We start from the raw sequence: 115,343 nt of genomic DNA on the forward strand, positions 1-115,343 counted from the left end.
GGGTTATCGAGCAAGTATTTAACCATTTCAGGAATCCGGGTTTTATTCAACGTCCGTTGAGCTCTCAACTCGGGAGGCACATCATCTTCGTTGTAGCTGAAAATTTTAGGGATGATCCTGAGAGGGCATGTGGCGATGTAAAATGGACGACCAGCTTGAATACCTCTGACAGCAGGAAACGAGTAGCAATAGCCCGAGTCTTGATTTTGCATAGTTAGCTCTAATGGTTATGTCATTACTGATGACATAAAATATAGACGGTATGTCATTTTTTGACAAACTAATCTTGTTTTTTGTTATGAAATGATTTTTCAGATGCGAAATCTTACATGGGTATGTCAAAAACGAGTCGGACATTCTACAGATATAAACGGTAGATTTCTATGGCACGATTGGCTTTTCTACTGGTTTTAAATGGTAGGCATTGAGCGTATTGTAAACCCTTTGATTTCCTTATTATATTTCCCAAGCAAGATCTCAAACTCAGGACGAATCATTTGAGTTTCCTTAGTTGGTTCAAACTCCATCAATGCCGCTAATCGCTTATCAAAACGGAGTTGCTTGCCGTAGTTTTCGTGCTCTTTTGGCATGTAAAGGTGTTTGTTGAGTAGGGGCGGCCTGCGATTCTCGTTCATGTAATCAAAGAAGTCGATGTCCTGCTCAGCCATTTTTATTTTGATGCGTTCGACTAAGAAAGGGACTGATTTTTCGTAGTCATCGTACGCTGTTAAAGTGAGTTTGCCTGACGTGATATGGATTTTGATAAGGTCTATCTCTTCATCCAGTTCACCATACATTTGCAAGCCGGCCCCAACATATACTCGCAGTAGTAATGGCAAGTCATCGATAAAGTCTCTATGCAAAATCAGTGAATGTCCTTCATTAAGCAGACTGGCAGGTAACATTTGATGAGCCTTTTCACATTGCGTCTTGAGCAAGTCTGTATCGGCTATCGCAAACAACAGCTCTGCTGCCAGGTTTAGAGTGGTTTTGTAATCATCAAAAAGAGCTTTAATGTCACGTTTAAGCGATTCTGCCTGTTGAGTGTAAGGCTTTCTTTTTTCAAATAGCCCCATAGCAAAGTAAAGTAACAGGTCTTCTTTACGGCTCTTTTGTGCATGTTCAAACTCTTTGGTATCAAACATATCTCGCAGTAATCCAAACGCTTTTTTGTGTGAACCTATGAGCTCCTTGATTTTGTCTGAACGCTCAAATTCATCATTCGCAGGAATACGCCCCAACTCCAGGCAGGTATTCCAAAATTCATTAAATAAGTCCGGATGTTGAGTGATAAGGAGTTTAGCTTTGTCGCTTGCCTCTGCAGGTGCCGGAGACGTCAGTTGTTGCCAATTATAGTGCCGTTTATACTTACGCTGTAGGTAGTGCTGTTCTTCGATTTTATCTTTGAAAATGTAGAAAATTCCGGGAGCTACAGTAATTACATCTTCTTGTAAGCTTCGGCCGATATACGCCTTGATTTCAGCTTGCGCGTAGTATTTCTGGAAGGTATTGCGACTGGTGATTACTCCATCTTTGTATGGCTTGAATTGAGCTATGTAGTGTTCACTTGCGAGCATAACGGAGACAACGAGAAACTTATCCGTTAACTCCCACGCATCTAGCAAGACAGCAAGCCTTTCATCTTGATCTTCAATAACGTTGAGTACGAATCCTAAGTTAACAATGTCTGAGTTTATCTTATCATTATCGGGCTTAAAGTTGGGATCCCAACCAAGAGCATCTAATCCGTGAGCTTCGAGCTCTCTTAAATCATCTCCTCGTCCGCATCCATAATCGAAAATGGAGTGAGAACCTTCAAGATAACCATGTTTTACTAATGTTTTCATTGGTGTAGAAAGCTCGTGTCTGACTAAAGCTGTTCTATGCCTATCAATTCCAGGTACCGCAATCTGAGTCTTCGAAGAGGTACGAAACAAACGTCCTTCAACGAGTTGATATCCGTGCTGCGCAATGATGTTTTCCCAGGAACGTTTAAACCCAATCAAACGACTTTTCTCGTAAAGACCTGCATTTTCACCTTCTTGCGTGATAGTGGCGAAGTACTCGTAATAGTCACTATCGGGTAAGATCATGGTTTCTTTTCGATGCAATATCGGCGGATTATCTGAGCCTTGATAGCTTGTAATCTTATGGCTTAACTTGGAGAGGTTAACGTTTACGCTTTGATTCAAAGCAGGGTAAGAATCTGAGTAAAAATCAGGATAATGCAGCAAGGACAAACGAAACTCCTTTTTAAACAGTTTCACCAGATTCCAGCTATCATCGTTCAAGCTTACTGCTTTTGCGACTGCAGGAACAAACTGAGCCAGCCTATTGGGTAAGGTAACAAGTGCATCTTTATGAATATAGACTGCCTCAGGCAGTTGTTTCCCTATCCCTATCTGCGCGACAAGCTCAGCAAACTGTTTTTCGTTCATTCTCGGTCCCTTGTAATACCTTTTTTTAACCCGTTGAATTAATTATCTATGTAACCCTAACTTCGTCCTAAAAGCAGGTAGTGTCGATTAAGCTGCTCTGCTGCTTTTGGGACGAGGATTATCTTTTTTCGAGCCAGAATGCGCGTAACTACAAGCTTACTAGCGTACCAAACAAGAGAACCGTTCAGATGTGCACTTGTGACTATATTTAATAGACCAGTGTTCTCAAGGCAGTTCAAGTTTGGAGTGTATATGCTGTTCTATCTTTCCGTCGTTTCTATTTTCGCTCTAGGATATTTAGCGCAAACTACTGGTCTGTGCATGGTTAGAGGAGTGAAGCAGGCAATTCTGGGTCAGCCGAATTTTTTAATCGCGATACTCTTTAGTGGCTCACTTACTTGGATTGCAATAGAGCTAAGCGGAGACACTTTGGCAGATGGGCGTTTAGAGGCGTACTGGCCAAGTATCTATTCCTTTATAGGCGGAGTGCTTTTTGGTGTTGGAGCGTCTTTGAATGGCGGTTGTGGAGTATCAACGGTTAGCCGTTTTGCCAGAGGAGATCTTGTGATGAGTTCTACTATTTTAGGCTGGCTAGTCGGCTGGATAATATTTTTACCACTGTTATCGTTTCTCTGAGGCTAGAAGTGAAATGATATTGCTTGATGGTCGTCAGCACTTGTTGCTTATTCCTCTCACGCTGGTTCTTGGAATCGCTATATACCGAATGCAGAACGATAATAAAAAGCTTTGGTTATCTATGCTCGGCATTGGTCTGATGGCGGGGATTGTGTTTGTCACCGAGCCGCATTGGACACCTAGTAGTCTACTAAAATCAATTAGTGTATCTATATGGCTTAATGATGAATCATCTTGGCCTGAGCTACCACGATTCTATCTCATCGCAGCACTTTTAGCTGGAATGATTTCAGCCTCTGTGGTTGGCAAAACCTTTGATTTGAGAGGATTTCGATTCTCTGGTCTGGTGAGACATTCCTGCGCAGGTATCTTAATGGGATGCGGAGCCGTTATAGCAAATGGTGGTAACGATACACAGCTACTGGTTGCGATGCCGGCTTTATCCCTAGCAGGGTACACAGCCGTGTTCAGCATTATTTTGGGTATCTATATCGGGTTAAAGATCTCAAAATCTACAGGCTAAAATATGAATAAGAATACCAGCAAAGTGAAATTATGGCGAAGTCTACGAAACTAATTTTATCTGAAATTTATTTAGCCTATTTACAGGTGATAGATTTATTTTAGTTAATTAATTATATTTCACTTTATTTAATAGTTATATCTTTAAATAAGAATATAATTAGTCCAACTTTAATATTTATATTAAATCATGAATTACCCATGCAAACTTAAGTGTTATTCACTGTGAACCTTTACAGCTAAACCTTCGTATCCAATATGCAGAGCAGTTTCACAACAATGCAGATTAACACTATGACTTTATTGAATAATATTCTGTAAGTGTGATTTTCTGGTCCTGAAATAGCCAGAAAGTGCTGTGTTGCTTTGTTAAATTTGTTACTAATTTTGGAAAATCCTAAGGTCTTGAATTAGGGTTTAAGGGTTATAACTCGAATAATACAGGGGTTGGTAATGTTTGGATTGGATGCATTTGAACTTGCCAGAATACAGTTTGCGTTTACCGTTTCCTTTCATATTATTTTTCCTGCACTGACCATAGGTGTCGCCAGTTACCTTGCGGTGTTGGAGGGCTTGTGGCTGAAAACTAACGATAAAACCTATCTGTCGCTTTATCATTTCTGGTCGAAGATTTTTGCGGTTAACTTCGGTATGGGTGTGGTTTCCGGCTTGGTGATGGCCTACCAGTTCGGGACCAACTGGAGCGGGTTCTCTGAATTCGCTGGTAGTGTTACCGGGCCTTTGCTGACCTATGAGGTGCTGACGGCTTTCTTCCTCGAAGCGGGTTTCCTCGGGGTAATGCTGTTTGGCTGGAATCGGGTCGGGAGAGGGCTGCACTTCTTTGCGACCTGTATGGTGGCGCTGGGGACACTGATGTCTACCTTCTGGATCTTGTCATCGAACAGCTGGATGCACACGCCGCAGGGCTTTAGCATTCAGGATGGGGTGGTGATCCCGGAAAGCTGGATGGAAATCGTCTTTAACCCTTCTTTCCCGTATCGACTGTTCCATATGACGATTGCGGCCTTCCTGTCCAGTGCCTTGTTTGTCGGCGCTTCTGCGGCCTGGCACCTGCTGAAAGGTAATGATAGCCCCGCGATCAAAAAGATGTTTTCAATGTCGCTTTGGATGGCGCTGATTGTTGCCCCAATCCAGGCTGTGGTGGGTGATGCGCATGGCCTGAATACGCTTGAGCATCAGCCGGCTAAAATCGCGGCGATAGAAGGGCATTGGGAGAAACGAGCCCGGTGAGGCCACTCCTCTGATTTTGTTTGGCATTCCGGATATGGAAGAGGAGCGCACCAAGTATGCAGTTGAGATCCCGTATCTCGGTAGCTTAATTCTCACCCACAGCCTGGATAAACAAATCCCGGCGCTGAAAAGCTTCCCTAAAGAGGATCGGCCAAATGCCACCATTATCTTCTGGTCGTTCAGAATTATGGTTGCGCTGGGCTTACTGATGATTGTACTTGGTGTGCTTGGCTTGTGGCTGAGAAAGAAAGGCAATCTCTATCAATGCCGGCCGTTTCTCAAGTTTGCGCTTTACATGGGGCCATCCGGACTGATTGCGATTCTGGCCGGCTGGTTTACCACTGAAATCGGTCGTCAGCCCTGGGTGGTGTACGGTCTGCAACGTACTCGTGATGCGGTCTCGCTGCATTCTGATTTACACATGTCCTTCACCTTGCTGGCCTTTGTTGTGGTGTATACCTCTGTGTTTGGTGTCGGGTACGTCTATCTGATGAAACTGATTAAAATCGGGCCGGATGAAGGTGATGTTCATCATGACGAGCCGGATATCTCACACACGCCCGCGCGGCCGTTGTCGGCGGTTCGTGACAGAATTGATGGTCCGGAAGGAGGGAAATAACATGGGTATTGATCTCTCGATTATCTGGTTTGTGATTATTGTTTTCTCGACCCTGATGTACATTCTGATGGATGGTTTTGACCTGGGGATAGGCATTCTGTTCCCGTTCAATAAAGACGAAACGCATCGTGATGTCATGGTGAACACGGTCGCGCCGGTGTGGGATGGGAACGAAACCTGGCTGGTGCTTGGCGGCGCGGCTTTGTACGGCGCATTCCCGCTTGCTTATGCGGTGATAGCTGATGCGCTGGCCATTCCTCTGACCATCATGTTGATTGGCCTTATCTTCCGCGGGGTGGCATTTGAATTCCGCTTCAAGGCTATTCCTGAGCACCGCGCTTTTTGGGATAAAGCGTTTATCGGCGGGTCGATTGTTGCGACGTTCAGCCAGGGCGTCGTGCTAGGGACCATCATCAACGGGTTGGAAGTGACCGGGCGAACGTACAGCGGCCCGTCGCTGATCTGGCTGGCGCCATTTCCGCTCTTTTGTGGCTTTGGGCTATTGGTTGCTTACGCGTTGCTGGGCTGTACCTGGCTGATCCTGAAAAGTGAAGGCGACCTGCACAAACGCATGTCTGAACTGGCGGTTCCGTTGACCTACGTGATGCTTGCCGCGATTGTTATCGTCAGTATCTGGACTCCTTTGATGCACAGTGACATCGCCGCGCGCTGGTTTACCTGGCCCCAGATTATGTGGTTTGCGCCGGTTCCTATATTGGTCGTACTCTGCTCGTGGTGGCTGATCCGCTCGGTTTACAACCATGCTCATTATCTGCCGTTCATGCTGACCCTGATGCTGATGTTCCTCGGTTTTACCGGGCTTGGCATTAGCCTGTGGCCGAATATTATTCCGCCGGCAATCAGTATCTGGCAGGCAGCATCACCACCGCAAAGTCAGGGCTTTATGCTGGTGGGGGGATTGCTGATCATTCCGGTCATTCTGGTTTACACCTCGTGGAGCTATTACGTGTTCCGCGGCAAAGTGAAACCAGGCGAAAATTATCATTAACGCGCCGGAGGTGACACGATGAACACGACTGACAAAACACCGGGTCCATGGTGGAAAAAAATCATGTGGCTGGTGGTTATCTGGAGTGGCAGTGTGGCGGCCTTGTTTGTGGTGTCTCTGCTGCTGAAAGGCTTTATGAATGCTGCAGGGTTGCATACTTAAGTAGAGGGTAAGCTACTCATTTTATAATAATCTCAGTCAAGTGAATGTAACCCCGGCTTTGTGGCCGGGGTTTGTTTTCTGATTACCTGGGGGAACAGGTCAAATCACCGAATCCAGCCAGACCAGGATCATGTCGGCGTAGAGGGCGATCAGTCCGGCTACCAGCCCGATGGCACTGATCAACAGGATCATTTTTCACCTCCCTGATGCTGGCGATGCCAGTGCACCACGTAGATCAGTGAGGCCGTTACTCCCGCAAGCAGCAGGGTAGGAATCCACAGCCATGCGCTGCCGTCCCGCGCCAGTAATTCATAAAGCATTAAGGCGACAAACAGGCCAGCTAAAAACAGTGGTGTATACCCCTCGTCCTTAACTCTGTACATAAGTGCTCCTCAAGTTCGCATTGCTGCTGATTATTGTTTTATGCCAGCAAAGGTTTTCCGGTTTGGGTCTTTTGGCCGTACCGGTATTTGAACTATTAATGAGTATAGATAGGACTGGCTTTTATTACAGTTTGTAAACAACAATAACAGTAGGGGAATTGGCAGGGGATAAAATGGGTAACAGCGGGTGGTCAATTCCCGCTGTTATACCCTTCCTACTTGAAGCTGCAGCGGTGTTGGCTGCATTCGTTCACCCCAATCACATAGTGTCTCTATGCTCATGGGGATTCACTCATTTGCCGCCTACCTGCAACTCCAAGTTGTTTGGGTATATTAACGAAGTAAAGCTATTGCCTGTTTAAAGCAATTGCCGGTTTAAAAATGATTATCTGCGTAAAGGCGCTGTGAATCATTGCTTATGATGTTTCATCAGCCAACGATAGACGTCACTGTTACCGTAGGCCGTGACCCAAGATGCGGCGTGGCCGCCGTCTTCGATTTCGGTATAGCGAATGGTTGAAGTGGAGCCTCCGGAGCGAATGACAGCATCGACCATCTGCCTGGAATAATCGACATTAGTGACTTCGTCAGCACTGCCATGGAAAACCCAGGTCGGAATTTGATTGATGGTTTTGGCCTGTTTCGGATCGGCACTGCCGGCAATAGGCAGTGCGGCAGCGAACAGCTCAGGGCGTTGCATCATCGCATTCCATACTCCCTGACCACCTCTTGATAATCCGGTGATGTAGACGCGCGCCGGATCGATATCGGGATTTTCAACCAGGAGACTATCCACCAAATGGAGCAGAGCCGTCATGGATTCGGTCGATGGTGTTTTCTTATAGTTGTAGGGCTCTAACGTGGTGCTTGCCCAGCGCATTGGCCCCGGAGTTTGTGGTGCGAGCACGTAAGAGGGTTGAATGGCTTGATTTTCCGCACTGGCGAAATATTGCGGGCCCCAGTTGGTGCCCTGATACATCTGCGCCTGGTTATCAGTCCCGGCTTCACCACTGCCGTGCAGATGAATGATCAGCGGCAGCTGGCCATGTTGCTGCGGAGTATAGAGCTGGTAAGGCAGGGTAAACTGGCCATCATCGTAATGCTCTGCCTGCCAGGCGGCAAAAGCCGGAGCTGAGCAGAGCGCGGTAATAGCAACGGACAGAAACGGTTTTAACATTCAGACCTCGATAGATTTGTATTTATAATGTAACCGGTATCATAACAGGCAGAACAGTCCGCTGCGTATGATGACTTTCACAAATCCGGCTGATGTCTGCGGTGAATATTTTAACCCGCTTCCAGGCTTATCAAGAGTTGTTCTTCGGGCGATGGATTCGCTCACATAGCTGGCAGTGCAGAATTATCAGTACAGTCAATATTATTGCTTAAGATATAGTTGCCTAAAAAATAGTTGCTTAAGCAAATTGTTTTGGTTATGATTTCTACCGAATCGCAGTTACATTTCATTACAAGCTTCAGGATAAATTCAACATGCCAGATAAAGCGTTGCTTCTATGCGACCTGACCAACAGTCTTCAGCCTGTAAAAAGAGCCTGGCAGCGAGCGGTTTCTGAAGTGATTGCTGAGTATGATATTTCGATGTCTCTGGCGATGTTAATGGTGCTGGTGTACCGACATCCGAAGGGGATTAACCAGAAGTTGCTGGCCGAGGAGTTGGGGATCAACCCGGGTGCACTGGTGCGTTTGCTGGATCAGGCTGCAGAAGAGCAGTGGCTGGAGCGATGCGAAGTTGCCGGTGACCGCCGGGTAAAAACGCTGCATGTGTTACCCCGGGGTACGGAATTGGCACAAAAGCTGGTTAAAGTCGCGGATGAGTTGCGTCAGGAACTGATGGCAGATGTTTCTGCTGAAGACATTGAATGCGCAACCCGGGTGTTAAGACAGTTTGAAACCCGCGCGACGGAATATGTACAGCAATGTAAATGCGATAAATGAGAGTGAAACCGAATAGTCAGTCGTGGCGTTGAGCGGCGGCTGTGGATAATGTGCTTAAGCGCTTGTCCGCCCATTTTTTCCTTTCTCGTCAACAAAGTTGGGGAGTCTTCTCCCATATTAATATTAATCCACTGCAAACCTATTAATATACGAGTTGTTCCGTATATACGGAAACGTGTCATCTCGGGGTAGTTAAGTCCTATACCTCGGAGATGACTTTTTTTTGCCTGAAGAAAACCTGTTGCTTCATGTCCGATTTATTGACGGGCCATTTCCTGTGCGGAAATGGCCCGTCGTGTTTTAGAACGCTCTAGCTGTGTTTTAAAACGATCTAAAGGTTAAGCGGGTTAGGAATCGGTTGGCCGATATCCGGCAGAGGTCGTTCATTGCTGTCGCCATAACCAATACGGAAACGCACCCGGTTGATACAGATTTTATCGATTGTCGGCGATAACAGGTCGAACTGAGCGTAACGTTCGGCTAAATCCGGATGTTGTTGCTGATAGTCGGTCAGTGTCTGACGCAGCAGTTGGTAAAATTCCTGTTCAGTGACGCCAAGGCTAATCAGATGCGGTGAGATAAAGCGTAGCACGGTAACAAAATGTCCGGTCAGCAGGTCATGCACCAGGTATTTGGGCGGCAAGCGGGTCAGCGTATTACGAATATCGGCGTTAAGAGTGTCCAGTTCGGGATAGGCCTGATCGACCAGGCGCAGGTCACCGTGAAAGTCCTTGATAATGCAACCGGCCGGCTGATTGTCTTCCAGGATCAGGGTAATATTCTGACCATGAGCCACCAGCGCAACGCCGTATTTACACATCAGATGGTAGAGCGGTACAACCACATGGTTGAACAGCTTCGCCAGCCAGGCTTTGGCGCTGAGTTGTGAAGCGTCGATGAGTTCACCGATCAGCGGCGTAGCGTTTTGATCGGTTTGCATTAACGCTGCCATCGTCATCGGGCGCTGACTGGCGCCAACCACGGCTTCGGCACGCTCACGCCAGATGCAGCCTAGCATTTCATCATAGCGATACGGGCCTTGTTTGATCTGCGCTTGAAACGGATGAGCGCAGTAGAAGCCGGCCACTTCCTGCTGCACTTTCAAGCCGTGCTGAGCGAGGATAGGATCGCTGGCGGCGGTTTTGGCCAGCCAGGCAGAAAGCTCAGGCCCCTGAACGATAAACTTGCCCGGAATACCGCGGTAGCTTGAGGTATTGAGAATACTCAGCGCGGTTTTAGCGTCGTACCGGACCGCTGTATCTTCTGCACTCAGGGTACGAATCGACTGTTGTGCCAGCCAGTCCGGGCCATGCTTGCCCAAATCAATCAGATCCCCATCCGCAAACAGGCCGGCGTATTGTCCGGTCAGAAAACGTTGGTATTGCCACGGATGAACCGCAATCAGCCAGAAATCATTCGCTTGCTTGCCAAGTGAGTGCTGTAACGCGCTCAGAGTATCCGCTTCCAGCACATTTTCCAGCAACTGCTGATAATCCAGCCCGGCCGCAATTCCGGACTGACACATGGATTTTCTCACCGCAAGCCAGCGCAGTTTGAATGCCGCTCCGGATTCGGGGGCGTATCGCTGCAGATCGTCGGCTCCCCAGCCCAGACGACCTTTGTTGGCAATCGCTTTCGGATGGGAATCGATATAACGCTGGCGCAGCGTTTCGGGCATCTGTGCCATGTCACTCGCGGTCACGTGCTGCAACTGAGCTAAGCGCTGCATATCGCTGTACAGGGTTTGCTGCACTTCTTCTAACAAATTGGCCAGATTGATATCGTTTATCTCCAGATCGGCCTGAACATCGAGCAGCAGCTGAGCGGCAAGTGGCTGGCTGAGGTCCGAGCAATGCAGCGAAGCCTCATCAATATTCAGCATGCCCCATACGGTGACATCAGCATTAAAGCGCCATTCGCGATTGGCCGTTGCCAGTATCCAGCCGGTGCCTGCAGCGACAGGATTCAGCCGCTCCTCATAGTGCAGCTCGGTGATGATTTTAGCGCAGAGATGCTGGTTGGCTGAGATCCAGTATTGCTTATTCATTAGGGTCAAGTCCGTGTTGTTGGTGGATTGAATCATTCTTATATTCAGCGAATTGCAACGTGGCACTGTATGCTGTCGCTACAAATCTGCTGACATATCTTTACGTTATTATTGACATATCTTTACATATCAGGCAATCATAATAGTAATTATTATCATTTAGATTTGAATAAACACTCCATGATGCCTGTTTTGTCGCTGGTTTTGATATCGCTTGGTATCAACCAAACTGTACTCCTGTCTGCAATACCCACCTTGGTTGAGTGGGTTGGACAGAGTGATTCTGCTGCTTCGGTCGGTCTGCTGGTGGCCATGGTCAATATGAATCTGGTCAGCTACTGGCTGGGCGCCGGTTGGTGGGGTGGGGTTGCCTCAAAACTGGGATTTGGCCGCGCCATTCGACTCGCAGCATGCGGATACATCATTGCGAAACCTGAGTTTTATCTGCCTGTTACTGCTTGCGCCGGGCAATGTCTGGCTGCTGGGTTTGTCCCGCTTTGCTATTGGTGGCTTCAGCAGCGCGTTTTTGCCACTCAGCCAGGCGCAGCTGGCCGCCCGGGGTAAGGCGACTCCGGGAGCGCTGTCCGCGTTAAGCGGAGGGTTGACGATTGGTCGGCTGGCTGGTCCAGCACTGGTCCTGCTGCCGGTGTCGATCCCGGTGATCTTACTGGTCCCGATTGCGCTGGTGGTGCCGGTACTTGTTCTGGCTTTGCCTGATAAAGGCCAAGTGATGGCGAGTAAAACCGTTGCAGCTAATCCCTTGGCAACTAATACCTTTGAAACCAAGGCTGCAGAAACCAAGGTTCAGGAAATAGGGAGCTTGGCACAAAGCAATTACTCACGTGTGGTGTACAGCGCCGCACTGCTGACGACCGGATTTGTCGCGGTGTTCCAGCTCTATGTGTTGCAGTTTCTCACCGCACACGGTTACGAAGGCGAAGAAGGTTCTAAAGTTTACGCGTTGATGATGCTGGCAACCAGTGTACTGCTGGTGGTCTATCAGCTGCGCGTGATCCCGAAAATAAGTCGCAGTTACTCCTCTGCATTGTTGCCCGTTTTACTCATCTCTCTCGTCATCGGCTGGATAGTATTGGTGACCGGCGGTGTGAACTGGTGGGGCTTATTTTTCGCAGTGGTGGGATTGTTATTAGCCATCGCTGGTCTGCCTGCCTGGTATACCAGCCGTTTGTTGGAAAGGGAATCTGACCCTGCCCGGCAGGCCAAAAGCAGTGGCTATCTGACGCGCTCACACACAACAGGACACATGGTCGGAACCGGTTTGGCTTCGCTGTTTTTGCATCAGCAATGGAGCTTATCCCTGCTTATATCTGCCCTGGTCCTGTTATTGCTCTTCACCGTGCTAAAACTCAGGAAAAACACTGAGTCCGGCACTTGTTCCTTTATGCAATCTAATTAGAAGAATGGATATCTAACATTATGAAAAATTCCACTCGATGTGTGGCGAAGTTGAGCCCGATCGCTTTGATGATTTTTGCCAGCGTCAGCCAGGCAGCATCACCGGATACTATCGTCGTCACCGGCAGCCGTTCGGAAACAGCCATCTCAGATGTGGCTTCAACGATGTGGGTCGTTGATCAGGAAAAACTTGAGCGTACTCTTAATGCAGGAGCCGACCTGAAAAATGCGTTGGGTGAGCTGATCCCTGGATTTGATTTCGGTAGTAACGCGCGTACCAACTATTCGCAAAACCTGCGTGGCCGTTCGGCTCTGGTGATGATTGACGGTGTGTCTCTTAACTCAACTCGTAACATCAGCCGCCAGCTTGACAGTATCGACCCGTTCAACATTGCCCGGGTTGAGGTACTGTCAGGTGCGACGTCTATCTACGGCGCAGGTGCGGCCGGCGGTATCATCAATATCATCACCAAAAAAGCCACCGGAAACGAACTGACCGTTGAAACCAAAGTGGGTGGCCAGACCGGCTTTAACGACAGCAATGACCTCAATAAAAATGTTGCGGTGGCGCTGTCCGGCGGTACCGATACCTTACGTGGTCGTGCCTCTGTAGCGTATTCGAAAAACGGCGGGGCTTACGATTCTCACGGCGAAATGATTCGCCCGGATATTACTCAGACAGACCTGCAGTTTAACGAAACTATTGATGTGATGGGGAATGTCGAATTTACCCCGGATGAGCACCAGAAGCTTTCGGTAACGGCGCAGTACTACAACAGTGAGCAGGACTCGGACTACGCGACTTATCTGGGCGCCAATCTGGCCGGTATTACCGATTCATCTGTGCTCGAAACCCGTAAAGGTTTACAACTCGACAAGCAGCCAAATACTGAACGTGTCATGCTGAATGCCCAATACAGTCACGATGATGTGCTGGGCCAGCAACTTTTGGCACAGGCGTATTATCGTACTGAATCGCTGCGTTACTTCCCGTACCCTTCGACCGGACGGATTGGCGGAGTGACGATTCCTCTGTACGGCGCATCGGAGCAGAAATCGACTGTTTATGGCCTGAACCTGGCGTTAATCAAGCGCTGGGAACAAGTTAAACTGACTTACGGTATGGATGCCTCACGCGATTCATTTGAAGCGGATCAGACCATTTTTGATGCGAGCCAGGCTCTGGCCTCCGGCGGATTGGTGTTTGATCCGGTCGATACGGTTTCACGTTATCCGGATATCGACAGTAACTATTATGCGCTGTTCTCTCAGGTTGACTGGGAAGTGATGCCGGACTGGTCGGTCAGCGGTGGTTTCCGTTATGCCATTATGGAACATGAGATCAGTGACCATGTCGGTGTTGAAGCCCAATACGCATACGATGCAGGCTTACTGCCAAACCAGCCGGAAGCAATTACTGGTGGTGATATTGATTACGATGAATGGTTGTTCAATTTAGGTTCGGTTTATCACCTTACTGACAATATGCAGGTATGGGGCAACTTCTCCCAGGGCTTTGATGTGCCGGATCCGGCTCGCTTCTTTGGTCAGGGTACGTACCAGTTAGACGGCTCTCTGTCCGGTTCAACTTCGGTCGACAACGCAAGTTTGCAGGGCGTGAAAACCAACTCTTACGAACTCGGCTGGCGTATGTCGCAAGGCGCGTGGGATGTTCAGGTTGCCGGTTACCTGTCACTGTCCGATAAGACCGTTTCTTATGACCGCACCACCTTTGCTGTCGGCGTTGAAGATGACGACAAGCGTATCTACGGTATCGAAGGTCAGACTGTTTACCAGATCAACGATGATTTCTACACCGGTGTTCAGGCGCATTACGTGAAAAGTGAAACCAAGGTCGACGGCAGTTGGGAGAAGCTGGAAGCTGCTTCGGCCAGCCCAAGCTCAGGCAGTGCCTGGTTTGGTTTTGATAACTACCAGTACGGTGCTGAACTGCGCGTCAACAGCTTCATCAGCTACGAAGATGAAGATGGTGAAAAACTGGAGAGTTTCACCCTGGCGAAACCTGAGCGCTTACTACGCACTGCCGGTAGGCCGTCTCAACGTTGGTATCCAGAACCTGTTTGACCGTGATTACGAAACCATCTGGAGCCAACGTGCACAGATGCTGTACGGCGCAAGCTCATCACCGGAGATCTACTCCCACAACGGTTTGGGCCGGACTCTGGCGGTCAGCTACAGCGCGACCTTCTAAGGTGCTCAGCGTGAAGGGGTTAACGTTGACCAAGGCTCAGGAGTTGTTGGTATGACGACTTAACCGCTCGCGCTGACTTCAATGGCGGAACCGGCCCGACCCGGTCGGTTCCCTCATGGGCTTATCTGCCCGGCTTTCAACTTTTTCTCTGTTTACTTCCCTGTGCGGCTGTCAGTAACGACCAGCTTTGACTTCGTGCATCCGTAATCTGGGTCGGTGGGCAACCGACAGAGACTTTTACATTTTTCAGGGCACACATTATTACAGGCCAGGCCTTAACTAACCTCACAAACGATGAAGGATTACTTTATGACTCATGCTTTGACCATGCAGCACTTTTTAAACAGCTTTTTGCTCGAAACCGGAGCGGCGCGAGTAGAAGAGCAGGTGGTTCGGTTACCTCTGAATGCGGGGCGTGAACTGGTGATCCCCCTGGCTTATGTATCGGCGGCGGGCCGGCACCGTTATCGTGGCGAGCTGCTGTTATCGACACCGCAAGGCCAGCAGCCAGTTGATTTTGACAGCGCTATGGCTGAGATTGTCGAGCATTATTTTGATTCGGTTGCAGCGAGCGATAAGGCTAAGTTTGTCCAGCGTGTACTGGACTCGGATAGTTATGTCCGGCGCGCGGATGCCGCGCTACACGCTCGTCCGGCTGCGCAGGGATTTATTGATTCAGAACAGAGTCTGAGCGGTGGTCACAGCATGCACCCGGCACCAAAATGTAATGAGCCGCTCAGCGAGCAGGAACAAGAGGCGTATCTGCCGGAATTTGGCGCTCAGTTTGCGATTGAATGGTTCGCGGTTAAGCGTTCTTGCCTGGTGGGTGAGTATGTGGGTGGTGATATGGCTCAGGCGCTGATGGCGCTGTTTGAACAGCAGACCGGTCAGAGTATGGCGGCGTTGCCCGGCGCTGAGTGGCTGCCGCTGCCGCTGCATCCGTTGCAGGCCAGAGAATGGCGCCGAACCCGCGGAGAATATCACCTTGCCGCCGATGCGGTGCAGGATCTGCAGCTGAGCAGCGGCGGCTGGACCGCGACGTCATCTTCGCGCGCCATTTACCATCCGCACTGCCCGTGGATGCTCAAAGTCTCGTTACCGGTGCGCCTCACTAACTCACTGCGTTTGATGACTGAGCCGGAAGCACGCCGCGGCACTCAGTTCAGCAAACTGATGGCAACCCCAGCGGGTGAAGAGCTGCAGCAGCGCTTTGCCCATGCCTGTTTTATCCAGGAGCCGATGTGGTGTTCGGTACAGGATGAAGACGGCCAGACCCTGGATTTACCCCTGGTCAGCTTCCGTCATAACCCGTTTTATGCCGCGCAGGATGAGCAAGCGCCGCTTAATGGTGAGCGCTTTTACATGCTGGCCAGCCTCAATCAGGATGCCGGCGATGGCCGGGACAACCATATCACCGGCTGGATTAAAGCCTATGCTGCGCAACACGGTTACACCAATGAGCTGGCCGCTCGTCACTGGATGAGCGCGTTTATGCAGCGCGTGATGGCGCCGCTGTGTGTGGCGCGCAGCGATTACGGCATTGTGATGCTGGCCCATCAGCAAAATCTGCTGCTGGAAATAGAGCAGGGCATGCCGGTCGGTGTGGCGGTGCGTGACTGTCAGGGATTTGGCCTGACCACACTGGCCAAAGAGCGTTTCGCCGAAGTGCTTGATAACGAAGCGCCGCAGTATTTCATGGAGTGGGATGAACTTAATCCTTATCACGCTTATTACGTCATCGGTAATACCCTGCTCAATACCATCGCATCCATTGCGGTGTCCGGCATCATCAGTGAAGCCGATTTGTGGCAACTGTGCCGTCTGGAACTGGATGCACTGGCCAAACAGCATCCGAAAGATAACTCTTTCTACCAGTACGTGCTGCAGTCGCCAACCCTGCGCTGGAAACGTAACTTCTTTTGTTTCCTGTCGGCGCATAACGAAGCGACGCTGAAAGACCCTTCGATCATCTACTGTGACATTGCCAACCCGCTGCAATGGCCTGCCGGCGAACATAGTGTCACTAAAGTGCACAAACCGCTGCCGGGCGGGCGCCGTATTACTATTGCTGAAAATGCTATTGCTGACAATGCTATTGCTGAAAAACAGCATGCCGACGCTGCGGCGCAGTTTGAACTGCTGGAGCATGGCCGCAGTGTGGCGGCGTTCTCGCTGCGTCCCTGTGATGATGACGTCACTGAACTGCACAGCGAAAGTATCGATGTCAGTGATGCCATGCTGTGGTGGAGCGCGATTGAGCATGCCTTTTACAGCGCTCGTTTGGAGCAGATTCGTATTCCCGGCTGGCCGCAGGGCAGCAAACTGCTGAGTAAAGCTGAGTTTCTCGAGCACTCGCCGTTATGGCTGCATGCCGCGCAGGATACCTGCGCTGTCACTATGACCACGGCGGTAAATGGTTCGCGTCATCCGCTGCGTCCGCTGCATCCGACCGGCGTTGTGTTCCAGCGTTATTTCTATCACCTCAAACGTACGCTCACTTTCCGTGTGATTGAGATTGAGCGCGATCTGCCAACCTTCCATCGCTGGCACAATCATCCGGTGGTGGCCCAGATGTGGGAGCTGGAGGGCAGCCTGGATGAACATCGCCAGTATCTCAATAAGCAAAAACAAGATGACCATATTTACGGCTTAATCGCGGAATTTGACGGTGTCTCCTTTGGTTATCTTGAAGTTTACTGGGCTGCGGAAGACCGCATCGGGCCGCATTACCAATATGGCTTGTTTGATAAAGGTGTCCACATGCTGGTGGGCAACTTTGCCTATCGTGGCGGCACTTACTTTGATACCTGGGCGAAATCGATAGTCCATTACTGTTTCCAGCAAGAACCGCGTACTGAATCTGTGGTCGGAGAACCCCGAGCCGATAACCAGCGCGTGCTGAAACTGAATGCCCGGGTGGGTATGCAGGTTCAGTTTGAATTTGATTTTCCACACAAACGTTCTGCTTTGATCCAATGCGGTCGAGAACGCTTTTTCCAGCAATTCGCTTTTTAAGGAGCTCATCATGCAAGGCACACACACAAGGAAAGGTCACGATACTCAACCCCAGTCTGCACATATCTATGATGTGATCGGCGTTGGCCTGGGGCCGTTCAATCTCAGTATTGCGGCACTGGCGGCGGAGAAAGAGTCATTGTCGACGCTGTTTCCTCGATAAAAAAGCGCATTTTGCCTGGCATCCGGGGCTGCTGCTGAATGATGCCAAGATGCAGACGTCATTCCTTAAGGACCTGGTTTCGGCGGTGGATCCGACCAGTCGTTACAGTTTTCTCAACTACCTGGTCACTAACCGTAAGTTCTATCCGTTTATGGCCTCCGGCCAGACAACCATCAGCCGTCTTGAGTTTTCGGACTATCTTGGCTGGGTGGTCAGTCAGCTGCCGAACGTTGCCTTTAATCAGGAGGTGACGGCAATTGAACAGACCGATGGCGTGTTCAAAGTGTCGGTTGGAGAGCAGGACTACCTGACCCGCCACTTGGTGATGGGCACCGGCCTGACGCCGAGTATGCCGGAATGTGTGACTCCGTTTGTCGGTAAGCACTGTTTCCACGCCAGCGAACTGGCTCTGCGCGATCCGCAGCTGACCGATAAACGGGTGGCGATTATCGGTGGCGGTCAGACCGGTGCGGATGTGTTCCAGCATGCGTTTGACGGTGAATTCGGCCACGCGCGCGAGCTGAACTGGATCTCGCGCCGCGCCAATATTGAAGTGCTGGATGAAGCCTGTTTTACCGACCAGTATTTCATGCCGGACTACGTCAATGACTTCTATCAGCTCGATCAGGCCACTAAACAGCGCGAGGTGGCACGTCAGAAGCTGACCAGTGACGGTATCACCAGCGACTGTCTGCAAGGTATTTACCAGCGTCTGTATCATGATAAGTATGTATTGCGTAAACCCACCTGGTGGAATATCTGTCCGAACCAGTCTCTGGTCGCGATGCGTCAGGATGAAGACGGTTACCACATCACGCTGGCCCACGGCCTGACCGGGGAAACTCGTGAGATCAGCGCCGATGTGGTGATCATGTGTACCGGCTTTAAGCGCATCGTGCCGCACTGCCTGCGCGATCTGCAGGATCAAATATCCTGGGATGAACATGGCCGTCCAATCTTGTCGGCGGATTTCTGTGTCGACTGGCAGGGCGCTCCGCACAACCGGATTTATATGGTCAATGCCGGGATTGCCTCGCATGGTATAGCCGAGCCGCAGCTGAGCCTGGCTTGCTGGCGCGCGGCACGTATCCTTAACCATGTCGCCGGTTACACCGTGTATGATCCGGTTGAGCACCGTAATATGCTCGACTGGGGCATGGCGGCGCAGACGAGTCAAGAGCGCGTCAGCAGCCGTTTGATATCCTGACCGACCCGCGGTTTGTCTGGAATGTTGCGCTTATAAAGCGAGCTTAGAGAAAGAGATGAAAGCCTGACTCCGGTATTGCCGGGCTCAGGCTTTATTTTTGTGCGAGGTTTTTAGCACGAGACCCGTTTTTTCAGGTAACGAAATGCTTTCTGGAAACGAATCTTATGTCGGTGCATTTAATTCAGCGGTCAAACGGGTCAACTCGTCCAGACTGGCGCGACTGCAATGAGTCAGATTCCGGTTGCGCTGAGATGTTAACGCCTGTTCGGATCCCTGCCTGGCTAAATCTTCCAGTTCACGTAGCTGGCGCGCTAACTGACTGGCGCCGAGAGACTCTGCATCACCGGCCAGACGGTGAGCCTGTTCTGCGACATCATAGTGATCGCCGCGTTGCATGGCTTGTTCAATCCGGGGCAGGATCTTGTCACAGCTGCGTTGCAGTGTGTGAATAAGGTTGGTTACCCGGGCGGAGCCCAGAATCGCGCTGTGCGACTGAAAAACCGCCGGGTCAATCAGTTCTGAGGCGGTGTCAGGCTGTTGCGTATCTGGCAGGATCTCGGCTTGCGCGATCACCTGATTCATCACTTTATATAAGCGCTCGATTTTTAGCGGTTTCGGCTCAATGGCAATCATGCCGGCGGCGTGATATTCACCAATTAATCCGGGCTGGATATTGGCCGTCAGGGCAATGATCGGTGTATAGCGGTTAAGCCCCTGTTCGCTGGTGATGCGGCGCGCGACCTCTAATCCGCTGATGTCGGGTAGATGAACATCAAGCAGAATGACATCAAATTTGTGGTGCGTGACGGCCGCCAGGGCCTGATGGCCGTTTTGCGCCAGTTCGACCTGATGACCGTCCTGACCGAGCAGCGCCATGGTCACCTCCTGATTCACTGGCGTATCTTCCACTAACAGAATGTGCAGTGCTGGTAGTGTTGCAGCACTGCTGCGTTGAAGTAACACCGAGCCGAGTGAGGGTTCAGGCATTGTTGATTGTTCAGGCACTGTGCTGAGCGGCAGTTCAAACCAGAACGTGCTGCCCTGACCAGGCTGACTGGTAACCCCAATGCTTCCGCTGAGACTGTGCACCAGTTTTTCCGTGATCGCGAGGCCGAGGCCGGTGCCTCCGAAGCGGCGGGTGATACTGTCATCGGCCTGACTGAAACGTTCAAAAATGCGCTGTTGATCGCCGTCAGCAATGCCGATCCCGCTGTCGCTGACGGTAAATCGTACCCACTGCCGGCCTGGTTTTGTTGTGGTTTGGCTCAGGGTGATGTGCACAAAACCTTGTTGGGTAAACTTGATGGCATTGGAGATCATATTGGCCAGGATCTGGCGCAATGCACCCGGCGCGCTCTGGCAAATGTCTGTTACTGCCGGATCAATTCCGAACTGTAAATCGAGGCCTTTTTCCAGCGCTCCGGCGGAAAACAGATGACAGCTGGTTCTGACCAGTTCATGCAGAGAAAACAGCTGATGCTCGGGGACATAAGCCCCTTCTTCCAGGCGGGCATAATCCAGCAGGCCATTGAGGATTTCCAGCAGCGCGTCACCGGACTGATAAATAGTATTCAGACGCTCTTGTTGTTCCGCCGAAAGTTCAGTGCGGCCCAGTAGCTGTACCATACCCAGAATGCCATTGAGCGGGGTACGGATCTCATGACTCATGGTCGCGAGAAACTTGGTTTTCGCCTGGCTGGCGGCCTCTGCGTTCTCTTTCGCTTCCAGCAGGTTCTGGGTGCGGCGTTCGACCAGTTCCTGTAACTGATCGCGACTGTATCTGAGCTCCTGCTGCTCCGATTCGCGCCGCTCAATATCGCGTAAAATGGCCAGCCGCATTTCGTTTATTGCTTCGACCACCTGATCCAGCTCATTGCTCTTGAGCTGGCTGGGTCGTTTTTGCAGTGTGAGCGGTTGCCGGAGGTGGCTGGTGCTGATCTGACGGGTGAACTGGGCCATACGCTCCAGGTGACGGGTAATATTAAAGTGTACAATGCCAAACAGCACCACGCTGGTGGCGAGGATCATCAGTGCCTGAACCAGAAAGCTCCACAATGCGGATTCCAGCAGGCGCGCATGTACCGCAGCGACGTCATGATAGACGGTTAGTGTACCTAACTGACGCGGCTCGCGCTGCAAGGTGTGATAGACAATGGCGAACTGATTAGAGGCAGGGGCCTGCGCCGGCAGTTCGCCGAAACGAATTACCTCAGGCCAGTCGGCGCTGCTCAGGGTTACGGCCTGGATATCAGGAAAGTTCATGATGCCCTGCAGTTGCAGGCTGACCTGCTCTTTATCCAGATTCCATAAACTTTTGGCAATCCCGTCCAGTTGGGATGAGGCGATTAAATCAAGCCGGGTCTGCAGGCTGTTTTGCTCGCGGCGGTATTCCGACCAGACTTGCAGCGCTGTCGTAAGCACAATCAGCACCAGGCCGCACAGCAGAAAACGTTTCAGTACCTGATAAACCAGAGGGTGCTCAATATGGTAACCGCGTGCTTTACCAAACCAGGAGACAGAACGATCAGTCATGCTGACCTCCGTGCCTGGCCGATGTGCGGTATTGTTCGGCGTATTGTGCCATCAATTCACCAATATCAGTCTGGCGGGTTATCTGTTGCAGGGCCTGATCCAGTTCAGCCAGATGAGCTGAGAGCGGTGATTTTTTGGCAATCGCGATGTACCAGTAATCCGTGGTCAGCGGACGCTCCAGCGGGACAATGATGTCCTGATAACCGAGGCGCTCGTTTTGCAGCTGGCCGCCGTAGCGCCCAAGTGGCATCATATCAATCCTTCCGCGCAGCAGTTTAGCGAAGTTCTGCTCGCCACTGGACACATAGTCGACCTGCATATGGCGTGCTATCCAGCTGTCCATTTCATCCCCGTAGGAGTCACCTAAAATGACGCCTAAGGTTTTTCCTTTCAGGTCGTCCAGTTGGTTAAATTGCTGCGGATGCCGGCGATTGTAAAACAGCACAATCGGCTCTTTGACTATGGGGGTAGAAAGATAGTTATTGTAGTTCTGCCGCCCGGCGACTTTGTACATCGCGGTGGCGATATCGACATGCCCCAGTTCCATCTCCTTTAAACAGCGCTGCCAGTTAAAGTCCTGTTCAAATGAGAGAGTGAGATTAAAGCGCTGAAATAACTGTTGCAGCAGGTACGCACCAACGCCTTTGACCTGATGATTGTCGACCCAGGAAATCGGCGGATAGATAGGCAGCCCGCACGCTCTGTAAGTGCGGTTGTGATCAAAATCGTCTGCCTGCGCGACGGGTATCAGCAGCAGGCAAACCAAAGTCAGTAAGGTTTTCATACCGACTGGGTTATTCGGGTGAGTAGAGGTAACCGACACCGTGCACGGTAATCAGCCATTTCGGGCTGTAACTGTCATCCTGCAGTTTACGGCGAATACGGCCAATCAGGACGTCAATGGTACGATCGGTGGCGTTCCAGGAGCGATTCCTCAATCTGTCCATCAGTTCATCCCGGGACAGGGAGCGGCCCGGGTTAGTGACCAGCGCATTAAGCAACTGAAATTCCGCTTCGGTCAGCTGCACCGGTTCATCGCTGTCCGCTTTTTTCAGCCAGCGGCGATGAATGTCCATTTTCCAAGGCCCGATGTCGATAAAGCCTTCGGGCTCTTTTTCCGTACTGCGTTCCAGTGTTTTGAGCTTTCTGACCCGGCGAATCAGGTTTTTGGACCGCGCCAGGATCTCGCGCGGATTGAAAGGTTTGGTGACGTATTCATCAGCACCGCATTCCAGGCCAATTATCCGGTCAATCTGATCCTGGCGGCCAGTGACCAGAATAATGCCAATCTCTGATGCACTGCGTAATTCGCGCGTCAGGGTCAGGCCATCTTTGCCGGGCAGGCGAATGTCGAGCAGCACCATATCGATGTAATGGATCGCCAGTAACTCTTCGCCCTGTTCGGCAGTTTCTGCTGAGTGGACAATAAAGCCTTCTTCCTCAAAATAGCTGACCAGAGTTTCTCTGGTGACATCGGAATCGTCGATCACCAGTATCTGAGCTTGTGCGTTTACCACGGGGGTCATAATCAGAATCCTTTCTACTACGGTAAGTGCCGTTTACTGCAAGTGCTGTTTACTGTGCGTGCTGTTCACTGCAAATGTGCAAGTGCCGTTTCCCTTGACACCAACTGTAAATATTAATTCGCTTGATAAGCAAGTGTGAAGCAAGCCAGAGATGAAGCAGTCTACATTTTAATCCCGCCTGTTTACATACTTTCACAACCTGTTGGCTTAGTTTTACTTGTTATTACTTATGGTTGATAACCATCAACCACTATTTAAACTTCGCCATGGTGGATTGCATGGTAGTGAATGCTTTGAAACGAATTTTCTACAAAAGTGCAACATCTGCACCGGATTAGTGCTGTTGGCTGAAAGGTGACAGTGGCGCGAATGACAAGCCCAGTATTCGCGCGCTACAGAGCCGGACTCGTAGGCTAATTCGCTTGCATGAATGTTGTGCTACAGCTTAATAATGCTTGTTAATCAAGTGTTACTGTTTGGCGTTTTACACTAATTTATTTCCTGTTATTAGTTCTTTAGTTTGGTTTTATGGTGGTTCTTTGGATTTACAACTTAATTACAAGCTGTTACGCGCTGTTTGAGACTTGTTGTCAGGATAGGGTTACAACTTAACTTACCAAGCCGGACAACAAGCGCGTGCAGACTGCTGATGCGTTTAACACATACAGATTGAGCTTTAATCTTTGTGCTTCCGGTGAACTGGCATCTGAACCATTTTCTGCTCTGCGCAAGGAGGCACTATGTCTAAAGAGCAAATAACCAGGTCTAAAGAGCAAACAACCGGGTCTGAACAGAAAACAGCTGTGTCTAAACAGCAACAATCTTATCAAGAGCAAATTGAACGTCCTGGACTGTTGTTAGCGATTTTACCGATCGCTATCACGATAGGCTTGCTCGGTATCCAACTGTTTTATTTTGGTGACTTCACGCCACACACCCCGTTAGCTATCGGGATTGTGTTTGCCTGTGTGATTGCCTGGTTCCGCGGCTATCGCTGGAATCATATGGAGCAGGGCTTGTTCCACGTCATTAAAGTCGCCACGTCGGCAATCGTGATTATGTTGATCATCGGTATGATCATCGGTATCTGGATCGCCAGTGGTACGGTACCTATGATGATCTATTACGGTTTTCAGGTCCTGACTCCACAAACCTTCCTCGCGGCGGCAATGATCTTGTGTGCGGTAATTTCTGTGTCATTGGGTACATCCTGGACCACTACTGCAACGGTTGGCCTGGCGCTGATGGGCGTTGGCGAAGGGTTTGGTATTCCGATGTACTGGACTGCCGGTGCTGTGGTTTCCGGCGCCTTCTTTGGCGATAAAATGTCGCCGCTGTCTGACACCACCAACCTGGCTCCGGCTGTAACGGGTACCAACCTCTTTGCTCACATTCGTAATATGCTGCCAACCACTTTCCCGGCGATGTGTATTGCGCTGGTGGTTTATCTGTTTGTTGGTTTCAATATTATCGACGCGCAGCAAGTCGACATTGCCAAAATCGATGCCCTGAGTACCGCACTGAGTAATCATTTTGAATTCAACTGGTTGGTGCTGACACCAGCAGTGGTTGTGTTTGGCCTGGCATTGATGAAGATGCCTGCGATTCCGAGCCTGATGGCAAGTGTGTTGTTCAGTATGCTGATTGCGGTTGTGGTACAGGGCGTTTCTGTACATGATGCGCTCACTTACCTGCAAAGCGGCTTCAGTGTTGATTCCGGTAATGCCACTGCGGATGCACTGCTGAACCGTGGCGGTATTCAGTCAATGTCCTGGATTCTGACCCTGGTGCTGATTGCGCTGGCGCTGGGTGGCGTGCTTGAGCAAACCCGCTGTCTGGAAACGATTGTCCTGTCGATTATGAGCCGCGTACGTACCATCTTTGGCTTGCAACTGGCATCAACCATGACCGCGGCCGGTACTAACCTGGTCGCAGGTGACCCGTACCTGTCGATTGCACTGCCGGGACGTATGTTCAGCCAGGCTTACCGTGGCATGGGTTACTCAACCTTGTGTTTGTCCCGTTCAGTGGAAGAGGGCGGAACCCTGATTTCTCCGCTCATTCCGTGGAACGCAGGTGGTGCTTTTGTTATTCATGCGCTGGGGCTGGGCATCGCTGCCGGTCACACCGAAAACCTGCTTTACATCGTCTGTGCCGTGGCATGTTGGGCTTCGCCGTTACTGGGTATCATTTATGCGGCGTTTGGCAAATTCTGTCCGAAAGCGACCGCAGAAGAGAAACGTCAGTGGGCTGAACAGGGTGAGTTGATCCTTGAGCCGATTAATGAAGAGCGCCCGCTTGGCAAACCGGCGGTGCAATACTGATTCTCAACCTTTCTAACCAGCTAAGCCGCTGCACTCGCAGCGGCTTTTTTGTCGGTATGACTTGGTGCGCTGTATTCTCTGACTGCACTTCTGCACTTCTGTATTTGTCCGGCTTTTGTCTGCACTTGCAATTTGCACGGTTTCGGCAGCTCTTCCCTGATACGCCTGGCCTAATATCTTGCTTGCTGAATTCGTTGGGCTGTTCTTATAAAGCGCTGCATTTTTTACTGATGGTGCTTGTGATGCCTGGTATTTTGCTTCGCGCTTTGCTCATACAGCAGAGCCCGATGTTTTTCCCGGACCTGAAAGAGAATAAAGTGTGAAAGAAAGCAAACGTTGCAAAAAACCAAGGTTGCCAGAAAGCAAAGGTTGCAGAAAACCAAGGCTTACAGAAAACAAAGGCTTACAGAAAACAAAGGCTGACAGAGAAGAAACGCTAACTGCCATGCTGACAGACAGTTGCGGCGAAACATCATATATCAGAAGTTGGAATCGCTACGGCATAACTTACGCTGCAGCTTTAGGGAAGGCAGAGAGCTTGCCTGACAGTGAAGCCATCCCACAAGCTGGGCTGGCAGGTATTGGTTACCTGACCGATGATATTAGTTAACTGGCCGATATTGATTAACTGACAGGCATAAAAAAGCCGCAGAACAGGTCTGCGGCTTTTCATGACTTAACTTCCGAGAAGAGGTTGGGTCATATTATTTAGAGATGAACTCACCGTGCGGGTCGATAACGAATTTCTTCGCTGCGCCGCCGTCGAAGTCTGCATAGCCTTGTGGTGCCTGATCCAGAGAGATCATCTGCACGTTTACTGCATCTGCAATCTTAACTTTATCAAACAGGATAGATTGCATCAGACCACGGTGGTACTTCATGGTCGGACACTGACCAGTGTGGAATGAGTGAGACTTAGCCCAGCCCAGACCAAAGCGCATGCTAAGTGCACCTTCGCGTGCTGCTTCATCTTTAGCACCCGGGTCGTCAGTCACGTACAGACCAGGGATACCGATAGAGCCACCTGCGCGGGTGATCTGCATTGCAGAGTTCAGTACTGTCGCTGGCGCTTCTTCTTTGTGGCCACAGCCACAGCCGTGCGCTTCAAAGCCTACACAGTCAACGAAACAGTCAACTTCACGTTCGTTCAGAATTGCTTCCAGTTTGTCTTCCATGCTGCCTTCTTCACGAAGGTCGATGGTTTCACAACCGAAGCTGCGTGCCTGAGCCAGACGATCTTCAATCATGTCGCCGACGATAACACACGCTGCACCCAGCAGTTGAGCGGATACGGCCGCTGCCAGACCTACCGGGCCTGCACCAGCGATGTAAACGGTTGAACCCGGGCCGACACCTGCGGTTACACAACCGTGGAAACCGGTTGGGAAGATGTCAGACAGCAGAGTCAGATCCTGAATTTTTTCACGTGCCTGATCCGGATCTGGGAATTTCAGCAGGTTGAAGTCTGCGTATGGAACCATGACGTATTCAGCCTGGCCACCAACCCAGCCACCCATGTCAACGTAGCCGTAAGCTGCGCCAGGACGAGCAGGGTTTACATTCAGACAGATACCGGTCAAACCAGTTTTACAGTTGCGGCAACGGCCACAGGCGATGTTAAACGGTACCGATACGATATCGCCCACATCCACGAATTCTACGTCACGACCTTTTTCCAGGATGATACCTGTGATTTCGTGACCCAGTACCAGACCTTCTTCAGCAGTCGTACGGCCACGCACCATGTGCTGGTCACTACCACAGATGTTGGTGGTCAGAACTTTAAGGATAACACCGTGCTCGCACTTGCGGTTTCCAAGTGCCAGTTCAGGATAAGGGATAGATTCTACAGCAACTTTTCCTGGGCCTTTGTAGACAACACCACGGTTGGATTTTTCGTAGGACATAGGGTCTCCTTGTTGAGGCTTTTTATAGTTGTAGCGTTCCTTGACCAGACAAATTCAATTTTGTCTGGATAACGTCGCGATGGGCGGGGCGGTCAAGGTCGTCATTCGGACGAGAATGTGACGGACAGTGACTGCCCCATAAAGCGGCGTTATTCGAGCGACTACAAACTTTGTTTGGTTTATCTGCTTGCTTTGCATAGCGGAAAATAGCCCTCAAGCGCTGCACCCATATGTCGCAATGCGCCGCGAAATGGTGCATTTACGACGCCTAGGGCCGATAAAAGAAGATGCTGAGAGTGCGCTCACAGAGGTGTGAAAAAGTTGAGTGATTTAGTCGGAAAAAGAAAAAACAGGCACGTAAATTGGCTGAGAGGCAATGATGTGAGACTTTTGTCAATTTAATGGTGGTTATTTTGGAATTAATGTTGTGTTTTTACCGTATGAAGCGTGTAATCTGGATATACATAACAATGCGTAATCCTAATAGCCACAAGGGGTGTAAGCGCTTTCACTCAGGTCTATTCGAAGAGTAGTACGACAACGTCATGAAATTTTTTGAAATTGAACAGCTGATAGCCAGCCTGAAAAATGAGCCGCGGGTGATTGTCCAGGCCCACGATTTTCCCGACCACGATGCGTTGTCATCGGCATTTGCGATGGCTTATTTGCTGCGCAAACAGGGACTGAATCCATTCATTACCTACAATGGTTTTATTGACCGCATCTCACTGCGCAATCTGATTCATTGGCTCAATATACCGATTGTTCAGCCGCATCAGCTGGCTTTGACTCCAAACGATAAAATCATAGTGGTGGACGGTTGCATTGGTGAAAAAAATGTCACCGATTTTCCCGGTCTGGAAGTCGGCGTGATTGATCACCATCAGGTCAACGCGCCAGATTTTGTCTGGTTTGCTGACATCCGCCCGGATTATGGTTCTACTGCCACGATTATGGTCGAATACTTCAATCAGTTTGGGCTCGATATTCCGGCCAAGATTGCTACAGCGCTGCTGGTTGGACTGACCTTTGATACGGCCAATTTTACCCGCGCGGTCGGCGCGGCCGATATTAATGCTTTATTGCAGCTGCAGGCGAAAGCGGACATGGCGATGGTCAATCGCATCTGTCGTAATCAGATTGAGTTTCATGAGTTAAAACTGTTTGATACCTTGCTGGCGAATATGAAACGCGAAAAAAACTGCGCATTTGCGGCGCTGCCTGAAGGCTGCAGCAAAAATATGCTCGGTGTGCTGGGGGATTTCCTGCTCGGCGTGGATGAAATCGATATGGTGGTACTGAGCGCACGCAGTAAAGAAAAGACGTTTTTGTCACTGCGTTCTGAGTGTAAGCACAATAACGTCGCCCAGATTGTGCGCCGGGCACTGAATGATACCGGAATCGGTTTCGGTGGCGGCCATGCTCACATGGCGGGCGGTATTATTAATCATATGTACCAGCTGGCGGATGAATTTGAGTACGTTTACGACCTGATAAAGCCTCAGTTACAACTCAAACAGGCCTGACAAATGAGAAGAGGGAGCTCAAAGGCTCCCTCTGTTATATCCGATTTCCAATCAAAGCGACGGGCCGGACTTCTGTTCTGGCGGTTCAAATCAGGGTCATCAGCGGATCGCCACTGCTGACTCTGGTCGAGCTGGTGACAATCACATCCAAATAATCATCGCTGTTGGTAATCACTATCGGTGTGGTGGTGTCATATCCGAGGGTGGTCAGCACTTGCAGGTCAAACTGTATCAGTAGTTGTCCCTGGACGACCTCCTGGCCTGCCTCAACCAGCAATTCAAATCCCTTGCCTTTGAGTTTGACCGTATCGATGCCGATGTGAATCAGCATTTCCACGCCGTCTTCACTTTGCAGCCCGATCGAGTGATGGGTTTTGAATACCGAAGCGACTTTACCATTAAACGGCGCTCGCAGTTCTCCGCTCTCCGGGATGATGGCGACGCCTTGCCCGATAATTTCACTGGCGAAGGTAGGGTCACCAACCATAGATAAAGCGACTACCTGACCGGAAATCGGACTGCTGATTTGCGCAAAGGAGCGGCTTTTAGCTCGTTTCTGCCGGTAAGTTATACCTATCAGCTTTGTCGGACGCTTTTGTTCCCGCAGACGCCATTGTTTCCGATGGTACAGTAGTTCCTGCAGACGCCATTCTTTCCGCAGACACACTGGTTTTTTCAGACACCATTCTTTCCGCAGACACACTGGTTTTTTCAGACACCATTCTTTTCGTAGATAGCATAGCTTTTCCGCTTGCCTGGCTGTCTGGGGTAAAAAAGTAGGTGAGAGTGATCGCCAGCAGTAAAGTAAGCAGGGTGCCTAAAATTGTGGCATACACCGAGTTGTCCACGCCCGTTGGCGGAATAATCTGCAGAATAGAAAACAGGCCCGGCATCGCCAGCGAATAGGCTTTGGCGTAAAAGAAGGCTGCGATACCTGAGCCGACTGCAGCAGATAAGCAGCCAAAAATAAACGGCCATCGTCTGGGCAGAGTAATGCAATATATCGCGGGTTCTGTGACGCCAAACATCGCTGTGACCGCCGCACTACCAGCGTAAGCAACACTTTGTTGCTTGCGGTATTTCAATACAATTCCCAGACAAGCACCGACCTGGCCAAACACAGCGGGAAGCAATAGTGGTGGGATAACATCAAAACCATTCACCGCGATGTTGCTCATCACTATAGGAGCCAGGCTCCAGTGGATGCCAAACACCACCAAGACTTGCCATATCGCTCCGATGATCATACCGGCAATGACCGGACTGGCGTGATACAAGAAGAACACGACAGTAGAGATCGCTTGGGCGATAGTAGTACTGAGCGGCCCGATGACCAGAAAGGTTAACGGAATGGTGATCATCAGGCACAGAAATGGTGCCAGCCACTTATAAAGATATTCGGGTAGTGACTTAGGGATACGTCGCTCCAGCCAGACATTAAACCAAGTGGCGAATAAAACGGGAATCACCGAGTTTGAATAGTTAATAAACTGGAGGGGCAGGCCGAGAAAATCGGCTTGCTGGGGCGTCACTGCGGCCGCTTGTTGTGAAAAAAGCGCATCGACATGACTGGTAATCTCAGGGTGTACCAGGGCTCCGGCGATAGTGATCCCAAACAGTGGATTGGAGCCAAAATGTTTTGAAGCCGTATAACCGAGTAATACCGGCAGAAAGAAAAACACCGTATCGGCGGCAGAATAGAGGATACGGTAAGTGCCGGTATCGATACCCAACCATCCCATACTGACACACAAAATTATGGTGCTTTTTAAAATGCCGGCTGCACTCAAAAACCAGAGAATAGGATTGAAAATGCTAGTAATGGTGTTGATTAGAGTGCTAACGTGCCCTGGAAAGTTGTGGTTTTCCGTAGTACCTATCAATGGTGTTACGGACTGATAGAGTTTCTCAACCTGGGTTCCGATGACGATCTGAAACAGACCTCCGGACAGCATCACAGAGATCACTTCCGGCAGCTGTTGAATCTCTTTCACTGCGTCTACGGGGATCTGTTTGAGCTGGAAGCGTAGACGGGTAGTGCAATGGGTCACCCGTACTACATTTGACGGGCCGCCGAGTTTGGTGATGATCTGCCGGGCCAGGCGGTCATGATAGTCACTGGATATTTGCATAGCGTCGATCAGTTGGCTGGTGCAGCGCGACGCACACGTTCAACATGAATGGTCAGAAACATCATCTCTTCTGAGGTCATGGCATGTTTGAACTGTTTATCGACATAACGGCTGATTTTTTCCACACAAGCGAACGCCGCAGGGTACTTGCCGCGCACTGACTGAAACAGTGAATCGTCGTCATCCGAAATGGTGGTCTGATGAATCAGGCGGTGTACGAAGAATTTAAGATGCGTAACTAAACGACGAAATTCATCGCTGTCTTCATTCAAATCCAGACCGAGGTTGTACTTAATCATATGCACGATATCACGAATCAGATTGGTGACATTGATGGTGTTGTTCATATCTTCGTTAAGCTGTGCATTGACCAGATGCAGAGCGATAAAGCCGGCTTCATCCTCGGCAAAACTGACCCCGGATGCGGCTTTGAGCAATTGCAGAGCCTGACAGCCAATTTTAAATTCCACCGGATAAAGCTGTTTAATTTCCCACAACATACCATTTTTGACGATTTGACCGGTGCGTAACCGTTCAATGGCAAAATGGATGTGATCGGCCAGTGAAATATGAATACTCGGGTGTAACTCCGCGCTTAATGTACTCTGGGCTAACTCGACGATTTGTTCGGTTGCGGCCAATAGCTCGAGCGGGATTTCTTCTAACAATTCCCGATAGCGATTATCGATAGCATCGTCGTCACTCTTGGCCAGAGTGAACACCTTTTCTATCTTGTCGGCGGCAATTTCCATACCGGGTTTCATTTGAAATCCGATACCGCGTCCCATCACCACCACTTCTCGTTCATTGACATCGGTAGAGATAAGAACGTTATTATTTAATACTTTTGATACACGCATAATTTTTTAGAGTAATAGGCAGTTTGGTGCATAAAAAAACCTAAGCTGGTCAGATAGGGTGATCTGTCCTGAGCTTAGGTTTTGCCTGCTGATTGCAGTAACAATCCTGTAATTTGCGCACAGTGTATAATCTTCATCGCACCCTCTCAAATTGATGACCGCGAATGTGTGAATGGATACACACTATTGCTCAAACAGTCCGAAATGCGGACTGTTTTCTTTGGCTTATAATAATCGGAACAAACCAAAATAGGTATAAATGCTTGTTTGGAACCGGTTACAAATGTGATTTGAGTCGCTGTTTGGGCGATATTTAATGATATGAAGCCGATCTGAATCACATTTGGCATTTGACTGCGTTGACCGGAAAATCGGCTGGATTTATCGTTCACGCCATCGAAGCAGGCAAGTGTCGATTGAGATACCTTGTTACTGCAGACGGATTATTGTGACAGACTGTTGTAATAGACAGGCTGTTGTTACAGAAAACGGATTGTTATCGCGAAAGCGAGCAAAACCTGACTTAACTTACCCAAAGCTTATTTGCCGGGAAGTGGTCAGGTTTTTTTATAGATAAAACTCAGGTTAGTTTTCGTTATTTTTCGGGATTGTTACCACTTACAGGGCAAAACCCGGGGATACCCAACTGCAATGCATGTGGGATCCTCGGGTTTTTTTATGCCTGAAATTCAGTCGGTTACCCGCTTATTAAATAGGGCATTGTTATGGCATATGAACAACTTGCGACCGATATTATCAAGACAGTCGGCGGCGCTGGTAACGTGGCTAGCGTAGTGCATTGTGCTACACGGTTACGTTTTAAACTCAACGACAACGCGCAAGCGGACAAGGAGCAAACCAAAGCTCTGGATGGGGTGATTGCCGCAGTGGAAAGTGGCGGTCAGTATCAGGTAGTGGTCGGTAACCACGTCAATCAGGTGTTCAAAGCGATCCAGGCAGTGATGGGCGGAACCGCTGTGATTGACACTGAACAGAAAAGCGAGAAGAAACAGAAAGAGGGTCTGCTGAGTACCTTTATCGACCTGATTTCCGGCATTTTCACTCCGCTGCTCGGCATAATGGCAGCCTCCGGTATTCTTAAAGGTGGTCTGGCACTGGCGATTGCCGCGGGCTGGACCACGACTGACAGTGGTATTTATCAGCTGCTGTTTGCCGGCAGTGACGCTCTGTTCTTCTTCTTCCCGCTTGCGCTTGGGTACACAGCCGGTGCCAAGTTCGGCGGCAGCCCGTTTGTGACCATGGCGATTGGTGGCGCGCTGGTGCACCCGACAATGATCGCGGCATTTAACGCCTCTCAGGCACCGGGCTACGAAGCGCTGACCTTCTTTGGCATGCCGATTACCTTTATGAACTATGCCTCTTCGGTGATGCCAATTATCTTTGCCGCCTGGGTCTGTTGCAAATTGGAGCCAGTGTTTAACAAGGTACTGCCTGGCGCGATTCGGAACTTTTTCACACCGCTGCTGTGCATCATGATCACTGTGCCACTGACCTTCCTGGTGATTGGTCCTGCCGCAACTTACCTCAGCCAGTTTCCTGGCCCACGGTTATGAGCTGATCTATGCCGTAAGCCCTGTGGTTGCTGGCCTGATCATGGGAGCTGGTTGGCAAGTCTTCGTTATCTTCGGCCTGCACTGGGGTTTTGTACCGATTCTGCTTAACAACTTGGCGGTAATGGGTTCAGACAGCATGCTGCCACTGCTGGTACCGGCGGCACTTGGCCAGGTCGGTGCGGCGTTTGGTGTCTTCCTGATGACCAAAGATGTGAAACTGAAAGCGATTGCGGGTTCTGCAACGACTGCTGGTTTGTTTGGTATTACTGAGCCTGCTATCTACGGCGTCAATCTGCCGAAGAAGCGGCCTTTTATTATCGGCTGTATTTCCGGCGCAGTAGGTGCCGCAATCATCGGTTACTTCGGTGTGCGTGTCTATTCATTTGCTTTTCCAAGCGTGCTGATTTTCCCGCAAGTTATTCCACCGGCAGGTGTTGATGCGACGCTGTGGATTACCGTGTTTGCTTCCATCTTTTCTATTGTTCTTGCCACCGTACTGACCGTTCTGTTTGGTCAGGTAAATGGTGCCAAGAAAGCATCCCAAGATGAGTTAAGCCCGGTCAAAGCGCATTAACAGCCACAGCCAAATTTATTGTAAGGAGAGATAGTGATGAGTTTTAGTTTTCCAGAGTCATTTTTGTGGGGCGGCGCGACCGCTGCAAACCAGATTGAAGGTTCACACACCACCGACGGTAAAGGTTTGTCGACTTCTGATGTGCAGCCATTTGGTGCGATGGGCGAGCTGGTTTATCGCGAAGAGGGTGACTTCAACGTTAAAGATGTCGCGATCGATTTCTACAACCGCTATGCCGAAGACATCGCTCTGTTTGCTGAAATGGGCTTTACCTGCCTGCGTGTTTCGATTGCCTGGAGCCGTATCTTCCCGAATGGTAATGATGCAGAGCCGAACGAAGCAGGTCTGGCATATTACGACCGCGTATTTGATGAAATGGCCAAACACAACATCACGCCTATGGTGACCATTTCTCACTACGAAATGCCGCTTAACCTGGCAGATAAATACCAGGGATGGGCCAGCCGTGAGGTGATTGGCTTCTTTGAAACTTACGCCAAAGTGCTGTTCAACCGTTACAAAGACAAAGTCAAACTGTGGCTGACGTTTAACGAAATCAATGTGACCTTGCATGAACCGTTCACCGGCTCTGGTCTGCCGCGTGATTGTAGTGAGCAAACCCGCTTCCAGGCGATTCACCACCAATTGGTCGGCAGTGCCAAAGCGGTCAAAGCGTGTCACGACATTATTCCGGATGCCAAGATCGGCAACATGATCCTGGGTGCGATGCAATACCCGCTGACCTGTAAACCAGAAGATGTGATGCAGACCCTGACCCAAAACCGTGAATGGCTGATGTTTGGTGACATTCAGGCGCGTGGTTACTACCCGGGTTACATGACGCGTAAATTTAAAGAGATGGGTGTTGAGCTCAACATCACCGAAGATGATCTTGAATCACTGCAAGAAACCATCGATTTCATCTCATTCAGTTACTACATGACTGGCTGCGCCAGTGCCGATCCGGCGGAAATTGAAAAAGCGAGCGGCAACATGCTGAGCATGATTGCTAACCCATACCTGGAAGCATCTGAATGGGGCTGGCAAATCGATCCGGTTGGTCTGCGCTACCTGCTGAACTTCCTACACGATCGTTACCAACTTCCGCTGTTTATCGTTGAAAACGGCCTTGGTGCCAAGGATCAGTTGGATGAAAACGGTGAAATCGTGGATGACTACCGTATTCAGTACCTCAATGATCACCTGTTCCAGGTTGGCGAAGCGATTCAGGACGGTGTCGATGTGATGGGTTACACCTCATGGGGACCAATCGATCTGGTCAGCGCATCAACCGCACAGATGTCTAAACGCTACGGCTTTATTTATGTCGATCGTGATGACCAGGGTAACGGCACGCTGGAGCGTAAACGCAAGAAGAGTTTCCACTGGTACAAGTCAGTGATTGCTTCACGCGGCGAATCTCTGCAAGGCCCAAAACAATAACAAAACCGGGTTAATCCCTCGAGCTCGCCGGAAAGCTCCTGACTCTGGTGAGCTCCCCCCTACATTGATACTTAGGACTTAGCATGAACAGTAAACACACACATACCAATAAAAGCAAAACCTGGAAACAGAAGCTGACACCAGTATGCCTGGCTCTGATGAGTTGCGGCTACGTTTCTTCCGGCTTCGCGGCAGACGCCGTTCAGAGTCAAATCGATGCACTGCAGGCACAAATTGCGGCTGCGCAACAAACGTTGCTGCAACTTCAGGCATCACAGCCGGGAGCTGCTGAGCAATCGTCTGGTGAACAATCATCTGGTGAACAAGCTCAGGCTGTGGCTTCTGCATCAACAACCAATACACCGGCCGTGGAATCAGACTCTTCTCTACCCACTTTCACTGACCAGGTGCCTGTGAACAGCGGTTTTAATTTCAACGGCTACTTCCGTGCCGGATGGTATACCGCCGAGCAGGGTGCGCCGCAAGAATACGCGGTTGGATCTCTGGGTCGCTTTGGTAATGAGATGACAGGTTGGTATGACCTGACTTTCAAACAGCGTGTTTACGAGCAACAAGGCAAAAAAGTCGAGGCGGTGATTACGCTTGATGGTAATACCGGCCTTAATAAAGGCTTTGAAATGGAAGGTCAGGATGACAACTATTTCCACTTCCTTGATCTTTACATCCGTACTAAAGGTTTCATCCCTGCGCTACCTGAATCAGAGCTGTGGGTAGGTCGCCATGCGATCACCGGTTTCTGAAATCCAGATGCTGGACTGGAAGAGCTCACGCACTAGCTCAGGTGCCGGTATCGGTCTGGAAAAGATTGCTATGCCGGAAGGTTATCTCAACGTGGTTCTGATGCGTGAAGACTTTAACTACCTGGATAGCAGTGGTCAGGACAACGACCTGGAAATCAACAGTAACGTACTGGATGTTCGTTACAACGGCTATCAACTGAGTGATACGCTGCAACTTGGCCTGGCAGCGAAATACCAGATGGCGAACCTGGGTTCGAGTGCCAAAGAAGCAGAAAGTTCAGCTGACTATTCGGATGTGAAAGATGCCCTGAGCTTTGCGACTGTGCTGAATCAGAAGCTGGATAATAATGGTTTCAACGAGTACACCCTGCAGTACACCACTAACTCGATTGCCAGCAGTTTTGCTTCCACCAGTGGTGCCAACCCGGATTTCTCGACCGGTCTGAACAACTATCAAGGACAACATACCGATGGTTATGCGGTACGTTTTGTTTCCCAGGGTGAAAAATACCTGTTCGATAACAATGTGATTGTTGCTCATGCGTTTGTAGCCTCACATGGTGAAGATATTTACAACTACGATTTGGCGACAGCGCACACTGATTTCGACAGCGTACGTGCAGTCGTAAGACCTGGCTACATCTGGGACCAGTTTAACCAAACCGGCGTCGAACTGGGTTACTTTAACCAGACCAACCGTGTTGATGGTGAAAGCTTTGATGAAAGCGGCTACAAGCTGACGGCGTACCATACCTTTAAGGTAGCGACCAGCATGCTGGGTTCACGTCCGGAAATCCGTTTCTACACCACTTATCTGAAAGCTTTGGATAACGAAATCACCAACTTCTCGTTTGACGGCCAGAAAGATGATCAGCTGAGCTTTGGTGTACAGGCTGAAATCTGGTGGTTCTGATGGCAAAGATTTTAGGTAATATTAAAATGTTTATGAATCAACGGCTCATGCTACTGTGGTTTCTGAGTATGTTCTCAATGAATGTTTTTGCTGATGGATTAGAGTTTTCTGTACCGTCAAAAAAACAAGTGCGAATATTAATTAGTGCGGACGCAAAAAATGAAGCGGATGACGATTTTGCTATAGTGCATGCATTATTGACTCCCAGTTTTGAGGTGAAAGCACTTATTGGTTCTCAGTATTCACGTACTGCTCCTCTAATGAAGCGAGATGCTACTAATACCGCAACGGAGAGCGTAGAGGAAATTCAACGTGTGCTGAAGTACATGAGAAAAGATATTCCAGTTTATACCGGTTCTCAGAGCTCTCTCCAAGCGGATAATGGACGAAGTGAGAGTGCTGCAGCTCAAGCTATTATTGATGAGGCCCATAAACAGAGTGATCTACCACTATATATTTTGGTTATGGGACCAATGACAGATGTTGCTTTGGCATATGAGATGGATCCAAGTATTGCCGATAAATTTACAGTTATTTGGATAGGTGGAATGCCTTATCCGCAAGGTGGATGGGAATATAATTTGTTCAATGACCCTAAAGCAGCACAGGTTATTTTCGATTCACCTATTGCTCTGTGGCAAATTCCACACAACGTATATATGACTATGCGTGTATCTATGGCAGAACTTCAGTTTAAAGTTAAAACAAAAGGTGATATCGGTAAATATCTATGGAATCAGATGATCGATTTTAACGATCTTGCCAACGCAACGTTTGATTTTACAACTTGGCCTAAAAGTGAAGTGTGGGTATTGGGTGACAACCCTAGTATCTCACTTTTGCTAGCCAGTGAGGTTTATCAATACACGGAGGAGGATTCCCCTTTACTTGACGAAAAGTTGAATTATCTACCAAACCCTCAATCACAGCGTAAAATACGCGTTTATCACGATGCTGACGTACGATTTACGCTGGAAGATCTGTTTAGCAAATTAGCTTTATTTAGTTCATCACGAGTTTCATCTGATTGATATGAAGATAGAATTGGCCTTATTTGAACATATGTCAATTACATTTTTCAAATTTAAAGAAGCTTCTATTTTGAAACTGAAAGCAAAATTAAACACTGCAACCTTATTGATTGTGACGCTTTTTATCTGAGTTAGTAGCAGTACATTGGCTGCTGATATGATAAGCACTGACAATGACCGCATGATCGTGCTAACCGATATTGGTAATGAACCGGGTGACTCGCAATTTTTAGTGCGTTTGCTGACTTACAGCAACGAGTTTGAGATTGAAAAGTTGATCGCTATCACTTCAACCTGGCAACGGGATAAAGTTCAGCCGGCGTTGCTGAAAAACGGTCTTAACGTACCTGAGCATCCGGAATACGGTGGCTGGGGTGGTCGTTATGCTTCGGTTGCTTATAATGATGAAGGCGGACTGCGCACCAGTGTGTCAGATACCGTGCAGAGTGTGGATGGCAAAGAGTATCGCAATGCCTCAGCGTCCATCTGGCGTTTCCGTCATCAGTTCCAGAATGACTTTGCCGGTCGTATGCAGTGGACTCTGACTGATAACTATCAGGACGTGAACCACAATCCTGTGCTGACCCTCAACGGTCAAGCTGGCCTGGCACCGGTTGAACTGAGTGTGAAAGCGGGTGATAAAGTTGAGCTTAGCGCAGCAGGCAGTCAGGATCCGGATGGTGATAAACTTGCTTACCGCTGGTGGCAATATGGTGAGCCGACCGCTCACGCGCTGCAGATCCATTTTGCGCCGAAAGTCGAGCTGACGGACAGTGACAAAATGACGGCCAGTTTTGTTGCGCCAAAAGTGGATAAGCCGACGCCGTTCCACATTATTCTTGAAGTCAGTGATGATGGTGAGCCGCAGCTTTACTCTTACCGTCGTGCGATTGTCACGGTGAACCCATAGTAACGGTTAATCAATAGCAACGATGAAACAATCGTCATAAGTGGTTAACTCTTCAGCGACAGCGCTGAAATGCTAAAGCTTTATGAACAAGATCCCGCCCGGTTTATGGGTGGGATTTTTTTATTTCCGGCTTCAATTGAACTGTGTTTTTTTTATTCTGTTGCACACTAATTTCCCTCTAGTAACGGCACTCACGGAGTATTAGTGATATAACGGATGTCACACTGAACAGGTGTTAACAGAATTCAATCGCTAAGGAGATGGGAATGCAATTATCAGATACTGGATTATTCCAGCAGCACTGCTTTATCGACGGACAATGGGTTGCCAGTGAGGATGGCCAGGCGACGACGGTGACCAATCCTTACGATGGTTCGGTTATCGGTACGGTGCCACAACTGACGGACGAGCAGGTTAAGCGTGCTATCGAATCAGCAGACAAAGCGCAGCGCCTGTGGGCAAAAGAGACGGCCACGACTCGTGCCACCATTCTGCGTCGCTGGTTCAACCTGATTGAGCAGCATAAAGATGATCTGGCCCATATGATGACGGTCGAGCAGGGTAAAGCGCTGGCTGAAGCCAAAGGCGAAATTACCTACGCGGCCAGCTTTGTCGAATGGTACGCCGAAGAAGCCAAACGCGCTTATGGCGAGATGATCCCAAGCCACAAAGCCGATGCACGTATCCTGGTTGCTAAAGAGCCGGTGGGTGTGGTTGCAGCGATTACGCCGTGGAACTTCCCGGCTGCGATGATTACCCGTAAAGCGGGCCCGGCACTGGCCGCAGGTTGTGCTGTGGTGCTCAAACCGGCGCCGGATACACCGTTTACCGCGCTTGCACTGGCCGAGCTTGCCAAACGTGCCGGATTACCGGATGGCCTGCTGCAGGTTGTGACCGGCGATGCAATCAGCTTGGGCCGGGTACTGACCAAGAGCAAACTGGTGCGCAAACTCTCGTTCACCGGTTCAACCCGGGTCGGTAAGATTCTGATGGAGCAGTCGGCGGCGAATGTGAAGAAGCTCTCGCTGGAGCTCGGTGGTAACGCACCGTTTATCGTCTTTGACGATGCTGACATTGATGCTGCGGTTGAGGGGGCGATGATCGCCAAATTCCGTAATGCGGGCCAGACCTGTGTGTGCGCTAACCGGATTTATGTCCATGACAGTGTGTACGACACCTTCACGGCAAAACTGGTCGAGCGGGTCAGACAGCTGAAAGTGGGTAATGGGCTGGAAGAAGGGACTCACATCGGCCCGATGATCAACGATGCCGCGGTGGCCAAAGTACGCAGTCATATTGAAGATGCTGTGCAGAAAGGCGCGCAAGTGGAATTCGGTACTCTGCCGCAACACGGCAGTCGTCTGCTTGAGCCGCATGTACTGACCAATATGAGTGATGACATGCTGGTTGCCCACGAAGAAACGTTCGGCCCGCTGGCTGGTTTGTTCCGCTTCAGCGCTGAAGACGAAGTGATCGAGCGGGCTAATGCGACCGATTTTGGTCTGGCCGCTTATTGCTACACCCAGAATCTGGCGCGTGCGTGGCGCATGAGTGAAGCGCTGGAAAGCGGTATCGTCGGCATTAACGAAGGGCTGATCTCAACCACGCTGGCGCCATTTGGTGGCGTGAAAGAATCCGGTCTGGGCCGTGAAGGCGCACGCCAGGGGATGGAAGAGTACCTGGAAATGAAATATACCCTGATGGGCGGTCTGTAACGCCTGCCTCTGTTTAGGGCGTTTTCGTTTCAGGCGCCTTAAACACTCCCCATTTCAGCGGGCCGTTGGTTTCAATCTGACTGGCCCGCTGACATAACATATACACCTCTCCGACCTGCAGTACCGCTCCCTCCGAATAGGCTTTATCTTCGTAGTAGCAGACACGTTTACCCATGTCACCGCCATCAAGCACGATAGCCGGTTTTGGCGTGCTGACAGAAATGCTGTTGGCCTGAGCAGCAGAGCTAAGCGCGCTGATAAGGAGCACTGTGGCCTGTGTCATGATGAGTTTGTGCTTCATTATATTCTCCGTTTAATTCCGATAGCTACCTAAGAGTCACTGCCTAAGAGTCTCTGGTGATGAATCATTACCGATGAGCGGCAGAGATGAACGGCAGCCGGATTTGTTGCACCAGGCGGGCTTTGAACCGTCATACTTCCAGCTTATGCTCAAGCCAGCGAATGACCAAACTGACGCTGATAACGTGCGAGCATGCTCTCATTGCCCAGTAATCCGCCCTGATGAATATACAGCAGTGACTTATCAGGCTGCGTTGGCAGCCAGTGCCTCAGTAAACGCCACATTAACGGGTCGTACAGTAAATCAAATTCCACCTCGGTTTGGGCGCGTAACTGCTGCCAGATCTGGTAATCCTCTGCATAGAGGCGACCAAAATGATGTTTGGATGAAGGGCTGATGATGGTTGGGTAGCGCGCAGCCGGAGCCAGGTTGTGAGCGACAGGTTGGGTTTGCCCGATGAGCTGATCAAACTGCTCAAGCAGGTAGCCCTGGTCGCCGACGCACGGGCAGGTCACCACTTCAATCCCATGCGGCGCTAATGTCTGATGCAGGTAGAGCGCCGTTGTCCCGGTTCCCGAGGGCAGCACAACCCGCCATTGCTGCTCAGGTTGCTGGGCAATCCAACTGATCAGCTCATTGCCCAGTGCCGTCACTCCTTGTTTGGCGATTGGGGTGCGGCCGCCTTCCTCCAGCACCAGGCAGTGATTGTCCGGCCGGCGATATTGGGCAATGTGTTGTTTGGGGTGTAACTGACTCAGCGCGCGGGTTTCGATGATTTGTGCGCCCAGCGCCAGCGCTGCACGATAGTTGCCGTTCGGGTTTCTGTTTCAGCCAGCCCGGCACGTGGTCTACATAAAACTCCAGCTGCCAGCCACGCAGATTGGCCAGAGCGGCCAGTGAATAGAGCGAGTTGGCTTGCGCGGAACCGTAGCAGATTAAGGTATTGACCTCAGGTAATGCCTGTTCCAGCAAGGGCATAAATTTACGTGCTTTGTTCCCGCTGAACTGTGCGTGCAGTTGGTCATCCCGTTTGAGATAAAAGGAAAAATCACCAAACTGATGGAGGGTGACGGGACTGTCGGCAAGTTTCATAACATTCGGTCTCAGTTAGGCACTTATTCTTATTAAAACAATCATTCTCTTTGAAACAAGCAGTCTCATTAAAACGTTCAGGTCAGAAAACGTTTAGTCTCAAAAAAACGTCTAGTCTCAAAAAACATATGTTCCTGGCAAATCATCCATGGTTTACACCCCCTTCGCTTTTTGCAGAGCACGGGATCTGTTTATCGATTGAGTTTGCAGAGTTTACCCTGCTTATTTGCCGTGTTTAGTTTTTTGCAGTGCTTAGTTTGCCCCGAACGGGGGACGAAAAAAAGCCCAAAACAAAGTCGTTTTGGGCTGATACAAACATAGGAGTTAATAAGAAAAAGCAGCATAGGTGTAGCTTTCAGTACCACAGACAGTTCGACGATCTGTAAAACTTTTAAAACTCTGTCAACTACGATAATTCAGACCGGGACTCATAAAAAGAGTTCCCGTTAAAGAGAAAAAAAATTTACATTTTTCAAAATGCGAGTCGGGACAAGCTATTACACCGAATGAATGCTGTCTGGTCTGACCATTATTGAAAAGTGTGATGTTAATTACTTGTTAACCCTCAATGTGCGGAGTATATTTTCAAACAGATGTTTTATACAAGTGATTAACGTTTGGGTGAGTGGATTAGCAATGGCACCAAGAAGTAGTACCAAGGAAAAAATACTGGATGTAGCGGAAGGCTTGTTTGCTGAGCACGGCTTTAATGATACATCGCTGCGAACGATAACCAGCAAGGCCAACGTGAATCTGGCTTCAGTCAATTATCACTTTGGGGATAAGAAAACCTTGGTGCGGGCGGTACTGAACCGTTACCTGGAAGCGTTTATGCCGGCCGTCAAGGATGCTCTGATCACGCTCAATCTGCGTGATGAGTATACGATGGCGGATGTCTTTGAGTCGCTGCGCAGCCCGCTTAGGGCGCTGAACGAGTTACGTCCGAATGGTACCAGCCGCTTTATGCTGTTGATTGGGCGTGGTTACACCGATGTACAAGGCCATTTACGCTGGTTTATCACTACCCGTTATGACGATGTACTCACGCTGTTTACTCAGTCGGTGTTAAAAGCCAATCCACAGTTGACCCGCGAAACTCTGTTCTGGCGGCTGCATTTCACTCTGGGAACTTGTGTATTCACCATGGCATCGAGCCAGGCACTGACTGAGATAGCCGAAAATGATTTTGGCACTCAGGTCGATGCCAAAGTGATGGTCGATCAGATCATTCCGTACCTGGCGGCTGGTATGGCGGCCGGATAAGGGCGATCTGCCCGAGACAAACTAACCGAAGGTTAAAGGTCGGAGAACCTCAGCCTAACACAAAGCAAAACATAATAAGTTTACGTATTAAGTAAACACAATCAGTTTAAAAGACCAGTGAACAAAAGGATCTGAACTATGTGCTCTCTACGAAGAAAATGGATAAGCGACCCCGCTTTCAAACTGTTCAGGCAAGTGCTGCCACCGCTCTCGGAAACAGAGAAAGAGGCGATGGAAGCCGGCAGTGTCTGGTGGGACGGGGAACTGTTTTCTGGTAAACCAGATTTCAAAAAGCTGCACCATTATCCCAAGCCAACCCTGAGTGAAGAAGAGCAGTCGTTCATGGACAATGAACTGGAAACACTGCTTGCCATGCTTGATGACCATAAAATCATCAAACAGGACCGTGATTTACCGCCGGAGGTATGGCAGTTCCTGCGTAAAGAGCGCTTCTTCTCTTTGATTATTGCCAAGAAATTCGGCGGTCGTCAGTTCTCTGCGTTGGCAAACTCGACCATAGTGTCGCGTATCGCAACCCGCAGTATCAGTACTGCGGTGACCGTGATGGTGCCGAACTCACTCGGCCCGGGTGAGCTGTTGTCGTACTATGGTACTCAGGAGCAAAAAGATTACTGGTTACCGCGCCTGGCAGACGGTACGGATATTCCCTGCTTTGCGCTCACCGGGCCGGAAGCCGGCTCTGATGCGGGCGGCATTCCCGACCAGGGCATCGTGTGTTATGGCAAGCATGAAGGTAAGGAAGTGCTGGGTGTACGTCTTAACTGGAATAAGCGCTACATCACGTTGGCTCCGGTGGCAACGGTGCTGGGGCTGGCATTTAAGATGTACGATCCGGACAACCTGCTGGGTGATAAACAAGACATCGGTATTACCTGTGCGTTGATTCCGGCGGATCATGAAGGGGTCGAAATCGGCGAACGTCATGACCCGCTTGGCCTGGCCTTTATGAACGGTCCGACGCGTGGTCAGGATGTGTTTATTCCGATGGAGTGGTTGATTGGCGGTGTTGACTACGCCGGCAAAGGCTGGCGTATGCTGGTGGAATGTTTATCGGCCGGACGCGGTATTTCACTGCCGGCGCTTGGCACCGCGATTGGTCACCTGACTTCGCGTACCACCGGGGCTTACGCCTATGTTCGTAAGCAGTTCGGTATGTCGATCGGTAAGTTTGAAGGGGTTGAAGAGGCGCTGGGGCGTATCGGCGGCCTGACTTACCTGCTGGAAGCCACCCGGACTCTGACGACCACGTCGCTGGACATGAAAGAGAAGCCGGGTATCGTGACTGCGATAGCCAAGTATCATATGACCGAGATTGGCCGCAGCATTCTGAATGATGCGATGGACATCCATGCCGGCCGGGCGATTCAGGATGGTCCGATGAACTATCTCGCGACTCACTACCTGGGTATACCGGTTGCGATTACCGTAGAAGGGGCCAATATTCTGACCCGTAACCTGATGATTTTCGGTCAGGGGGCGACGCGCTGTCACCCGTATGTGCTGCAAGAGATGGCTGCCGCTGCCAATCCTGATCAGGAGCAGGGAGCGAAAGAGTTTGATAAGCTGCTGTTTAAACATATCGGCCACGCGGCCAGAAATACCTTTGGGGCGCTGGGCGCCGCTTTGACCGGGTCACGCTTCATCCGTGCCGATATGAGCGGAGAAACCAAGCACTATTACCGCCACATGACACGCCTGAGCCGGGCTCTGGCCGTCAGTGCTGATTTTGCCATGCTCACCCTGGGCGGTGAACTGAAACGCAAAGAGATGATTTCGGCGCGTCTGGGTGACGGCCTGAGTTACCTGTATATGGCATCGGCGGTACTGAAACGTTATGAAGACGAAGGACGGCAGCAGGCGGATCTGAATTATGTTCATTTTGCGATGCAATACTGTCTGCACCATGCGGCGAAGTCACTCAATGATGCTTACCGTAATTATTCTATCAAGTCGGTTGGCCGGGTAATGAAGGGGCTGCTGTTCCCGCTTGGTAATCACTTCCAGCCTCCGGGTGATGAGCTGACGACTAAAATCGCGCAGAGCCTGATGACGCCGGGAGCGCATCGCGATCGTCTGACCCATTTGTGTTACATCGGAGCGGAGCCTGATGACAGCGTTGGGCTGATGGAACGGGCGTTTTTACAGCTCTATGGTGTGCAAGGGCTGGAACGCAAACTCAATAAAGGCGTGAAAGAGGGCAAAGTGGCCCGTAAAGGCCCGCTGACTGAACGATTGCAGCAGGCGCTTGACGCTGGCGTTCTGAGTCAGGATGAAGTGGATGCGATTGTCGCTGCTGATAAGCTGCGTTATCAGGCAATTCAGGTCGATCACTTCAGTCATGACTTGTCTGAGGTTTTGACCCACACCAGTGGTAAGCCTAAGCTTAATCACGTGGCCTGAGGCAGCTCTGCGGGATAATCAACAGTAAGGCTTCTGACAAGAAGCCTTCTTTTTTGCTGGCAGGTTAACCCGGATTCGCGCTTGGCTGACTACCAATGATGGCCGGATTACGGGGCTCGGGGGTTAAAAAACGCCACACAGTGATCCAACCACTTATAAAATACCGCCATTTTGACAGAAATAGGATGCGATCTGCGGGCGAAACTTTTATCCTAGCGAAGATTTTTGAAGGAAGTTGAATATGATCATCAAACCTAAAATTCGCGGATTTATCTGTACAACAACGCACCCAGTGGGTTGTGAAGCTAATGTAAAAGAACAAATTGCTTACACTAAAGCACAAGGTCCAATCAAGAACGCGCCTAAGCGTGTGCTTGTTGTCGGCTCTTCAAGTGGTTATGGTTTGTCTTCACGTATCGCAGCGGCATTTGGCGGCGGTGCAGCCACCATCGGTGTGTTTTTTGAAAAACCAGGTACTGAGAAGAAGCCAGGCACAGCAGGTTTCTACAATGCAGCAGCTTTCGATAAGCTGGCGCATGAAGAAGGTCTGTATGCGAAAAGCCTGAACGGCGATGCGTTCTCGAACGAAGCTAAACATAAAGCGATCGAACTGATTAAAGAAGATCTGGGTCAGATTGACCTGGTTGTCTACTCACTGGCATCACCAGTGCGTAAGCTGCCTGAAACGGGCGAGCTGGTACGTTCAGCACTGAAACCTATCGGCGAAACTTACACTTCTACTGCGGTTGACACCAACAAAGATGTCATCATTGAAGCAAGTGTAGAACCGGCGACAGAGCAGGAAATCGAAGACACCATTACTGTAATGGGTGGTCAGGACTGGGAACTGTGGATGCAGGCCCTGGATGAAGCTGGCGTACTGGCAGAAGGTTGCAAAACCGTTGCTTACAGCTACATCGGTACTGAACTGACCTGGCCAATCTACTGGGACGGCGCTCTGGGCCGTGCCAAGATGGATCTGGACCGCGCATCAGCAGCTCTGAACGATAAACTGGCAGCTAAAGGCGGCACGGCAAACGTGGCAGTGCTTAAGTCAGTTGTGACTCAGGCAAGCTCGGCAATTCCTGTTATGCCACTGTACATTGCAATGGTATTCAAGAAAATGCGTGAAGAAGGCATCCATGAAGGTTGTATGGAGCAGATCTACCGCATGTTCAGCCAGCGTCTGTACAAAGACGACGCCAGCAAGCCAGAAACAGACGACAAAAACCGTCTGCGCCTGGATGACTGGGAACTGCGTGAAGACGTTCAGCAACACTGCCGTGATTTGTGGCCACAGATTACTACAGAAAACCTGAAAGAGCTGACCGACTACGAAGCCTATAAAGAAGAGTTCCTGCAACTGTTCGGCTTCGGTATCGAAGGCGTTGATTACGATGCTGACGTCAACCCACAGGTTGAATTCGACGTTATCGATATCTAATCGTATCGTTTGATACATCGATAACCAGAAAGCTAATGTCAAAGGCGCTGATTGATTCAGCGCCTTTTTTGTCTCTGCGATTTATGGCTATTGCGATTCAACGATTAAAAAAGGTATAAAAAAAGCGCCGCTCGATGGCGACGCTTGTTGTTTGCTGAGGCTTATTGTTTGCTGAGTTGAATCCGTCAGCTGAGCAGAATAAGCAGAGTACCCGCCAGCGTCATCAGAATATTGGCAATCGCATAAGTACCGGCATAGCCCAGCGCCGGAATGGTTGATTTGGCGTAATCATTGACAATGTCCATCGCCGGTGCGCATGTGCGGGCACCAATGATGGCGCCAAACAGCAGCGCACGGTTCATTTTCAGTATGTGTGCGCCCACCAAGTAAGCGAAGACAACCGGCAGCACACTGACCACAAAGGCCAGACCGATCACCTGCGGGCCGACTTCTGATAAGTGTTCAAACATGCGCCCGCCGGCGCTCAGACCAATACCGACCATAAAGATCATCAGGCCTAAATCTTTGACCATATTCAGTGCACCTTGTGGTACGTAGCCAAAGGTCGGGTGATTGGCACGTAAAAAGCCCAGCGTGATGCCCGCCAGCAGAAGACCGACCGCGTTACCCAGACTGAACGAGACCTGGCCGAAGGTCATAGTGACCAGACCAAACAGAATACCCAGAATAAAGAAGCTGCAGAATGCCAGCAAATCCGCCATCTGACTGTGAATCGAGATAAAACCGATTTTGTCTGCCAGGCCTTTAACGCGGCTGCGTTCACCACTGACCTGCAGAACATCGCCTTTGGCCAGTACGATATCCAGGTCCATCGGCATTTCGATTTGAGCCCGAACCACGCGGTTCAGGAAACAGCCATCCTCAGACAGGTTAAGATCAGACAGGCGTTTACCGGCAATCGTATCGCTTTTGACAACGATTTCTTCTTCTACCACGCGCAGGTCAAGCAGGTTACGGTCGAACACCTCTTTACCGTTACGAAAACTGGGTTCCAGTCTGGCGTGGCTGTCCGGGAAGCCCACCAGGGCAATTTCGTCACCTTCCTGCAAAATCGCGTCACCATCAGGATGGGCGAGAATGCCGTTACGTCGGATACGCTCGATGTAACAACCGGTCTGACGATAAATACCCAGTTCACGCAGATTACGTCCGTCGACCCATTGCACCAGTTCCGGCCCCACGCGATAGGCACGAATAATCGGCAGGTACACTTTACGTTGTCCGCTGCCACCCAGACCGCGTTTCCTGAGCGATTTGCTGGGCAGAATCAGACAGGTTTTGCTTTTGCAGGTTAGGCAGCAGTTTAGCGAACATGATCATACTGATAAGGCCGATCAAATAGGCCATCGCATAGCCGACGGAAACATTTTCCAGCACCAGAGAAATATCCAGATTACGCGGCACGGAAGACAAACCCGAGTTCAATGCATCCTGCGCGCCAACCAGCACCGGAGTCGAGGTCAGGGCACCGGCCATCATACCGGCCGCCAGGCCTAAATCGAGATTGAGGTAGTGATTGGCCAGATAGGTCAGCACGGTCGCCGTGATCAGCACGACCAGGCTTAAAATGAGGTAATGTTTGCCATCGCGGAAGAAAATACTGAAAAAGTTGGGGCCGGCTTCAATACCGACGCAGTAGATAAACAGCATAAAGCCAATGGTGAGGGCTTCTGCATTGAAGGAGAAACCGAGGTGTCCCATGATCAACGATGTGATCAATACACCGATAGAGTTACCTAACTGCAGGCTGCCAAAGCGGATTTTGCCAAAAGCAAGGCCAATAGCCAGAACAACAAAGATGAGAAGAATAGGGTTTTGGTCTAGCAAAAATACGACGTCGATGTTCACAATTTAGCTCAATTCAAGCGCGGAGGAGGGTGTATTTAAATTATGCGGATTGTAGCGTAATTAATTAAAAAATTAAGTGAAAATTTTAAGGTTTAACAGTTCTATGAAATAACTGTTTATGAAAAAAGCCCGCTGGCAGTGCAGCGGGCTCTCATGTATTAGTACTGTAGTCAAATCATCGACGAATTAGTCGAACAGACCCAGATTTTCTTTTGCGTAAGCTTCAAACTCAGTGCAACCACCGATGTGCTCTTGGTCGATGAAGATCTGTGGCACAGTCTCTACTGGTTTACCAACGGTTTTTTCCAGATCAGCTTTGGTGATGCCTTCAGCGTGGATATCAACATAACGGTAGTTGAAGTCGTCACGTTTCTCTTTCAGCGTATCAGCGTGCTCTTTCGCACGTACACAATATGGGCAACCAGGGCGACCAAAAATCACTACGAACATAGCTTTCTCCTTTGTTTCGATTGACGTCACTATGCCCGATCCAACATAGAAAATAAAGTGGCAATTACCTGTTCTTTTAATAGGTAAAAGCTATCGGTGCGATTTGCGGCCAGAGCCGTACAAAGTGTCATCGCTGTGGTGACGTGATGTGAATATTATGACGGAGATGACGCAGAGTGAATTGTGACCCTCTGCATAAACTGCTACTAAAATTGTGGATATGGCCGGCAAGTTGCACTGTATCAAACAATTTTTTTATTAAAGCGAGCACTCTGTATCCACTACGTACTTGCTGCTTTGTCTATCCTGCGAACCGCATCAGTCTGCACACTGATGTGAACTAAGGGAGGTCGCATGTTTCAGTTTATGACAGCAACTCGGATTATTTTTGGTGAAGGCTCGTTGCAACAATCCTTGTCGGTTATCTGTCAGTATGGCCAACGTGTCCTGCTGGTATCGGGCAAAAATACCGAGCGAGCGAAACCGGTGGTTGATTACCTCAATCAGCAAGCCATGCACTACCAGCATTTGTCGATATGCAGCGAGCCTAACATTACCATGGTTGAAGAGTGTGCTGCCCGTGGGCGCCGTTTCAGGCCGGATGTGGTGGTGGCTATCGGCGGTGGCAGTGTGATTGATATGGGCAAAGCACTCGCTGCGATTATTCCCAATCAGGGGAATGTGTATGACTACGTCGAAGTCGTCGGGCGCAATGTACCGCTCAAGGCCAAACCTTTAGCCTTTATTGCGATTCCGACCACAGCCAGTACGGGTTCAGAAGTCACTCGCAATGCTGTGCTGCGTTCCGGCCAGGACAGGGTCAAAGTCAGTCTGCGCAGTCCGGACATGCTGGCCGATGTGGCGATTGTCGACCCGACCCTGACTTACGGTACCGACAGTTATACTTCCGGCCGGGGCGCGATGGATGCGTTTGTCCACCTGATGGAAGCCTATGTGTGCGGCGATCCTAACCCGTTGACGGATATGATTTGTGAAGAAGGGTTACGCCGTTTGTCGCGCTCCCTGCTTGCGGCTTGCCTGGATGATGACAAAAATGCTCGCTGTGATTTATCGTTTGCCGCATTGCTGGGGGGAATGGCCATCACCAATGCAAAACTCGGTGCAGCACACGGCCTTGCGTCTGCGCTTGGAGGTAAGTTGGATGCACCACACAGCGTGATCACAGCACGGCTTGCTCCTTACGTGATGCAAGAAAACATTCATGCTGCTCAGGTCGCCGGGCGGACAGAGGTTATCGAAACGCTATCGCTGTCTGTCGCGCTTGCTGACACTGCGCAAAAACGCTGGTCTGGAAGACGGTATTCTATGGGTGCAAATGATGCTAGATACGTTGCATGTGCCGGTGTTGGGTCAGTTCGGGGTCTGTAATACGTCATTTGAGCAGGTAGCATCAGATGCACTGAAATCACACGCGATAAAAGGGAATCCGTTGCCGCTGACCCGTGAGCGCCTGATCTATATTCTGCAGCAGGTGTGCAACTGTGCGGCGCCTCAAACAGCGCAAACAACCCAAACAAGCCAAACACCTCAATCCGCACAAGCATCCAGCCCGCAGCAGACGTACATTGAGGTATTGCACGATTCTGCGCGGCACGCAGCAGATGGCCTGCAGAGCTGAATTTGCTGAGAAACACATAACCTGGTAAGTGAGCCTGGGTATAAAGTGAGATGCCTTGTTTGAATGGCAATAAAAAAACGGAGCACATTGTGCTCCGTTTTTGTTCTCTATACGAGTGTGTTATCAGATGCTGGACAATTTGTCATAGCGCGAATCTTTCAGCACTTCTTTGACTCGTTTGAGGTTTTCACGGAAACCAGAACCGCGGCGCAGGGTAAACCCGGTCGCCAGGACATCGATAACGGTCATCTGGACCACGCGGCTCGCCATCGGCATATACACATCGGTGTCTTCCGGCACATCGAGGCAGATAGACAGTGAGCTTGCCCGGTCTAATGGTGAATCCTTGGCGGTAATGGCAATCACGGTTGCGCCGTTTTCACGCCCCAGATTTGCCACTTCAACCAGACTTTTGGTCCGGCCGGTGTGTGAAATCAGCACGATTACGTCGTTGTCGGTGCAGTTAATACAACTCATACGTTGCATCACCACATCTTCAAAACAGGTAATCGGAATATTAAAGCGAATAAACTTGTTTTGTGCATCACGGGCCACGGCAGAAGAGGCGCCAAGACCGAAGAATGAGATACGTTTCGCCTGCGTCAGCAAATCGACGGCACGGTTAATCTGCATCGGATCTAGGCTGTTTTTCGCCACATCCAGACATGCCATGGTCGACTCGAAGATTTTGTGAGTGTAGGCATCCGGGCCATCATCTTCCTCGACGTTACGGTTCACATAAGGCGTACCGTTTGCCAGGCTCTGAGCCAGATGCAATTTAAAATCGGGGAAGCCTTTGGTGTCCAGGCGACGGCAGAAGCGGTTAACGGTAGGCTCACTGACATCCGCCATCTTAGCAAGGGTGGCAATGCTCGAGTGAATGGCAGTCTGCGGAGAAGCCATAATAACTTCTGCGACTTTACGTTCCGACTTGCTAAAATTTTCCAGGTTCTTTTGAATTTTTTCTAATGTATTCATAGTGTTCACGCGGGCGTAGAGAACAACTCGTTGGTAAGGCAACCATTAAGGGGGAGGGAAATAATCGTTTCCAAAAGCCCATTTACCAACGCCATGGGATGAGTATAAACCTAAGCAGGGATAATCCAGAAATGAAACGACGTATCAAATGATGAGAATATGACAAGCCTCAAACTAAATTTCATAAAAACTACAGCTTTAGGCGCAAAACTTATCCAAAATACGAACGAGACGCATCGTCTTGATATGTGAATTACAGCAAAACGAAATAAATTTTCAGTTTGCTGTAATTCACTCCGAGCAGGTTATGCCAGAATTTGTTGCGTTAAACGCTCAATTCTGCCCATCAGAAGTGGTGCCAGAGTTGCAATTTCTCTTTGCTCTTCCAGGACCGAGTGTAGAATTTCGTTTGTTGTCAGTGGATTAGCAAGCACGACACGAAAAACGATGGTATCAAGCTTATCCCAACAAATCGGATTCAAACGGGTACGTGAAACGAAGGACTTACCGGTTTCACGTTGTTTTTTCTGAATAAACTTGGTCAGTTCATTCAGGAGTTCATTTAATTGCGCACGTTGCGAGCGGTCTGCTTTGTGCATCGCTGCCTTAACCTGCGGCGGCAGGTAGCGGTAGGTCAACAGGCATAACTCAGGTTGTGAGACCAGCTCAAAATCGGCTTGTGCACTAATCAAATCAGCAAAATAGCGGGCTTTGGCTATGCTCTGGTCAATCAGCAGTTCATAACCGGCACGGCTGATGATATGCATACTGGCATACACCAGCATCGCGATGCCAGAGCGCGAACCTTCCAGGGTGTGGCTGCCGAGATCTTTGGAGCCTTTACGCAAAATATACTGCGCGTGGTGTTCAATTGAGTTCATCGCGTGCGGATCTTTAAACAGCACCATACCGGCTCCCATCGGGATATAAAGCTGCTTATGGGCATCAATGGTCACTGAGTCAGCCAGTTCAATGCCATCCAGCAGATGGCGGTAATTTCCTGACATCAGAGTGGCGCCACCCCAGGCCGCGTCCACGTGGAAATGGCACTGCTCCTGCTGACAAATGCGGGCAATCGCCTGCAGGGGATCGATATTTCCGGTTTCAGTGGTGCCGGCGACGCCGATAACGGCAAACGGTTTGATGTTGCGCGCTTTTAGCTCGGTGATTTTAGCCTGCAGATCATCCGGGCAGATCCGGTTGTGCTCATCGGTACGGACAGACACCAGACCGTCCTGGCCAATCCCGAGTACATCTGCGGCTTTCTTGAGTGAATAGTGACCACGTTCAGACACCAGAATCGCCAGACCGTCATAGTTGTAATGACGCATCGCCTTAAACAGGCCTTCTTTTTCAACGCCCTGGAAATCACCATCGGCTTTGAGTGCGCTGTTACGGGCTACCCATAACGCGGTAATGTTGGCAATCGTTCCCCCGGAGCAAAATGCGCCGAGTGAGTGCTCAGCACTGTGCATCCACTGTTGATAGAAGCTGTCATCGTTACCGTAGATCAGGCGGTGCAGCATGCCCAACACTTGCCGCTCCAATGGCGTAAAGGCTTTGGAGGTTTCGATTTTTACCAGATTCTGGTTAAGGGCAATCATGATCTTGGACAGCGGCATCATAAAGTAAGGCAGTGCCGAGGTCATATGACCGATAAAGCTGGGTGATGCGGTGTGTACTGACTGTGCCACCAGGGTATCGAGCAGATGCTGGGTATGGTCTGAGACAAAGACAGGTTCATCAGGAATGCGCGGATCACAGAAATCTTTTTCGATCTGCTTGAGCGGCTTTTCGTCGGCCACTATGTGTTCACGCAAAAACTGATTCAGATTGCGGGAGAGCTCTTCTTCGATGCGGGTCAGTGTTGAGTCCGGCCCTTCTGGCACCGTAAATATGCGAAGCAAAGATTCAAAGTTCGCATTTGCGGTTTTGTGTTCAGATACCATACAGCGTCGTTTTAAGTTTCATCTTCCGATTTTAAGCGCACAATCTAAACGAAAACGGGACGCTTGTCCCGTGTTTATTCGGTTGGTGACTGTGCCCGGATGCCCGTCATGATAGCCATGCGGGATAAGTTACAGTTAAATTAGTGACAGGTGATCTGCTCAGTTTTGGCTATCGCCTGATTGTATTTGTCGAGCGCAGATTCAATCTGTTTCGGATGGCTGAGTAAATCGGCAAAAGCAGAACGCAGCTCGTAGTTCTTGGCATGTGGTTCTGCCTGGCGATCATCGAAGGTCGTTTTCGCGATTTGACCCAGTTCATCACTGCGCGAAGCGAGGACTTTGACATCCTGCTGCTCTAGCTGCAGCCAGGCTTCGACCGGTTGTCCGGTGGCAACTTTGGACGGATCGTGCTTGAGGTAGTAGTGAACAGCGGCGCGATTGAGCTCAAAATGGTGTTGGCGGCCTTGCAGGAACCATTGGCTGACTTCCGCTAAATCTGGATACTTTTGTGTTGTCATCTCAGCCAGGTCGGTGTACCAGGCCAGGGATGCATCAATGTAAGCGTCATACTTTTGCGCAAAGCACTGATTGTCCGCTGCTGCGGCGCTCATCGAAACCGGCTGATAACAGCAGAGTGACAAGAAAGCGTTTCATAAAAGTTCCTTTCCGACTTGTATCGACTTCCCTTTAGCTTAGGGAGTTATAGGTTTACGTCCAGTTTGGGTTGCTCATTTCACCGTAGACTGGTGCTATGCAGCTGGTCTATTGTAAAAGACACCCATTGTAAAAGATAAGTAACACTATTCCTGCGATCTAGCCTGCAAGTGACACAAAGAAAAGCATCAATACCGGAACTAACACACTGAGTATAAAGCCGCTGACGATAGCGACCGGCACACATCGTACACCGCCGGTGGTCTGGATTAGCGGCAGGGTGAAGTCCATGGACGTGGCGCCTGCATAGCCGATAGTGGTGCAGGGTTTACGCCCAATCAGCATCGGGATCATCACCAGAGAAACCAGTTCACGCATTAGCTCGACCAGGAATGAAGCGCCGCCATAGACCGGCCCAAATGCATCACCCATCAGAATGCCGGACAGCGAATACCAGCCAAAGCCTGACGCCATTGCCAGCGCTTTATAAACCGGTATATCGAGTACCAATGCTGCCACTAAGCCACCCAGCCAGCTGGTGATAATCATGACGGCCGCAATTGTCATTCCGAGCTTGTTAATCAGGATTTGTCCCAGTGTCAGGCCGCAGTTGCGCAGCTGGATACCAATAAAAAACAGTAACAGCGACAAACACCACTCCATCGCATTGTCGACCCAGGGTAAATTCAGATTCAGTACCACGCCCAATAACAGGCCTCCACCGACAACCACAATCAGTTTAAGAGATTCCAGCGCCATGCTTGAAAGGGGCAACTGACTGTGGGAAGAGTCGGTCTGGAGGGGCATGAAGCGATCAATCAGCGGCAGGAAGAGCAAATTAGCCACCCCGAGAGCAACGAAAAAGACACTGACAAACTTAATGATCAGTTGCAGATTGTCCCCCAGGTTGTCCAGAGCCGCTAAGCTCAGTCCCATCAGAAACAGCATGATATAGACCAGGTTGGAGGTAACCTGATTGAGCTTATTGAGCCAGTTTTTATTGCGTACGCTAAACAGATAGCCCACGACCAGCGGGGCAAAGATAAACAGCATCCCTGAAAGCATAAAATCCTCAAAAGTCGGGGTCAGAAACCGCTGGCGTTGATTACTGCACTGAGTTTGTCTTTAAAATCGAGTTCACTCAGATTGCTGAGTTCAAACAGTACTTCGGCACCAGTCGCGTTGATCTCGACTTCATGCTCGTCATACGCATCGTCTTGCTTTCTGTACAGCAACAGATGGTGGGCGATTCGCGCCACATCGAGATAAGTGACTTCTTGTTCATGCTCAATCAGCGACTGATTACAGGCCACTTCAAGGAAATCACGGTCGAATCCCCAATGTTTCAGCACTTGTTTACTGGTTTGAGAACAACTGGATTGGAAAATCTGCAGCGCGATGTCCTGATCAAGATAGTTGCCGTTCTCCAAGTACAGATAGTACTCATTCACCAGGCAGAACAAGCCGATATCGGCCAGCAGGCCAACCAAGAGTGCTTTTTCCTGCTCAAGATAGGTGTAACGCCCCGGTTCAAGCGCTTTAAAACTTTGCACCACCATTACCATGGTTGCGCCCAATTCACGGGATACCGATGCGCTGTTCACCAGAATGGCATTGCATTCTTTGCTCAGATTGATGGAGTGCTTGAGCTGTTCTATCGCCTGAGCCGTGACAATGTCACGTACCCGCATAATGCCAAGACGTGATACCGCAGTGAATAAATCGTTACAAGTGATATTGCGGCGATTGAAGACCACAGAGTTTGCCACCCTGATAACAATAGCCGCCAGGCCAGGATCGTCGGTCAGACAATCGGCCACGTCAGATATACCGGTCGTTTCTAACGTACACAGTTTTTGAATTTTCACTACCACCTCGGGAATCGGTGGTAAGGAGATCTTACCGGTGCTGATGGAATTTTTAACCATCTGCGCAAACTCACTTTCTAGCCCTTCAATGAGTTTGTGGCGGTTTTCCGGAAGCCAAAAAAAAGATAGATGATTCATTTTTAATTATTAATCGTTTTAGTGAGCCCCATTCTACAAAGTGGTGACAAATATACGCAACTCATATAAAGCACAAATTGTCCGTTTATGGGCATTTGGATGATCTGTTGTGCATTTTCCCCGGTAAGTTAACGCAAAAGTATGAGATACAACGCACTGTGATGCATATCTCTTTTTTGTCAACTTGAGAATGAATTGCTGTGAATTTCGTACGGTATTATTTTTTGTAAGTTCATTATGATGAAGGAAAATATAAGCAAGCGTTCGATAAAAGGACTTTGCACTTTAATCGGTTGGCTGGCCGAACCTATTTATTGCTGTCTGGTGACCTCTTTATTCACTCAATAAGAAGGTTTTACCACTATGTGTACAAACAGATACATCACATTACTCAATCAATTTGGTCCGTCGGAGAAGCGTTCCATGTTCGGTGGTACAGGATTGTTCCGGCATAACGCCATGTTTGCATTATTGGCACAAGGGCGGTTGTTTATTCGTGGCGGCTGTGTGTTGGATGATGAATTTGTGGCTTTAGGATGTGAAAAATTCCGTCATGTAAAGAAGCAGACCACGGCAACCGTCAATTATTATGACGTGACGGATTTATGGATTGGTGAGCAGGCTTGTCTTGATGATTTAATCCGTCGTTCGATTGAGTATGCGGTGGCCTCGCGCTGTCGTCAGAATCTGGGCGAAGTGAAGCGTTTAAGAGATATGCCGAATATGCATTTCAGATTGGAACGCATGGTGAAAAAAGCGGGCATCAAGGACGTGGCCACATTCGTTGAACTGGGGGCGCCAAAGGTCTTTAACAGAGTCCGCGATATTTATGGCAATAATCTGGATGTCAGTCTGCTGTGGAAGTTTGCCGGCGCGATTGAAGGCGTGCACTGGGAATTATTGCAGGAGCCGCGCAAGCGCCAATTGCTCGACAGTTGTTTGCAGTAAAAATAAGCCACAATAAAAAACCGAGGCGCGCCTCGGTTTTTTGACGCCGTGATCCGGCCACGTGTTTATCGCTGTTTAGTATTTGAAACGAGCGGTAAACATCAGTTGGTCGCCGTACGCATCGTTGAAGCGGGCTTCAGCGCCAAGAGAAAACAGCTCGGTTGAGTGGAAACGGCCGTAAACCGAACCGATCCAGTCATCGTTGTCATCAATAGAAACGTAACCGGCTTTACCACCCACTTCCAGTTGCGGACCCAGCCACTGGCGTACGCCAAGGTTGAGTTCCATACCTGTATCTGCGCTGCTGCGCGATTCATCATCATGAATACGGAACAGCATCTCACCAGTGAAGTCAGCCCAGTTGTTGATTGGCGCGTGGAAGCCGAAACCAGCGGCTGCATCGTAGTCATCATCGAACTCAGAATCAACACGGCCGATGATGTGGGCATTTGGGTGGATAGAAGTGCTGATTGCCGCACCATAGGTAACCGGGCTCGCGCCGATGCGCGCTTCAACGTAGTCGTAGCTGAAGTTACTCATCACGGCCGGGCTGTTAGGATCGACCGCAGCCATTGAATGGGCTGAAGCAAGAAGAAGTGCTGATGCAATGATTGTTTTACGCATAATCACGATAAACCTATCTCTTTATGATTAATTCCATGGTCAACGGTGAGGTCATATAACGCAATGCCTTGTAAGATAACCAAGCTCTAAAAGTGTCGACATCATAATTCACGGTGTTGCCGGGCTCTACCGGAAAATGTCATTGTTTTGTCGTTCAGGTAAAAAATAAGCAATTTAAATGCCAAATATATGAAATTTTTGTGTTTATTATCTGATTCAACAACCCAACTTGCAGTTTATTGGTGAGGTTGGGAGCTTACTCTCCAAAAGTGGTGCGTTTTGCGGCCATGGCATTGAGTATCTTCTCGGCATCCAGAATTTGTACCCAGGCCATTAAGTCTTTTTCATGGTCGATGATATACTGGGTCAGTTGATCTTTGACCATCTGGCGCAGCTGGTCACCTTGCCAGGGTTTAGCAACATAGAAATCAAGGCTGGCGTGATTGACCGCCTCAACGGTATCTTCCAGTCCTGCCTGACCGGTCAGCAGTACCTTGCGGGTTGCGGCCGTATCCGGATTCTGGTTCATCTCGATCAAAAACTGAATCCCGGTTTGCTCGGGCATAATGTGATCACACAGAATCAGTGCCAGATGAATATCCTGCTGACGATAATCGTCAATAACCTGTCTTGCTTCACTGACCGACTCGGCAGCCTCCAGTACAAAATCCTGCTCGAAACAGTCAAGATCCTGTACCACGCTATCCAGCACTTCTCTTTCATCATCAACACATAAAATCATGTATTTATTCATGTTGTTCTCCTTAATCCTGATGCGTGGTCAGCGTGACGGTATGTTGCTGAAGTATTTACTGAGTCACAGCGTTAGCTGCAAACTCGACGTATACCAAAAAATCACAAGGGCACCGTTAAAATTATAACGGCAGCCATAGGCTCATTGAGGTATAGGCGTTGATCTCACTGTCGACCTCAATCCAGCCTTGGTGCTGCAAAGCGATTTGCTGACAGACGGATAAACCGATTCCCAGTCCAAAATTGCCTTCGCGTTTGGTGGTGAAATTGAGCGCAAAAATTTTGTCCCGTAATTGCGGTGGGATGCCGCAGCCATTATCGGTAATGCTGATCACCACGTAGGTTTTGTCCTCTTTAACGGCCAGCCGGGTGCGTATGTGAAGTGTGCCGCGCTCCGGCAGGGCGTCAATCGCATTGGCGATAAGATTAGTCCAGATCTGTTGCAAGGCAATCGGCTGACAGCGCACAAGGGGCAGCTCGGCGTATTCTTTCTCTACCCGGTGCATTTTGAGCCGGTTTTCAAAGATCACCAGGGTATCTTCCAGTCCTTCATGAATATCGACCAGATGAAAGGTTTCATCGTCCGGGCGGGCATAACCCTTGAGGCTTTTGACCATATCGGCAATCCGTTGCGAACAGACGGTAATTGAGCGTAAATTACTTCCGGCGAGGTGGTAACTTTCCAGTTCGCTCACCAATTGCAAGGCCTGCTCTGCATCCTGCTGCGCGATAGTGAGTATGGCCTGGTCTTCATCCAGCCCGAGAGTGACCAGTTTTTTCGCCAGTAACCTGTGTTGGATCTGCGCCTCCAGAGCCTGCGCTTTCGCGCGTACCTGAGCCGTTGAGAGCGGGTTGACCCGCAGCGCCTGGCGCAATAGTTGTGCGCCGTGATGGTCGATGGGCAGATGACTGGCGTGTTCAACAATCGATTCAATGTTGCGGGCCAGCGTTTCTGCGCCGCGCAGTATAGCAGCGACGGGGTTGTTCAGCTCATGGGCGACGCCGGCCACCAGTTGGCCCAGCATGGCCATTTTTTCCCGCTCTATCAATTGCTGATGGGCACTTTCCAGCGACTCCAGCGTTTTTTGCAGCGTGATTTTAGTGGTGATACTGCGCTGCAGCCGGCGGTTAAAATGGCGTAACAGTAAATTGGTGAACAACGGCAGCAGGCGAGTGTCGGAGTGCATTACTTTAGCAAATACGCTTCTGTCGAGTTTGATCACTTCGGTCTGCGTCAGCGTGATGGCGGTTGAAAACGAGGGTTCACCAGTGACAAAAGACATGCCGCCGACAATATTGCCTTTCGGATGTCGCACCACTTCTCGTTGCTGGCCCTGGTCATCTTTTTTGTACAGGGCGACTTCGCCCGAGGTAATGAACCATAAAAACCGGTTTTCGGTGCCTTCTTCCGTCAGCAGGTGTTGCGCCGAGTAGGTTTCGGCAGGCTCGAGTCTCATCATTGTGTTCAAAAAACTGGTACAAGGCGCCAATCACCTGCTCGGCCAGTTCCGTGTCTGACATCTGATGATAGTCACTGATGAAGCCCTCGCGGTAACTGCGCATCTTATTGTCGATATGAGCACGCAGAATACGCGATTGGTCGAGAACACTGCTGTAACTGAGCACGTTCTCGCTATCATGGGTAAGTAGATAGGTGGTGAGCTCCTGTTGCACGGTTTTGCGCAGCAGGTTATCCGCCAGCGGCTCGGTCAGACAATAGTCGAGTCGGCCTTCATTGACGGCATTCACAATTGCCTGAATATCCTGGCCACTGCTGATGAGTATTTTGCGGGCGTTACGGGTGTGCGGCATCTTATCCAGCTGGATAAGAAAGTCGGCGCCGTCCACGGCAGAATGATGACTGGCCAGCACCAGAGCCACGACCTGATTGTGTTGCTCCACTTGTTCGAGGATATGATGAGCTTGCTGCAAAGAATCGGCGCTCAGTACATCAAACCGGCTGGCAAACACACTCAGCTCGTTACGCCAGTGTTGCACGCTGAGCGGATTGTTGTCTAAACAGAGCAGGGCATATCGGTTCACAAGACTCTCGCACGGGCTATCACTATCCATGACTTTATCAGGCTTTAGCCACTAAATTTGCGAGTCCGGTTAGAAGTCAACAAATCCTGACACAAAGGTAACCAATTCCCTGATTTACTTCATACTTTGCTTACTCGTTTCTGACAGGCGGCTGTTACTGTTTCGTCCTTTGGGTATCTACGGTAGACTGAGCCAAACAATAAGGAATCCCTGACACATGAATACAATAAAACGCATTGGCGCAGTGGGTGGCGCGGTTGTCCTGGTGCTGTGCTGGCCTCTGGCTGTCGGCCAGATTGGACAAAATGTCATCACCGATGGTATCGCTCATTTCAGCAACGAACAGGTCACGGCTGAACTGGTCAGTTATGATCGCGGCTACCTTTCTTCTCATGTTGAAACCCGCTACACCATTCTTGATCCTCAGCTCAAAGCGCAACTGGCCGAACAGGGGATTCCGGCCCAATTTTTACTGAACAGTGAAATCTCCCATGGCCTGATAAGTTTAACGGCGGTGTCGGATTTTCCTGAGTATCCCGAGTTACCGCTTACCATCACCAGCACGACCAGCTTAAACGGCAATACCCGTTTTAAAGTGGAGAGCGACAACTGGCACTACCAGAATCAGGGTGAAACGCCGTTCACTATTTCTCTGACTCCGGCGGTGCTGGAGGGCAGTGCGACCCGCTTGGGTGAGCTGACTTATTCACTCTCTGTGCCATCGATTGATATGGACTTTACCAATGGTGAAAAAGCCCAGCTCAGCCATCTGCGTATTGACGGGCAGGGCAAGCAAGTCAAAGGTTTCTGGATCGGTAAACAGAGCCTGACTCTGGATGCGCTGACCACCCAAGATATTGATGGCTCGACGCCATTTAGTGCGGACAAAGCCAGTTACCAGTTCACGTCAACGCTCGATGAGGCTACTCAGCGTTTCAGCAGCCAGCATGTGGTGAATATCGGTCAGTTGGTCAATCAGGACAACACCCTGCGCGATGTGCAGTTTGATTTTACTCTGGCGGATGTTGACAGTGATTCGTTCGAGCAACTGTCGAATATTTACCAAAGCTATCCTGAAATGACCCATGAAGCGATGGGGCAGGCGATGCCGTATCTGGATACGTTATTTTCTAAAGGCTTTAGTCTGACGATGGACAAGCTGTCTGCTTCTTTGGGCGAAGGTGAGTTTAATTCCAGCTGGAGTTTGTCGATTCCTGAAGGGACGGACAATGTGATGCAGGATCCCGGTATTGTGCTGTCGGCGCTCACCGGTCATCTGGAATCGTCCGTTTCTAATCAACTTGCGGCGGCATATCCGATGATACAGCAAGGCGCAGATGAGTTGGTTGTGATGGAAATGGCGACTCAGGATGATAAAGGTTATCAGTTAAAAGCGGATGTGAAAGACGGTAATCTGCAATTTGCCAACGGCACGAAAGTCCCGCTGGTGGCATTATTTATGACTTTGATGATGCAACAAGGTTAGTAGCGAAAAGAATTTCGTGCTTATTGAAGAAAAGAGGTCTTAAGACCTCTTTTCTCACTTTTTATCCGGCTAAAAAAGTGGTATTAATCACACTAATTTTCGATAGCAGGAGCAAAGAACACATGGAGCCGATCACGGACACTGTCTTTAACTTTAGTGCTGGCCCAGCAGCGTTACCAAAAGCTGTAATGCAAAAAGCACAGGCTGAATTTGTTAACTGGAACAACATGGGTGTTTCAGTGATGGAAATCAGCCACCGCAGCAAACCTTTTATCAAGGTCGCAGAGGAAGCGGAACAGGATTTGCGCGATTTACTGAATATCCCGGACAACTACAAGGTGTTGTTCTGTCAGGGTGGTGCACGCGCGCAGTTTGCTGCTGTGCCGCTGAACCTGTTGGGTGACAAAACTAAAGCGACTTACATTGATGGTGGCTACTGGGCTGCAAGCGCAGTAAAAGAAGCGGACAAATACTGTACACCAGACGTTTTCGACGCAAAAATCGTTAAAGACGGCAAAACCGGTATTCTGCCAGCGAGCGAATGGAAAATTGATTCGGACTCCGCATACGTTCACTTCTGCCCTAACGAGACTATCGACGGTATCGAAATTAACGATCTGCCTGTGACTGATAAGCCAATCGTGGCTGACATGTCTTCAACGATTCTGTCCCGTGAGATCGACGTTTCTAAATATGGCGTGATTTACGCAGGCGCACAGAAGAACATCGGTCCTGCAGGCATCTGTATTGCCATCGTACGTGACGATCTGCTGGGTGTTGCTCAGCAAGCGCTGCCAAGCATTCTGAACTACACGCTGCTGGCTGAGCAGGATTCTATGTTCAATACGCCACCAACCTACGCCTGGTACCTGTCTGGTCAGGTGTTCAAATGGCTGAAAGAGAACGGTGGTGTGGCGGCGATTGAAAAGACTAACCGTGCAAAAGCGGCGCTGCTGTACGGACAAATTGATGCGTCTCCGTTCTACCGTAACGATATCCACCCGGATAACCGTTCTCTGATGAACGTACCATTCCAACTGGCGAAGCCAGAGCTGGATGCTACCTTCCTGGAGTTGGCTGAAGCACGTGGCCTGACCTCTCTGAAAGGTCACCGTGCGGTTGGCGGTATGCGCGCCTCTATCTACAACGCAATGCCACTTGAAGGTGTGCAGGCGCTGGTAGACTTTATGCAAGAGTTCGAAGCGAAATACGCTTAACGACATGCACAGACTGACGGACGTTAGTCGCGTTCATAGATAATACAGCCCGGTTTGATACCGGGCTTTTTTCCGTCTGCATTTCTCATTCCACAAGGCTTATCAACCGGCATCCTCACAAGGTATGCGACTTCTTTACGTGCTTAGCTGTTGCACGTTTACCTTATTTGGTTCTGAAAATTCTGATTGTTGTCAACGAATTATTCTTTCTCAAAACCCAATAGCGTGGCAAAAATTTGAAATAGTCCTAACCGCTGTGCTGGTCGTATAGTCATCGCTTCGAGTGACACAGAACGCCCTCAAGCGAGCCACTCACCATCATTTGAGTTCTCTCGGCAGCCGTGTCCGGCGTCACCAGAGAGCTTTATCTATGCCAACGTCAGTCAGGGAAGAGCGATGAGGAGCACAACAATCGACAGTAAAGTAAGCGACGTACCAGCAGCCATGTACGAGTCACCAACCATATACAAATCGAAAGCCAGGTACGAATCGCATGCCTGGTACGAACCGACAGCGATATTGGCCGGATACGGGCAGAATCTATCTATCGCCATCAACCAGATGCAGAGGGGTTGATGATGGCGACTGAGCAAGGACAGGTTCAAGAGTACGATTTGATTGTCATCGGCTCCGGCGCGGCCGGATTATCAGCCGCCGTGACAGCGGCTTACCATGGTCTGAAGGTGTTGGTTTTAGAAAAAGCACCGGTCATCGGCGGAACGACCACCTGGTCGGGTGGCTGGATTTGGGCCCCTCGCAATCATCTCGCGGCGGAACAGGGTATCCGTTATGACTACCAGGATGTTGAAACCTATTTGCGCAATGTGGTGAAAGACCAGTTTAATCCTGAACGGGTCAGCGCTTTTCTGCATGGCGCACCGCAGATGGTGGCTTTTTTCCATCGTCATACCGCGTTGCAATTTGACTCCGGTTTGCATATTCCGGATACCTACAGCCTTGAAGAGGGCGCAGGAAACCGGCGGCCGCTCGGTCATCGCCAAACCTTACAACGGCCGTAAACTGGGCAAATGGATCCGCCGTTTGCGTAAGCCGTTACCAGAAACGACCTTTCATGGCCTGACCATTCAGGCCGGTGTCGATCTGAAACATTTTATGAACGTAACCCGCAGTGTGGGCAGCTTTTGTTATGTTGCTAAGCGGGTGAGCAAACACATTATCGATCTGGCGCTGTACCGGCGCGGCATGCAGTTACGCAATGGACTTTCTCTTGCGGCGCGTTTATTGCGTTCGGCGCTTGATTTAGGTGTCAGGTTTGAGACCAACTGCCGTCGGGTTGAGCTGAACCTGCGCGACGGACAAGTTCGTGGTGTGACCTTTATCGATGACTGCGAGCAGCCGCGAGTCTGCCATGCCGTGAAAGGTGTGGTGCTGGCGACCGGGGGCTTTGCCCATGATAAAGAGCGCGTCAACAAGCTGTTTCCGCAAGGCGTGGAGCATAAAACTCTGGCCGTACCCACGGCAACCGGTGACGGACTTAATCTGGGCATACAAGCTGGCGGTGAAGTCGAGACGCGTTATCCGGCGGCGGGCTCCTGGTGTCCGGTCTCTCTGGTTCCCAAACCAGGTCAGCCAGATGGGGTATTTCCGCATATCATTGACCGTGGCAAACCGGGCATTATCGGGGTGTTACAGGACGGAAGGCGTTTTTGTAACGAAGGGATGGGTTATTACGATTATGTCAAACATCTGATTGAGACCGCACCGCAGGGACAAGCGGCTCAGTCATGGCTGATATGCGATCACACTTTCCAGCGTCGTTATGGCCTCGGCGTTGCGCGTCCGGCGCCGCTGCCTGTGGGTCGATACATAGAAAGCGGTTACCTGATCAAAGCGGACTCAATCACAGAGCTGGCGCAAAAGTGCGGTATTGATGCTCAGGGACTGGAGCAGACGATTCAAGACTGGAACAGGCACGCGCGTAAAGGACAAGATCCGCAATTTCATCGTGGCGAAACTGCCTATACCCGCTTGCAAGGGGATGCCAGCCATCAACCCAACCCTTGCGTAGCGCCCATTGAGCGTGGTCCGTTTTACGCAGTGCGGGTCATTACCGGTAGCTTTGGTACATTTGCCGGCTTAAGAAGCGACGGACAAGCCCGAGTACTGAATACGAAGGGCGAACCAATCCCCGGCCTGTATGCTGCCGGCTGTGATTTGGCGAGTGTGATGGGCGGTCAGTATCCGGCCGGAGGAATTAATTTGGGACCTGCTTTGACGTTTGGTTATCTCGCTGCCCGTAACGCAGCAGGCGTCACTGACTGGGAAGTGGACTTAAGGGGAAGAATCTGATGTTTTCACTGGCACATTTAACGGTTGTCAATCTGGCACCACCGCAGATGATTGAGATGGCCGCGCAAGTAGGATTTGATGCAGTCGGGCTGCGCTTAATCAAGGTGACCGATAATTCACCCGGTTATCCGCTGATGCAGGATAAACCCATGATGAAGGCGACTCAGGCGGCACTGGCGAACACCGGAATCGCAGTGCATGATGTAGAGTTTGTCCGCCTGACGCCGGAATTTCAGGTTGATGATCTGGAGGGATTGCTGGAGGCCGGGGCGCAATTGGGGGCAAAACAGATTATTACCGCCCCGTACGATCCTGACCTCAGTCGTTTGGCATCTTCTTTGGCTTGTTTGGGCGAGAAAGCCAAACAGTATGATCTTAATGTGGTGCTGGAATTCTTCCCCTGGACCAATGTTCCCGATCTGGCTTCGGCTTATGCGGTGACTAAAGATGGCGGAGATAATGTCGGGATCCTGGTCGATACCCTGCATTTTGACCGTTCTCCAAGCACCTTGCAGCAACTGGCAATGATCCCGCCCCATAAACTGCCGTTTATGCATTTATGCGACGCATTACGTTATGACAGCTACAACAAGGAATTATTACTGCATACAGCACGCGAAGATCGTCTGCCGCCCGGAGAGGGAGAGATTGATTTGGCGTCGATCATCCGGGCGATGCCGAAAGGGATACCAATGGGGCTGGAAGTGCCAATGCCGCTGAGTAATCCTCATTCTCTGCAGGAGATGACGCGATGCGCTCAGCGTTGTCTGGCAGGAGCCAAAGCGGTGGTCAGTCAGGCTTATGCTTCACAGCCTGAACTGGGTTAGCGGGCTCGATACAGCTGATGAAAGTGATGCCAGCGCACGGTGCGTTCAACCCGGGCGACTGGCATGATGAACTAGAGCCGGACAAGGCGGATGAATCTCAGGGCCGGATGAATTCTTCGCCTTGCTCAATCTGGCGCTGTACCCGGCATGGATGGCCGAAGGCCAGCGAGTTAGCGGGAATATCCCGGGTGACGACACTGCCTGCGCCGATGACCGCACCGTCACCTATCGATACGCCGGGCATGATCACACAGTTTCCGCCAATCCAGACATGGTTGCCGATAGTAACAGGCTCGGCCCAGCCGATATGCTGGTCGCGGCTGGCACTGTCGAGTGGGTGATGAGCGGTATAGATCTGCACGTTCGGGCCAATAAATACGTGGTCACCGATGCTAACCGGGGCGCAATCGAGCAGCGTGAAGTTAAAATTGATAAAGACATGGCTGCCAATCGTGGTATTGATGCCGTAATCAATATTGATCTGTTTTTCGAAATGCACATCGTCGCCAATCGCAGCAAACAGGCGCTGCAATATCGTGCGTTGCTGTTCACGGGCACTTCGGGGCAGCTGATTATATTCGGCGGCCAGATCCCGAGCGGTATCGCGGATCTCAATCAGCCCGGGATCATTAATCCAGTAGCGCTCACCGGCGCGCATTTGTTGCAGTGCACTCATCAGGACTCCTGTCTGAAGTGGTTCTGTTTATTCATAGTTCGCCTGCCCGGCAGGGACCCGCCGGGCAGGTTCATGACTCAGACGGCATCGCCAAAATGTGGCTGACCATCCTGCCATTCAAGCACTTTAACCCGGGTGTGGCGGTTCGGATCCCAAAGCGGATCACCCTCAATTTCGGTGTAATCGCGTGCGTGATAGACCAGTAAATCGTTGCCGTGTTCATCCCGGGTAAAGCTGTTGTGACCTGGTCCATACACCTTGAGCTGCCAGTTGGTGGCAAAGACCGGGCGGGCAGATTTATGCCAGCTGGCAGGGTCGAGTAAGTCACTATCTTCATCGGCCCACAGCAGGCCCATACAGTAGTTTTCATCTGTCGCGCTGGCCGAATACGTCATCCAGAATTTGCCGTGCCGATGCAGTACCGAAGGTCCTTCGTTGACCCAGAATCCACGTTGTTCCCAGTCAAACTCAGGGATACTTAACCGCTGCGGCGGAGTCTTGAGTATCAGGGGTGTTTCCAGTTCGGCGATATACAGGTTGGAGTTGCCGGTGATGCCGTTTTCCTTTTGCGCCCAGACATAGTAGTTGCGGCCTTGGTGAGAAAACGCAGTCGCATCCAGGCAGAAACGTATCCATACCACTGTCAATCTGGCCGGCGAATGACCAGTTGTCGCTTATGGGGTTCGCATTGCTGTTTGAGATGGCATACATCCGATGCTGAAACAGCCCATCGACGATCTCACGTGACGGCGCAGCAGCGAAATAGACGTACCAGCAGTTGTCGATAAAATGTAGCTCCGGTGCCCAGATTAAATCGCTGTAAGGGCCGTCGTCCGGTTTATACCAAGCGTTAATCAGTTCGCTGCTGGTGGCAAGCTCCGCGATTGAACGCGCGCGGCGAATTTCAATCCGGTCATATTCGGGCACAGACGCGGTAAAATAGTAATAACCGTCGCTGTGGCGATAGATGTGCGGGTCAGCCCGCTGCTCAATGATTGGATTAATCAGTGTTTGCATATAATGTGAACCTTAATGAGTGAGACCTTTCAGTGGCTTATCCGGAGTAACCGTACTGAGGTTTTCATCCTGCTCGAGAATATTGGTCGCGGTCATCGAATGATAAAAACGGTCGGTGACCTTGTACTTAAACATCAACGCGCCCATCAAAAAGTGAAACAGGCCGGGAATGATGGTTAGCATCAGAGCGATACCGGTCAGGGTATAATCCGATTGATCTTGGTTCGGGACATAGTTGAACGTGGTCAGCAGCCAGCCGACGATTGCACCGGCAATTCCCATGCCAAATTTCTGACAGAAAGAGATACCGCCAAAGGCGAGGCCGGAAACGCGCTGGCCGGTTTTGTAGGTGCCGTAATCGACCGCTTCGGCAATTGCCGACCAGAATACTGGCGCATGCAAATCCACCACGAACGAGAGCAGGAAATAGAGCATGAACGCCAGGGCAAAATCGCCGCGTCCAACCAGCAGATAGAGCAGGGCGCTGATCAGCAGTACGGCAATCTGGCTGTAGCGGAACAGCTTAATTTTGCAGTAGCGTTTGGTAATCCAGGTCGAAGCGACCATGGCCAGAATGGCCGCTACCACGCCGGTCGCCAGGAAGGCTGATATCGTACCCGCATCGCCCCCAAGATAATATTTGGCGTAATAGGCGGCAACAGAGCCGCGAATCACATATCCAACAGTACCAGTGACGCACACTGCGCACAGCACCAGCCATTGGTCGTTACTGGCCAGCAATTTGACCTGCTGAGTGAAACTGCGCTGCTCCACTTTGTGTTCAATCCGTTCTTTGGTGGTCACAAAGCAGAACAGGAACAGCAGTGTACCCATCAATCCCATTAGTCCCATCGCATATTGGTAACCAAGCTGGATATTGTCTTGCCCCCAGAATTCAGACAGTTGCGGCACGATAATGGTGACCAGAAACGCGGCAATCTTGGCAAAAAACAGCCGGTAACCATTGGCAGACAGGCGCTCTTTCGGATCGTCCGTCAGCACGCTGATAAGCGAGATGTAAGGAATCGTCACCGCGGTAAACATAATGGTGACCAGAATATAGGTCGCGTAGGCGTAGATCAGTTTACTGTTGTAGTCCGCATCGGGGGTGCTGAAAGCGAGATACACTGATAATCCGAACGGTACAGAAAGAAATAGCAGATAGGGCCGGTAGCGACCCCAGCGAGTATGAACTTTATCGGTCAGCATGCCCATTAACGGGTCAGTGACCGCATCAATCAGACGTACCACGATGAACAGCAGAGCGAGATCCTGGGGTTTGATCCCAAAGATATCGGTGTAGAAAAAGGTGATGATCAACATCATCGAAGAGATGACCACGTTTACGGCCATATCACCGGCACCAAATCCCACTTTTTCTAATACAGGCAGCTTATATTTATACATTGTATTTTCATCCGTTGATTTACAACTGATGAATAATGTAATGGGAATAGCGTTCTGGTGCTGTTATGAGTCTCAAATATCCGGGTATGCAGCATTTTTGTGCATATTTTTAGCTAATCTGGTTATGACTAAACAGGCTATTTTCTCACGTTGGTCCTATCAAAGAGTAATAACAGTACTATTTATAAGTATTTGTTTCGTAGTGATTAATGTATTAAAAAAGGCATCGCAGCTATTTGGCTTGTCTGTGATTACCAGAGGGAAATAAAGACCAAGAGTCTTGGCAGAGCCAGATGAAATAACGTTTTATAAGGCAGAGACAGGGCGTGAATAAACGTCACTCGGGTGGATGAAAGACAATAAAAAAACCGCCAGGTCGGCGGCTTTCTATTACAACTCCAGACTACCACCGTGGGCGGTAGTCTGGGTTAACGAGGGTTACCGGGATCAGTTCGCGCGCTGACCGCTGCGTCCCTGAGACTGGCCTTTACCACGGGCACGCGTCGGGTTGTTTCCCTGACCGCGGTTGCCGCTTGTTTTACCGTTTGTTGCCTGGTTGCCCTGCTGGTTACGGCCACCCTGAGAAGCGGGTTTACCTTGCGAGCGACCCTGGGTGTTTGACCCGCCTTGTTTGCCTGGTCCACCCTGTTTACCGGGTCCACCTTGCTTATTTGAACCGCCTTGTTTACCCGGACCGCCTTGCTGACCTTGTCCTGCTGCCTTTCCGCCATTGCGCTGACCTTTTGGTTGATCGCCGCGCAGCGCGTCAAAGCCTGGCTGTGACTTAGTATGTTTGGTGGCAAAGCGGTTGGCACCGTGGCGACCTGACTTGCGACGTTGAGCCGGCGTGCTGCGGTCACTGTCTTCGGCTGGTACCAGACAACTTGGTTTGTCACCGATCAGGTGTTTCTTACCCATGTCGATCAACGCTTCACGGATCAAAGGCCAGTTGAGCGGATCGTGGTAACGCAGCAGTGCTTTGTGCAGGCGACGCTGACGCTCACCTTTCGGCACCGTGATGTCTTCACGCTTCTTGTACTTCACGCGTTTGAGCGGGTTCACTTCTGAGTGGTACATCGCAGTTGCGTTACACATCGGTGACGGGTAGAAGTTCTGTACCTGGTCACACTCAAAGTTGTTCTGTTTCAGCCACAATGCCAGGTTGAGCATATCTTCATCTTTGGTGCCCGGGTGAGCAGAAATGAAGTACGGGATCAGGTACTGCTTCTTGCCTGCTTCGGCACTGAATTTCTCGAACATCTCTTTAAAGCGGTCATAAGTCCCCATGCCCGGTTTCATCATCAGATCAAGCGGCGATTTTTCAGTATGCTCCGGTGCAATCTTGAGGTAGCCACCGACGTGGTGCGTCACCAGTTCTTTAACGTATTCCGGTGATTCGATCGCCAGGTCATAACGTACCCCGGACGCGATCAGGATCTTCTTCACGCCTTCAACTTTACGCGCTTCACGGTACAGGTCGATGGTGTGTTTGTGGTCGGTATTTAGTTTATGACAGATACCCGGGAACACACACGATGGACGGCGGCAGTTAGCCTCCGCTTTCGGATCAGAACAGCCCAGACGGTACATGTTGGCGGTTGGGCCACCCAGGTCGGAAATGGTTCCGGTAAAGCCCGGTACCTTGTCTCGAATCTCTTTGACTTCGTTGATGATCGACTCTTGCGAACGGTTCTGGATGATTCGTCCTTCGTGCTCGGTAATCGAACAGAATGAACAGCCACCAAAACAGCCACGCATGATGTTGACTGAGGTCTTGATCATGTCATAAGCCGGAATTTTCGCTTTGCCGTACATCGGATGCGGAACCCGTGCGTAAGGCAGGCCAAACACAAAGTCCATCTCTTCGGTCGTCAGCGGGATAGGCGCCTGGTTAACCCACAGTTCACGGTTGCCATGGCTCTGCAGCAGGGCGCGGCCGGAATACGGGTTGGTTTCCAGATGCAGAACACGGCTGGCGTGTGCGTACAAAATACGGTCATTTTGCAGTTTTTCGTACGACGGCAGACGCACCGCGGTGGTTTTTGCATCGTGGCGCGACGGACGAATGGTAATCGGTTTGGCTTCGACTTCTTCTTTCTTGTTGGTTTCGCACTGGGTTTCAACTTCGTACGGGTTGGTCGGCACAAACGGTTTGCTTGGCTTATCAATCCGTGACGAGTCGATCACGGTGTAACCTTCCGGCGCGACCGGCAGGTTAACGGCGGTGCCGCGAACATTGGTCATGTCAGCAATGTTTTCGCCATTAGCCAGACGGTGTGCGACTTCGACCAGCGCACGCTCGGCGTTACCAAACAGCAGGATATCGGCTTTGGCATCAAACAGCACCGAACGACGGATTTTATCTGACCAGTAGTCGTAATGCGCGACACGACGCAGGCTGGCCTCGATACCGCCCAGTACAATAGGCACATCTTTATAGGCTTCACGACAGCGCTGTGAATACACCAGAGTGGCACGATCCGGACGTTTACCACCCTCATTATTCGGGGTGTAGGCATCGTCATGACGCAGCTTTTTATCTGAGGTGTAGCGGTTGATCATCGAGTCCATGTTGCCGGCAGTGATACCGAAGAACAGGTTCGGTTTACCCAGGCTGGTGAAGGCATCTTTGTTCTGCCATTCCGGCTGAGTAATGATACCTACCCGAAAGCCCTGTGATTCCAGCAAACGGCCAATGATCGCCATACCAAAACTTGGGTGATCAACATACGCATCACCGGTCACGATGATGATGTCACAACTGTCCCAACCCAGAGCATCCATCTCTTTACGTGAGGTGGGAAGGAAAGGCGCTGTGCCAAAACATTCGGCCCAGTACTTTTTGTATTCGTTAATCTTTGGTGTATTCATATATTTAAAACGTGCTCACTTTACGCTAAGGGCTGAGCGGCTGCATGACCATGTTTGTAATATGGCTTTGTGCCTGTGTTGTGTGGTCGCACACTCAACGCCCGAAATTCTTTTCGCGCCGATCTGTTTATGACCCGAATGGTCTGAAACAGTCACTGACGACCACTCCTGGCCGCTTACATTGCGCGTGTTGAGAGCCGAAGACATCCGCTGTCAGCTCTGTTTTTGCTGGCTTAGTTAAGGCTTGAGCAACCTGTGCTCAAACTGGTCTGCATGGAAATTTTCCGTTCTCAACTTTGCAATAATAGCAGGTGAAAAAAGACGCCAGACAAAATAGCGGTGGAGTGTACCACGTTCTCAGCGAAGCCGCTCTGTTTCTGTTGTTAATAAACACAACAGTTCATCATCAGTGAATTGCGCTGCCATAACCGTGCTGAATGGTGGTGGTGAACGACACAACAGGGACTTACCAAGAGGTCGCAACCATTGTTAACCTGATTTAAAGCGAAGGGGGATTGCTCCCAGAATCAGGACGCTGTGTTGTTAAGGCGGGTGGTGGCTGCTACCATTCGGGAAATATCTACAATTGCTTAACATTATGCTTGCACAACACTCTTCTTCTAAACCCTGGATTCTGGTTGATGCGGCGGTGTCTATCGTACGTCCCTTTGGTGCGGCTGCCGTTTCTGTTCGGTTTGATATCATTTGTCGGCTATGCCGCTCATATTGAAGAACTGTATCGCCCGTTTCCTAATGGGCCCGCGACCAATCCCCAGACGGCCGCCGTCGTCGTACTGATCGGTTTGAGTTTGCTGGTTGGTTCTGCTTCACAAAGAGCGATTTGGTTACAACGCACTTTCGCTACCCTGGCCTTGCTTGTCGTCGGAACGCGAATTTTCGATGCGCTGTTTCAAACCCAAATAAGCCAGAGCGTAATGCCGTTTCATCATTTGGTGCTGGCAGACATCGCACAGGGCAAAAGTAACAGCTTTGGTGTGAATTCAGCCTTGATGCTGGCTGCCTGCGCAGCAGCTGTGTGGTTCAAAGCCATACGGCAGCAAATGTTGTCACAGTTGGCGGCATCGCTGGCGTTTTCTATTCCGATGATCACTTTTATCGGTTACTCCTATCAACTGAGCAGTTTCTACGGTGAGATGTCTTTGCTAACTGCAACGGCGGGTTTCACTCTGAGTCTCTCCGCGCTGGCGCTGAGCGCCGATTTTGGTGTGCTGAAGAGCATTCTCAGCCCCTATATTGCCGGCAAAGTGGCACGTTATCAGGTCGTGGTGGGCTACCTGTTTCCAATCCTGATTGGTTATTTTCTGGTGAATTCGTTTTTGGCCGGTGATACCAGCATTCTCGGTATGTTTGTGGTGATTGTGTGCTGGTTTATTGTACTCATGGTGGGTATTTCAGCGATTTTTGTCGAGCGGGTTGATCGCAGCCGGCGCGAAATGGAAAGTAAACTTATTTACGCTGCCTATAACGATAAGCTGACTGCACTGCCGAACCGCCGCAAGTTTTTTGATGCCGGCGAACATGAGCTGACGCGTGCGCGCCGCAGTGATACCCGCTTGTGTGTCATGATGCTAGATATCGATTATTTTAAATCGATTAACGACAAAGCAGGGCATGCGATTGGTGATAAGGTTCTGATCGAGATTGCGAAAACCCTCAAAGCAACATTGCGCGACGTGGATGTTGTCGGACGCATTGGTGGAGAAGAATTTGCTGTTATTCTGGCTGACACTAACAGTAAAGGTGCTGGTTATGTTGCCGAAAAACTGCGCCGTAACGTGGAGGGTACCGAAGTTGAAGGCTGGACTGATATTCATGGCCCGGTCACGACGTCGATTGGCTGGACTACCAGTCGCGGCGAGAAAAGCCTGGATGAGTGTCTGAGCGAAGCTGATAAAGCTTTATACCGCTCAAAGGAGAACGGCCGTAATCAAGTCATCGCTTTCTCTGATTTACAATACGCTTAGTCTCTTTGGCGTTGCACGACTATCCCATCTAATTTGGGCTCTCGTATCCGTAGGGAGCCTGTCTGGTGTTTGAAATCATCCCTCGTCGCGTGTTGGATTGTGGATTTGTTTATTACACACATAACCTTAAATTAATAAAGGTTATGTGTTGTGTCATATTCAGGTCAGTTATTGGCTAAAAAGACGGGTTTGCTTGCTGCGCTTTCATTCGGATGGCGCAGGAGGCTTTGAGACCGGTACCATCACTTACCTTATCAGGTTTATTTTAAAATCAGACAGTTGTGTTGCGATTGCTTTTGTTAACTAACGGTCAGGCTTGAGTGAGTTTTGGTTAAGGCTGCTTGTTTTGTAACATTGTCCGGATATGCTTCCCGTTACTGAGTCAGCACACGCTGTCTGAGTCCGGTCAATACGCTCTCTTCAGTGAGCTATTGACGATTGTAAAGGCAAAGCCTTCGAAAGGAGGTGACGCAAAGTCTCCGGTCTAACGGATATATTCCTAAGATAGCGGGACCGCCAACTGTGTTTATCAATGCATTCTTTCTGTTTCGAATTTGTATCGAGGGGATAACCTGATTCAGCCGACTTTTTATCAAAAGTTGGGAACGTTCTCGAAACTGTGAAGATAACACGATACATCCCGTTGTGGTCACTATCTCTGGAAAGAAAACAGATAACAATGTTAATTAAGCAGAGGTAAATAATGAGTACAAACAGTCGAAAACCGGTCGTGCCGGTGTCACATATTATGATGGGGTTACTGCTTGCGGGAGCCGGCCAATCCGCTTTAGCAGCACAGCTTCAACCGGGTCCTGAGCCAACAGTACACACCCAGCAAGCTTATGCACCGGATAGCGATTTTACCGCCAAGTGGACTCGTGCTGATGCTCGCCAGCTTAAGCGGATGTCAGATCCATTGACACCATCACGTGAAAACTCAATGCCAGAAGAGTACACCATGCCACCCATTCCGCTCGATTTTCCGGATATGTCCAATGAGCAGGTCTGGGTCTGGGACTCATGGCCGCTGACGGATGCTGATGCTAACCAATACAGTATCAATGGTCAGGAGGTTATCTTTTCCTTGGTCGCCGATCGTAGTCTGGGTTTTGATGATCGCCACGTTTACGCCAGAATTGGTTACTTCTATCGTCCGGCGGGTATTCCTGATGAGGAGCGTCCTGCCAATGGAGGATGGACGTATGGCGGCCTGATTTTTGATGAAGGGGTGACAGGACAAATTTTTGAAGATCAATCCTATAGTCATCAGACGCAATGGTCAGGATCTGCGCGTATATTCCCTGGCGGCGAGGTAAAACTGTTTTTTACCGACGTGGCCTTTTATCGTGATGAAAATGGGAACGATGTCAAACCCTATGATCCGCGTATTGCTCTGAGTGTGGGTAAGATTCATGCGAATAAAAACGGAGTGAAGTTTACCGGATTTAAAAAAGTCACTACCTTGCTGGAAGCCGACGGAGAATATTATCAGACGGCAGAGCAAAACCCGTACTTCAACTTCCGTGACCCGTTCACCTTCACCGACCCCGCGCATCCGGGCGAAACATTTATGGTGTTTGAAGGCAACTCAGCGATGAAACGTGGTGAAGCCAAGTGTACTGAAGAAGATTTGGGGTATCAGGTGGGAGACCCGTACGCTGAGACGCCAAGAGAGGTGAACGCTTCGGGAGCGACGTATCAGATTGGTAATGTCGGGTTGGCACGAGCGACGAATGATGACCTGACGGAATGGGAATTTTTGCCGCCAATCCTCTCTGCCAACTGTGTGACTGACCAGACTGAGCGCCCGCAAATTGTGCAAAAAGATGGTAAATACTATCTGTTTACCATCAGCCACAGTACCACATTTGCCAATGGAATCACCGGGCCTGAGGGCGTATACGGCTTTGTCGGTAATGGCATCCGCAGCGATTATCAGCCGATGAACCAAGGGTCGGGACTGGTTCTGGGTAACCCGACTAACCTTAACTTCTATCCGGGAACGCCGTATGACCCTGACTACAATCAGCCAGCCGGGCATTTTCAGTCTTATTCTCACTATGTGATGCCTGATGGCTTGATACAGTCGTTTATCGACACTGTTGGCTTTAAGGAAAATTTCCGCCGAGGCGGTACTCTGGCTCCAACGGTCAAGATCCTTATTGACGGTGACACATCCGAAGTGGATTACACCTATGGGCTGTATGGTGACGGGTTAGGTGGTTGGGCGGATATTCCGGCTAACCGACAGGTTAACCCAAGTGGCGTCAACGGTCGCCATGGACGTAATTAATCCAGACTAAACCAGGCCTTGTGAAGTCTCTGCTTTGCAAGGCCTGTTGTCACATTCAGAGTGAAACTAATCATCAGGTGTGACTAGGAGAGAGATACCCGGCTGAGTAACTTGGCGGGTTGACGGGCAATCAGGATCTCTCCATGACGCACTGAATATAGCACTTCGCCCTGTTTCTGAATCACTTCTACATCATTGCTGCCTTGCAGGACAATAAAGTTGGCCGGTTTACCCACTTCGATACCGTAGCGATCTGAGATATGCAGCGCTTTGGCGCCGTTATCGGTGATTAAATCCAGCGCGGTTGCCAGGTCTTCATAGCCCATCATATGGCAGGAATGCAGCCCGGAATCGAGCACGCGCAGCAGCTTACCGTTTCCGACTGGATACCAGGGATCCTGAATGGAATCTTCGCCAAAACAGATATTCATACCGGCTGCGCGAATTTCTTTGACCCGTGTGATGCCGCGTCGTTTCGGATAGGTATCAAAGCGGCCTTGCAAGTGGATGCTTTCTGTCGGACAGGAAATAAAGTTAATCTTTGACTTCTTGAGCAGGCGGAACAGCTTAGAGCAGTATGCGTTGTTGTAAGAGTGCATGGCCGTGGTGTGACTGGCGGTGACCCGCTCGCCCATATTTTTTTCCAGTGCCACGGTTGCCAACACTTCGAGAAAACGTGATGCTTCATCATCGATTTCATCACAATGCACATCAACCAGTTTATCGTGTTTTTGCGCCAGGTCCATCAGCCATTCCACCGACTGCACGCCATATTCGCGCGTGAATTCAAAATGTGGAATACCACCGATAACATCGGCTCCGTGTTCAAGCGCTTTTTCCATCAACTCGGTGCCGTTAGGGTAGGAGAGGATACCCTCCTGCGGAAAGGCCACGATTTGCAAATCAATAAAAGGTGCCAGTTGCGGGCGCAATTCGTTAATGGCCTTCAGAGCCACTAAATCAGGGTCAGTTACATCGACATGGGTACGGATATGCTGAATGCCATTTTCCAGCAGCAGTTCGATGGTTTTCAGTACCCGCGACTGTACATCTTCCCGGCTCAGCATCGGCTTACGTTCTGCCCAGCGCTCAATGCCTTCAAACAGCGTTCCGCTCATGTTCCAGTTGGGCTCCCCGGCGGTCAGTACCGCGTCCAGGTGAATATGAGGTTCAACGAAAGGGGCGCACAGCAGGTTACCTGCTACATCAATCTCCGCCCGGGCGTCGCTGATCATGCCTGATTGCGGTGTGATAGCGGTAAACTGGCCCTGTTCACATTCGAGGCTGTAGAGTCCTTGTTTGCCTCTCAGGCTGGCGTTAATAATAATCATGGTTCCTTCCTTCAAAAGTGCAATTTGTCAGTTGATGGCTGCGTATTGGTTGCAGATGAAAACAGCAAACGTTCTGCGATCAGTGCGGATTGGAGACTCAACCTCTGCTGGGCATTGTTGAGGCTCAGACCGGTCAGTTGCTCTATCTTACTCAGCCGGTTGCTGAGCGTATTACGATGAATATTGAGGTGAGCGGCGGTTTGGCGCAGTGATCCCAGGTTGTCGAGATAGCTGCTTAGCGTGTGTTTGAGTAATTGATTGTGTTTGTCCTGATCGCCATACAGTCCGCCCAGATGTTGTTTGCAAAAGTCAGCCAGAAATTGCGGATCTTCAAGGCGGCTGAAAATTTGCGCAATGCCAAGACTATTGTAATGGACCACCTGATACCCCTGATGGGCAGCACTGAAATCTGCACTTTGCCGTGCTTGTAACACCGCCTGACGCAGGTTGCGCAGCGTTCTGGCTTCGCTTACTCCAAGATGGCAATCAATTCCCTGACGGGCAAGATGCTGTGCCAGTTGCTGCCACACCGCAAGCGTGTCGGGGCTGTTGGGGGCAAGTGGCAGGCAGGCCAGCCAGCCCTGGTGATATTCGAGTACGGGAAGAGCTCCGCTAAAACCAGCCAGGAATTGGCTGATTAAATGTTGGCTACGTATCAGATCACTGGTCTGATTCGAAGCGGGAGTAATGACCGCCACGGACCAGATACTGTTAACATCTATGCCGTGTTCGCTGGCTTTGAGCAACGTCATGTCCGATGGCACTGTGGTCTCCAGCAAGTGTTGAACCAGCCAGCGGGTCGACTTGTGTTCCAGATCGGTCATGATGATCGCATTCGACAGCAGCTCGGTGACTTTGACCATCGGCAGTGCCCACGGCTGCTCAATCACGGGAAAGCCACACTGGTCGGCGAATGCCAACACTTTGTGTGGAATTTCTTCCAAATAAGGGGAATGAGTCAGCAGTACCAGACCGCTGGCATTTCTCGCTTTGGCGGTCGTAATCAGCTGGATAAAATCGTTGGCTTGCCAGTTCCAGTTTAAACCGGTCACGAAGATAAGCTCGCCACCTTCAATCCAGTCTTTAATATCCGCATTTTCCGCGACGTAAGGCCAGCGGATAATATTGCGCCGGCCTTGCTGCCCGGCCCGGAGCTGCAAAGGCTCCAGGCCGGAAATACACCCTAATGAATCAATGGTAACCATCTTACTGCGCACTCTGGATAGCGCGTTGTTTGGCGCCCGACAGCGACAGCAACAGGGTATAGCTTGCGGCGGAGACCAGAATGCCGACCAGCGGTGCGACCCAAGGCGAGAAATAGGCGCAGCCAGAGCCGATAGCGTAAGCCAACAGACCTGACCAATTGTATTGTGGCAGATTAGCGGTGGTTAAATCCGGCATTTGCGTGCGGTATTTGACCCAGAAATCGGTCATGATGATGGCGCCAATCGGCGGGATAAAGGTACCGAGCAGAATCAGAAAAGGGATCAGCATATTATACATTCCCATGATCGCCATCGCGGTGCCGATAGCAGCCCCAATCCAGGTGATCAGGCGACGCTTGTCGGTACGCAGAATGTTACAACCGGCCGCCGCAAAGTTATAAATGGTGTTGTCCTGAGTGGTCCAGATGTTGGTAAACAGCATCAATACTGCAGCCAGCATAAAGCCTTGTGACACCAGAACATCGACAATGTCCGATTGCTGATAAATCGAGGCACCGAATGCGCCGACAAAAACCATCAGGCCGTTACCGACAAAGAAAGCGGCCAGAGTTGTGATCACGGCTACCTTGCCGTTTTTAGCAAAACGGCTCCAGTTAGTGGCCTGAGTGCCGCCGCTGACAAAAGTGCCAAACACCAGAGTAATGGCAGCGGCTACTGGCATGCTGTCGCTTGGTTGCTTGCCGATCAGTTTCACCGATGCCGCCGACATCAATCAAACCTTTGTAAAAACTCAGGCCAATGAAAAACAGCATCGCCGGTACAGAAATTTTTGACAGCAGTTCCAGCGCTTTGTAGCCGATGGAAGCACTGATGCAAAAGCCAAAACCAAACACCACCATCAGCGGGACGGTCCAGGATTCTGGCAGTTCAAGCAGCTTGACTAGAATCAAAGCGATCGTTGCTGTACCCCATGCATACCAGCCTATCTGAGTAAAGCCGAGCACAAAATCAGACAGTTTACTGCCATTCAAGCCGAAGCTGTAACGTCCGAGTAACACGGTATTGAGGCCAGTCTTGCAGGCAATATAAGCCAGGGCCGCCGCGTAGATGCCCAGTAAAGCGTTGCCAACCAGGATGATGGCCAACATCTCATAAAAGCTGAACGCGTTGCCCAGTGTACCGCCGGCCCACATAGTGGAAGTAAAAAAGGTAAAGCCGAGCAATACTGACATCATTGACCACATTCCCTTACGTTGGTCAGCTGGTACAGCACTTAACGGATAATCGCTTGTCGTCTTCATAACATTCATTCCTTGAATTGATGTTTAACTCCCGATTCAAAACAACATTTGTGCCAAAACCCGTGAGCAGTACTCAGTTTGGATGGCACTGTGCGCAAAGGACATTAGCAGGACGGATAGGTGTACCATATGCACATATTACGAGATTGTGCCTTGTGTCGACATTTTGAGTACAGCAGCGGAATGCGTTGAATTTGCACCACTAAGGTGAGAAAAAAGTGATTTTGGTGCGAACTGGCGGCTTGTATGGGTAGACCGAATGCACAACAGAGCGACGTGCGCGGTTCGCGATCTGGGACACTATTCGGAGAGCGTCAGGCCGGGAAATGCGGGTAATAAAAAGCCGGTATTGGATTACCGGCTGGCGAGGTTATTCAGTTGCTTCGTGAATCGCTTCTTTCGTGTTTTGTACCCCGGCCTGAGTTGCTTCCTTGGTCTCATTCCAGATAGTAGAAGAGTCTTGTTTCACGCCTTTCCAGGTTTCCGCGCAGCCGCTCAGCAGCAGAGCCAGAGTGATGGCAGTCAGTGCAGTTCTCATTGCTTATTCCTTAAATTATCAATATGGAAGATAAAATAACAATAAATCGCTCTAAGAGTAATACTGGTATTAGCAAATTGCGCCATCACTGTGTCAGAACTATGTATACCCTTCCTACTTGAAGCTGCAGCGGTGTTGGCTGCATTCATTCACCCCAATCACATAGTGTCTCTATGCTCATGGGGATTCACTCATTTGCCGCCTACCTGCAACTCCAAGTTGTTTGGCTATAGAAGAAATGCGAATCACACCAGTGCCACATGTGAGTGTTCAGTGTGGGCGGTGAATGACTGCTGATGGTCAAAACGCTGACGGGTAACCAGCCCCCATTTCGGATCATCAAACACATCTTCTGTAAAATGGCCATGCGTATAGTGGTCAATCACTTTACGCCAGAAATGTATGGCGTGCTCGGCACCTGCAACCTGTTTGATTTCCCAGCGCCCACCTAAATCTGCGAACAACTTGCTGATAAAACGCTGGCCGGTCTGCCGGCCGCGGAAATAGGGCACCACATAAAAGTCACATACTTCAAAATGGCCGTCCGTTTCTTCGGCAATCGCACAATGACCGGCCGGGCTTTCGTCGATATAGAGCAGATAACCGCGGACCACGCCTCCCAATTCAGTGTCGAGGCCAAAACGTCCGTGCTCATCCGGTTTTTTTTGCATTATGCGCGAAAATTCTGCTTCGTAAGCCTGGGCCAAATTAAGATAAATATGCTGGTTACTGCTATCAACGTTGACGATATTCATATTGGATTGTGGTCTTGTTTTTCTGAGCTGTCAGTGCAGATCGAACTGAGTGAAAAGGCGCTATACACTAAACCAAATAGACCATGCTGGGTAGTCATTGTTTGACTTAACCATATGTTATGCTTTAAAGGCTCTGTGCTGATGGGGATTCACTCATTGGCCACCTATCTACAACGCCAAGTTATTTGGCTATCGTTAATTTTGGTATAAATACGGGTTGATTGCTCCATCTGTAAATTTAAATAGTAGCAATTTGCAGTTGTATACAATGTTGTTTTTAATTTTAGAATAACGGCAACATAATATAATTACTGATTGCTTTAACTATTTGATTTGCAGTTTATATTACTTCACAGAATTCAGGTTCACTGATTGACACTTATATCCTTATCTATCGAAAATGCCCCATTATTACCGTTAATTTAATACTAAAAAGCTCAATAATAGGGATGTTATTATGTATTCACGCCTTGCCATAAAATGCTTCAGCATTTTATTTGCCTGCTCAACGATTGGTTTTTCTGTTCAGGCTAAGACCTATCGTTTATCACACAACGTTTCGAATACCACAACCTGGCAGGAAGGAGCGGAAAAGTTTAACGAACTGCTTTCTGAAGCAACCGACGGCGACATGAAAGTTCGTATTTTCCCGAACTCGGTCCTGACCGGTGGTGACCAAATTAAGCAGGCAGAAATGCTGGGTGCAAACAAGATCGATTTTGTCCTGACTTCTGCGATTAACGTGACGCCGTTAATTCCGGAAATGGCTGTATTCTCGCTGCCTTACTTATTTGATGACTATAAAGCGGTCGATGACGCGATTAATGGCGCTGGTGGCAAAAAAATCGAACAAATCGCGCTGGACAAAAATATTATTATTCTGGCCTGGGGTGAAAACGGTTTTCGCGAGCTGACCAACAGCGTGAAAGCGGTTAAATCGCCGGACGATCTGCAAGGTATGTCGGTTCGTGTTGCCGGTCCTATGTACATTGATGTGTTTACTGATCTAGGCGCGAACCCACAACAAATCCAGTGGGCTGAAACTTTCCCGGCGTTGCAACAAGGTGTGGTTGACGGTCAGGAAAACCCGGTTGGCGCGATTATTGTTCCGCAGCGTTTGTATGAAATTCAGAACAACATCACCTTGTGGCACTACTCATACGACCCGATTTTCCTGGCGGTAAGCCGTAAAGTTTGGGACAGCCTGGACGCAGAGACACAACAGAAAGTTTCTCATGCCGCACAGGAAGCGATGAAATACCAAAGAGAGATTTCACGCCAAAAAACCGCCGATGGTGTTCAGGTGCTGCGTGACAACAATATGCAGGTGATGGAGCTGACGCCGGAGCAGATCGACGCGTTCCGTCAAAAAACCAAACCTTCTTACAATAAGTGGAAAGAAAAAGTCGGTACTGACATTGTCGACTTATTTGAGGGCTAATTAGCCAGCAGGGTCTGTTGATCACGCGTGCTGCCTGCCTGAGTCTTGTCTCAGTTGGTCAACAGGCCCTTTCATCCATTCCATGCTCGTCTTTCACACTCATTCATACTCGATATAAAAATATAAAATGACTACAGCCACACTGTTCAACAAAGCATGGCGGCATTTAGAAGAAACCATCTGCGTAATTATTTTCGTGGTTATGCTGGTGCTGGGTTTTGCTAATGTCATCGTGCGTACCTTTACCAACTACTCCTTAGCCTCAACTCAAGAGATTGTCATCAACGGTATGGTGGCCCTGACTCTGTTTGGTACCGCTATTGCCATTAAGCGCAGCCAGTTACTTTCCGTTGATTTTCTGATCGATAAGGTGACCCCGGGTGTGCGCAAGCTGCTGCAGGTCGCTATTACCGGTGCGATTGTCTTTACCCTGGTGGTGATGCTGTATTACATGGTCGATCTGTTGATGAACCAATATGAATCGCAAACTCTCACCAGTGCACTTCAGGTTAAAGCCTGGTACTACACAACCATCCTGCCTCTGGCCTTTGTTCTGATGATCATTCGCCAGATTGAGTGGTTGTTTACCCAGTTAAAGCGGCATACGAATTAAAAGTAAGGTGGTAGTTGTGGATATATCTGTTGGGAGCCAGATGATCATTTTGTTCTTCGCTCTGATCATCTTTGGCGTGCCGGTTGCGTTTTGTTTAGGGTTGTCTGCGTTGTTTGCCATGTGGCAGATGGACTTCGGGCTCGACATGGTGGCGGATTTAGTGATTGCCAGCAGCTCAAAGTATACCTTGCTGGCGATTCCTTTTTTCATTCTGGCCGGCAACATCATGGGCATCAGCGGCATTGCGGAGAGGATGATTCTGTTTTTCCGGGTACTGGTTGAAAAACTGCCCGGTAACATGGGGCTGGTTGGTACGGTTGTGTGCCTGTTCTGGGGTTCTGTGAGTGGTTCGGGTCCGGCTTCTGTTGCCGCTATAGGTCCGCTGATCATTAAAGGCATGGTCGAAGACGGTTACAGTAAACCGTTTGCCGCCGGGCTGGTATCGACCGGTGCTGCGCTATCGCTGATCATTCCGCCTTCGATCGGGCTGGTCATTTACGGCGTGATTGCCGAAACGTCGATCAGTGACTTGTTTTTGGCCACGATTGTGCCGGGTATTTTGCTGGGCTGTCTGATGCTGCTCATGTTGCCGTTGTCGCGCCATTATCAGGCAGACTCAGAGGCGGATCAGGCTATTTCACTCAGCGTTGCGAACAATGCCGAAGGTACTTATCTGCAGCGTCTGTACCAAGCATTTACTCACGCTTTTTGGGGCTTGTTTACGCCTGTATTGATCCTCGGCGGCATTTATGGCGGCATATTTACTCCGACCGAAGCGGCCATTATTGCTTCTGTCTACGCTATTATTGTCGGCAGCCTGATCTATCGCACCATTAATCTGAAACAGATTTACGCTGCGTTTGCCCATTCCGCGTGTTCATCTGCGGTGGTGATGATCGTGGTCGCCTTTGCCGGCCTGTTTGGCTGGGTGATTGAGATAGACGGGCTGGTGATTGATTACTCTGAAGTGATGCTGACGATCAGTGAAAATCCCCAGATCATTTTATTTGTGATTCTGGCCATTTTGCTGACGGTGGGTATGTTTATGGACGCGGTGACTATCATGTATATCACCCTGCCTATCTTTTTGCCTGTGGTGAGAGAGCTGAATATTGATTTGACCTGGTTCGGTGTACTGCTGATGACCGCGCTGTCGATTGGGCTGATTACGCCACCGGTGGGCATCAACCTGTTTGTGGCAGCCAATATCACCAATTGCTCGCTTGCTTCGATTGCCCGTGGGGTGATTCCGTTCTTGCTGGTTTCAATTTTCGGCCTGTGCCTGTTAGTCTGGTTCCCGCAAATCTCATTATTTTTGCTTTAGCGCGGTGGAGCGTATACGCCATTCAGACATCAAAAGCATTCACAACCAGACAATGACGGGCAGGAAAGGATATGAAAACCATAGGTATGTTGGGCGGAATGAGCTGGGAATCCACTGTCAGTTATTACAGCGCCATCAATCAGGAAGTGAAAGAGCAGCTGGGCGGACTGAACTCCGCCAAAATTTGCCTCTACAGCGTCAATTTCGATCCGATCGAAAAGCTTCAGCACCAGGGGAAGTGGTCGGAGACGGCACAACTACTGAGCGAAGCTGCCCGTTCTGTTCAGGCGGGCGGCGCAGACTTTCTGCTTATTTGTACCAACACGATGCATAAAGTCGCCGCTGAAATTGAAGCCCATATCGATATCCCGATCCTGCATATTGCGGATGCTACCGCGCAGCAACTGACAAAGGATGGTGTCAGCCGGGTAGGGCTACTCGGTACCCGCTTTACCATGGAACAGGACTTTTATACCGGCCGGTTGCGTGACAAATTTGCTATTGATGTATTAATTCCTGATGCAGAACAACGTGACATGGTCCATCAGGTGATATATCAGGAGTTGTGTCTGGGTAAAATAAATCCTGACTCACGTCAGCAGTATCTGGCGGTGATTGAGGATTTGCAGCGCCGCGGTGCGCAGGCGGTGATTTTGGGATGTACCGAAATCGCGCTGTTGGTACAGCAAGCGCATACAGCCGTTCCGCTGTACGATACGACCCGAATTCACGCTAAGCAGGCGGTGCAGTTCGCGTTATCTGAGGATGAATTCTAGCAGGGAGAGGAAAATGGATTATTGTGGGCAGTGTCGCCAGTTCAGCCGGGTCAGCGGCCAGGAGAAAGATATCTGTTCAGCCTGGGAGCAGCCGACCCAGGCCAAAAGAGCCGCATGCGGATTTTTCATGCCGCTCAAGACAAGGCGCAATCAGGCTGCCATACCTGATGTTCCCAAAACTACATCTTCCTGATTCCCGAACCATTTATATATCGTAATGCAACGGCTTGGTCTCGCTGGCCTGTTCAACGCAGTAGCGTTCGATAAAGGTTTCCATGCTGATCGGTTTACTGAACAGGTAACCCTGGAAATAATCGACACCGTGCACGGTGAGGTAGTCCAGTTGGTCGTTACGTTCCACACCCTCCGCAATAGTCGGTATGTTCAGACGCCGGGCGAGATCCAGTACGTTATTTACAATGTGATTGGACAGTTCATTCTCACCAATCAAGTCGATAAAGCTCTTGTCTATTTTCAGGTAATCGGCCTGAAACATCTGTAAATAGAGCAGACTCGAATGGCCGGTACCGAAATCATCAATGGAGATGCGTACGTGTTCATTTTTTAGTGCCTGATAGGTCTCCATGACTTCGGCTACCTCAAAGGCCTGCTCACGTTCGGTCAGTTCCAGCACCAGATTGATATGCGGAGCATTCATCAGCTGGCGAAAACGCTGGCAGCTGTGGACGATTTTATCGTTAGTTAACTGCTCGGCACTGATGTTGAATGCAATATGGAAACTGTCCGGCAGCTGGTTGGCTACCGGGGCAAGATACATCGCCGTTTGTTCGAGCAGCGTTTCGGTCAGCTTTTGTGAAAGCCCGCCACGTTCGATAATAGAAATGAACTCGTACGGACCAACAATGCCGCGCGTCGGGTGGTGCCAGCGCACCAGAATTTCACCGGCCACCATGCGTCCGCCACTATCAAAAATAGGCTGAATGTAAGGTTTAAATTGCTGGTGGGCGATACCCAAAGCCAGCTCTCCGGCCAGCCATGACGGCTGACACAAGAAACGATAGACTCTGAAGCAGACAAACACATACAGCACCAGAGGGATCACCAGATAGTAAGTAACCTGCTTGATGACCCGCCAGTGATACATCTTGCTGTCGTAGTCAAACTGAATACCGTAGGAGTAACTGTCGGAATTCAATACTCCACCCGTGACCAGCTTGGTCGCTTGAGCATGGCTGAGTACTTTTTGATTGTTGAGCATGATCGATGGCTTAATAAAGGCCGGGTTAATATCGAGCAGGAACAGGAAGTAGCGCTCGGAAACCTCGTACAACATCTCATCAGTCCGATACAGTACAGATTCAGCTTCGAGCATACCGCTTGTAAGTTGAATCGAAGGTCCTTGCATGGACAAAGGTAGTGTGGTCAGGCTGCCGTGCATTGAATTGCAGTAGCCTTGAGGCTGGCTTTTTGTCGCCGAGAGTCCGCCGGGAATTTTGAGGATTTCTCGCAACAAAACAGGTTGCAGCGCGGCACAATCCTGATCCGGGTATGCGCTGATATCGCGGCCTATCTCATCCAGCTGGAGAAACAACTGGTCTATTTGCTCAATCACATTTCGGATTTCAGCTCTGGCTTGTTCGGCTAATTGATGGGTAACCCATTGGTAGGCGACCACAAAGGAAGACAGTGTCAGGACAATAAAGAGTAAGCCAGTGTAGAACCGGGCTTTTTTTAACCTGGAGAGGCGATAACTGCTTAAAGTGGCTGTAGACAAACTGTTTATTCCTGAAAGACAACGAGATAAAGGCTCAATATGGGATTGCCGCCTAGCTTATAACACAACTTATTTGTGCTACAACATGATAGTGCACCTAAAATCTGTGATTCTATTAAAGCTCAACTCCACGCCAATCTCCATCTGACGGCGATAATTAATTATTTGCAGCTAGGTATAACGCTTCGGCTCTGTAGTGGTATCGGGTCAATAGGGTAAATATTGATAGTGCATGGCCCGGCTTGAGTTGTGAGGTGAATGCCAGGCTGTCAATACGGCCGATGAATTGCCAACCAGAAGCAGTCAACAGTAGGCACGACAGGGCAGGTTTTGATATCATCAGCGCCAGATTTTACGCCATTGATGGTTGGGTTTATGTTGTATTCACTACTCACTGTGTTTGCGCCTATGTTACTGGGTGCACAAATTTTGCTGACGCTGGTTTTAGTTAAAGGGGACATTTGCCCCGGACAGCGCGGACGCATCCATAAAGTGCTGCCGGCCATTGCTGTACTCTGGTTGGCGGTCACTTCAATCAAGATCGAAGCCTTTTTGATTGTCGCTGCGCTTTTCTATTTCTATTCCCAGGTTCAGACCAAGAAAACCCGTGACAGCGGGCCGATGTGGGTACTGTATCTGGCTGATGGGCTGGCGATTGCTTACGTAGCCATTTTACTGGGAGAAGCGCACAGTTGGTCGGGAGCATTATCTCTGCTGACCATGGTGGCGCTATTGGGCGCGATGTTTGGTCACCTGCTGATGACCATTGCCCGTACCCGTTTACAGGCTTTCCACCGTATTTTGCCAGTGGCTGGTATTCTCTCTGCCATGTTAACCACGTTATGCATCGTGCCTTATGCGCACAGTCTCGATAGTGACAGCCTGTATGCCATGACTCAGCCGTTGCTGATCAGTTTTGCACTCCTGGTTGCCGGTATCATTGTCTGGAGCTGGCATATCATGATGTCAAAGACGGTTGATAAAGTGCAGCTTGCTGTGGCTCAGGTTATGATTCTTGCGGCATCGACCGGTTTCCACGGTCTTTACCTGATGTAAGCTGTTCCCGGATGAAATATAAAAAACAGTGAGAAAGCGCCTTCGGGCGCTTTTTTTGTGGTTCATCGCGGATTGGTGGTGTCACTCAGATCCCGCCTGGAGAGTAAATTCACCCCGGAGGGCGGAATTTCGTTCTAAGCTTATACGGAGAAAGGGCGTTGTATGACATGACCAATTTACGTGGTGGTGGCCGAGCTGCTGTATGTCTGCGTCCTGTCGTTCTGTAATCTGAGGAGCACCATAATGGATTTGAGTAATGCCGGTAAGTTAGACAGTGCCATTCTGTTGGGAATCGTCAATGAAAAGTTACGTCTTGAATGTGACAGCCTTGATGAGTTGGTGAGCACTTATGAAATGGATGTGGATCATGTGGTCGACAAACTGAGTGGTCTCGGATTTCAGTACGACCCGCTGACCAATCAGTTTAAATGTGCCGGGCACTAGCCAGGGCCGAGAGTTAATCAAAGGGCCTGCTTAATAGCAGGCCCTTTGGCAAAGTGTATTCCTGTCAGGCCATCTTGATGCCATCAAGGTGGCTTTTGCATTGCTGACGGGCGGTGGCAAAAAAAGCCTGCAGATAACGTTTATCTTTCTCACTGTTGCGGGTTGCAGCAAACAAGCGGCGCCACAGACCTTTGCCGAGTGGTTTACTGGTCACCAGACCCTGACGTGAAAACTCACTGATGGCCCAGTTTGGTAGGGCGGCCACGCCAAGCCCTGCCGAGACCATCTGAACCAGCATCAGCGTATTGTCGGCTTGTTTCCATTTGGCCGGCTCAATGCCTGCCGGCTGCAGAAAATGTTTCACCACGTCGAGACGCTGCTTCTGGACCGGATAGCTGAGCATGGTTTGTCCGGCTAAATCTTCTGGTGTAATAAACTCTTTTTCCGCCAGCGGGTGGTTGGTTGCGGTCACCAAACGCATTTCGAAATCGAACAGCGGCTCATAATGCACTTCGGAACGCGGCAGAATATCGGAAGTAATTACCAGATCCAACTCACCGGCCAGTAAGGCCGGCAGAGGCTCAAAGCCGAAGCCGGATGAGAAATCCAGCGCGACACTTGGCCAGGCAATCTGATATTCGCGCAGAGCAGGCATCAGCCACTGAAAACAAGAGTGGCATTCTATCGCCATGTGCAGGCGTCCGTTTACATCTTCTTTCAGACTGGCCAGTTCATTTTCTGCTTTGGCGAGCTTAGGGAGTACCTCATCGGCGAGCTTAAGTAAGATTTCGCCTTCCGAGGTAAAGCGTACCGGACGGGTTTTACGCAGAAACAGCTGTCCGCCAATGCGGGCTTCGAGATCTTTAATCTGATGCGATAGTGCAGACTGGGTTAAATGCAGCGCTGTAGCCGTGGAAGTCAGCGAACCAGTGTCCCGCAGTGATACCAGTGTACGCAGGTGCTTGAGTTCTATCATGAGTTGCCTAGTCCAACTTGGAATTATATTTTGGAATTTACGCCGTTTTTATAGATGTGTAAACATCTAGACGTCTATTTAATCTAAATAAACTTAAAGTACGAGTAGTTCACCATGAATTATTTTAATAAACAAGTTGAATATTAAATGGCGGGTTAACTTTACGTCGAGGGCATTCAGTCAGGCGGTTTTTGGTTTGCATACACCTGATATGTTGTGTGCGGGAGTCAGCGTGTTACATAAAAAAGCGAGAGGCTTCATTGAAGCCGCCTTTTCTTATTCAATCTGGCGGTAACGAATGCTATTCTGCAAAGGTCAATAAAGCAACGATAATATGACACATGGTGGATAAGGAGTATTTCCACTGTTCAGCACTCTTAGGGAAAGCAGTAATATGACAAAATCGTTTGGACTTAAACAAATCCTTCTTGTTTCGGTCATGGCCTTGGTCGCGGCATCAGTAGCGATATCCAGTACCATCTCCTACCTGAAGGAATCGGAAGTGATCAGCGCAATGATCACCCGCAGCGGCGAGATCTATACCCAGGATAAAGCCAATCTGGTACAGACCTTCATTCAGGAAAAAATCACGGCGGTGAAAGGGATAGGCGAACTGTATAAAGAGCAGCCTTATCCGGGTAATTCGGCGCAGGATTACATCGACTTGACCGAGCTGTTTGCCACGACGCTGGCGACCGGCAGCTCTTTCATCGGCTTTGAATCCAATGGTGATGCCTACTGGAACCAGATTACCGATGCGTGGCCCGGGCATAAATTCAATGGTGATATTCGCACCATGAGTTACTACAAGGAGGGGCGTCAGTCGACAACACCTTCATTGACCGACCCGTATCCGGATTCTGCTGATCCGAACACTTATTGGGTCAGTATTGTGCAGCGTACTCAGGATGGCATGTTGGGGGTCGACATGAAACTGGGTTTCCTCAATAAGCTGGTGGAACAATCGACTGATCTGGCCGGCAGTGCTGCCATGATCATCAACCATGATGGTACGGTGCTGGCGGCTTCACAAAACAGCGCGCTAAAACCTGGTGACAAGACACTCGAGAGCGACTGGTTTAAAGGTGCAGCGAAGAGCATTATTGGTTCTGAGCACAGTTTGCAGGACTATCAACTGAACGGTGAGGAGAAAATCCTTTACTCGAGTCAGATTAAAGTAGCCAACAAAAACTGGTACTTTGTTATTGGGCAAAGTAAGGGTATTGCTTTTGCCAATCTAACCGACTCTAAGCGCTCTGCCATTGTGATAGGCCTGGTGGCTACCCTGGTCAGCGTGTTGATCGCTTACCTGGTGATTCAGGTGCTGTACCGTCCGATTTTATCGCTCAAACAGACCATCAACAGCCTGTCGAGCGGCAACGGCGATTTGACCCAACGTCTTGAAGTGAAATCGCAAGATGATCTCGGTCAGATAGCTCAGGGTGTGAACAACTTCATCAGCCAGTTACAGAGTATGATGCTGGAGATCAAGCAGGCTTCACAAACGCTGCAGTCGAACGTGGGTTCGGTCGAAACACTGTCACAGCGTAACGCCGACAAGTTGCGCCATCACGTGGTCGAGACTGAGCAGATCGTCACTGCGCTGGAAGAGATGAATGCGACCGCCGGTTCCACCGCGTCGGACGCCGCCAACACCTCCAATATTACCCAGCAGGCAAACCACACCAGTGTTGAATCACGTCAGATTATGGCTCGTTCACTGGCGACTGTGGATGCACTGATTAAAGACGTGGACATGACGGTCGACAGTGTGCGCAGCATGAGTGAAGAAACTCAGAGTATTCATTCGGTTCTGACCGTGATTGGCGAAATTGCAGAACAGACTAATCTGCTGGCGCTGAATGCGGCCATAGAAGCGGCGCGAGCCGGTGAGCAGGGGCGTGGTTTTGCTGTGGTCGCCGATGAAGTGCGCAATCTGGCTAACCGCACCAAGGACAGTACCCAGGAAATCGAAAATGCGATTGGCCGTTTGTTGCAGGGGAATCAGGTTGTGGTTGATGCGATGAGTAAAACCAAGCTGCGCTGCCATGATACCGCCAGCAGCTCTCAGAACGTGTCTGACAGCCTGGAAACCATGGCGAGCTACATCGACGACATCAACGACCTCAGCACCCAGATTGCCACGGCAGCGGAAGAGCAGAGCAGCGTGACTCATGGGGTCAGCGAGAGCATGAACGAGCTGAACCAGATTGTGACCGAGCTGGATGAAATTGGCTCACGCACTCTGGCGGGCATGAGTGACATCACCCAGGTCAACCAGCAGATTGTCTCGACCATCAGTCGCTTTAAGCTTTGATGGTGATCGGTAAATCAATGGAACCGGTAAATAAGTTAACCGTTAAACAATCCGAGCGTTAACCGACAGATAAAAAAACAGGAGGCTCAGGCCTCCTGTTTTTTATGGACAATCTTTTTCAGTCACCATTTGGTCAATCATCAGCTGGCCGCGGGTATTACGTATCTTAATCCGGTAGCTTAGACCAACATCCAGATTGGCACGGATGTCTTTGTCATTGCAGAAGCTGTGAATGCTGTTTTGCAGTACCTGGCTGGCAGGCTTGGCCTTGGGATGATCGGTGTTATAGACCATCATCATCTCAATCACGCTGCCAGTGGAGCTGGCACGCATCATATTCAGCGGACCGAGTTCAAGCGGCAACTCTGCACTTAGAATACTGGCGCGATTGGCGGCCAGCAGTTCCAGATTTTTTTCACGTTCAGCCGTCGAGCTACACCCGGCCAGTAACGCCAGGCTGATCAGCGCCAGACCAAAGGATGATTTTTTCATATCAGAATACTTTTTTGAATGGTTTCACGATAACGTTAGCATAAACACCGGCAGTTACATAAGGATCTGCGTCTGCCCAGGCTTTGGCGTCATCCAGTGAATTGAACTCTGCGATCACAGTTGACCCCGTAAATCCTGCTTCACCCGGATTATCTGAATCAATCGCCGGCATCGGACCTGCTGTTAACAAGCGGCCTTCATCCTGGAGAATTTGCAGTCGCTCGAGGTGAGCAGGGCGAACGCTCATACGTTTCTCCAGCGAGTTTTCAACATCTTGTGAGAAGATGACGTACCACATATTAATTTCCTTATAAGTTGCTTAACGGTAAGTGTATACCTAAATTAGGTCGGGCATACTAATGTACTGAAACAGATTAAGTTTTAAAGGGCAAGAAACAGATTTTGTGATTATTTGCCTGGCTTAATCGGACGCGGGCGGCCATCTGCATCAATGGCCACGTAGTTAAACGTCGCTTCGCAGACCTGAAAACGGTCCAATACTCCGTTTTCTTTGATAGGTTTTACCCAAACTTCCAGATTAATTGACATCGACGTACGGCCGATTTTGGTGCATTCGCCGTAGCAACAGACGACATCACCCACCCGGACCGGTTTCTTAAAGGTAATGCTCGATACCGACACAGTGACAATACGTCCGCAGGAGATTTCTTTGGCCAGAATGCCGCCGGCCAAATCGAGCTGAGACATAATCCAGCCACCAAAGATATCGCCGTTCGCATTGGTATCGGCTGGCATCGCCAGGGTTCTGAGCAGCAACTGGCCCTTCGGAGAGTGTACTTCCTGATTCATTCTTGATATCCGCAATAAACAAAACAGCGACCATATAGGTCGCTGCAACAACAATAACTGGAATTATAACAACAAAAGTTTCAGTGATTCACCTTTCGGACACTGTTTGCTGTTTTACTCGCCAGAGTTGTTCTGCTCTTTAGGCAGGTGCTTATAAATATAGACACCGGTCAGCAGAGTGTAAGCGAAAGTCGCCGCCAACAGGCCGAACACTTTAAAGTTGACCCAGGTGTCGAGTGGCAGCTTGTATGCGATGTAAATATTGAGAACCGCACATACAGAGAAGAAACCGACCCAGGCCCAGTTTACCTTGCTCCATACCGCTTCCGGCAGAGTAATCTCTTTGCCCAGCATACCTTTAATCGCTGATTTGCCCATCAAATGGCTGATCGTCAGTCCCAGAGCGAAAATCACGTAGACAATCGTTACTTTCCATTTAATGAAGTTATCATCGTGTAGGAAGATGGTCATGCCACCAAAAACCGCCACCAACAGAAAGGTGATGAGCTGCATTTTTTCCACTTTCTTAAACAGGAAGTAAGTCACCACTATCTGTACTGCTGTTGCTGCAATGAGTGCGCCGGTGGCGACATAGATATCGTAGAACTTGAACAGGGCAAAAAAGATGATCAGTGGGATAAAGTCGAGCAATTGTTTCATGGTGTAGATACGTCCGAATAGTAGCTTGATGACAGTCTAACGAATTAAGACCGCCAGCTAAACATTAAATGATAATTTGAAACAAATTTGTCGGCGCTGGCGCATGGTTACAACTGGCAGGCGAGTGTTTGAGCGTTGTGTAAGTAACCTTCATTGCTCAGGTTTTCGACCAGCTGCTCCAGCTCATCATCGGACAGGTTAAAGCAGCTCGACTTACCGGTCATGTCACGTAAGGTTTGATGGTAGGCACTATTGTCGCTGGCTCCGAAGCGCTCTTGCAGCAGGGTTTCGATACCTTGGTGAATCAGAGTGTAATAGCAGTGGCGTTGCATGGTCATGGCAGACCTCCTTAGTAAAGCCACTCAGGCGAAGTCTGGTTTCAAATATTTCTACGTGACACTGAAGTAAAAGGTGCAACGGCCATGGCAAAATAGCAGGCATGAAAAAGCCACTCCGAAGAGTGGCTTTGGCAATATTGTCGGGGCAGTGCCCGCTTAATCAGAATTATGCTTCCTGATTCTGGTACTCTTTTTCCGCTTCTGCTGCTTCTTCTTTGATCAGAGCATCAACGATAACTGCACACGCTGCGTCACCAGTGATGTTCAGCGCAGTACGGATCATATCGAAGATACGGTCCAGAGCGAACAGCAGTGGCAGACCTTCGATTGGAATACCTGCCGCCAGCAGTACTGCAACAACCAGGAATGATGGACCCGGTACGCCCGCCTGACCGACAGCACCCAGAGTTGCAGTGACGATGATCGCTACGTAAGCGCCCATGCTCAGGTCAATGTGGAACAGCTGTGCGAAGAAGATAGCAACCAGGCCGTAGTAAATCGCGTTACCGGACATGTTGATGGTTGCGCCCAGAGGCAGCACGAATGATGCGGTAGAGTTACGCACACCCAGTTCGTTTTCAACGGTGTCCATTGTTACTGGCAGAGTCGCCATTGACGATGCGGTCGACAGTGCCACAGCTTGCGGTTTCTTCATCGCTTTGATGAAGTTTCTTCGCTGAAGTCTTAGTGAAGATTTGGATCATCAGCGGGTAAACCACGAAACCGAAAATCAGGATAGCGGCTACGTAAACAACAAACAGTTTGAACACCACCATCAGGGCGCCGAAACCGAAGGTACCTACCGCTTCAGCCATCAGACCGAACACACCAATTGGTGCGATAACCATGACCTTGTTGATCATCCATACCATAGAGTCAACCAGGGTGTTTACACCGTTGATTACTGGCTCACGTTTGCTCTTTGGCTGCTTAGAAATGGCTACGCCCAGGAACAGACAGAACACAAGAATCTGCAGGATGTTCGCTTCATTCAGTGACTGGAAAACGTTGGTTGGGATCATACCAATGATGGTGGCCCAGAAAGTTGGCAGTTCACCTTTTGATGCATATTCAGAAGAGAACATGCCTTCCACGCCGGACACATCGATGCCCAGACCTGGCTGGAATACGGCACCCATGACCAGAGCCAGCGCAACCGCCAGCGCTGAAGTTACAGCAAAGTAACCCAGAGTGACGAAGCCGACTTTACCTGCTGACTGGCTGTCACCCAGACCGGCTGCACCTGAAATCAGGGCAACGGCAACCAGTGGGATCACCAGCATTTTGATCAAATTAATGAAAATGGCACCCAGAGGTGCAAACATTGCGGCGTCTTGACCCATGGTGGCACCGATTGCAGTACCCAGGATCATCGCAATCACGACCTGAACGCCGATGTTGCTTAATAAGTTCTTTTCTTTTAACACTTCCATAACCTCTGTGCTAACAATATTGAAATGTCCAGTATTACCCTCTGTTCATAATATGTTCAGTGGATAATTGTATTGTTCCCGCTTTTTACACGTTCCTGTCACAATTGGCAATATGTAATCAGGGTGAATTTGGCATCAAACAACTATTTCATTGACGTGAGTAGGATTTTTAAGCACACGAAAACGTTTGCTTTGAAGTTTTAAGCAAGTGAAATATCAGTGAACTAGCACAGTATAAGGTGGGAATAAAACGGGGAGTTGTTAGTAAAATGTTTGGTTTCTGACATGAGTAAGAAACCAAACACTTATCTTAACAGCGCTTACAGATAAGTCGCTGCTTTCATATTACGGGTGAATTGTGCTAATTCTGTTAACATTTTCTCATCGTCACCTTGGTTGGTCTCGATGATTTTCACCACGGCAGAACCCGAGATAGCGCCGGCAGCGCCGGAAGCGATAGCCTGCTTAACCTGCTCCGGTTCAGAAATGCCAAAGCCAAGCAGAGAAGGTGGCGCGTTATACTGGTTGAGTTTTTCCAGCTGAGTCAGGACCGGCATCTTCGCTTTAGTTTCGGTACCGGTGACACCGGCACGAGACAGCAGGTAAGTGTATCCACCACCTAGTTTGGCTACAGACTGCAGGGTTTCATCGCTGGCTGTCGGCGGTGTGATGAAAATTGGCTTGATGCCGTATTTATTCGCCGCTGCGACGAATTCTTCACTTTCGTTGGTCGGAACGTCCGCCACCAGCACCGAATCGATGCCCGCTTGCTGGCAACGCTGGTAGAAGCTGTCGACACCGCGTGCGTAAACCAGGTTCGCATACATCAGCAGACCAATTGGCAGCTCCGGATACTGAGCACGGATCTTACCAATCAGCTCAAAACAGACGCTCGGCGTGGTTTTTGCGTCCAGAGCTCGAATGTTTGCGCCCTGAATGGTCGGACCGTCCGCCAGCGGATCAGAAAACGGGATACCCAGTTCCAGAGCATCAGCACCAGATTCGACCAGCGTTTGCATGATACGCAGTGATTGCTCCGGGTTCGGATCGCCGATGGTGACAAACGGAACGAACACACCCTGTTTGTTGTCAGCCAGACGCTGGAATAGCGATTGATAGCGGTCCATTAGATCTCTCCTTTTTCTTCTAAAATCTTCAGTACGGTGAAGATATCTTTGTCACCACGGCCGGAAAGGTTAACCACCAGCAATTGTTCTTTTTCAGGTTCGGCGTAAGCCATTTTCACAGCCTGAGCCAGTGCATGCGAAGATTCCAGCGCAGGGATGATGCCTTCATTGCGGGCCAGTTTCTGGAACGCTTCCAGCGCTTCATCATCGGTAATGCTTTCGTATTCGGCGCGGCCAATCGCATTCAGGTGCGCATGCTGCGGACCGACTGATGGGAAGTCCAGACCAGCAGAAACGGAGTAAGACTCTTCAATCTGACCGTCTTCGTCCTGCATCATCGGTGCTTTCATACCGAAGTAAATGCCGGTTTTACCGTGTTTCAGCGGCGCACCGTGCATGTCGGTATCAATACCTTTACCGGCTGGTTCAACACCAATCAGGCGCACAGACTCTTCTTCGATGAAATCAGCGAACATACCAATAGCGTTTGAACCGCCACCGACACAAGCAATCACGGCATCCGGCAGACGTCCTTCACGCGCCAGGATCTGGTTCTTGGTTTCTTCACCAATAATGCGCTGGAATTCACGCACGATAGTCGGGAACGGGTGAGGACCAGCGGCAGTACCCAGCAGGTAGTGCGCGGTTTCGTAGCTGCCAGACCAGTCACGCAGCGCTTCGTTACACGCATCTTTCAGCGTTGCTGAACCGGAATGAACCGGGATCACTTCTGCTCCCATCAGGCGCATACGGAATACGTTCGGGCTTTGACGTTCGACGTCTTTCGCGCCCATGTAAACGCGGCATTTCAGGCCCATCAACGCACAAGCCAGAGCGGTTGCGACGCCGTGCTGACCCGCACCTGTCTCGGCGATGATTTCCGTTTTGCCCATGCGTTTAGCCAGCAGCGCCTGACCCAGTACTTGGTTGGTTTTGTGTGCGCCGCCGTGCAGCAGATCTTCACGCTTCAGGTACAGTTTGGTTTTGGTGCCTTTGGTGATGTTTTGCGTCAGGGTCAGTGCGGTCGGACGGCCTGCGTACTCTTGCAGCAGCGTCATAAATTCAGAACGAAACTCAGGGTCTTCCTGGGCGTCGATAAAAGCCTGTTCCAGCTGGTCAAGCGCCGGAACCAGGATTTGTGGTACAAACTGACCACCGTATTCGCCAAAGTAGGCGTTTAATTTTGCCATGATCTTATTCCTTCAATAACCGTTTGTTGCGATTTATGGTTATGGTCAATTAGTAATTACGGATTTCGTTGAATGCCTGGCGCAGTTTGGCCATGTCTTTTTTACCCGGTTCGCTCTCAACCCCTGAGTTGAGATCCAGACCGAGACAGCCAAGCTGGGCTGCTTGTTTGACATTGTCCGGAGACAGGCCGCCAGCCAGCATAATGCGCTGCGGATTGTCGATCAGGTTCCAGTCAAACACGCTGCCGGTACCGCCACTCTGGTTGCCCACTTTGGCATCAAGCAAGTGACGGTCGACGTTGTTCAGCATGGCTGGTAACTTGTCTTCGACGCCGTACGCCTTCCATACCTCAGTCTGCCCCGGCAGACGGGCTTTGAGCGCGTCGATATAAGTCTGGTCTTCATCACCGTGCAGCTGCACGGCAAACAGGCCAAGGTCAGTAGCGATATCAACGACAGTATCGATACTGTGATTCTGGAACACACCCACGTATTGCAGCGGCGCACCGCTCATGGTCATGCGTGCGGTTTCCACATCCACGTAGCGTTTCGATTTTTCGACAAAAATCAGGCCACCAAATGCCGCGCCGGCCTGATACGCTTTCACCGCGTCGTCGGCATGAGTCAGGCCACACACTTTGTTTTCACCCAGCACCACTTTACGTACCGCCAGTTCAACATTGTCCTGGCTCATCAGTGAGCTGCCGATCAAAAAGCCGTTGGCGAAGCGGGACAGGTCACGGACTTGCTGGTGAGTGTAAATACCAGACTCGGAAATGACGGTGGTCCCTTTTGGCAGCTTAGGCGCCATCTGTTTGGTACGGTTAAGATCCGTCGTCAAATCGCGCAGGTTACGGTTGTTGATACCGATAACCCGTGCCTGCAGTGCCACAGCACGCTCCAGCTCTTCATCGTTGCTGACTTCAGTCAGCACGCCCATGCCCAATTCGTGAGCCACGTTAGCCAGCTCACGGTAAGTGTCGTCATCCAGTACAGATAACATCAGCAGAATGGCATCGGCGCCGTAGTGACGAGCAAGATAAACCTGGTAAGTGTCGATCATGAAATCTTTGCACAGTACTGGCTGGGAAACCTGGGCACGCACGCGTGGCAGGAAGTCAAAGCTGCCCTGAAAGTATTTCTCATCGGTCAGTACAGAGATGGCATTCGCGTACTGGTTGTAGACTGACGCTATGTAGTCCAGATCGAAATGCTGACGAATTAATCCCTTCGATGGCGATGCCTTTTTACATTCCAGAATGAAGACGGTGTTGTCGCCGCTGAGTGCATCGTAGAAGCTACGATCGGAAGCGGTCAGCAAAGATTTAAAGGTTTCCAGTGGCTGTGAGGCTTTGCGCTCTGCAACCCAGGTTACTTTGTCAGTGACGATTTTTGCCAGTACTTCGGCCATCTGGGCGTTGTGCACCGAAATGTGCTCAGACAATTGTCCGGATGATGGGGTGTGTGCTTCGTTTCTGTTCAGACACGTTTTGTTCAGACATCAGGGGATTAACCTCGCTCTGCTAGTTGTTGTACCAGATCAAACGCTTTGCCTGAGTTCATGACATCAATGGCTTGTTGTGCGTTGGCTTTCAAATCTTCAAAGCCAAACATGCGCAGCAACAGGGCAACGTTCACCGCCACGGCGGCGACCTGAGCAGATGTACCCTTGCCAGTCAGAATGTTTTCGATGATGAGGCGGTTTTCCTGTGGGTCGCCACCTTCAATAGCTTGCAGCGGGTAGCTGTCTAAGCCAAAGTCTTGCGGCGTGAGGGTGTACTCGACAATCTCACCATCTTTGATTTCGGCAACCAGTGTCTCTCCGTGAATTGCCACTTCGTCCAATCCTGAACCATGAACCACAGCGGCTCGTTTCAGTCCCATTTGTACCATGGTTTCTGCGATAGGACGAACCAATTCTGGGCTGTATACGCCCATTAGTTGGATATTCGGGCGGGCCGGGTTAATCAGCGGGCCGAGAATGTTGAAAATGGTGCGGGTCTTCATGCTCTGGCGTACTGGTGCCGCATGACGGAAACCGCCGTGATATTGCGGCGCAAACAGGAAGGCGACGCCAAGGTCGTCCAGTGCCTGACGGGTATCCTGTGCGCTCATTTCCATGTTGATACCAAATGCGCTGAGCAGGTCCGATGAACCGGATTTGCTCGATACGCCGCGGTTACCGTGTTTGGCCACTTTTACCCCACACGCTGCCGCCACGAAAGCGGAGGTGGTTGAGATGTTGATGGTGTTAGCGCCGTCGCCACCGGTACCGACGATATCGGCAAAGTCGTAATCCGGGCGCGGGAAGGGACTGGCATTCGCTACCAGGGCGCGCACTGCACCGACGATTTCGTCCGGTGTTTCACCTTTGATTTTGAGCGCGGTCAGCGCAGCAGCCATCAGCGGCTGTTCACATTCACCGCGAATAATGTAGTCAAATAGTGCCTGGCTCTCATCCTGAGTCAGCGCCTGTTGTTCATACAGCTTATTAATAATCGCTTGCATTGCTTTCTCTCCGTATCCTGCCAGCTCGTTGATTTGTATCAGTTGTTCAGCGAGCTGTTAATCTTTTTTGTCTGTCGTCTTCGTGCCGGGTCTGTCGTTCGCGAGTTGGATCTGTCGTCGAATCAAAAGGGACGTGTCGTTATGCTTTATCCATTGCCCAGTTAATCGCGTTTGCGAGCAGAGTCGCGCCCTGAGTTGTCATGATGGATTCCGGGTGGAACTGGAAGCCGCACAGTTTGTCGGCATCGTTGACAATCGACATCGCCAGGCCGTCTACTTCCGCTGTGACCGTCAGGCTGTCCGGAACTTGTGTAGCAACCAGAGAGTGGTAACGGGCAATCGCCAGCGGCGAAGGCAGCCCCTGATAAATCGGGTGCTGGTTATGCTCCATCATCGAGACTTTACCGTGTACGATTTCACCCGCACCGGCTACAACGCCGCCGTAGGCTTCCACCATGGCCTGATGACCAAGACAAATACCGATCATCGGCACTTTACCTTTCAGGCGTTGCAGGATTTCCGGCATGGAACCCGCTTCAGAAGGCGCACCCGGGCCCGGTGACAGAACCACTACGGCGTTATCGAGTTTGGCGACAGCCTGCTCAATGACGTCCGCCGGAATATGGTTGCGGTAAATCGTCACCTGGTGTCCCAATGAACGGAATTGATCAACCAGGTTGTAGGTAAAAGAGTCAAAGTTATCGATAAAAACGATATTGGCGGTTTGAGTTGCTTGAGTCATGTTGAGTATCCTTACGCCTGGTGAGCAAATTGAATCGCGGAAATCACCGCCTGAGCTTTACCGCGTGTTTCATCGGCTTCGGATTGCGGGTCTGAGTCATACACCACACCCGCGCCAGCCTGAACCTGGGCAATGCCGTTCTCGACAAAAGCGGAACGGATGACGATACAGGTATCCAGATCGCCTTCACCGGTCAGGTAGCCCACCGCGCCGCCGTAGCTGCCACGGCGTTCTTTCTCAACATCACGAATCAGCTGCATGGCGCGGATTTTCGGCGCGCCGGTCAGCGTGCCCATGTTCATGCAGGCCTGGTAAGCGTGCAGGGCATCCAGATCGCTGCGTAATTGGCCAACGACACGAGATACCAGGTGCATCACGTGGCTGTAGCGATCCACTTTCAGCAAATCTGCCACGTGACGGCTGCCTGCTTCGGCGATACGCGCCACATCATTACGGGCCAGGTCAACCAGCATCATGTGTTCGGCGTTCTCTTTCTTGTCGCAGCGCAGTTCCAGTTCCAGACGGCTGTCGAGGTCGAAGTTAATCGAACCATCCGCATTTTTACCGCGCGGGCGGGTACCGGCGATCGGATAGATTTCAATCTGGTTGGTGTCTGTTTCGTATTTCAGTGCGCTCTCCGGTGAAGCACCGAACAGGGTAAAGCGTTCATCCTGCATGTAGAACATGTACGGGCTCGGATTACTCTCTTTCAGGCGCTGGTAAGCGGCCAGCGGTGAAGGGCAAGGCAGGAAGAAACGGCGTGACGGGACGACCTGGAAAATATCACCTTTAATGACATGATCTTTCAGGTCGCGCACGATATCGCAGAAACTGCTCGTCTTCGATGTTAGTGGTCAGTTCGACGTTTGGCAGCTTAGTGGCTTGCGGCAGAGTCAGATTGTGTGACGTTTGCGCTTTGATCTCTTCCTGACGGGCACGCAGAGTGGCTTTGACAGCACTATCAGAGGTGAACGCGGTGGCCTGTAACTGGCTGGTTGCGGTCTGGTGGTCGATGACCATCAGGTTCTCAGACACATAAAACACGTAATCGGGACAGTCGTTGGTTGCGGTTGCATCGCCCAGCGGCTCGAAGTTAGCCACCATATCGTAAGCAAACAGGCCGCCGAGGAAGATGGCGTATTTATCTTTGTCACTCAGATCAAAGCTGTGCTGCACCAGGCGCAGAGCGTCGAATGATGACGCTTCACGCAGGCGCGAATCTTCATCTAATGTGTCGCATGGGGTGGTAAACGTCAGCGTCAGAGTTGACTCGCTGCGCTGGCTCGGGATGTCAGCGACCACGTTTTGCGCCAGAACGTTAATCAGAGCGCGGCCGTTATCACTTAACGCCTGAAATGTGACTTCGTGGCCGTAGCAGATGATACGCACCGCGGCGTCAACCAACAGCAGGCTTTTCAGGTTTTGTTTTGAGTCGATTTCGGCAGATTCCAGCAACAGGCAGTCTGTTTTACCTTCACACAAAGCGTGAAACAGTGCGGTTGGATCCTGGGTGTACGGCAACGTAGTATTCAGTACTTCAATGGTTGCACGATTTTTGATTTCAATGGCCTTGTTCACAAGACCTCCTTATCTGAATTTTGCGTTTGCCGGTTGGGTTTGTTCGCTTGAATGCAGACTGATGTATGGAGCGAAACCCGACGAATAATATAATGAAAAATAAAGTAAAAAGCCCGCTGAGTCAGCGGGCTTCTTGAAAGACGTTTCCTGTCAGACAGGTATACGCGAGCCCACTAAGAACTTGTCCAAGTGTGCCACCAGTTAAGCGCTGCGCCGGCAGTGCTGAATTGGGGATTATGGTTTGATGTAATTTCTAGTAACATGGGAACCTCAAACTGTGCTCTCGTATTTGTGTACTAGTAAACTAGTGCGGAGGTCGAAAGTCAAGCCCAAATAACCGGCAAATTAAAAAAATTATGAAAATTGACCTACACAGTCACACCACGGCATCTGACGGTCGTCTGAGTTTCGAACAACTGATTGAAAGAGCCGTTGAATTTAACATCGATGTGCTGGCGATCACTGACCACGATACGGTCGATTCACTGCAACCGGCGCGTGAGTACATTCAGTCCAGACAGCATGCGATTACCCTGATCAACGGGATTGAATTCTCGACCGTGTGGCAAAACAAAGACATTCACATTGTCGGCCTTAATATCGATATCGAAACGCCGGAGCTGCTGCGTTTAATTGAAGCGCAAAAAGCGCATCGTGTTGCGCGGGCGGAAATGATTGCCCAGCGTTTGGAAAAGGCGACCCGTGAAGGTGTGTTAGCCGAAGTGCAAGCCATCGCCGGCGATGCACCGATCACCCGTGCCCATTTTGCTAAATGGCTGGTGGATGCCGGCTATGTGAAGAATATGCAGCAGGTATTTAAAAAATATCTGACCCGCAACAATCCGGGTTATGTGCCACCGAACTGGTGTACGATGGACGATGCGATTAATGCCATCCATGCCGCGGGCGGCCTGGCGGTTTCTTGCTCATCCGGCCCGTTATGATCTGACCACCAAATGGCTGAAACGCCTGATTGCAGCGTTCGCAGAAGCGGGCGGGGATGCGATGGAAGTGGCTCAGCCGCAACAAGCGCCGCAAGAAAAACGCAATCTTGCTGATTATGCGATACAATACAATCTATTAGCTTCTCAAGGCAGCGACTTTCATTACCCGTCCCCGTGGATGGAATTAGGGCGCAATCTTTGGTTGCCTTCCGGAGTAGAACCTGTTTGGAGAGATTGGACTAATCTCCCTAAGCATCCAGTCGAGAGACTCAATGATGAGGTATCACAATGAGCCAGTTTTTTTATGTGCATCCTGAGAATCCACAAGCCCGTCTGATCAACCAGGCGGTTGCAATTATTCGTAATGGCGGTGTGGTTGTTTACCCGACCGATTCCGGTTATGCACTGGGTTGCCAGCTAGAAAACAAACATGCCCTGGAGCGTATTTGCCAGATCCGCCGCCTGGACGACAAGCATAACTTTACGCTGTTGTGCCGTGATTTATCTGAACTATCTTTATATGCACGCGTAGATAATACAGCCTTTCGTCTGCTGAAGAACAATACTCCTGGCCCTTACACCTTTATTTTTAAGGGAACCAAAGAAGTACCGCGTCGTCTGATGAACGCCAAGCGTAAGACAATCGGTATCCGTGTTCCGGACAACAAGATTGCTCTTGATCTGCTGGAGGCGCTGGGCGAACCCCTGATGTCGACCTCGCTGATCCTGCCGGGCAATGTGAACACCGAATCGGATCCGGAAGAGATTCGCGATCGTCTTGAGCACGCAGTGGATGTGATTCTGGCGGGCGGTTATCTGGGCGAACAGCCGACCACTGTGATTGATTTCAGCGAAGATGAAATGCAGGTGGTTCGTTTGGGCGCGGGCGATCCGACGCCATTTGAGTAATCGAACAGGCGCTAATAAAAAGGTGCTTTTTCGCGGATTCTTTGCGATACTACGCGACCGCGATTTTGAGGTCGCATCTTGTTATTCGACGTCTGAGAAGACGACATCATAGGTAGATAAATGAGCGAAAAGTTACAAAAGGTTTTAGCACGTGCTGGTCATGGTTCTCGTCGTGAGCTGGAAGCTCTGATCCGAGCTGGGCGCGTAAGTGTTAATGGCAAGGTAGCTGTACTGGGCGAACGCCTGGATGATGAAAACGCCATCGTGCGTATTGACGGACACGTTGTGTCTGCCAAAGCGCAGGAAGAAGTTGTATGTCGCGTTTCTGGCTTACTACAAGCCGGAAGGTGAACTGTGTACCCGTCACGACCCGGAAGGTCGTCGTACGGTGTTTGATCGTCTGCCAAAAATTCGTGGCTCGCGCTGGATTTCGGTGGGCCGTCTGGATGCTAACACCTCTGGTCTGCTGCTGTTCACTACCGATGGTGAACTGGCTAACCGTCTGATGCACCCGAGTCGTCAGGTTGAACGTGAGTATCTGGTACGTGTGTTCGGTGATGTGACCGAAGATAAAGTACGTAACCTGGTACGCGGCGTTGAGCTGGACGATGGTATGGCACGTTTTGAAGACGTAGTTTATGCCGGCGGTGAAGGCATGAACCACACGTTCTACGTCGTGATCAACGAAGGTCGTAACCGTGAAGTTCGTCGTCTGTGGGAATCTCAGGAAACCACAGTAAGCCGACTGAAGCGTGTGCGTTACGGTGACATCTTCCTGGATAAGAAACTGCCTCGTGGCGGTTGGATGGAACTGTCGCTGAAAGACGTGAACTACCTGCGTGAACTGGTGGAACTGAAACCGGAAAACAGCACTATGCTGGATGTGTCGAAAGACAACACTTCTCGTAAACGTGAGCGTTCACGCAGCCAGAAGATCCGTCGTGCAGTTCGTCGCCATGAAGAGCGCGTCAATACACCAGCCGGTGGTCGTGCTAACTCTCGTCGCAAAGAGGGCGGCTCTCGTACTAAAGTAGCCAGCGAACCACGCAAAGGCCGTTAATTGTACCTGCTCAGCCTGCTGGTTGCGTCTGATTAAAGCCGCAGAGCTGGCAAACGCTACAGTAATGAGAAAATTTGAATAATAAAACCCGGGCATCGCCTGGGTTTTTTATTGCCTGCGAGATGGAGCCGCTGCGGTACCAAAGGTTGTAGGGCAGCAGAAGCTTTAAGGTCGTGGTGGTTCAAGCAAGAAAAAGCCCCGCGGATAAGCGAGGCTGAGATTAAGCAGAGCTGTTACGGGTTCGGTTACAGCGTCTGATTGAGCTGGAAGTAACGGCCTTGCTCGGCCAGCAGCTGATGATGACTGCCATGTTCGACAATCTCACCCTGTTCAATCAGGCAGATGGTGTCCATCTTCTCCAGTTCCACCAGGCGGTGGGTAATAAAGATGACCGTCTTGTTGGCAAAGTGCGATTCAAACAGCGCCATGATCTGCTTTTCGGTCTGCTTGTCGAGACCTTCAGTCGGTTCATCCAGCAGCAGAATCGGGCCGTTGTGCAGCAGCGCACGGGCGATACCGATACGGCGTTTTTCACCACCGGACAGTTGGCGGCCCGCGTCACCCAGCCAGGCATCCAGACCCGGTGCATCGAGCAGTTTACCCAGGCCGACCCGTTGCAGGGTTTCACTCAACAGGGCATCATCGGCATCCGGTTTCGCCATGATCAGGTTGTCACGCAGTGTACCGTTGAGGATATCGACACGCTGGCTGACCACGCTGATCGCCGAGCGCAGATCGCTCTCTTTCCAGTCTTGCAGGCGGGTACCGGCAATACGGACTTCACCTTGCTGTACATCCCAGTAGCGGCACAGCAACTGGATCAGGGTCGATTTACCCGAACCCGTCTGACCGACGATGGCGGTTTTATGGCCGGCCGGAATGGTCAGGCTGACATCACGCAGAACCTGCTGCTCACTGTCGTTGTAAGCAAAGCCGATATTATCAAACGCGATATCAAACTGCCCCGAGTGGCGGGTGTTGTCCGTTGGGAATACCACATCCGGTTCGGCCAGAATCACCTCATTGAGACGACGGGCTGAGGTCAGAGTCTGCCCCAGATACTGGAACGCGCCGGCAATCGGCATCAGCAGTTCAACACTGGCCATAGTCGCGAAGACCACCAACGCAATCATAGGATCCGGAGCCTGACCGTTCACGCCGTCTGCGGCCAGCCACAGCATCAGAACCAGCGTCCAGCCGTTAGCGAGCATCAGCAGGGCAGAAGCCAGGCCGTTAAAGCTGGCGTTGAGCTTCTGGTTGGCCAGCAGTTTTTCCTGCGCAGTATAAATCGCATCGCGGTAGCGCGATTCGGCGCCAAAAATGGTCAGCTCGCTGTAACCCTGCAGCCAGTCCATGGTTGCAACACGCATGTCTGCTTTGTTCTGGGTCAGTTCGGCACCATTGCGTTTGCCCAGCTTGTAAAACAGCACCGGCCAGGTCAGCAGCAGCAGCAGCAGGATTGCGCCCAGAGTCAGCCCCAGGGATTGATCAAACCAGCAGAGTAAGGTCGTCAGACCTGCCACACCAAGTACGCCAATCGTCACCGGGCTGATAAGACGCAGATAGACGTGGTCCATTGCATCGATATCGGCCACCAGGCGGTTGAGCAGGTCCGCATCGCGCAGGTTAGATACGCGACCCGGGATCATCGGTGCCAGTTTCTGGAAGAAAAAGATGCGTAGATCGGTCAACAGTTTAAAGGTGGCGTTGTGGCTGACCACACGTTCACCCCAGCGGCCGGCGGTACGGCCCATCGCAAAACCACGCACAAATGCGCCTGGCAGCATGTAGTTAAAGGTTTCACGGGCGACGGTTAGGCCTGCAACTGCCGCAGCGGACAGGAACCAGCCGGACAGAGTCAGCAAACCGATTGAGGCGCCCAGAGTCGCGAGGCCAAGTAACATACCCAGCGTCAGACCAAACCAGTGCTTTTTATACAGTTTCAGGTATGGCAATAAATCACGCATCGAGGTTCCCCTTATCGGCTTCGTGCAGCGCCTGATTAGACGCCAGCATATCGGCAAACAGTCCTGGTTGTTGGCTCAGCGTAGCAAAATCGCCGGCCTGGACCAGAGCGCCGTCCTGCATCACCAGAATCTGACTGACAGATTGCAGTGGCAGCAACTGGTGTGTCACCAGCAGCGCGGTTTTGTGGGTGATTTGTTGATTCAGACCTTGCATTACCAGTTGTTCGCTGCGGGCGTCAAGGCTGGCGGTCGGTTCATCCAGCAGCCAGAAGCGGCCTTGTTGCAGCATGGCGCGCGCCAAAGCCAGACGCTGTGCCTGACCGACAGACAGACCACCGGAGCGGTCGCTGATTGGGTAGTCTAGCCCTTGTTTTTGCACAAATTCAGCCGCAAAGGAGTGCTCCAGTACCTGCTCAATCTGGTTGTCGGTAATGTTGGATTTACCCAGGGTGATGTTCTCACGAATGGTGCCATGCACCAGCAGCGGATTTTGACCGACCCAGCTGATGTGTTTACGCCAGCTGGCGTGATCGAGCTGATTGAGTTCCACACCGTTGATGTTCAGGCTGCCTTCATAGGGCATAAAGCCGAGAATCGCGTTGATCAGGCTGGTTTTACCAGCGCCGCTCGGGCCGACCAGCGCGGTTGTCTGGCCACGGTTCAGGCGGAAAGAAACCGGCCCGACCAGGCGCTGGCCTTCCGGGCTGAACACTTGCAGATCGGTCGCAATGATTTCCACGTCATCGGCGTCCTGCATCTGGCTGGTGCCGGATTGCACTTTGCTGACATCAATATTGAGAAACTCAACGATGCTTTCAGCGGCGCCAACGGCTTGTTGTCTGGCATGGTAAAAAGTCCCCAGATCGCGCAGTGGCTGGTAAAACTCCGGTGCCAGCACCAGAATGAAAATACCGGCAAACAGAGTGACACCTGCGCCGTAATAGCCAAAATCCAGTTCGCCGATGAAGCTGAAACCAAAGTACACCGCGGTAATCGCGATGGAGACTGAAGTAAAGAACTCCAGTACCGCTGAAGAGAGGAATGCGATACGTAAGACATCCATCGTACGCTTACGGAACACTTCCGATGCGCCTCGCATCTGCTCGGTTTCCGCGTCGGTGCGGTCGAACAGGCGAATGGTGGTCATCGATTGCAGACGGTCATAGAAATGGCCTGACAGACGTTGCAGCGCTTTGAAGTTTTTGCGCCCGGCGTCGGCTGCTTTAATACCAACCAGAGCCATAAACAGCGGCACCAGTGGCGCTGTGATCAGGAAGATCAAACCTGCAGCCCAGTTAACCGGGAAGACCACGACAAGAATCACAAACGGGATCAGCACAGACAACGACATTTGCGGCAGGTAGCGGGCAAAGAAGTCATGCATGTTTTCGACCTGTTCCAGGGTCAGTGTCGCCCAGGCACCGGCTGGTTTGCCTTTAATATAGGCTGGCCCCAGGGTGCGCAGTTTGTCGAAAATCAGTTGCCGGATGTATATCCGGATCTCTTTGCCGGCCCGAAAACCAGCCAGTTTCGCGGCCCCATGAGCACGCGGCACGTATCGCGATGATGACGACCAGCCCGGCGAAGTAAGGTACCAGGTCATATTTGTCGACATGTTGAATGATGAGCTGATGCAATATCGAGGCGAGCAGAGCGGCTTGCGCGAGCAAAAACACACTGGATAACACGCCAAGCCCGATAGCCAGCATTAACCAGCGCTTGGCCAGTTTGCTCTGCTGTTTGAGCCAGATATTTAAGCTCCGTTGCTTTTTCTTATCCATATACTTGAAGGCTTATCTAGAATTCTTATGATTTTGAAAGTGGGCTAGTATACAAAAGAAAACCCGGTGGATATACCACCGGGTTTGCTGCTAACTTGTCAAAACTGAAAAATAATCTTGTAATTATTTATCGTTCAAACCGTCCAGGAAACGCTCTGCATCCAGCGCGGCCATACAACCGGTTCCCGCTGAAGTAATCGCCTGACGGTAGTTGTGATCCATCACGTCGCCCGCGGCAAACACACCTTCGATGCTGGTTTGGGTTGCGTTGCCTTCCAGACCTGATTTAACCACGATGTAGCCGTCTTTCATTTCCAGCTGACCTTCGAAAATCGCAGTGTTTGGCTGGTGGCCGATGGCGATGAAGGTACCCATGACATCGATTTCTTCAGTCTGTTCTGATTGAGTGTCTTTCAGACGCACGCCGGTTACACCCATGTCGTCACCCAGAACTTCTTCCAGAGTGCGGTTGGTGTGCAGCACGATGTTGCCGCTTTCCACTTTATCCATCAGACGGTTAATCAGGATTTTTTCCGCACGGAAGGTGTCACGACGGTGAATCAGGTGTACTTCGCTGGCGATGTTCGACAGGTACAGAGCTTCTTCAACGGCTGTGTTACCGCCGCCGACTACGGCAACTTTCTGGTTACGGTAGAAGAAACCGTCACAGGTGGCACACGCAGAGACGCCACGGCCCTGGAAAGATTGCTCTGATTCCAGACCCAGGTACTTAGCTGACGCGCCGGTTGAGATGATCAGTGCGTCACAAGTGTATTCGCTGCTGTCGCCTTTAAGGCGGAAAGGGCGCTGTGAAAAATCAACCTGGTTGATGTGGTCAAACACGATTTCAGTTTCAAAACGTTCAGCATGTTCTTTCATGCGGTCCATCAGAGCAGGACCGGTCAGGCCTTCTGCATCACCAGGCCAGTTTTCGACTTCGGTCGTTGTGGTCAGCTGACCACCTTGCTGCATACCTGTTACCAGTACAGGATTAAGGTTAGCGCGCGCTGCGTACACGGCTGCCGTGTAGCCTGCAGGGCCCGAACCCAGAATAAGAAGTTTGCAATGTTTCACGTCGCTCATGATTGCTCCACTTTAGAAGTGCTCAGTAAATTGCAACGATTGTAGGAAATCTGGGACGGTAATAAAAGCATAAAGGGGTGTCGTAACTGTAATTAATCGTTATTAGATAGAACCTGATGCTCAGCAAAATATGTTTAAATTCAATAAGGTTGTCGCTTTTTTGCGCAAATGGTCCGGCTATGCATTTTAGTGAGTAATTGTTAACCTACGCAAAAATTGTTGTCATTCATCGTTATCGGTTGCCAGTCACCGCTATTGATGGTGCGCCGCAGCGTGTGGTAAGTCCTTGGTTTTTATCGTTGCTGTTGTCAGTAACGCCGGAGGTTGAGTTATTACTTGCACAGCAGTTGTTATCAGGCGTATGTTTGGCGCTGATGATAAGCGGAGTGTACCCATGATAAAATGGCCTGCGCTGCTCAAACTAGACGGTGATGATGAACTGCTTTATCTCGCCTCCGAGCAGCAATGTATTGAAGAATGTGCAGAGATGATTCTCGGTGAAGGCGATCATTTAATTGATTGTTGTGGTCAGAGTTTTGCCATTGTGAGTTGCGCGCGCAGCGCACAAGATATTGAACTGCTGCCGACCCGTAAGAGCTACGATGCGCAACAAGTGTGTCAGTTAATTCAGGCGCATGAGTTTGCCGCCGCTCAGGTGTGCGTGACTAAAATTTATTTCCCGACGGTCGAGCAAGCCGTTAAAGCGATGGCGTTTTGAGCGCCGACAAGTTCACTTTTTGACCCGGTACGTCCATTACAGACAACACAGACAACACAGGTATCATAATGGCTGGTATTACCGCTCTTGATGAACTGCTGCGCAGTATGCAACCCGAACTATTAAGCGGGGAGGTGGTCTTCTGTACGGTGGCAGGGCAAATGGCAGATTATGTCGGCTTGAATCCTGTGGCGATGTTTCGTGAAAAAGAAGGTCTGACGCTGCTGGTCAGTAAAGCGCAGGCTAAGCAACAGGGATGGCCGGTGGAAAGCTGCTTTCGTCAGATCTCACTCTCGGTTCATTCCAGCCTGGAAGCGGTTGGTTTAACCGCGGCAGTGGCGTCTTGTCTGGCTCAGAACGGGATCAGTGCCAATGTCATTGCGGCCTATTATCATGATCATATTTTTGTTCCGGCGCATCAGGCCGGGCGAGCTCTGGCGGCATTGCAGGCTTTATCATCAGAGAAGTAAACGGTCAGCCCTGTATTAGTGACTGTTCGACCATCAATTTACTTTTCGACAATCAATTTACTGTTTGACTTCCAATTTACTGGCTGACTAACAAATCGCAAACCCTAGCGGTTGGCGTCATTAACCGCGCAGCTAAGCGCAAAGGATACTCAGTTGTTAAAAAACCAAACCGTGGTGCTGTTTTTAACCAATGGCATTACAGCTCTGGCGTTTCGCGCTGGTGTTACCGGTAATGAGCCTGTTTCTGGTCAGTGGTCTGCACACTGAACCTGCCTATATCGGCATTTATACTACTTTGACCGCGCTGATGACGGTGCTGGTCAGTCAGAAAATGACCGGCCTGATCGATAAAGGTGTGCCGGGTAAGAGCCTGCTGCTGATTTCGCTGACCGGCATTGTCGCCGCTGCGCTGGGATTTTCGGTTGCCAGCGAATTCTGGCATGCGTTACTGATTGGTTGTTTACTGATGCCGTTTGCGTCGTCATCGATTCCGCTGATCCTGACCATCATTCGCCATTACGCTGACGCCAGTGGTAAAAACAGCACCAAGCTCAATTCGCAGATGCGCTCTTCAGTCTCTATGCTATGGGTGTTTGGTCCGCCGCTGGCATTTTTATCGGTCGATCAACTCGGTTTTGCCGCCAACTTTCGCACTTCGGCGCTGATCGCGGTACTGGTGATGGTATGGGTGACTTTGGTTTTGCATCAGCCTGAGACTGAGCAGGATGAGCATCGCCAACACCGCCAGGGCAGCGGCAAGGCCAACAGCCGGCTGGGCGCGGAAGTCTGGATGCTGGGCGCAGTGATGTTACTGGCCAACATGGCCAACAGTGCGTATATCAACACCATGCCGCTCTATCTGACCAAAGATCTTGGCCTGTCGACCGCCTATCCGGGCTGGCTGATGGGGGCTGCCGCCGCAGTGGAAATCCCGGTTATGCTGCTGGTGGCCGGCTGGTCGGTGAAAGTCGGTAAATTATGGATTATGAAAGCCGCCTTTGTGTGTGCCATGATTTATTACGTATCAGTTTACTTCGCTTCTTCTATCTGGATTATTCTGGCCCTGCAGTTGTTGAATGGCCTGTTTTTCGGCATTTTTGCCGGTCTTGGCGTGACGCTGATGCAGGACTATGCCGGTAAAAATATTGGCAAAGCATCGGCGTTTTACACCAATGCGATGTTAGTGGGCACCATGTTGGGGACCAGCAGCATGGGTTTGGTGTCACAGTACTTTGGTTTTAAAGCGCCATTTTTGCTGTGCCTGCTCAGCATTGTACTGGCTTTTGTGGTTATGAGCTGGTTTGAGAAGCGGGTCGGTGGCGAGCAACCTGAGCCACAACCGCAATAAAGTCTTTCTACCAATAAAGCCTTTCTGCTAATGAATACAGCTTGCGAAATACCCTGAGCCCGGCCTGTAGCGCCGGGCTTTTTATCTTTGGTTATCGAGTATGATCTCGCTGTTGCCCGATAGTGATTTATTCTGATTGTATGTGAAAATAATGGTTAATTTGCCTTTTAGTCAGAATTTAATTTCGCATCATTATCCGAAAGTCGTAAATGCAATTACATCGGATTAGAATTGATAATTTTATTTATATTTATGATAAATATAGATTTATTATTTTAATGGTGAAAAGCTTTGATTTCTTCTCTGTTTTGAGTGTTTAATCGGTGTTATTAACTAATAATTGTAGTTATAATGGGTTATTATGTTAATTTATTTTATAAATTGGTTTTATTTGTGGTTTAAAGTTGATCTGACAACATAATTGCGTATTCTTGGTTGTGAAATATTTGTTAATTCACTAGTTGATCAATGTATATTCTTCATGGAGTCGATGATGTTACATTCTCACCATAATACGCTACATATTACTAAGTTAAGCCATGGTTCAATCAGCCAGCTGGCTCCCTCATTTGTCGATTTACCCCATACTGCACATGCAGATGGTCAGTACCGTCTGCGCCGTTACTCAGTGATCAATTTTATCGCCGGTCAGGTGATTGATAGCGGCAAAAATGAGTTCATGCAGACCGATGAGTTTAACCATTTTCAAGGCAACATTGCCCGTCAGTTTGAACCCGTGCTATCTGAGACACTCGGTAGTGACGGCATGCGCGAGATGTGCGCACTGTTTATGTCGGCCAACGGTTTACCGGACGGACAGGAAATAGAGATCCACCAGATCCGCATCGCCACTGTCTATCAGGAAACGCAGGTCGCGCCGGAAGGCGTTCATCAGGATGGGTTTGATCATATCGCTATTGTGGCCATTGATCGCCATAACATCGAAGGCGGTGATATTCTGCTCTATCAGCATTGTGATGAAGAGCCTTTCTTTCGTAAAGTGCTGAGCAATGGTGAAATTGCTATGCTGGCGGATAATCAGTTGTGGCATAACGCTTGTCCGATTCGTGCCTGTAATCAGGACAGAGGACACATGGATCTGTTTGTACTGACCGCGAAACAGGG

Annotated in this window: 89 protein-coding genes, 13 pseudogenes, 1 riboswitch and 1 other annotated feature (2 of these 104 cut by a window edge); of the genes and pseudogenes, 48 read left to right on the forward strand and 54 right to left on the reverse strand. The window is 50.2% G+C overall.

The genetic code is table 11. The features are described from left to right. Positions 1 to 212, reverse strand: the beginning of a protein-coding gene (gene dndB, locus ABDK09_13045; protein XAW90342.1) for a DNA sulfur modification protein DndB. It extends 868 nt beyond the left edge of the window; only the first 212 of its 1,080 coding nucleotides appear in the window; the start codon lies at positions 210 to 212; its stop codon lies beyond the left edge, outside the window. 198 nt (positions 213 to 410) lie between these two features. Then, the gene (locus ABDK09_13050) at positions 411 to 2,438 is read right to left on the reverse strand and encodes a DNA phosphorothioation-associated putative methyltransferase (protein XAW90343.1); all 2,028 of its coding nucleotides are present in this window, start codon (positions 2,436 to 2,438) and stop codon (positions 411 to 413) included. A 252-nt stretch (positions 2,439 to 2,690) separates the two neighbouring features. Between ABDK09_13050 and ABDK09_13055 the strand changes: the two genes are divergently transcribed. The 5 genes and pseudogenes from ABDK09_13055 (at position 2,691) to ABDK09_13075 (ending at position 6,637) form a co-directional block, all read left to right on the forward strand. Continuing rightward, a complete protein-coding gene (locus tag ABDK09_13055) occupies positions 2,691 to 3,074 on the forward strand; it encodes a YeeE/YedE thiosulfate transporter family protein (GenBank protein ID XAW90344.1) in 384 nt (127 codons plus the stop codon). A gap of 19 nt (positions 3,075 to 3,093) precedes the next feature. After that, positions 3,094 to 3,597, forward strand: a complete 504-nt coding sequence (locus ABDK09_13060; protein ID XAW90345.1) for a YeeE/YedE thiosulfate transporter family protein — start codon at positions 3,094 to 3,096, stop codon at positions 3,595 to 3,597. 452 nt (positions 3,598 to 4,049) lie between these two features. After that, positions 4,050 to 5,466, forward strand: a pseudogene (locus ABDK09_13065) (cytochrome ubiquinol oxidase subunit I). A 1-nt stretch (position 5,467) separates the two neighbouring features. Further along, the gene (gene cydB, locus ABDK09_13070; protein XAW90346.1) at positions 5,468 to 6,475 is read left to right on the forward strand and encodes a cytochrome d ubiquinol oxidase subunit II; all 1,008 of its coding nucleotides are present in this window, start codon (positions 5,468 to 5,470) and stop codon (positions 6,473 to 6,475) included. 18 nt (positions 6,476 to 6,493) lie between these two features. Further along, positions 6,494 to 6,637, forward strand: coding sequence for a DUF2474 domain-containing protein (locus tag ABDK09_13075; protein XAW90347.1), 144 nt, complete (start codon positions 6,494 to 6,496; stop codon positions 6,635 to 6,637). A 188-nt stretch (positions 6,638 to 6,825) separates the two neighbouring features. Here the strand turns inward: ABDK09_13075 and ABDK09_13080 are convergent, their stop codons facing one another. Next, positions 6,826 to 7,020: a hypothetical protein gene (locus tag ABDK09_13080; protein XAW90348.1), complete on the reverse strand. Its 195-nt coding sequence runs from the start codon at positions 7,018 to 7,020 to the stop codon at positions 6,826 to 6,828. A gap of 409 nt (positions 7,021 to 7,429) precedes the next feature. Then, complete coding sequence (locus tag ABDK09_13085; protein ID XAW90349.1) at positions 7,430 to 8,197, reverse strand: prolyl oligopeptidase family serine peptidase; 768 nt, start codon at positions 8,195 to 8,197, stop codon at positions 7,430 to 7,432. Positions 8,198 to 8,511: 314 nt separating this feature from the next. Here ABDK09_13085 and ABDK09_13090 point away from each other — a divergent pair, with 314 nt between their 5' ends. Next, positions 8,512 to 8,976 (forward strand): MarR family transcriptional regulator, encoded by a 465-nt coding sequence (locus ABDK09_13090; GenBank protein ID XAW90350.1) that lies wholly within the window; start codon positions 8,512 to 8,514, stop codon positions 8,974 to 8,976. Positions 8,977 to 9,307: 331 nt separating this feature from the next. Here ABDK09_13090 and ABDK09_13095 read toward each other — a convergent pair whose 3' ends face one another. Further along, positions 9,308 to 11,023, reverse strand: a complete 1,716-nt coding sequence (locus ABDK09_13095) for an IucA/IucC family protein (GenBank protein XAW90351.1) — start codon at positions 11,021 to 11,023, stop codon at positions 9,308 to 9,310. 361 nt (positions 11,024 to 11,384) lie between these two features. Here ABDK09_13095 and ABDK09_13100 point away from each other — a divergent pair, with 361 nt between their 5' ends. From ABDK09_13100 to ABDK09_13120, 5 genes are all read left to right on the forward strand, one after another. Further along, the gene (locus ABDK09_13100) at positions 11,385 to 12,440 is read left to right on the forward strand and encodes a hypothetical protein (protein ID XAW90352.1); all 1,056 of its coding nucleotides are present in this window, start codon (positions 11,385 to 11,387) and stop codon (positions 12,438 to 12,440) included. Positions 12,441 to 12,460: 20 nt separating this feature from the next. Then, the gene (locus ABDK09_13105; GenBank protein XAW90353.1) at positions 12,461 to 14,524 is read left to right on the forward strand and encodes a TonB-dependent receptor; all 2,064 of its coding nucleotides are present in this window, start codon (positions 12,461 to 12,463) and stop codon (positions 14,522 to 14,524) included. 436 nt (positions 14,525 to 14,960) lie between these two features. Then, positions 14,961 to 17,666 (forward strand): GNAT family N-acetyltransferase, encoded by a 2,706-nt coding sequence (locus ABDK09_13110; GenBank protein XAW90354.1) that lies wholly within the window; start codon positions 14,961 to 14,963, stop codon positions 17,664 to 17,666. Positions 17,667 to 17,676: 10 nt separating this feature from the next. After that, positions 17,677 to 17,829 (forward strand): SidA/IucD/PvdA family monooxygenase, encoded by a 153-nt coding sequence (locus tag ABDK09_13115; protein XAW90355.1) that lies wholly within the window; start codon positions 17,677 to 17,679, stop codon positions 17,827 to 17,829. Beyond that, the gene (locus ABDK09_13120) at positions 17,777 to 19,036 is read left to right on the forward strand and encodes a SidA/IucD/PvdA family monooxygenase (GenBank protein ID XAW90356.1); all 1,260 of its coding nucleotides are present in this window, start codon (positions 17,777 to 17,779) and stop codon (positions 19,034 to 19,036) included. Before ABDK09_13115 ends, ABDK09_13120 begins: the two co-directional genes overlap by 53 nt. Before the next feature lie 162 nt (positions 19,037 to 19,198). Here the strand turns inward: ABDK09_13120 and ABDK09_13125 are convergent, their stop codons facing one another. From ABDK09_13125 to ABDK09_13135, 3 genes are read right to left on the reverse strand one after another with little or no spacing between them, the layout of a single operon-like run. After that, complete coding sequence (locus tag ABDK09_13125) at positions 19,199 to 21,568, reverse strand: ATP-binding protein (protein ID XAW90357.1); 2,370 nt, start codon at positions 21,566 to 21,568, stop codon at positions 19,199 to 19,201. Beyond that, on the reverse strand, positions 21,561 to 22,391 hold the full coding sequence (locus ABDK09_13130; protein ID XAW90358.1) for a transporter substrate-binding domain-containing protein: 831 nt from the start codon (positions 22,389 to 22,391) through the stop codon (positions 21,561 to 21,563). The genes ABDK09_13125 and ABDK09_13130 overlap by 8 nt, the downstream gene beginning before the upstream one ends. Continuing rightward, positions 22,363 to 23,094, reverse strand: coding sequence for a response regulator (locus ABDK09_13135; protein XAW90359.1), 732 nt, complete (start codon positions 23,092 to 23,094; stop codon positions 22,363 to 22,365). The genes ABDK09_13130 and ABDK09_13135 overlap by 29 nt, the downstream gene beginning before the upstream one ends. A gap of 740 nt (positions 23,095 to 23,834) precedes the next feature. On the opposite strand from ABDK09_13135, the gene nhaC reads away from it, so the two are divergent. Continuing rightward, positions 23,835 to 25,418, forward strand: a complete 1,584-nt coding sequence (gene nhaC, locus ABDK09_13140) for a Na+/H+ antiporter NhaC (GenBank protein ID XAW90360.1) — start codon at positions 23,835 to 23,837, stop codon at positions 25,416 to 25,418. Between the two features lie 319 nt (positions 25,419 to 25,737). After that, entirely contained in the window at positions 25,738 to 26,028 is a 291-nt protein-coding gene (locus ABDK09_13145) for a hypothetical protein (protein ID XAW90361.1), read from the forward strand. Positions 26,029 to 26,122: 94 nt separating this feature from the next. Here ABDK09_13145 and fdhA read toward each other — a convergent pair whose 3' ends face one another. Then, complete coding sequence (gene fdhA, locus ABDK09_13150; protein XAW90362.1) at positions 26,123 to 27,325, reverse strand: formaldehyde dehydrogenase, glutathione-independent; 1,203 nt, start codon at positions 27,323 to 27,325, stop codon at positions 26,123 to 26,125. A gap of 545 nt (positions 27,326 to 27,870) precedes the next feature. On the opposite strand from fdhA, the gene ABDK09_13155 reads away from it, so the two are divergent. Continuing rightward, positions 27,871 to 28,851 carry a DHH family phosphoesterase gene (locus tag ABDK09_13155; protein XAW90363.1) on the forward strand — a complete coding sequence of 327 codons (981 nt, stop codon included), beginning with the start codon at positions 27,871 to 27,873 and terminating at the stop codon, positions 28,849 to 28,851. An 85-nt stretch (positions 28,852 to 28,936) separates the two neighbouring features. Here the strand turns inward: ABDK09_13155 and ABDK09_13160 are convergent, their stop codons facing one another. The 3 genes from ABDK09_13160 to ABDK09_13170 all read right to left on the reverse strand — a co-directional run bounded on the left by ABDK09_13160 (position 28,937) and on the right by ABDK09_13170 (position 31,843). Then, positions 28,937 to 29,512 (reverse strand): glucose PTS transporter subunit IIA, encoded by a 576-nt coding sequence (locus tag ABDK09_13160; protein XAW90739.1) that lies wholly within the window; start codon positions 29,510 to 29,512, stop codon positions 28,937 to 28,939. After that, positions 29,397 to 30,845 (reverse strand): PTS transporter subunit EIIC, encoded by a 1,449-nt coding sequence (locus ABDK09_13165; protein ID XAW90364.1) that lies wholly within the window; start codon positions 30,843 to 30,845, stop codon positions 29,397 to 29,399. The genes ABDK09_13160 and ABDK09_13165 overlap by 116 nt, the downstream gene beginning before the upstream one ends. A 146-nt stretch (positions 30,846 to 30,991) precedes the next feature. Continuing rightward, entirely contained in the window at positions 30,992 to 31,843 is an 852-nt protein-coding gene (locus ABDK09_13170; protein ID XAW90365.1) for a PRD domain-containing protein, read from the reverse strand. 725 nt (positions 31,844 to 32,568) lie between these two features. Between ABDK09_13170 and ABDK09_13175 the strand changes: the two are divergent. The 7 genes and pseudogenes from ABDK09_13175 to ABDK09_13205 all read left to right on the forward strand — a co-directional run bounded on the left by ABDK09_13175 (position 32,569) and on the right by ABDK09_13205 (position 40,764). Then, positions 32,569 to 33,991, forward strand: a pseudogene (locus tag ABDK09_13175) (PTS transporter subunit EIIC). A 36-nt stretch (positions 33,992 to 34,027) separates the two neighbouring features. Next, positions 34,028 to 35,434, forward strand: coding sequence for a family 1 glycosylhydrolase (locus ABDK09_13180; protein XAW90366.1), 1,407 nt, complete (start codon positions 34,028 to 34,030; stop codon positions 35,432 to 35,434). 83 nt (positions 35,435 to 35,517) lie between these two features. After that, a complete protein-coding gene (locus ABDK09_13185) occupies positions 35,518 to 36,195 on the forward strand; it encodes a carbohydrate porin (GenBank protein XAW90367.1) in 678 nt (225 codons plus the stop codon). After that, a complete protein-coding gene (locus ABDK09_13190) occupies positions 36,176 to 37,108 on the forward strand; it encodes a carbohydrate porin (protein XAW90368.1) in 933 nt (310 codons plus the stop codon). The genes ABDK09_13185 and ABDK09_13190 overlap by 20 nt, the downstream gene beginning before the upstream one ends. Continuing rightward, a complete protein-coding gene (locus tag ABDK09_13195) occupies positions 37,108 to 38,139 on the forward strand; it encodes a nucleoside hydrolase (protein ID XAW90369.1) in 1,032 nt (343 codons plus the stop codon). The genes ABDK09_13190 and ABDK09_13195 overlap by 1 nt, the downstream gene beginning before the upstream one ends. 157 nt (positions 38,140 to 38,296) lie before the next feature. Beyond that, the gene (locus tag ABDK09_13200) at positions 38,297 to 39,049 is read left to right on the forward strand and encodes a nucleoside hydrolase-like domain-containing protein (protein ID XAW90370.1); all 753 of its coding nucleotides are present in this window, start codon (positions 38,297 to 38,299) and stop codon (positions 39,047 to 39,049) included. Positions 39,050 to 39,315: 266 nt separating this feature from the next. Next, a complete protein-coding gene (locus ABDK09_13205) occupies positions 39,316 to 40,764 on the forward strand; it encodes an NAD-dependent succinate-semialdehyde dehydrogenase (GenBank protein ID XAW90371.1) in 1,449 nt (482 codons plus the stop codon). A 13-nt stretch (positions 40,765 to 40,777) separates the two neighbouring features. On the opposite strand, the gene ABDK09_13210 is transcribed toward ABDK09_13205, so the two are convergent. Both ABDK09_13210 and ABDK09_13215 read right to left on the reverse strand, forming a co-directional pair. Further along, positions 40,778 to 41,065: a DUF1496 domain-containing protein gene (locus ABDK09_13210; protein XAW90372.1), complete on the reverse strand. Its 288-nt coding sequence runs from the start codon at positions 41,063 to 41,065 to the stop codon at positions 40,778 to 40,780. A 149-nt stretch (positions 41,066 to 41,214) separates the two neighbouring features. Further along, positions 41,215 to 42,157: pseudogene (locus tag ABDK09_13215) on the reverse strand (pyridoxal-phosphate dependent enzyme). Between the two features lie 636 nt (positions 42,158 to 42,793). Here ABDK09_13215 and ABDK09_13220 point away from each other — a divergent pair. The 3 genes from ABDK09_13220 to fabV all read left to right on the forward strand — a co-directional run bounded on the left by ABDK09_13220 (position 42,794) and on the right by fabV (position 47,285). Beyond that, positions 42,794 to 43,420 (forward strand): TetR/AcrR family transcriptional regulator, encoded by a 627-nt coding sequence (locus ABDK09_13220; protein ID XAW90373.1) that lies wholly within the window; start codon positions 42,794 to 42,796, stop codon positions 43,418 to 43,420. Between the two features lie 138 nt (positions 43,421 to 43,558). Beyond that, positions 43,559 to 45,841 (forward strand): acyl-CoA dehydrogenase, encoded by a 2,283-nt coding sequence (locus ABDK09_13225; GenBank protein ID XAW90374.1) that lies wholly within the window; start codon positions 43,559 to 43,561, stop codon positions 45,839 to 45,841. A gap of 241 nt (positions 45,842 to 46,082) precedes the next feature. After that, entirely contained in the window at positions 46,083 to 47,285 is a 1,203-nt protein-coding gene (gene fabV / locus ABDK09_13230) for an enoyl-ACP reductase FabV (GenBank protein ID XAW90375.1), read from the forward strand. A gap of 185 nt (positions 47,286 to 47,470) precedes the next feature. On the opposite strand, the pseudogene ABDK09_13235 reads toward fabV, so the two are convergent. Together ABDK09_13235 and ABDK09_13240 are read right to left on the reverse strand one after the other, a co-directional pair. Further along, positions 47,471 to 49,154: pseudogene (locus ABDK09_13235) on the reverse strand (aspartate:alanine antiporter). A gap of 186 nt (positions 49,155 to 49,340) precedes the next feature. Beyond that, positions 49,341 to 49,604, reverse strand: a complete 264-nt coding sequence (locus tag ABDK09_13240) for a GrxA family glutaredoxin (protein XAW90376.1) — start codon at positions 49,602 to 49,604, stop codon at positions 49,341 to 49,343. Positions 49,605 to 49,958: 354 nt separating this feature from the next. Between ABDK09_13240 and ABDK09_13245 the strand changes: the two are divergent. Next, positions 49,959 to 51,243 (forward strand): annotated as a pseudogene (locus ABDK09_13245) (iron-containing alcohol dehydrogenase). A gap of 123 nt (positions 51,244 to 51,366) precedes the next feature. Here the strand turns inward: ABDK09_13245 and ABDK09_13250 are convergent. The 5 genes and pseudogenes from ABDK09_13250 to ABDK09_13270 form a co-directional block, all read right to left on the reverse strand. After that, the gene (locus tag ABDK09_13250) at positions 51,367 to 52,221 is read right to left on the reverse strand and encodes a MurR/RpiR family transcriptional regulator (protein ID XAW90377.1); all 855 of its coding nucleotides are present in this window, start codon (positions 52,219 to 52,221) and stop codon (positions 51,367 to 51,369) included. A gap of 305 nt (positions 52,222 to 52,526) precedes the next feature. Further along, entirely contained in the window at positions 52,527 to 54,170 is a 1,644-nt protein-coding gene (gene panP, locus ABDK09_13255) for a pyridoxal-dependent aspartate 1-decarboxylase PanP (GenBank protein XAW90378.1), read from the reverse strand. 140 nt (positions 54,171 to 54,310) lie between these two features. Next, positions 54,311 to 54,824: pseudogene (locus tag ABDK09_13260) on the reverse strand (hypothetical protein). 159 nt (positions 54,825 to 54,983) lie between these two features. Then, the gene (locus ABDK09_13265; GenBank protein ID XAW90379.1) at positions 54,984 to 55,889 is read right to left on the reverse strand and encodes a lysine exporter LysO family protein; all 906 of its coding nucleotides are present in this window, start codon (positions 55,887 to 55,889) and stop codon (positions 54,984 to 54,986) included. 20 nt (positions 55,890 to 55,909) lie between these two features. Further along, positions 55,910 to 56,830 (reverse strand): HDOD domain-containing protein, encoded by a 921-nt coding sequence (locus ABDK09_13270; GenBank protein ID XAW90380.1) that lies wholly within the window; start codon positions 56,828 to 56,830, stop codon positions 55,910 to 55,912. A 363-nt stretch (positions 56,831 to 57,193) separates the two neighbouring features. Between ABDK09_13270 and ABDK09_13275 the strand changes: the two genes are divergently transcribed. Further along, complete coding sequence (locus tag ABDK09_13275) at positions 57,194 to 57,778, forward strand: TfoX/Sxy family DNA transformation protein (GenBank protein XAW90381.1); 585 nt, start codon at positions 57,194 to 57,196, stop codon at positions 57,776 to 57,778. 75 nt (positions 57,779 to 57,853) lie between these two features. On the opposite strand, the gene ABDK09_13280 is transcribed toward ABDK09_13275, so the two are convergent. From ABDK09_13280 to ABDK09_13290, 3 genes and pseudogenes are all read right to left on the reverse strand, one after another. Next, positions 57,854 to 58,402: a hypothetical protein gene (locus tag ABDK09_13280; GenBank protein XAW90382.1), complete on the reverse strand. Its 549-nt coding sequence runs from the start codon at positions 58,400 to 58,402 to the stop codon at positions 57,854 to 57,856. 256 nt (positions 58,403 to 58,658) lie between these two features. Continuing rightward, positions 58,659 to 59,156, reverse strand: a complete 498-nt coding sequence (locus ABDK09_13285; GenBank protein XAW90383.1) for a response regulator — start codon at positions 59,154 to 59,156, stop codon at positions 58,659 to 58,661. Positions 59,157 to 59,277: 121 nt separating this feature from the next. Then, positions 59,278 to 61,198: pseudogene (locus tag ABDK09_13290) on the reverse strand (ATP-binding protein). 217 nt (positions 61,199 to 61,415) lie between these two features. Between ABDK09_13290 and ABDK09_13295 the strand changes: the two are divergent. Both ABDK09_13295 and serC read left to right on the forward strand, forming a co-directional pair. After that, positions 61,416 to 62,684, forward strand: a complete 1,269-nt coding sequence (locus ABDK09_13295; GenBank protein XAW90384.1) for a DUF945 family protein — start codon at positions 61,416 to 61,418, stop codon at positions 62,682 to 62,684. A gap of 122 nt (positions 62,685 to 62,806) precedes the next feature. Further along, positions 62,807 to 63,901 carry a 3-phosphoserine/phosphohydroxythreonine transaminase gene (serC, locus tag ABDK09_13300; GenBank protein XAW90385.1) on the forward strand — a complete coding sequence of 365 codons (1,095 nt, stop codon included), beginning with the start codon at positions 62,807 to 62,809 and terminating at the stop codon, positions 63,899 to 63,901. Positions 63,902 to 64,284: 383 nt separating this feature from the next. On the opposite strand, the gene ABDK09_13305 is transcribed toward serC, so the two are convergent. Beyond that, entirely contained in the window at positions 64,285 to 64,455 is a 171-nt protein-coding gene (locus ABDK09_13305) for a hypothetical protein (GenBank protein ID XAW90386.1), read from the reverse strand. A gap of 21 nt (positions 64,456 to 64,476) precedes the next feature. Here ABDK09_13305 and ABDK09_13310 point away from each other — a divergent pair, with 21 nt between their 5' ends. From ABDK09_13310 to ABDK09_13320, 3 genes are read left to right on the forward strand one after another with little or no spacing between them, the layout of a single operon-like run. Beyond that, positions 64,477 to 64,920, forward strand: coding sequence for an FAD-dependent oxidoreductase (locus ABDK09_13310; GenBank protein XAW90387.1), 444 nt, complete (start codon positions 64,477 to 64,479; stop codon positions 64,918 to 64,920). After that, positions 64,859 to 66,211: an FAD-binding protein gene (locus ABDK09_13315; protein ID XAW90388.1), complete on the forward strand. Its 1,353-nt coding sequence runs from the start codon at positions 64,859 to 64,861 to the stop codon at positions 66,209 to 66,211. The genes ABDK09_13310 and ABDK09_13315 overlap by 62 nt, the downstream gene beginning before the upstream one ends. Further along, positions 66,211 to 67,038, forward strand: coding sequence for a TIM barrel protein (locus ABDK09_13320; protein XAW90389.1), 828 nt, complete (start codon positions 66,211 to 66,213; stop codon positions 67,036 to 67,038). Before ABDK09_13315 ends, ABDK09_13320 begins: the two co-directional genes overlap by 1 nt. A gap of 97 nt (positions 67,039 to 67,135) precedes the next feature. On the opposite strand, the gene ABDK09_13325 is transcribed toward ABDK09_13320, so the two are convergent. The 5 genes and pseudogenes from ABDK09_13325 to ABDK09_13345 all read right to left on the reverse strand — a co-directional run bounded on the left by ABDK09_13325 (position 67,136) and on the right by ABDK09_13345 (position 73,009). Further along, positions 67,136 to 67,714 (reverse strand): sugar O-acetyltransferase, encoded by a 579-nt coding sequence (locus tag ABDK09_13325; GenBank protein ID XAW90390.1) that lies wholly within the window; start codon positions 67,712 to 67,714, stop codon positions 67,136 to 67,138. Positions 67,715 to 67,791: 77 nt separating this feature from the next. Then, positions 67,792 to 68,355: a family 43 glycosylhydrolase gene (locus ABDK09_13330; protein XAW90391.1), complete on the reverse strand. Its 564-nt coding sequence runs from the start codon at positions 68,353 to 68,355 to the stop codon at positions 67,792 to 67,794. A gap of 55 nt (positions 68,356 to 68,410) precedes the next feature. After that, positions 68,411 to 68,731: pseudogene (locus tag ABDK09_13335) on the reverse strand (family 43 glycosylhydrolase). A 12-nt stretch (positions 68,732 to 68,743) separates the two neighbouring features. Next, positions 68,744 to 70,138 (reverse strand): MFS transporter, encoded by a 1,395-nt coding sequence (locus ABDK09_13340; GenBank protein ID XAW90392.1) that lies wholly within the window; start codon positions 70,136 to 70,138, stop codon positions 68,744 to 68,746. Between the two features lie 447 nt (positions 70,139 to 70,585). Continuing rightward, complete coding sequence (locus ABDK09_13345) at positions 70,586 to 73,009, reverse strand: YgiQ family radical SAM protein (protein ID XAW90393.1); 2,424 nt, start codon at positions 73,007 to 73,009, stop codon at positions 70,586 to 70,588. Between the two features lie 641 nt (positions 73,010 to 73,650). On the opposite strand from ABDK09_13345, the gene ABDK09_13350 reads away from it, so the two are divergent. Beyond that, positions 73,651 to 74,994, forward strand: a complete 1,344-nt coding sequence (locus ABDK09_13350; GenBank protein ID XAW90394.1) for a GGDEF domain-containing protein — start codon at positions 73,651 to 73,653, stop codon at positions 74,992 to 74,994. A gap of 435 nt (positions 74,995 to 75,429) precedes the next feature. Further along, a riboswitch (cyclic di-GMP riboswitch) is annotated at positions 75,430 to 75,515 on the forward strand. A gap of 182 nt (positions 75,516 to 75,697) precedes the next feature. Further along, the gene (locus ABDK09_13355) at positions 75,698 to 77,287 is read left to right on the forward strand and encodes a glycoside hydrolase family 68 protein (protein ID XAW90395.1); all 1,590 of its coding nucleotides are present in this window, start codon (positions 75,698 to 75,700) and stop codon (positions 77,285 to 77,287) included. Positions 77,288 to 77,370: 83 nt separating this feature from the next. Here the strand turns inward: ABDK09_13355 and codA are convergent, their stop codons facing one another. The 6 genes from codA to ABDK09_13385 form a co-directional block, all read right to left on the reverse strand. Continuing rightward, entirely contained in the window at positions 77,371 to 78,618 is a 1,248-nt protein-coding gene (codA, locus tag ABDK09_13360) for a cytosine deaminase (GenBank protein ID XAW90396.1), read from the reverse strand. Positions 78,619 to 78,629: 11 nt separating this feature from the next. Then, positions 78,630 to 79,823, reverse strand: coding sequence for a PucR family transcriptional regulator ligand-binding domain-containing protein (locus ABDK09_13365; protein ID XAW90397.1), 1,194 nt, complete (start codon positions 79,821 to 79,823; stop codon positions 78,630 to 78,632). 1 nt (position 79,824) lies between these two features. Further along, positions 79,825 to 80,553, reverse strand: coding sequence for a cytosine permease (locus ABDK09_13370; GenBank protein ID XAW90398.1), 729 nt, complete (start codon positions 80,551 to 80,553; stop codon positions 79,825 to 79,827). Further along, positions 80,438 to 81,085, reverse strand: a complete 648-nt coding sequence (locus ABDK09_13375; protein ID XAW90399.1) for a cytosine permease — start codon at positions 81,083 to 81,085, stop codon at positions 80,438 to 80,440. The genes ABDK09_13370 and ABDK09_13375 overlap by 116 nt, the downstream gene beginning before the upstream one ends. Positions 81,086 to 81,455: 370 nt before the next feature. Further along, positions 81,456 to 81,623: an entericidin EcnAB gene (locus tag ABDK09_13380; protein XAW90400.1), complete on the reverse strand. Its 168-nt coding sequence runs from the start codon at positions 81,621 to 81,623 to the stop codon at positions 81,456 to 81,458. A 245-nt stretch (positions 81,624 to 81,868) separates the two neighbouring features. After that, the gene (locus ABDK09_13385) at positions 81,869 to 82,378 is read right to left on the reverse strand and encodes a GNAT family N-acetyltransferase (protein ID XAW90401.1); all 510 of its coding nucleotides are present in this window, start codon (positions 82,376 to 82,378) and stop codon (positions 81,869 to 81,871) included. Between the two features lie 457 nt (positions 82,379 to 82,835). On the opposite strand from ABDK09_13385, the gene ABDK09_13390 reads away from it, so the two are divergent. The 5 genes from ABDK09_13390 (at position 82,836) to ABDK09_13410 (ending at position 86,725) form a co-directional block, all read left to right on the forward strand. Further along, on the forward strand, positions 82,836 to 83,819 hold the full coding sequence (locus ABDK09_13390) for a DctP family TRAP transporter solute-binding subunit (GenBank protein ID XAW90402.1): 984 nt from the start codon (positions 82,836 to 82,838) through the stop codon (positions 83,817 to 83,819). A gap of 127 nt (positions 83,820 to 83,946) precedes the next feature. Continuing rightward, the gene (locus ABDK09_13395) at positions 83,947 to 84,432 is read left to right on the forward strand and encodes a TRAP transporter small permease (GenBank protein XAW90403.1); all 486 of its coding nucleotides are present in this window, start codon (positions 83,947 to 83,949) and stop codon (positions 84,430 to 84,432) included. A gap of 16 nt (positions 84,433 to 84,448) precedes the next feature. After that, positions 84,449 to 85,756, forward strand: a complete 1,308-nt coding sequence (locus ABDK09_13400; GenBank protein ID XAW90404.1) for a TRAP transporter large permease subunit — start codon at positions 84,449 to 84,451, stop codon at positions 85,754 to 85,756. Positions 85,757 to 85,827: 71 nt separating this feature from the next. Continuing rightward, positions 85,828 to 86,532 (forward strand): aspartate/glutamate racemase family protein, encoded by a 705-nt coding sequence (locus ABDK09_13405; GenBank protein XAW90405.1) that lies wholly within the window; start codon positions 85,828 to 85,830, stop codon positions 86,530 to 86,532. Between the two features lie 13 nt (positions 86,533 to 86,545). After that, a complete protein-coding gene (locus ABDK09_13410) occupies positions 86,546 to 86,725 on the forward strand; it encodes a hypothetical protein (GenBank protein ID XAW90406.1) in 180 nt (59 codons plus the stop codon). Between the two features lie 12 nt (positions 86,726 to 86,737). Here ABDK09_13410 and ABDK09_13415 read toward each other — a convergent pair whose 3' ends face one another. Beyond that, positions 86,738 to 88,267 (reverse strand): EAL domain-containing protein, encoded by a 1,530-nt coding sequence (locus ABDK09_13415; GenBank protein ID XAW90407.1) that lies wholly within the window; start codon positions 88,265 to 88,267, stop codon positions 86,738 to 86,740. 375 nt (positions 88,268 to 88,642) lie between these two features. Between ABDK09_13415 and ABDK09_13420 the strand changes: the two genes are divergently transcribed. Further along, positions 88,643 to 89,323 (forward strand): hypothetical protein, encoded by a 681-nt coding sequence (locus tag ABDK09_13420; protein XAW90408.1) that lies wholly within the window; start codon positions 88,643 to 88,645, stop codon positions 89,321 to 89,323. Between the two features lie 243 nt (positions 89,324 to 89,566). Further along, entirely contained in the window at positions 89,567 to 89,767 is a 201-nt protein-coding gene (locus ABDK09_13425; GenBank protein ID XAW90409.1) for a DUF4250 domain-containing protein, read from the forward strand. A 64-nt stretch (positions 89,768 to 89,831) separates the two neighbouring features. Here ABDK09_13425 and metR read toward each other — a convergent pair whose 3' ends face one another. After that, positions 89,832 to 90,743 (reverse strand): HTH-type transcriptional regulator MetR, encoded by a 912-nt coding sequence (gene metR, locus ABDK09_13430; GenBank protein ID XAW90410.1) that lies wholly within the window; start codon positions 90,741 to 90,743, stop codon positions 89,832 to 89,834. Positions 90,744 to 91,137: 394 nt separating this feature from the next. Between metR and ABDK09_13435 the strand changes: the two genes are divergently transcribed. Then, a complete protein-coding gene (locus tag ABDK09_13435; GenBank protein XAW90411.1) occupies positions 91,138 to 93,060 on the forward strand; it encodes a methyl-accepting chemotaxis protein in 1,923 nt (640 codons plus the stop codon). A gap of 102 nt (positions 93,061 to 93,162) precedes the next feature. Here ABDK09_13435 and ABDK09_13440 read toward each other — a convergent pair whose 3' ends face one another. The 13 genes and pseudogenes from ABDK09_13440 to ABDK09_13500 form a co-directional block, all read right to left on the reverse strand. Further along, positions 93,163 to 93,552: a GspS/AspS pilotin family protein gene (locus tag ABDK09_13440; protein ID XAW90412.1), complete on the reverse strand. Its 390-nt coding sequence runs from the start codon at positions 93,550 to 93,552 to the stop codon at positions 93,163 to 93,165. A 1-nt stretch (position 93,553) separates the two neighbouring features. After that, positions 93,554 to 93,850 carry a YciI family protein gene (locus ABDK09_13445; protein XAW90413.1) on the reverse strand — a complete coding sequence of 99 codons (297 nt, stop codon included), beginning with the start codon at positions 93,848 to 93,850 and terminating at the stop codon, positions 93,554 to 93,556. A 110-nt stretch (positions 93,851 to 93,960) separates the two neighbouring features. Continuing rightward, positions 93,961 to 94,362, reverse strand: a complete 402-nt coding sequence (gene yciA, locus ABDK09_13450) for an acyl-CoA thioester hydrolase YciA (GenBank protein XAW90414.1) — start codon at positions 94,360 to 94,362, stop codon at positions 93,961 to 93,963. A 114-nt stretch (positions 94,363 to 94,476) separates the two neighbouring features. After that, complete coding sequence (locus ABDK09_13455) at positions 94,477 to 95,022, reverse strand: septation protein A (protein ID XAW90415.1); 546 nt, start codon at positions 95,020 to 95,022, stop codon at positions 94,477 to 94,479. A gap of 107 nt (positions 95,023 to 95,129) precedes the next feature. Next, positions 95,130 to 95,360, reverse strand: coding sequence for a hypothetical protein (locus ABDK09_13460; GenBank protein ID XAW90416.1), 231 nt, complete (start codon positions 95,358 to 95,360; stop codon positions 95,130 to 95,132). A gap of 166 nt (positions 95,361 to 95,526) precedes the next feature. Further along, a pseudogene (locus tag ABDK09_13465) lies at positions 95,527 to 96,793 on the reverse strand (dicarboxylate/amino acid:cation symporter). A gap of 320 nt (positions 96,794 to 97,113) precedes the next feature. Continuing rightward, entirely contained in the window at positions 97,114 to 97,920 is an 807-nt protein-coding gene (gene trpA / locus ABDK09_13470; GenBank protein ID XAW90417.1) for a tryptophan synthase subunit alpha, read from the reverse strand. Then, positions 97,920 to 99,110, reverse strand: coding sequence for a tryptophan synthase subunit beta (gene trpB, locus ABDK09_13475; GenBank protein ID XAW90418.1), 1,191 nt, complete (start codon positions 99,108 to 99,110; stop codon positions 97,920 to 97,922). Before trpB ends, trpA begins: the two co-directional genes overlap by 1 nt. A gap of 49 nt (positions 99,111 to 99,159) precedes the next feature. After that, positions 99,160 to 100,521: a bifunctional indole-3-glycerol-phosphate synthase TrpC/phosphoribosylanthranilate isomerase TrpF gene (trpCF, locus tag ABDK09_13480; GenBank protein XAW90740.1), complete on the reverse strand. Its 1,362-nt coding sequence runs from the start codon at positions 100,519 to 100,521 to the stop codon at positions 99,160 to 99,162. A 98-nt stretch (positions 100,522 to 100,619) separates the two neighbouring features. Next, entirely contained in the window at positions 100,620 to 101,618 is a 999-nt protein-coding gene (trpD, locus tag ABDK09_13485; protein XAW90419.1) for an anthranilate phosphoribosyltransferase, read from the reverse strand. Positions 101,619 to 101,757: 139 nt separating this feature from the next. Beyond that, positions 101,758 to 102,360: an aminodeoxychorismate/anthranilate synthase component II gene (locus ABDK09_13490; GenBank protein XAW90420.1), complete on the reverse strand. Its 603-nt coding sequence runs from the start codon at positions 102,358 to 102,360 to the stop codon at positions 101,758 to 101,760. Positions 102,361 to 102,371: 11 nt separating this feature from the next. Continuing rightward, positions 102,372 to 103,938 (reverse strand): annotated as a pseudogene (locus ABDK09_13495) (anthranilate synthase component 1). Between the two features lie 103 nt (positions 103,939 to 104,041). Further along, positions 104,042 to 104,144: a sequence feature (Trp leader region), on the reverse strand. Next, a complete protein-coding gene (locus ABDK09_13500) occupies positions 104,112 to 104,201 on the reverse strand; it encodes a Trp operon leader peptide (protein XAW90421.1) in 90 nt (29 codons plus the stop codon). Its footprint overlaps the feature before it by 33 nt. A gap of 93 nt (positions 104,202 to 104,294) precedes the next feature. Here ABDK09_13500 and ABDK09_13505 point away from each other — a divergent pair. From ABDK09_13505 to rluB, 3 genes and pseudogenes are all read left to right on the forward strand, one after another. Continuing rightward, positions 104,295 to 105,174 (forward strand): annotated as a pseudogene (locus ABDK09_13505) (PHP domain-containing protein). Continuing rightward, positions 105,171 to 105,791, forward strand: coding sequence for an L-threonylcarbamoyladenylate synthase (locus ABDK09_13510; protein ID XAW90422.1), 621 nt, complete (start codon positions 105,171 to 105,173; stop codon positions 105,789 to 105,791). Before ABDK09_13505 ends, ABDK09_13510 begins: the two are co-directional and overlap by 4 nt. Before the next feature lie 120 nt (positions 105,792 to 105,911). Then, a pseudogene (gene rluB / locus ABDK09_13515) lies at positions 105,912 to 106,851 on the forward strand (23S rRNA pseudouridine(2605) synthase RluB). Positions 106,852 to 107,096: 245 nt separating this feature from the next. On the opposite strand, the gene cydC reads toward rluB, so the two are convergent. From cydC to trxB, 3 genes and pseudogenes are all read right to left on the reverse strand, one after another. After that, complete coding sequence (gene cydC / locus ABDK09_13520; GenBank protein XAW90423.1) at positions 107,097 to 108,818, reverse strand: cysteine/glutathione ABC transporter ATP-binding protein/permease CydC; 1,722 nt, start codon at positions 108,816 to 108,818, stop codon at positions 107,097 to 107,099. Beyond that, positions 108,811 to 110,599 (reverse strand): annotated as a pseudogene (cydD, locus tag ABDK09_13525) (cysteine/glutathione ABC transporter permease/ATP-binding protein CydD). Before cydD ends, cydC begins: the two are co-directional and overlap by 8 nt. 123 nt (positions 110,600 to 110,722) lie before the next feature. Continuing rightward, positions 110,723 to 111,682, reverse strand: coding sequence for a thioredoxin-disulfide reductase (gene trxB / locus ABDK09_13530; protein ID XAW90424.1), 960 nt, complete (start codon positions 111,680 to 111,682; stop codon positions 110,723 to 110,725). Between the two features lie 394 nt (positions 111,683 to 112,076). Between trxB and ABDK09_13535 the strand changes: the two genes are divergently transcribed. From ABDK09_13535 to ABDK09_13550, 4 genes are all read left to right on the forward strand, one after another. Beyond that, positions 112,077 to 112,400 carry a DUF4144 family protein gene (locus ABDK09_13535; GenBank protein ID XAW90425.1) on the forward strand — a complete coding sequence of 108 codons (324 nt, stop codon included), beginning with the start codon at positions 112,077 to 112,079 and terminating at the stop codon, positions 112,398 to 112,400. Between the two features lie 68 nt (positions 112,401 to 112,468). Next, positions 112,469 to 112,870, forward strand: coding sequence for an ACT domain-containing protein (locus ABDK09_13540; protein XAW90426.1), 402 nt, complete (start codon positions 112,469 to 112,471; stop codon positions 112,868 to 112,870). A gap of 190 nt (positions 112,871 to 113,060) precedes the next feature. Further along, positions 113,061 to 114,218, forward strand: coding sequence for a sugar efflux transporter (locus ABDK09_13545; GenBank protein XAW90427.1), 1,158 nt, complete (start codon positions 113,061 to 113,063; stop codon positions 114,216 to 114,218). Between the two features lie 493 nt (positions 114,219 to 114,711). Then, positions 114,712 to 115,343: the 5' portion of a 2OG-Fe dioxygenase family protein gene (locus tag ABDK09_13550; protein ID XAW90741.1), read on the forward strand. Its footprint extends 22 nt past the window's final position; the window shows 632 of its 654 coding nt (coding positions 1-632); it begins with the start codon at positions 114,712 to 114,714; the stop codon falls past the right edge of the window.

Source organism: Vibrio sp. CDRSL-10 TSBA (assembly GCA_039696685.1).
Classification (GTDB): domain Bacteria; phylum Pseudomonadota; class Gammaproteobacteria; order Enterobacterales; family Vibrionaceae; genus Vibrio.

Excerpts from the sequence above, each read along its gene's own strand:
- ABDK09_13355 (XAW90395.1), top strand. The coding sequence starts at position 75,698 with ATGAGTACAAACAGTCGAAAACCGGTCGTGCCGGTGTCACATATTATG.
- codA (XAW90396.1), bottom strand. The coding sequence starts at position 78,618 with ATGATTATTATTAACGCCAGCCTGAGAGGCAAACAAGGACTCTACAGC.
- trpD (XAW90419.1), bottom strand. The coding sequence starts at position 101,618 with ATGCAAGCGATTATTAATAAGCTGTATGAACAACAGGCGCTGACTCAG.
- ABDK09_13510 (XAW90422.1), top strand. The coding sequence starts at position 105,171 with ATGAGCCAGTTTTTTTATGTGCATCCTGAGAATCCACAAGCCCGTCTG.
- ABDK09_13050 (XAW90343.1), bottom strand. The coding sequence starts at position 2,438 with ATGAACGAAAAACAGTTTGCTGAGCTTGTCGCGCAGATAGGGATAGGG.
- trpCF (XAW90740.1), bottom strand. The coding sequence starts at position 100,521 with ATGGCCGAAGTACTGGCAAAAATCGTCACTGACAAAGTAACCTGGGTT.
- ABDK09_13195 (XAW90369.1), top strand. The coding sequence starts at position 37,108 with ATGGCAAAGATTTTAGGTAATATTAAAATGTTTATGAATCAACGGCTC.
- ABDK09_13320 (XAW90389.1), top strand. The coding sequence starts at position 66,211 with ATGTTTTCACTGGCACATTTAACGGTTGTCAATCTGGCACCACCGCAG.
- ABDK09_13345 (XAW90393.1), bottom strand. The coding sequence starts at position 73,009 with ATGAATACACCAAAGATTAACGAATACAAAAAGTACTGGGCCGAATGT.
- ABDK09_13350 (XAW90394.1), top strand. The coding sequence starts at position 73,651 with ATGCGGCGGTGTCTATCGTACGTCCCTTTGGTGCGGCTGCCGTTTCTG.
- ABDK09_13090 (XAW90350.1), top strand. The coding sequence starts at position 8,512 with ATGCCAGATAAAGCGTTGCTTCTATGCGACCTGACCAACAGTCTTCAG.
- ABDK09_13425 (XAW90409.1), top strand. The coding sequence starts at position 89,567 with ATGGATTTGAGTAATGCCGGTAAGTTAGACAGTGCCATTCTGTTGGGA.
- ABDK09_13240 (XAW90376.1), bottom strand. The coding sequence starts at position 49,604 with ATGTTCGTAGTGATTTTTGGTCGCCCTGGTTGCCCATATTGTGTACGT.
- ABDK09_13455 (XAW90415.1), bottom strand. The coding sequence starts at position 95,022 with ATGAAACAATTGCTCGACTTTATCCCACTGATCATCTTTTTTGCCCTG.
- ABDK09_13220 (XAW90373.1), top strand. The coding sequence starts at position 42,794 with ATGGCACCAAGAAGTAGTACCAAGGAAAAAATACTGGATGTAGCGGAA.
- ABDK09_13340 (XAW90392.1), bottom strand. The coding sequence starts at position 70,138 with ATGTATAAATATAAGCTGCCTGTATTAGAAAAAGTGGGATTTGGTGCC.
- ABDK09_13285 (XAW90383.1), bottom strand. The coding sequence starts at position 59,156 with ATGAATAAATACATGATTTTATGTGTTGATGATGAAAGAGAAGTGCTG.
- ABDK09_13085 (XAW90349.1), bottom strand. The coding sequence starts at position 8,197 with ATGTTAAAACCGTTTCTGTCCGTTGCTATTACCGCGCTCTGCTCAGCT.
- ABDK09_13445 (XAW90413.1), bottom strand. The coding sequence starts at position 93,850 with ATGTGGTACGTCATCTTCTCACAAGATGTTGAAAACTCGCTGGAGAAA.
- ABDK09_13365 (XAW90397.1), bottom strand. The coding sequence starts at position 79,823 with ATGGTTACCATTGATTCATTAGGGTGTATTTCCGGCCTGGAGCCTTTG.
- ABDK09_13405 (XAW90405.1), top strand. The coding sequence starts at position 85,828 with ATGAAAACCATAGGTATGTTGGGCGGAATGAGCTGGGAATCCACTGTC.
- ABDK09_13125 (XAW90357.1), bottom strand. The coding sequence starts at position 21,568 with ATGACTGATCGTTCTGTCTCCTGGTTTGGTAAAGCACGCGGTTACCAT.
- ABDK09_13110 (XAW90354.1), top strand. The coding sequence starts at position 14,961 with ATGACTCATGCTTTGACCATGCAGCACTTTTTAAACAGCTTTTTGCTC.
- cydB (XAW90346.1), top strand. The coding sequence starts at position 5,468 with ATGGGTATTGATCTCTCGATTATCTGGTTTGTGATTATTGTTTTCTCG.
- ABDK09_13275 (XAW90381.1), top strand. The coding sequence starts at position 57,194 with ATGTGTACAAACAGATACATCACATTACTCAATCAATTTGGTCCGTCG.
- trxB (XAW90424.1), bottom strand. The coding sequence starts at position 111,682 with ATGAGCGACGTGAAACATTGCAAACTTCTTATTCTGGGTTCGGGCCCT.
- ABDK09_13280 (XAW90382.1), bottom strand. The coding sequence starts at position 58,402 with ATGCGTAAAACAATCATTGCATCAGCACTTCTTCTTGCTTCAGCCCAT.
- ABDK09_13535 (XAW90425.1), top strand. The coding sequence starts at position 112,077 with ATGATAAAATGGCCTGCGCTGCTCAAACTAGACGGTGATGATGAACTG.
- ABDK09_13420 (XAW90408.1), top strand. The coding sequence starts at position 88,643 with ATGTTGTATTCACTACTCACTGTGTTTGCGCCTATGTTACTGGGTGCA.
- ABDK09_13210 (XAW90372.1), bottom strand. The coding sequence starts at position 41,065 with ATGAAGCACAAACTCATCATGACACAGGCCACAGTGCTCCTTATCAGC.
- ABDK09_13370 (XAW90398.1), bottom strand. The coding sequence starts at position 80,553 with ATGTCGGCGGCATCGGTGAAACTGATCGGCAAGCAACCAAGCGACAGC.
- ABDK09_13270 (XAW90380.1), bottom strand. The coding sequence starts at position 56,830 with ATGAATCATCTATCTTTTTTTTGGCTTCCGGAAAACCGCCACAAACTC.
- ABDK09_13180 (XAW90366.1), top strand. The coding sequence starts at position 34,028 with ATGAGTTTTAGTTTTCCAGAGTCATTTTTGTGGGGCGGCGCGACCGCT.
- ABDK09_13200 (XAW90370.1), top strand. The coding sequence starts at position 38,297 with ATGATAAGCACTGACAATGACCGCATGATCGTGCTAACCGATATTGGT.
- ABDK09_13105 (XAW90353.1), top strand. The coding sequence starts at position 12,461 with ATGAAAAATTCCACTCGATGTGTGGCGAAGTTGAGCCCGATCGCTTTG.
- ABDK09_13225 (XAW90374.1), top strand. The coding sequence starts at position 43,559 with ATGTGCTCTCTACGAAGAAAATGGATAAGCGACCCCGCTTTCAAACTG.
- ABDK09_13155 (XAW90363.1), top strand. The coding sequence starts at position 27,871 with ATGAAATTTTTTGAAATTGAACAGCTGATAGCCAGCCTGAAAAATGAG.
- ABDK09_13385 (XAW90401.1), bottom strand. The coding sequence starts at position 82,378 with ATGAATATCGTCAACGTTGATAGCAGTAACCAGCATATTTATCTTAAT.
- ABDK09_13540 (XAW90426.1), top strand. The coding sequence starts at position 112,469 with ATGGCTGGTATTACCGCTCTTGATGAACTGCTGCGCAGTATGCAACCC.
- ABDK09_13305 (XAW90386.1), bottom strand. The coding sequence starts at position 64,455 with ATGGCGATAGATAGATTCTGCCCGTATCCGGCCAATATCGCTGTCGGT.
- trpA (XAW90417.1), bottom strand. The coding sequence starts at position 97,920 with ATGGACCGCTATCAATCGCTATTCCAGCGTCTGGCTGACAACAAACAG.
- fdhA (XAW90362.1), bottom strand. The coding sequence starts at position 27,325 with ATGTCCTACGAAAAATCCAACCGTGGTGTTGTCTACAAAGGCCCAGGA.
- ABDK09_13080 (XAW90348.1), bottom strand. The coding sequence starts at position 7,020 with ATGTACAGAGTTAAGGACGAGGGGTATACACCACTGTTTTTAGCTGGC.
- ABDK09_13190 (XAW90368.1), top strand. The coding sequence starts at position 36,176 with ATGCGATCACCGGTTTCTGAAATCCAGATGCTGGACTGGAAGAGCTCA.
- metR (XAW90410.1), bottom strand. The coding sequence starts at position 90,743 with ATGATAGAACTCAAGCACCTGCGTACACTGGTATCACTGCGGGACACT.
- ABDK09_13055 (XAW90344.1), top strand. The coding sequence starts at position 2,691 with ATGCTGTTCTATCTTTCCGTCGTTTCTATTTTCGCTCTAGGATATTTA.
- ABDK09_13435 (XAW90411.1), top strand. The coding sequence starts at position 91,138 with ATGACAAAATCGTTTGGACTTAAACAAATCCTTCTTGTTTCGGTCATG.
- ABDK09_13185 (XAW90367.1), top strand. The coding sequence starts at position 35,518 with ATGAACAGTAAACACACACATACCAATAAAAGCAAAACCTGGAAACAG.
- fabV (XAW90375.1), top strand. The coding sequence starts at position 46,083 with ATGATCATCAAACCTAAAATTCGCGGATTTATCTGTACAACAACGCAC.
- ABDK09_13460 (XAW90416.1), bottom strand. The coding sequence starts at position 95,360 with ATGACCATGCAACGCCACTGCTATTACACTCTGATTCACCAAGGTATC.
- yciA (XAW90414.1), bottom strand. The coding sequence starts at position 94,362 with ATGAATCAGGAAGTACACTCTCCGAAGGGCCAGTTGCTGCTCAGAACC.
- ABDK09_13135 (XAW90359.1), bottom strand. The coding sequence starts at position 23,094 with ATGACCCCCGTGGTAAACGCACAAGCTCAGATACTGGTGATCGACGAT.
- cydC (XAW90423.1), bottom strand. The coding sequence starts at position 108,818 with ATGCGTGATTTATTGCCATACCTGAAACTGTATAAAAAGCACTGGTTT.
- trpB (XAW90418.1), bottom strand. The coding sequence starts at position 99,110 with ATGGCAAAATTAAACGCCTACTTTGGCGAATACGGTGGTCAGTTTGTA.
- ABDK09_13095 (XAW90351.1), bottom strand. The coding sequence starts at position 11,023 with ATGAATAAGCAATACTGGATCTCAGCCAACCAGCATCTCTGCGCTAAA.
- ABDK09_13395 (XAW90403.1), top strand. The coding sequence starts at position 83,947 with ATGACTACAGCCACACTGTTCAACAAAGCATGGCGGCATTTAGAAGAA.
- ABDK09_13170 (XAW90365.1), bottom strand. The coding sequence starts at position 31,843 with ATGCGTGTATCAAAAGTATTAAATAATAACGTTCTTATCTCTACCGAT.
- ABDK09_13325 (XAW90390.1), bottom strand. The coding sequence starts at position 67,714 with ATGAGTGCACTGCAACAAATGCGCGCCGGTGAGCGCTACTGGATTAAT.
- ABDK09_13440 (XAW90412.1), bottom strand. The coding sequence starts at position 93,552 with ATGAAAAAATCATCCTTTGGTCTGGCGCTGATCAGCCTGGCGTTACTG.
- ABDK09_13380 (XAW90400.1), bottom strand. The coding sequence starts at position 81,623 with ATGAGAACTGCACTGACTGCCATCACTCTGGCTCTGCTGCTGAGCGGC.
- serC (XAW90385.1), top strand. The coding sequence starts at position 62,807 with ATGGAGCCGATCACGGACACTGTCTTTAACTTTAGTGCTGGCCCAGCA.
- ABDK09_13295 (XAW90384.1), top strand. The coding sequence starts at position 61,416 with ATGAATACAATAAAACGCATTGGCGCAGTGGGTGGCGCGGTTGTCCTG.
- panP (XAW90378.1), bottom strand. The coding sequence starts at position 54,170 with ATGGTATCTGAACACAAAACCGCAAATGCGAACTTTGAATCTTTGCTT.
- ABDK09_13410 (XAW90406.1), top strand. The coding sequence starts at position 86,546 with ATGGATTATTGTGGGCAGTGTCGCCAGTTCAGCCGGGTCAGCGGCCAG.
- ABDK09_13390 (XAW90402.1), top strand. The coding sequence starts at position 82,836 with ATGTATTCACGCCTTGCCATAAAATGCTTCAGCATTTTATTTGCCTGC.
- ABDK09_13265 (XAW90379.1), bottom strand. The coding sequence starts at position 55,889 with ATGCTTTCAGGGATGCTGTTTATCTTTGCCCCGCTGGTCGTGGGCTAT.
- ABDK09_13545 (XAW90427.1), top strand. The coding sequence starts at position 113,061 with ATGGCATTACAGCTCTGGCGTTTCGCGCTGGTGTTACCGGTAATGAGC.
- ABDK09_13075 (XAW90347.1), top strand. The coding sequence starts at position 6,494 with ATGAACACGACTGACAAAACACCGGGTCCATGGTGGAAAAAAATCATG.
- ABDK09_13490 (XAW90420.1), bottom strand. The coding sequence starts at position 102,360 with ATGACTCAAGCAACTCAAACCGCCAATATCGTTTTTATCGATAACTTT.
- ABDK09_13205 (XAW90371.1), top strand. The coding sequence starts at position 39,316 with ATGCAATTATCAGATACTGGATTATTCCAGCAGCACTGCTTTATCGAC.
- ABDK09_13250 (XAW90377.1), bottom strand. The coding sequence starts at position 52,221 with ATGAATACATTAGAAAAAATTCAAAAGAACCTGGAAAATTTTAGCAAG.
- ABDK09_13375 (XAW90399.1), bottom strand. The coding sequence starts at position 81,085 with ATGAAGACGACAAGCGATTATCCGTTAAGTGCTGTACCAGCTGACCAA.
- ABDK09_13500 (XAW90421.1), bottom strand. The coding sequence starts at position 104,201 with ATGTTACTAGAAATTACATCAAACCATAATCCCCAATTCAGCACTGCC.
- ABDK09_13115 (XAW90355.1), top strand. The coding sequence starts at position 17,677 with ATGCAAGGCACACACACAAGGAAAGGTCACGATACTCAACCCCAGTCT.
- ABDK09_13310 (XAW90387.1), top strand. The coding sequence starts at position 64,477 with ATGATGGCGACTGAGCAAGGACAGGTTCAAGAGTACGATTTGATTGTC.
- nhaC (XAW90360.1), top strand. The coding sequence starts at position 23,835 with ATGTCTAAAGAGCAAATAACCAGGTCTAAAGAGCAAACAACCGGGTCT.